Origin of the sequence: Streptomyces sp. B15 (assembly GCF_018070605.1) — a bacterium.
Lineage (GTDB): Bacteria > Actinomycetota > Actinomycetes > Streptomycetales > Streptomycetaceae > Streptomyces > Streptomyces smyrnaeus.
Genome location: NZ_JAGPXJ010000029.1, coordinates 1 through 80,742 on the forward strand (window position 1 = coordinate 1; position 80,742 = coordinate 80,742).

Here is an 80,742-nt window from a genome sequence, read left to right on the forward strand (position 1 = left end):
AGCGTCGCCGGTGCGACTCCTCCCGCGAAGGAGACACCGGCAACGCAATTTCGGCGTCCCTCTCGCCCGGTGTTGCCGGTAACGCCGGTGCGGGCGGAGTGGCACCACAACTCGACCCGCAGGGTCGCCACCGGACGAATTGGGGGCAGCAACAGGCAAGCGGATTGCACGTATGTCAATGGCTTGCCTGGTTGCGGCAGGGGGGTTCTAGGGGGGCGAAGCCCACCTGGCGGGGGGCCGTCGGGGGGCAGAGCCCCCCGACACGACCCCTCGGCGACAGCCGAAGAACCCAGGGGGCGTGCCCCCACAACGCAGGCGGCGCACCCCGCGGAGCGAGGGCGTGCCCCCACAACGCAGGGGCGGCGCACCCCGCGGAGCGAGGGCGTGCCCCCACAACAGAGGGGGAGGCCGCCCTCACGGGGTTACCCCGCAGGGCGGCGTGGCCCGCGGAGCGGTTAGCGGGAGGGGGCGATGGTTACTTCGACGCGCTGGAACTCCTTGAGTTCGGAGTACCCCGTGGTGGCCATGGCCCGCCGCAACGCTCCGAAGAAGTTCATCGAGCCGTCCGGGGTGTGGGAGGGGCCCAGCAGGACCTCCTCCATGGTGCCGACCGCTCCGAGGTCGACGACGCGGCCACGCGGCACGTCGAGGTGCACGGCTTCCATGCCCCAGTGGTGGCCCCTGCCGGGGGCGTCGCTGGCCCGGGCCAGCGGCGAGCCCATCATCACGGCGTCGGCGCCGCAGGCGATGGCCTTGGGCAGGTCGCCGGACCAGCCGACGCCGCCGTCGGCGATGACGTGCACGTATCGGCCGCCGGATTCGTCCATGTAGTCGCGGCGGGCGGCGGCGACGTCGGCGACGGCGGTCGCCATCGGCACCTGGATGCCCAGCACGTTGCGGGTCGTGTGCGCAGCGCCGCCGCCGAAGCCGACCAGCACGCCGGCGGCGCCCGTGCGCATGAGGTGGAGCGCCGCGGTGTAGGTGGCGCAGCCACCGACGATGACCGGGACGTCGAGCTCGTAAATGAACTGCTTGAGGTTGAGCGGTTCGGCGGCACTGGAGACGTGCTCGGCGGAGACCGTGGTCCCGCGGATCACGAACAGGTCGACGCCCGCGTCGACCACGGCCTTGGAGAACTGTGCCGTGCGCTGCGGCGACAGCGCGGCGGCCGTCACCACTCCGGAGTCGCGGACCTCCTTGATGCGCTGGCCGATCAACTCTTCCTTGATCGGCTCGGCGTAGATCTCCTGCATACGGCGGTTGGCGGTGGCCTCGTCGAGCTCGGCGACCTCCTGGAGCAGCGGCTCGGGGTCCTCGTAGCGGGTCCACAGGCCTTCGAGGTTGAGGACACCGAGGCCGCCGAGTTCGCCGATGCGGATGGCGGTGCGCGGCGAGACGACCGAGTCCATGGGGGCGGCGAGGAAGGGCAGCTCGAAGCGGTAGGCGTCGATCTGCCAGGCGATCGAGACCTCCTTCGGGTCGCGGGTGCGCCTGCTGGGCACCACGGCGATGTCGTCGAAGGCGTACGCCTGCCGGCCGCGCTTGCCGCGCCCGATCTCGATCTCAGTCACGTCTACTGCCTCTCACTCTGGTGTGCCGCGCCCCAGTATCGCCGACGGGCCGCGCCCGGCGACGGGCGAGGGCGGCCGCCCTCGTCGCCGTCCCTTTCGGAGGGGTCAGCGGCGCGAGTAGTTCGGCGCCTCGGTCGTCATCTGCACATCGTGCGGGTGGCTCTCCTTGAGCCCGGCCGAGGTGATGCGGACGAACCGGCCGCGGGCCTTCATCTCGGGGACGGTACGGCCGCCGACGTAGAACATCGACTGCTTCAGCCCGCCGACGAGCTGGTGCACGACGGCGGAGAGCGGTCCGCGGTAGGCGACCTGGCCCTCGACGCCCTCGGGGATGAGCTTGTCGTCGCCGCTGACGCCCTCTTGGAAGTAGCGGTCCTTGGAGTAGGACTTGGCGTCGCCGCGGGTCTGCATCGCGCCGAGCGAGCCCATGCCGCGGTAGGACTTGAACTGCTTGCCGTTGATGAACAGCAGCTCGCCCGGCGACTCCTCGCAGCCCGCCAGCAGGCTGCCCAGCATGACCGTGTCGGCGCCGGCGACCAGGGCCTTGGCGATGTCGCCGCTGTACTGCAGGCCGCCGTCGCCGATGACCGGGACGCCCGCTTCCTGCGCGGCCAGCGACGCCTCGTAGATGGCGGTGACCTGCGGGACGCCGATTCCGGCGACGACGCGGGTGGTGCAGATGGAGCCGGGGCCCACTCCGACCTTCACGCCGTCGACCCCGGCGTCGATCAGTGCCTTGGCGCCGTCGCGGGTGGCGATGTTGCCGCCGACGACGTCGACGCCCGGGTGGTTCGACTTGATCTTGGCGACCATGTCGCCGACGAGTCGCGAGTGGCCGTGCGCGGTGTCGACGACGATGAAGTCGACACCCGCCTCGATCAGCGCCTGTGCCCGGTCGTACGCGTCACCCGCGACGCCGACGGCGGCGCCGACGACCAGCCGGCCCTCGGCGTCCTTGGCCGCGTTCGGGTACTGCTCGGCCTTGACGAAGTCCTTGACGGTGATGAGGCCCTTGAGCGTGCCGGCGCCGTCCACCAGCGGCAGCTTCTCGATCTTGTGGCGGCGCAGCAGCTCCATGGCCGCGTCGCGCGAGATGCCGACCTCGCCGGTGACCAGCGGCATCGGGGTCATGACGTCCCGCACCTGGCGGCTGCGGTCCAGCTCGAAGGCCATGTCGCGGTTGGTGACGATGCCCAGCAGCTTGCCGGCCGCGTCGGTGACCGGGACGCCGCTGATGCGGAACCGGCCGCACAGCGCGTCGGCCTCCTGCAAGGTGGCGTCGGGGCGGATGGTGATGGGGTCGGTGACCATGCCGGACTCCGACCGCTTGACCTGGTCGACCTGGTTGGCCTGGTCCTCGATCGACAGGTTGCGGTGCAGCACGCCCACGCCGCCCTGGCGGGCCATCGCGATGGCCATCCGGCCCTCGGTGACCTTGTCCATGGCGGCGGACAGCAGCGGCACGTTGACCCGTACGTTGCGCGAGACGTACGACGCGGTGTCGATGTCCTGCGGGGCCATGTCCGACTCGCCCGGCAGCAGCAGGACGTCGTCGTATGTCAGACCCATGGTGGCGAATTTGGCGGGCACCCCGTCGACGTTCTCAGTCATGACACCTTTCCCAGTCCTTGCCCCTGCCGGATGTCCATGCTATCGGCCCGGGGAGGGTGAGCGGACCGCCTGTGGACAACCCTCCGTGGCCCGCTCGGCCCGGAGAACTACTGCTCGGCCAGCGCCCGCAGCCTGCTGAGCGCCCGGTGCTGGGCAACGCGGACGGCCCCGGGTGACATTCCCAGCATCTGTCCCGTCTCCTCGGCCGTCAGCCCCACGGCGACCCGCAGCAGCACCAGCTCCCGCTGGTGTTCGGGCAGATTGGCCAGCAGCTTCTTCGCCCACTCCGCGTCGCTGGACAGCAGCGCCCGCTCCTCCGGGCCGAGGGAGTCGTCGGGCCGCTCGGGCATCTCGTCCGAGGGCACGGCGGTGGATCCGGGCCCGCGCATCGCGGCCCGCTGCAGATCGGCGACCTTGTGCTGGGCGATGGCGACGACGAACGCCTCGAAGGGCTTTCCGGTGTCCCGGTAGCGCGGCAGTGCGCAGAGCACCGCGATGCAGACCTCTTGGGCGAGGTCGTCGACGAAGTGACGCGCGTCACCGGGCAGTCGCGTCAGCCGGGTACGGCAGTAGCGCAGCGCCAGTGGGTGGACATGGGCGAGCAGATCGTGCGTGGCTTGGCGGTCGCCCTCGACCGCCCGTTGGACGAGCTTGCTGACCTTCGCGACCTCGGCCGCGTCCGCGGCCCCGGGCTGCGGCCCGTTCTCCTCGTCGCGCATCGGTCCATGGTGCACCGATGCCGCGCGGTTCGCCGCACCGCGCTCGTAGATGTGAGCCGAAGCGTTATGAGCAGGCGCACTGGCCCTCATGTCCACGCCCTCCCCTCACGCCTGACCGATCGGTCCCCGAGGAACTCCATACAACAAGCATGCGGCACGCGCGAGATTTCCCGGCTGCCGCGGGGGAATCCGCGGGGACCCGGACCCGGCCGGGGCCGCCGTCCCACCCGTCTGCGGCCGGTGCGGGGCGCGGACGAGCGGGCGGGCGGGAGGGAGTCGTTCGAGGCGGCGGACCGCCCTCCCCCGGCCCTGGACCGGGGGCTGCCCCCAGGCGGGCGCCCGGCACCGGATCAGCGCACGAGGCCCCAGCGGAAGCCGAGCGCCACCGCGTGCGCGCGGTCGGAGGCGCCGAGTTTTTTGAAGAGCCGCCTGGCGTGGGTCTTGACCGTGTCCTCGGAGAGAAACAACTCACGTCCGATCTCCGCGTTGGAGCGGCCGTGGCTCATGCCCTCCAGGACCTGGATCTCGCGCGCGGTGAGCGTCGGCGCCGCGCCCATCTCGGCCGAGCGCAGCCGTCGGGGGGCGAGCCGCCAGGTGGGGTCGGCCAGCGCCTGGGTGACGGTCGCCCGCAGTTCGGCGCGGGACGCGTCCTTGTGCAGGTATCCGCGTGCGCCCGCGGCGACGGCCAGTGCGACACCGTCGAGGTCCTCGGCCACCGTCAGCATGATGATGCGGGCGCCGGGGTCGGCGGAGAGCAGCCGGCGTACGGTCTCCACTCCACCCAGTCCGGGCATCCTCACGTCCATCAGGATCAGGTCGGACCGGTCGGCGCCCCAGCGGCGGAGGACTTCCTCGCCGTTGGCCGCCGTCGTCACACGCTCGACGCCGGGCACGGTCGCGACCGCGCGGCGCAGGGCCTCTCGGGCGAGCGGGGAGTCGTCGCATACGAGGACGGATGTCATGGCCGCCCTCCGCTGCTGATGCGCATCACCTTGAGCCTCCAGGCTGCTTTGAGAATCGTCACCTGCGCGATTGACGGCCTCGGGCGTGAGCACCCCGGCCGGTTCCGAGCCAATCGCTTTCGCACTCTCAACGACGGTCACCCGAAAGAGTTACGGCTTCCAGCCACCGTCATCAGCACTCTACGTGAGCACCCGTACACAGAGCAGCAACATCCCGGCTTTTCCATGGCCGCCACACCATCTATCCCGAAGTGCCCTATTCAGATGCATTCCTTCCGTTTTGTGAGATCGCTCGCTAGATTCGCGAAAGAGTCATATTTACGCACGAGTGTCAGATCACCCCAGCAGCACTCAGGAGAGACGCGATGGCAGACTTCTCCCGCCTTCCTGGCCCCAACGCGGATCTGTGGGACTGGCAGCTTCTGGCCGCCTGCCGGGGGGTGGACAGTTCGCTGTTCTTCCACCCCGAGGGGGAGCGCGGCGCCGCCCGCAGTGCGCGGGAGGCTTCCGCCAAGGAGGTGTGCATGCGCTGCCCCGTGCGCTCCGAGTGCGCGGCGCACGCTCTTCAGGTGCGCGAGCCCTACGGCGTGTGGGGCGGGCTCACCGAGGACGAACGCGAGGAGCTGCTGGGCCGCGCCCGCAGTCGGCTGGTGACCGCCCACCCCACTGCGGACCCGCCTCCTGAGAGCTAGGGCTTGCCGCCCGTCCCGCGTACCCGGCGTGGGGGCAGCCCTCTCATCGGCGGGCGGCCGCCGCCAGGTGGTCCAGCATCTGCGCGACGGCTGGCACCCGGGCGAGGTCGGGCAGTGTGAGCGCGACCACCTCGCGCCGCACGGCCGGGGTGACCCGCACAGCACGCGTCCCCCGCGGGCGTACGGACTCCACGGCCAGCTCCGGCAGGACGGCGACCCCCAGTCCCGCGCCCACCAGCCCCACCACCGCCGGATAGTCGTCGGTCGCGAAGTCGATACGCGGGGTGAATCCCGCGGCCTCGCACACCTGGACGAGATGCCCGCGGCAGCGTGGACAGCCCGCGATCCACGGCTCCTCGGCGAGAGTGCCGATGCCCACCTCCTCGGCGTCCGCGAACGGGTGCCCCTCGGGCACCAGCCCCACCAGCCGGTCGGTCAGCAGGGGCCGGACCACCAGGTCGTCCCTCCCTCCGCCGGCCGGGAGATCCCCCCAGGGGGCGTCGTCGTAGCGGAACGCCAGTGCGATCTCGCAGTCCCCCGCCCTCAGCATCTCCACCGAACGCGGCGGCTCGGCCTCCACCAGCGACACCCGGGTGCCCGGATGGTCGGCCCGCATCGCCGCGACGGCGGTGGGCACCAGGGTCGAACTCCCGCTCGGGAAGGAGACCAGCCGCACCCGCCCCGCCCGCAGCCCGGCCAGCGCGGCGACCTCCTCCTCGGCCGCCGCCAGCCCCGCCAGAATGCCCGTGGCGTGGCGTACCAGCGCCTCCCCCGCCTCCGTCAGCCGCATCTCGCGCCCCGCACGCACCAGCAGCGGTGTCCCCGCCGCGGCCTCCAGCGCCTTCATCTGCTGACTGACGGCGGGCTGGGTGCAGCCCAGCTCCCGCGCCGCCGCGGAGAACGAACCGGTGGTGGCGACCGCGCGCAGGACACGCAGATGACGGGCCTCGATCATGCTTCGAGCATACCCAGTGCATAAGGCAAACTTGGAGGCTCGCGTGAAAACCGGCTCGCGGCTTGGGGAAGAGCGCGGATAGCCTCGTGCCCATGCAGCTGCTTTCCGTGAATCTCGCCAAGCCCCACCGCTCGGAGCACACCGACGCCGAGGGCCGGTGGACCGGCATCGACAAACAGCCCGTCGAGGGCGCCGTCACCGTCGCCGCACCCGGCCCTCGCGGCACCGGCGGCAGCGGACTGGCCGGCGACACCATCGGCGACCTGCGCCACCACGGAGGCGAGGAGCAGGCGGTCTACGCCTTCGCCCGCGAGGAACTCGATTTCTGGGAGGGCGAGCTGGGCCGGAAGCTGCCCAACGGCGTCTTCGGCGAGAACCTCACCACCCGCGGCGTCGACGTCGACGACGCCCGCATCGGCGAGCGCTGGCAGCTCGGCGCCCCCGGCACCGGGCCGCTGCTGGAGGTCTCCTCCATGCGGATCCCCTGCCGCACGTTCGCGGGGTGGCTCGACGAGCAGGGCTGGATCAAGCGGTTCATGAACCGCCGGATGCCCGGCGCCTATCTGCGGGTCGTCGAGCCCGGCGAGGTCCGTGCGGGCGACCCCGTCACCGTCGTCCACCGTCCCGACCACGAGGTCTCGGTCAGCTTCCTGTTCCGCGCACTGACCCAGGAGCCCGGACTGCTGCCGCGCGTCCTGGCGGCCGGCGAGGCGCTGGACCCACTGGCACGGGAGAAGGCGCTGCGCCGTACGGAGGGCTGATCCACCGCCATATGCGCCGTCGGTCCCGGCGGTTGCGCGGCGGCCGGCCGCGTGCGGGGCCGATAGCGTGGCCGTATGACGACTGCACTCATCACGGGAGCCACCGCCGGCATCGGCGCCGCCTTCGCCCGGCGGCTCGCGAGCCGCGGCTACCACCTCGTGCTCGCCGCGCGGAACACCGACCGGCTGTGGCGTGAGGCGACCGAACTGCACGACCGGCACGGTGTGGAGGCCGACGTCGTCACCGCCGACCTGGCGACGGAGGACGGTATCCGCGCCGTCGAGAAGCGGCTGCGCGACCCCGAACACCCCGTCGATCTACTGGTCAACAACGCGGGGTTCGGCAACAAGGGCCGCTATCTGGAAGTGCCCGTCGCCGACGAGCTGAAGATGCTCAAGGTGCACTGCGAGGCGGTGCTGCGGCTGACGTCCGCCGCGACCGGATCCATGTGCGAGCGGGGACGCGGTGGCGTCATCAACGTCGCGTCCGTCGCCGCCTTCTTCCCCCGGGGGACCTACGGGGCCTCCAAGGCCTGGGTCACCCAGTTCACCCAGGGGGCGGCCAAGGATCTGGCCGGTCAGGGCGTACGGCTGCTCGCGCTGTGCCCCGGGTTCGTCCGTACGGAGTTCCACGAGCGCGCCGGGATGGATTCGGGGGACATCCCCAAGTGGATGTGGCTCGACGCCGACCAGGTGGTCGAGACGGCGCTGCGGGACCTGGCGCGCGGGCGCACGTTGTCCGTGCCGGACCCGCGGTACAAGGCGCTGCTGGGGGCCTCACGGCTGATCCCGCGCGGGGTGCTGGCGCGGGCGTCGTCGACAACGGGGCGCAAGTACGGGCCGAAGTAGGTATTGCGGAACGACGCCGTTGGCGGTGTTGGTGCGTTGCCGGGTGCGCGCCGAGGCCCCCAGGAGAGCGCAGTTCCCCGCGCCCCTTCGGGGCGCGGGGAACTGTTCAGGCGTTGCCTCAGTGGGCGTGACCGTGGCCGTGGCCGTGGCCACCGGCGGCCTCTTCCTCCTCCGCCGGCTTCTCGACGACCAGCGTCTCGGTCGTCAGCAGCAGCGAGGCGATCGAGGCGGCGTTCTCCAGCGCGGAGCGCGTCACCTTGACCGGGTCGATGACGCCGGCCTTGATCAGGTCGCCGTACTCACCGGTGGCGGCGTTGAAGCCCTGGCCGGCCTCCAGCTCCGCGACCTTGGCGGTGATGACGTAGCCCTCCAGGCCCGCGTTCTCGGCGATCCAGCGCAGCGGCTCGACCGCGGCGCGGCGGACGGTGGCAACACCGGTCGCCTCGTCGCCCTCCTTGCCGAGGCTGCCTTCCAGCACCTTGACCGCGTGCACGAGTGCGGAGCCACCGCCGGAGACGATGCCCTCCTCGACCGCCGCGCGGGTCGCGGAGATCGCGTCCTCCAGGCGGTGCTTCTTCTCCTTCAGCTCCACCTCGGTGGCCGCGCCGACGCGGATGACGCACACGCCGCCGGCCAGCTTGGCGAGGCGCTCCTGGAGCTTCTCGCGGTCCCAGTCGGAGTCGGTGGACTCGATCTCGGCCTTGATCTGGGCGACGCGGCCCTGCACGTCCTCGGACTTGCCGGCGCCGTCGACGACCGTGGTGTCGTCCTTGGTGACGGTGACGCGGCGGGCGCTGCCCAGCACGTCGAGACCGGCCTGGTCGAGCTTGAGCCCGACCTCCTCGGCGATGACGGTGGCGCCGGTCAGCGTCGCCATGTCACCGAGCATGGCCTTGCGGCGGTCACCGAAGCCGGGCGCCTTGACGGCGACCGCGTTGAAGGTGCCGCGGATCTTGTTGACGACGAGAGTGGAAAGCGCCTCGCCCTCCACGTCCTCGGCGATGATCAGCAGCGGCTTGGAGCCGCCCGCCTGCATGATCTTCTCCAGCAGCGGCAGCAGGTCCTGGATGGAGCTGATCTTGCCCTGGTGGATCAGGATGTACGGGTCGTCGAGGACGGCCTCCATACGCTCCTGGTCGGTGACGAAGTACGGCGAGAGGTAGCCCTTGTCGAAGGCCATGCCCTCGGTGAAGTCCAGCTCCAGGCCGAAGGTCTGGGACTCCTCGACGGTGATGACGCCGTCCTTGCCGACCTTGTCCATCGCCTCGGCGATCAGCTCGCCGACCTGCTTGTCCTGCGCGGACAGGGCGGCGACGGAGGCGATGTCCTCCTTGGAGTCGATCGGGCGGGCCGTCTTGACCAGCTCGTCCGAGACCGCGCCGACAGCGGCGTCGATGCCCTTCTTCAGGGCGGCCGGGGAGGCACCGGCGGCGACGTTGCGCAGGCCCTCGCGAACCAGGGCCTGGGCCAGCACCGTGGCGGTGGTGGTGCCGTCACCCGCGATGTCGTTGGTCTTGGTCGCCACCTCCTTGAGGAGCTGGGCGCCCAGGTTCTCGTACGGGTCCTCGACCTCGACCTCGCGGGCGATCGTGACGCCGTCGTTGGTGATGGTGGGGGCGCCGAACTTCTTGTCGATGACGACGTTGCGACCCTTGGGGCCGATGGTCACCTTCACGGTGTCGGCGAGGTTGTTCACACCGCGCTCAAGGGCGCGACGGGCGTCCTCGTCGAACTTAAGGATCTTCGCCATGGAAGCTGTTGTGTCCTCTCACACGTCTCGCACGTCTCGTACGCGCACGTATCGGCCCGCACGAGCCGCGCCCTGGCCCCTGCTACCTCGCACGAGGAGCGGGCACCAGGGCGCGATTCGACTGCACGCTGCTGCTTCCGGCGGTGCGTTGCGCACCGGGAAGCGACTGCGTCCGTAGTCCGTAGAACTTCTCGCCGTATTACTTCTCGACGATCGCGAGAACGTCGCGGGCCGAGAGGACGAGGTATTCCTCGCCGCTGTACTTCACCTCGGTGCCGCCGTACTTGCTGTACAGCACGATGTCGCCGACGGACACGTCGAGCGGCAGACGGTTGCCGTCCTCGAAGCGGCCCGGGCCCACGGCCAGGACGGTGCCCTCCTGGGGCTTCTCCTTGGCGGTGTCCGGGATGACCAGGCCAGAGGCCGTGGTCTCCTCGGCGTCGAGCGGCTGGACCACGATGCGGTCCTCGAGCGGCTTGATGGCAACCTTGGAGCTGGCGGTCGTCACGATCCGACCTCCCCCTTCGGAGATCTCATTACGTCAAAACTGAGGGCTTATGTCTGGGGTGGCGACCTGGTAGATCCGTCGTCGCGGGTGCCGGATCTTCCCGTCGCGATCTGCTGGCACTCCCACGGGGAGAGTGCCAAGGTCGAGATTATGCCCGGCTTAGCACTCGGTCAAGCGGAGTGCTAGCCGCACCGGCTTGTGCCGTTGTGAGGGGCGCCCCCCTCGCTCGCATTCTGCGGAGATTCACCGTGGGGCTGCGGCTGTCCGCCGGGCGCGGCGACATCGTGGTCACTCGCGCAGTTCCCCGCGCCCCTGCGGGGCGCCCAGGAGCGCCTCGGCCTGCTCCAGGGCCTGGAGCAGGGCTTCGGGGGTGGGGCGGAGGTCGGTGAGCAGGGCGTCCAGCGGGCGCAGGCCCGCCCGGGTGAGGAGACGCTTTTCATTGGTGATCCACTCGCCGCGTGCCGCGAGCACCGCGTGCGCCGACTGTGCAGCGGCGGTGGCCAGCGCGCCCGCGACCTCGGTGGCCTGCCCGCGCGGCGCATGGGCGCCCTTGGCGTACCGCAGGGTCAGCGCGGCGCGCTCCCGCCACACCGGCGGGGCCGCGGCCCGCAGCGCGTCCGGGTACTCCGGGCGGGGCAGCGTGCCGCGCAGCACCCGGTTGAGGGCGAGTTCGGCGACGACGAGGTAGCTGGGGATGCCCGCGAGATGGAACATCAGCGGCTCCCAGTGGAAGCGCCCTTGCCGGGCTTCGGCGAGTTCGTGCTCGACCACGTCCAGGTCTCGGTAGTGGACATCGACGTGCCGACCGTCGATGGTCAGCCAGGCGCCGCCGTTGAAGACGCCGCCGCCCCATCCGCCGAGCTGCGACACCTCACCCGGCCAGCCGAGGCCGCGCAGCGCGGCGGGGTCGAAGGGACCCCGGTAGTAGACGGCGAGGTCCCAGTCGGCTCCTGGGTCGTGGGTGCCCTGGGCGCGGGAGCCGCCGAGGGTGACGGCGTGCACGGTGGGCAGCGAGGCCAGCCGCTCGGCGACATGGTCCAGGAAGTCCGCGTCCGTCATGGCGGGCGCGGGGACGGGCGTCTCGGGCATAAGGCAGGCGTCCTCGTGGTGAGAAGTGACGACGGGCAGCGCCCTCTCAGGGGCGCGGGAACCGCAACGGGTGCGCGGGCACCGCAGGCTTCGGGCAGGTGCGGCCCGCACCGGAACAGGACCGGCCGGCGGACCGCCTCGGCGCGTGGCGTACGTCGTCACTCCATGGGCCCGACCCTACCGCCCCGGCCCGGCCGCCCGCAGGGCCCGGCGGCACGGGACAATGGGCGGGTGGATCGTGAGGTGTTCGCCCAGCTGCTCTCCGACGAGGGACAGGAACTGCTGCGTCAGGTACGGGGGACCGAGCCCGCGCGGGAGCTGGCCGTGGCGACGCGGCTGCGGCAGCGGTACGAGCCCGCGCTGGTCTCGGCGGCCCTGGCGCAGAGCCGGCTGCGCAGCCGCGCCGAGGCGAAGTTCGGCCCGGCCGAGGCGCATGCCCTGTACTTCACCGCCGACGGTCTCGAACAGGCCACCCGCACCCCGGTGGCGGCGCACCGCGCCCGGCGGATGAGCGGGCTCGGTGTGCGCAGCGCCGTGGACCTGTGCTGCGGCATCGGCGCCGACGCGCTCGCCCTGGCCCGGGAGGGCATCCGCGTGCTGGCCGTCGACCGCTCGCCGCTGACGTGCGCGGTGGCCCGCGCCAACGCCGAGGCGCTGGGGCTCGGCGCTCTGGTCGAGGTGCGCTGCGCCGATGTCACCGAGGTGGCCACCGACGGCTTCGACGCGCTGTTCGCCGATCCGGCACGCCGCACCGGGCGGGGCCGCGTCTTCGATCCCGAGGCGTACTCCCCGCCGCTCAGCTGGGCCGTGGAGGCGGCCCGGGCCGCGCCGCTGGCCGCCTTGAAGGTGGCACCCGGCATCCCGCACGAGGCGGTGCCCACCGGGGCGGAGGCCGAGTGGGTCTCCTACGGCGGGGACGTCAAGGAGGCGGTCCTGTGGTTCGGCGCGGGCCGGGCGGCTCCCGGTGGCGTCCGGGCGACGCTGCTGCCGTCCGGTGACGCGCTGGCCGGGCGGGGGCTGCCCGATCCCGAGGTGGGCGAGGTGGGCCGGTACCTCTACGAGCCGGACGGTGCGGTCATCCGCGCCCATCTGGTCGCCGAGCTGGCGGAGCGGCTGGCAGGCCGGCTGATCGACGCGACGATCGCCTATGTGACGGCGGACGCGGCGCACTCGACGCCGTACGCGACCGGGTACGAGATCACGGATGTGCTGCCCTTCAACGTCAAGAAGCTGCGGGCGCTGCTGCGGGAGCGCGGCATCGGTGTCGTCACCGTCAAGAAGCGCGGCTCGGCGGTGGAGCCCGAGGAGCTGCGCCGCAAGTTGAAGCTGGACCCGAAGTCGGCGGGCGGCTCCTGCACCGTCTTCCTCACCCGGGTCGCGGGCGCGCCGAGCATGCTGCTGGGCCGTCCGCTGGGCTGAGCGGGGTCAGCGCCTGCGGGAGGCGCGGGTGAAGTCGCCGCGCAGCACCCGTTCGGTCAGGGTGTCCTCGGTCAGGGAGCCGTAGCCGGTGGCGGCCCACAGACTGTCCTCGGGCGGCACCTCGAAGTACGGGACGCGGCGGTCCTGGAGGGTCTGGGTGAGGACTTCGGGTGCGCGGCGGGCGGCCACCGCGGCGGCGCAGTCACCGCAGGCCGCGACGGACAGCGACTCGCGGCGGCCCAGCGGGCGCCAGCGGATGCGGTCGGCGGCGCGGCCGTGCAGCGGGTGGAAGAAGCACAGCGGCAGCGCAGCGGCACGGGCGGACGCGGACGGCTCGGACCGGCGCAGCGCGTCACGTCCTTCCTGGAGGAGGGCGAGCACACCGGCCAGGTCGGGTATGTCGCGGGCCTCGTCCAGCACCTTGCCGGCGGCGGCGTAGGCGTCGAGGGAGAGCTGGAGCAGATCGCTGTCGGCGCCGTCCTCGCTCGGCTCGTGGGCCAGCAGTTCCTCGTTGTAGGCGAGGAGTTCGCGCTGTGCGCGCTTGCGCAGGTCGCGTACGCCCGCCTTGCGCGCGGTCGCGAACACCGAGCGCGGGGAGGTGAACGGCACCCGGATCGAGCTGCTGGAGCGGCGGGCCCGCACGGTGCGGTGGACGAGTCCGGCAGCGACCAGCACGGCAAGTCCCGCGACGATCAGCGCTCCGAGCACGAGCGGGGACAGACCGCTCCCGCCGCCGGCATCCTCGGCCCCGGCACCGGTCCCGGCGCCGTCACCGTCCTCGGCCCCGGCACCGGCCTCTGCCTCGGCACCGTCGCCGTTCCCCGACGGGCGGTCGCTGCGGAGATCCTCGGTGGCCTTCTCGTACACCTTGTCGCCGTTGCCGGACTTCACGATCTCCAGCGCGCGGGAGAACTTGGCGTAGAGGCTCTTGTCCTTCATGCCCTCCTCGTGGCCGACGGCCGCGACGCCCCAGAACGCCTGGTACTTGCCTCTGCGCGGGAACTCGTAGCCGTTGAGGAAGCCGTCGTTCTCGCTGAGGGTCATATAGACGGCTTTCTTGGACTGCCCCTCCGCCAACCGGTAGCGAACGACATCGACCATCTTCTTCGGGTCGCCGCCCCAGGCGTCCCCGGCGATCAACGGGACGACGACGACCCGGACCGGAAGGCCGGACGCCTTGATCTTCTCGGCCAGCTTGCGCTGTTTGTCCGCCGGGAACGCCTGCTCGTACGACGGGTCGACGTAGACCGGTGACTTGCGGAGCCCTTCGGCGATCCGGTCGCCTGGCCTGTCGTCGGCGGCACCGGCCCGCCCCGCCGTCCCGAGCGTCAGCGCCAGCGCCAGCGCGGTGACGACGCACGCGAGGACGACCGCCGGCAGCCGGGCCGGACGGGCGAAGTGGGCGCCGGGCGCGGCGCGTAGCTCAGTGGACACCTAGCTGCTCCCGTACTCGACGGACGATCTGGTCGGCGGTCGGGTCCGCGTCCCGGCCGGTACCCTGCGGGGCGGCGAGGGGGCCGGGGACCCGGTGGTAGGGCTCGTGCGGGGCGGAGCGGGCGGCGCCGGGGTCCCGCAGGCACAGCAGCCGCGCGCCGACGACACCCGCGATGTGGTCGGCCCGCGAGCCGGACGTGGACGTGCCGCGTTCCTCCAGCGCCGCCCGGCAGCCGGCGCAGACCGGACGCGAGCGCGCGCCGCCGCTCTCGCCGGGCAGTTTCAGCTTCCGTGTGGCGGCTGCGGGCCCGTGCAGCGGGTTGAGCACGCACAGCCGGGTCCCGGCGGAGGTGACGTGGCGCCCGCCCCCGGCGGCCAGTACGGCACGGCCGGTGCGGATCAGGGCGAGCCCGGCCGCGAGGGTGGGTGCGTCGGCGTCGGCGTCCACCCGGTTGTCGCCCTCCTGGTCGAGGAGGAGGGTCGCCGCGTCCAGGAGGTCCCACACCCGGGTGCGCACGGCGTCCGGCAGGTCGCCGGACAGCTGCTCGTACTCCTCGTTCAGCTCGTCCAGTTCGCGCCGTGCCGTTCTGCGCAGCCAGCCGGTCGACGGACGCGCGGGCGCCTGCGGGTCGGTACTGCCCGACGCGCCGCCGGTCACCAGGCCGGTGGCGGACGCGCGGGTGGCGGCCGACCGCACACCGGGGCCGAGGTGCCGGGCGATGCCCAGTCCGGCCGCCGTCACCCCGAGAGCTGCCAGCGCGCCCACCACTCCCAGCAGCGTCCCCGGCACGAAGTCCTCGGCGTACAGGGAGGGCAACTCGTCCTCGGTGACCGGGTCCTCGGCGGCCATCGGCTCCAGGTAGGGGCCCTCGGCCGGGGCCGAGGGCAGCCGGTCGACGATCCGCAGGGTCTCGTCCAGCCGCTGGTACACCCCGGCGTCACGCTCGTCCTCGCCGTCCTCGCCGAAGCGCAGGTCCTCCGTGGCGTCGTGCAGCGCCGCGCTGTCCAGCTCGGCGCCGTGGTTGACGACTTCCAGTTCGCCGTTCTCGGAGTCGTCCGCGATCACGTAGACGCCGTCGCCGTCGTCGCCCAGCCGGTCGCGCAGCCGCTTCGCGAGGACTTCGCCGTCACCGGCCGACTCGTCCGCCGTATCGAGCGGGACGACGACGAGGTGTACGGGCACCTCCAGCCGCTTCGCACGCTCCCGCAGCCGGCCGAGCTGGGCGGGGCTCAACGTCCCTGCCGCGAGCGGGTCGAGGTAGACGGGGTCGGAGCGCAGCCCGCGGGCGACCCGGTCGGTCCTGGCCGCCATGTCGGCGGCCGTCGGCACCGGGTCGCCGGTCGTGCGGGTGTCGTCGAAGACGAGCGGCGCGCCGACGCCGATGACGAGGGCGCCCGCGGCGGCGACGGGCACCAGCAGCCGCAGGCCCGGCCCCTTGCCGCCGCGCCGGCGGCGCAGGTACCAGCCGACGGACACGATCAGCACCGGCACCCCGGTCAGCAGGATGCCCGTGAGGAAGCCCTGGTTCTTCCGGTCGGTGCGGCTGGTGTACAGCTTGTCCGGCTCCTCGCCGGCCCGGCCGGCCGCCGCGCCCTTGTTCGCCCGCTCGGTCGCATCCCCGGAGCGCAGGACGTCCACGAAGTGCCGGAAGGTGTCCAGCGTGCCCGCGTCATAGGGCAGTTCGAAGGTGGTTGCCATGGCCGCGTCCCGTGCCGGGACGTCCACGCCGAAGGTCTCCGTGTCCGGACTACCGCCGTCCCCGCCGAACAGCAGGTACAGCCCGTCCTTCCCGAGCCGGTCGTGCACCGCCGCCAGCAGCCCGTCCCGCCCGGCTCCGTACCCGGGCAGCACCAGCACATAGGTCGGCACTCCGGTCCGCTTCGCCTCCTTGAGGAAGGCGGGGCGGGCGGAGAGGGGATTGGTGCGCGGAAGCTGGTCGGAGAGGTGGACGGGGCTCTTGCGCAGCTGGTCGGCGAGGTAGGCGGCAGTCGTCCTCGGCTTCTCGGCCGCCACGGAGGCCCCGGCGCTCCCGCCCGGTCCGACCACGGCGACCAGCATCACCGCCGCGACCCGCGCTCCCCACCGCGCGGCCCTGGCAACACCGCTGCGCATACCGGCCCCCCGCACCCGACAACGTTCCCGACCCGCACCATCCTGCCGCGTAACTCACCGTGAACACACCCACCTCACATGTGCAGGTGCGCGGGGTCACACCCGCTCGAACCGCCACCTGTGCACCGGGCGGGCCGACAGCTGGGCCGGCGGGTCGGGCAGTTCGGGTACCTCCGCGTCGTAGCCGCCCTCCCACCAGGTGATGACCAGCACCCGGTCGCCCGGCGCCGTGAAGTGCTCGCGGCGTTCGCAGGGGACGGCGGACGGGGCCGGCTCCTGGCCGCGGGCCCAGGCCAGCAGTTCGGGCGCGCGTCCGGGTGCGGCCTTGGCCTCCCACATCAGAGCGACGGTCGGCATCAGGAGTAGAGGTTCTTCCTGCTCAGTTCGTGCACGTGATCATGGTCGTGGGTGTGGGAGTGTCCCGACGCGGCCGCCGCCGACGGGTCCGGCACGTGCGGCTCGGTCACCGGCAGCGAGGAGTCGGCGGGCAGGTCCCAGGCGGAAGCGGCCCGGTTGCGGGCCACCATCTCGGCGCCGAGGGCCGCGACCATGGCACCGTTGTCGGTGCACAGCTTCGGCCGGGGCACCCGCAGAGTGATGCCCGCGGCAGCGCAGCGCTCCTCGGCCATGGCGCGCAACCGCGAGTTGGCCGCGACGCCGCCGCCGATCATCAGATGGTCGACGCCCTCGTCGCGGCAGGCACGGATGGCCTTGCGGGTCAGTACGTCGGTGACGGCCTCCTGGAAGGAGGCGGCGACATGGGCGACGGGCACCTCCTCGCCCGCGTTCCGCTTCGCCTCGATCCAGCGCGCCACGGCCGTCTTCAGCCCCGAGAAGGAGAAGTCGTACGGGGCGTCGCGCGGACCGGTCAGACCGCGGGGGAAGGCGATGGCGTCCGGGTCGCCCTGCTTGGCGTACCTGTCGATGACGGGACCGCCGGGGAAGCCGAGATTCAGCACGCGGGCGACCTTGTCGAACGCCTCGCCCGCCGCGTCGTCGATGGTCGAACCCAGCGGCCGCACATCGGCGGTGATGTCGGGCGCCAGCAGCAGCGAGGAGTGACCGCCGGAGACCAGGAGCGCCATGGTCGGCTCGGGCAGCGCACCGTGTTCGAGCTGGTCGACGCAGATGTGCGAGGCGAGGTGGTTGACGCCGTAGAGCGGCTTGCCCAGCGCGTACGCGTACGCCTTGGCGGCCGAGACACCGACCAGCAGCGCTCCGGCGAGCCCCGGGCCCGCGGTGACGGCGATGCCGTCGAGGTCCGAGGCGGCGACCCCGGCCTCCTTCAGCGCGCGCTCGATCGTGGGGACCATCGCCTCCAGATGGGCCCGGCTGGCGATCTCCGGTACGACCCCGCCGAACCGCGCGTGGGTGTCGACGCTGGAGGCGACGGCGTCGGCCAGCAGCGTGTGACCGCGCACGATTCCGACGCCGGTCTCGTCGCAGGAGGTCTCGATGCCGAGAACGAGCGGTTCGTCAGCCATGGCTCTTCGATCCTTGGTGCGTGTTCGGAAGGGGGTTCGTGGGGGCCTCGTCCCCCGGGGAGTCGGCGCAGCCCGCGTACGACGCCGGGTCGGCCAGCCGCATCACCAGCGCGTCCACGCCGGCGGGCTGGTAGTAGCCGCGCCTGACACCGATGGGCACGAAGCCGAAGCGCTCGTACAGGCGCTGCGCCGGTGCGTTGTCCACCCGCACCTCCAGCAGCACCTCGGCGCACTCGAAGTCGGTGGCGGCCCGCAGCAGCGCGCGCAGCAGCCGGGAGCCGAGCCCGGTGCCCCGGTGGCCGGGCAGCACACCGATGGTCTGGATGTCGCCGGTGCCGCCGACGGCCGCCAGGCCGCCGTAGCCGACGAGGGAGCCGTCCGCCTGCTGGGCGACGAGATAGCGGCGGGTGGCGTCCGGCCCGCGCGCATGCGCCAGCTCCGACCAGAACATCCCCGCCGACCAGGCGTCCTCGGGGAAGAGTTCCTGCTCCAGTCCGAGCACCGGCTCGATGTCCCACCAGCGCATCTCGCGCAGCGTGACGCGGTGGTGCGGGACGCCGTCGCGCGGCAGGCCGCCGTGCGCGAGACCGTCCGTGGCGTTCACTGCGGCGTGACCACCTTGTAGTTGGCGGGCACCTGCGCGTCCGGCCGCCGCAGATACAGCGGTCGGGGCGGCAGCAGTTCCTCGCCGCGCGCCAGCCGCTCGGCGGCGAGCCGGGCGAGGGCCGTGGCCGACTGGTCGGTGGGCAGCTCGGGCCGTACGCCGCGGAAGACCGACTCGTACAGCACCGCGCCCGCGCCGACGGCCGGCAGCGCGCCGATCTCCTCCTCGTGCGCCTCGATCGCGGCGGGCCGCTCAACCGCCGGGTCGGTCACCCGGGTACGGGCGTCGGCGTACCGGGCCCAGTACACCTCTTTGCGGCGCGCGTCCGTCGCCACCACGAACGGCTCCGTCAGTCCGGAGGCGTACGCGATGCCGTCCAGCGTGCACACCCCGTGCACCCGCTGGCCGAGTGCCGCCGCGAACGCCTCGGCCGTCGCCAGTCCGACCCGCAGCCCGGTGTAGGGGCCGGGGCCGACGCCGACCACCACGTCGGTGACCTCGGTGAGTTTCCGCCCCGCCTCGCTCAGCACCGCGTCGATGCAGGGCAGCAGCAGTTCACCGTGGCGGCGGGCGTCGATCTTGTGGGCGGCAGCGAGCGTGCGGTCGCCGTCCGCGTCGTGGAGGGCGACGGTGACGGCAGGCGTAGCGGTATCCAGCGCGAGCATCAACACCCGACCAGCCTACGGCTCCCACGCGGCCCGCCCTCACCCGTGCGGCCCGCGCCGCCCTGCTCGGGGCGCTTCCCCGTCCGGCTACTTCCCCTCCTTCGGGGCTGCCTCGCCGAACGGCACGTTGACGCCGGTCAGCTCGGCGCGGATGCCCTCCTTCGCCACGAAGACCCCGCGCAGCCGCACATCACCGGGCAGCTCGGGCAGCTGGAGGTGGAGGGCGAGCTTGTCCGCGAGCTCGGGTTCCTCGATCTTCTTGAGGGCCTCGACCAGCGCCGGGTCGATCCCCATCTTCTTCAGCAGCCGCGGATGCCGGACGACGACGTCCAGCAGATTGACGCGCATCACCTTCTCGGCGAAGCGCGGCGTCCCGGTCACCCGGCGCAGCTCCCGGTCGCTGCGCCGGACCTGCTGGGCGTGCTCGGGCGTCATGCCGAACCGCTCGGCGATCGAGCGCACCCCGAACAGCGCCCGTGCCTTGTCCTTGTCGTGCTGGATGCGCTCGGCCAGCGGGCGGGACAGCCGCAGTCCCGCGTCCTTGCCGGTCCCGGGGGTGAAGCTGAACATCTTGGGAACGACCAGCCGCATGTCGTCCACGGTGGTGCCCACACCGCGGTCGCCGGTGCGCTGCAGCTGGGCGCGGGCGCGCACCTTGACCTCGCTGCCCGCCACGGGCAGCCGTCCGGCGGCCAGCACGGTGTGGCGGCCGCCCGGGGTGAACTTCACCTGGGAGGTGCCCAGCTCGCGGTCCAGGTCGTCGAAGTCGAGCAGTACGTCGCCCTTCATCCGGCCGAGCACCGCCCCTCGGACGGCGGACGGGGCGTCCCCGACGATCCGTACGTCGTCGACGGTGCCGCTGACCTGTGCGACCGACACCCGGCCCGCGGGCACATCCGGAATGGCAACTTCCACATTGTCCAGGCGGCCCCGCGCCACCTGGGTGAGGAAGGGGAAGCCGTTGATGTGCACCTCGGGACGGGCGTGCAGGCCCAGCGAGTCCTGCACCTTCTCGGCCGCCTCGTCCTCGGCGTAGAGCGCGGCCCACCGATCCCCGACCCCGAGGAAGGCCAGCAGCGCGCAGCAGGCGATGGCGAGCTTGACGGTGCGCGAGAAGCGGGAGCGACGGCGCCTGCGTACGGCACGCAGATACGGCATCCGGTCCTCGTAGGCGGGCTCGTCGTAGTCCGAGCGCAGCCCGAGGCCGCGCAGTCCGCCCTCGTACGGGTCTCCGCCCTCGTACGGGTCACCGGGCGCGGCAACGTCCGGCGGGGCCAGCGCGGCCAGTTCGTCGTACGGGTTGGCCGGGCGGTGGGGGGTGCCCGAGTGGCCTTGCGGTTCTGGGACTTCCGGTATGGGGGTTGTGGAGTTTGTCGATGAACCGTGGGGGGTCATCGCCACATGCGAACACAAGCGCGGCTGTTACTCCAAGTTCCCCTTCCCGTCGCCCACCGGCCACTCTTGCCGCCTTTCCGCGCTGCCCGCCCCACCCTTGGCCGGGCGGTGCCCGAACAGGCGCGCGGACAGACACCTGGGGCGACCGTACGCAGCGAGCCGTCCGCGCCGCGCCTGCTGCTACCGTCAATCAGAGGTCAGGCACAGGCACGAGAGGTGGCAGCGCACGGTGGCACGCAGCAGCGGCAGCAGCGCCGGAGTGATCGTGGCCGGGCTGACGGCGGCGGCCCTCGCCGTGATCGGTTTCTTCGCGTACCAGGCGTCGGCCGCCCAGGACCGCGCCGGCAAACCCTCCACCGGGAAGACGGCCGAGCCCTCCCCCGGCACCTCGGACGGGAAGAACCGCACCCCGGCCGAGAAGGACACCGCGCTGCCCGCCTCCTCCGGCCAGGGCCACCGGGTCGTCTACGCCCTGAAGCGGCAGCGGGTGTGGCTGGTCGGCAAGGACGGCAAGGTCACCAGGACCTATGAGGTCTTCCCCAGCACCGTCGCCCCCGAGCCGGGCACCTACAAGGTCACCTCGCGCGCCTCCCATGTGACGGGCTCGGACGGCGTCCCGATCGAGAACGTCGTACGGTTCGCCAGCGTCGACGGTGTCACGATCGGCTTCAGCGCGGCGCTGGACGGCTCGACGCCGACTCCGGACGCCTCGCGCAAGACGGGCGGCATCCGCGAGAAGCGCGAGGACGGCGAGGCGCTGTGGCTGCACGCCCCCATCGGCACCCGCGTCGTGGTGGTGCGCTAGACCCGCGCCGTGGTGGTGCGTCAGCGGCGGCCGGAAGAGGCGTGCCGACGCCGTCGGCGGGCCGCCGCCGACTCCTCCGACTGTTCGGACTGCTCGGTCTGCGACGGCGGCCTGGAGACGACGGCCGCGGCGGCGCAGGATGCGAGCAGTTCACTCATGGGCGGGGTGCCGTGCGGGGCGCTTCCGTCGGCGGCCGCCGCCTCGTCCCGCGCAGGCACGTGCGGCGCTCGCGCCGCACGCTGCTCCGGCTTCGGTGCGGTCATGGCTCCTCCAGGGGCGTCGGCGCGGCGGCACTTAGGTATACCTAACCGCGCTCTCACCTCCCATGGGACCATGGGCCGCACCGACCACGCAACATCTTGCCGACACCATGTCGGAACAGCGCCCGGCCGCACGCCCCACGGCCCCGGCGCACCGAGCGCACCTAGCCCAGGGCTGCGAGGTCCTCCTGGGCCCAGCGCTCCCCCACGCCGTGGAACGTGACGGTGCGCACGTCGTCGGCGGCGCCCTGCTCGGCGTCCCCGGCGGCCTGGGTGGTCTCGCCCGTCGAGCGTGAGATCACGACGTGCAGCCGCTCCTCCGTCAGCTCCTCGACCCTGCCCTCGCCCCACTCGACGACGACGACCGACTCGGGCAGCGAGACGTCCAGATCGAGGTCCTCCATCTCCTCCAGGCCGCCGCCGAGCCGGTAGGCGTCCACGTGCACCAGCGGCGGGCCGTCCGTCAGCGAGGGGTGGACACGGGCGATGACGAAGGTGGGCGAGGTCACCGCGCCGCGCACGCCCAGGCCCTCGCCCAGCCCGCGCGTCAAGGTCGTCTTCCCGGCGCCGAGTTCACCCGTCAGCAGGACGAGGTCCCCGGCGCGCAACCGCCCGGCGAGCCGTACGCCGAGCTCGCGCATGGCCTCGGCGGTGGGCACGGTGACGGTTCCCTCGTTCCGGATGCCGCCCGGGGAATCACCCGTGGGGCGGTCGGGGAGGCTGCCGGGAGCGCCGTCACCCCCGGGAGGAGCGCCGGACGGAGCCTGTGGAGGCGGGACAGGATGCTGGTGGTGCGGTGCTTCCATGCGTCCGGATGGTACGCGTCAGCAGCCGGGCCAGGTGCTCGTTGACCGGCTCGGGACGCTCCAGCATGACCAGGTGACCGGTCGCCTCCAGGATGACGAACGCGGCGTTCGGCAGTGCCGCCGCGATCCGCTCGCTGTGCTCGCTGGGCGTCAGCAGATCGCGGTCCCCGGCCAGCACCAGCGCAGGCCGTCCGTCGAATCCCGACACCGCCGCGGTCTTCTCGTGCTCGGCGAAGGCCGGGTAGAACTCCGCGACCACATCCACCGGCACCGACTCGATCAGGCGCTCGGCGAAGCGCGCCACCCCCTGATCCACCTCGCGCGGGCTGCCGAAGGAGTAGCGCTTGACCACCCCCGCGAACAGGTCGGCGGTCATCCGGCGCCCGCGCTCGACCAGGTCCGACTGCGCGGCCAGCGCCCGCAGCACCCCGGGCACCACGCGCCGCACGGCCCGCGCTCCGGCAGCCGGCAGCCCGTACGTCACCTCGGCGAGACCACCCGCGCTGGTGCCCAGGAGGGCGACGCCCGCGACCCGCTCGGCGACGTACTCCGGGTACTGCTCGGCCAGCGCCATCAGCGTCATACCGCCCATCGAGTGCCCCACCAGCACCACCGGCCCCTCGGGTGCGGCGGCGTCGAGCACGGCTTTCAGATCGCGGCCCAGCAGATCGATGGAGACCGGCTCCCCGGCGGGGGCCCGACCAGAGCGGCCGTGGCTGCGCTGGTCCCAGTAGACGCACCGCACGGCACCGCGCAGCGCGGCCCGCTGGAAGTGCCACACGTCCTGGTTGAGGCAGTAGCCGTGTGAGAACACCACCGTCAGCGGTGGGGCCGACCTGCCGCTCCGGCCCCGCAACAGCTCGACCAGCCGCGACCAGTACCCGGCCACCGCCCCGCCGGCCGCGGCGTCCGGACCGTCACCGAAGGCGGCGGCCGCCGCCTCGCCGTCGGCGGAGTCGAGCGGGAAGTCGGCCGGTTCGTCGACCTCGTAGTACAGCTCCGTACCGTCCTCCGCCGAGGCCCGGCCCGGAGTGCCGCGCAGCGTGCCGTAGGGCCCCGCGGCATCCAGCGCCACCCGGGCCTTACGGCGTACGGCACGGTGCACGGTGAGGCGTTCGAGGGCGACACCGGCCGCGACGACCCCGAGGGCGGCGCCGGCGACACCCGCACGGCGCGTCCAGCCCGCGCCACCCGCCGGAGCCGGTGGCCGCGCGGACTGCCCGGCCGCCCCCTCGGCGGCGGCCGCTGCCGTCCGCCATGCGCTCTGGGCCGTCTGTACTGCGGTGACGGCCTCCAGCGCCTGCTGTCCGTGCCCGAGGTACGGCGGGGACTGCGCCTGGTGCCGCGGCGGCTGCAGGAGCCGCGCGTCCCGTGCGCCGAGCGCCGCGACCGCGTTCACCGCCGCCTGTGCCCTGCTGATCTGGTCCATGACCGCCCCCGTCCGTCCGTCTGCCCGGCCGGTCCCGTCCGTCACCGGCTCCCGCGACCGAACACCGTGCTCGTGCGCTCGGTTCAGTCGTCGGCCTGCTCATTGGCGTATACCCGGGGGACGCGGCTGCTGATCCGGGTGACGATCTCGTAGGAGATGGTGCCCGCGGCGCGGGCCCAGTCCGCCGCGGTGGGCTCGCCGTGGTCGCCGGGGCCGAAGAGGACGACACGGTCGCCCGCCGCCGCGCGGTCGCCGCCGAGGTCGACGACGAACTGGTCCATGGCCACCCGGCCGGCGACCGTCCGCCACTTGCCCGCCACCAGCACCGGACCGGTACCGGAGGCGTGCCGGGGCAGCCCGTCGCCGTATCCGAGCGGCACCAGCCCGAGGGTCGTCTCACCGGGAGTGGTGTAGGTGTGCCCGTAGCTGACGCCGTGGTCGCCGGGGACCCGCTTGACCAGGGCGAGCGAGGCACTGAGCGTCATCACCGGCCGCAGACCGAGGCTGTCGGCCGTGCCCACCTCGGGGGACGGGGAGAGGCCGTAGACGGAGACACCGGTACGGACGAGGTCGAAGTGGGATCGGGGCAGGGTCAGCGTCGCCGGCGAGTTCGCGTGGTGCCGCACCTCGGGGTCGAGCCCGGCCCGCTCGGCGACGGCGACGGCCTCCCGGAAGGCGTCGAGCTGGGCGGCATTGGCGGGGTGGCCCGGCTCGTCGGCGCAGGCGAAGTGCGACCAGATGCCGGTGACCCGCACCGCGCCCTCCGCCTCGGCGGCCCGCGCGGCCGCCACCAGCTGGGGCCAGTCGGCGGGCTGGCAGCCGTTGCGGCCGAGCCCGGTGTCGGCCTTCAGCTGCACCCGCGCGGTGCGCCCGGTGGCGTGGGCCGCGGCGACGATCTCGTCCAGCGCCCAGGTGCCGCTCGCCGAGACGTCGATGTCCCGCTCGATCGCCTCCCGCCACGGGCCGCCCGGCGTCCACAGCCAGCACAGGATGCGGCCCCGGTCCCCGGCGTCCCGCAGCGCGATGGCCTCCTGCGGAGTGGCGGTGCCCAGCCAGCCGGCTCCCGCCTGCCGCGCGGCCCGGGCGCACGGCACCGCGCCGTGCCCGTACCCGTCCGACTTGACGACGGCCATGAGCTCGGCCCGCGGCGCGTACCCGCGCAGCGCCCGTACGTTGTCCCGTAGCGCGCCGAGGTCGATCTCGGCCCGTGCCCTGCCGAGATCTTCGGCCCGGAAGTCGCCATCGGAGTGCTGGTACTCGTCGTTCACCGGTTCAGTGTCGCAGGTGCCGGTCCGCGGGCGGCCCCTCAGTGGCCGGTCGCCCCGTCGATGCGCTCGCGCAGCAGGTCGGCGTGGCCGCAGTGCTGCGCGTACTCCGCGAGCAGGTGGATGAGCACCCGGCGCAGCGATACGGGGCGGCCCGTGCGGGCGTGGGTCCCGGTGGCGTCCAGCTCCATGGCGGCGGCGATCTCGCGGGAGCGCGCGCACTCGGCGCGCCAGACGGCCAGCGCCTCGGCCGGGTCCCCGTCCAGGGAGTCGAAGTCCTGGTCGGGGTCGTCGTCCGAGTAGTACAGCAACGGCACCGTTTCGCCCGCGAGCTGGATGCGGAACCACCAGCGCTCCACCCCCGCGAGGTGCCGCAACAGCCCGTGCAGGGTCAGCCCGGAGGGCGGGACGGTGCGCTCCGACAGCGACTCGGGCGGCAGACCCGTGCACTTGAGCAGCAGCGTCTCGCGGTAGTGGTCGAGGTAGCGGGTCAGCAGCTCCCGCTCGTCCCCCACCAGGGGCAGGGGCTCTCTGGGGCCGTTGGCCCACTCCTCGGCGAAAACGGTGGGCATGCTGCCGGCGGCGCTCGGTTCGCTCATGTCAGGAGTGTGGCACCGGCCACTGACAGCACGTCCGCCGAGCGCGGTGCCCGCGGAAAACCGGTTGCCCGCCTGCGGACAATGGCCGGCGTGACATGGACCGTTCGCCCCGAACCCGTCGAGAGCCCGGACGCCGTTGCGACCGTCCGGGCCTACATCCGCGAGATAGCCAGCCGCTACTACGGGCGTCCCGCGACCGAGCAGGAGGTCGACGCCGCGCTGGCCGCGGAGCCGGACGACGAACTCGTGCCGCCCAAGGGCCGGTTCCTGCTGGCCCGCGCCCATGCCGACGGCGCCGTCGCGGGCTGCGCCGCGGTGTTGATGGTGAGGGGGACGACGGCCGAGATCCGCCGCGTCTGGGTCGCCCCGCACTCCCGCAAGGGCGGCCTCGGCGGGCTGCTGATCGCCACCGCCGAGTGCTCCGCGCTGGAGATGGGGGCGACGACCGTGCGCCTGGACACCCGCGACGACCTGGTGGAGGCCAGGCGGCTGTACGCGCGGCTCGGGTACGAGGAGATCGCGCCGTTCAACGACTCGCCCTACGCCGACCACTGGTTCGGCAAGACCCTCCGCCCGTTCCTCGGACCGCTCGGGGAGGGGACGCCCGCACAGGGGTGACCCCTCCCCATTGCCGGATCACCCGCCGCGCATCACGTCCTGCCATGCCGTGGCCAGTGCCGCGGAGACATCCGTCGCGGAGGGCGGGTCGGCCGCGATCCGGCCGGCGAGGCCGTGCAGATAGGCGGCGGCCGAAGCGGCGTCGCGAGCGGACAGACCGGCCGCCAGCAGGCCGCCCGCCAGCCCGGTCAGTACATCGCCGCTGCCCGCCGTGGCCAGCCATCCGGTCCCGGTGGCGTTCACCCGTACGGGGGTAGGAGCGGCGCCGGGCCGGGACGGCTCGGCGACCAGTGTCGTGGAGCCCTTGAGCAGCACGGTGGCCCCCGTCCGCTCCGCCAGCCCCCGTACCGCCGCCAGACGTTCGGCCTCGACCTCCTCGCGGGCCACCCCGAGCAGCGCCGCGGCCTCCCCGGCGTGCGGCGTCAGCAGGGTGGGAGCCGTACGGGCGCGAACGCTGTCCATGTCCATCAGCCGCAGCCCGTCCGCGTCGACGAGCACCGGCACGTCGGAGGCCAGCACCTCGTCGATCGCCTGCTGCGCCGCCGGTTCGTCGCCCAGCCCCGGGCCGACGGCCCAGGCCTGCACCCGCCCGGCGTGCCCGGGCGGCCCCTCGCTCACGAGCGTCTCCGGATAGCGGGAGACGACCGCTTCCGTGCCGGGCCCGACGTACCGCACGGCCCCCGCGCCGCTGCGCAGCGCGCCGGAGACGGCCAGCACGGCGGCCCCGGGATAGCGCCCGGAGCCGGCCACGACACCGACGACGCCGCGCCGGTACTTGTCGCTCTCCGCCACGGGCCTCGGCAGCAGGCGGGCCGCGTCGGCGTGCTGGAGAGCCTCCACGTCGCAGGCCCGGGGCAGGTGAGATGCCAGACCGATGTCGATCAGCCGGACGGCGCCCGCGTACTCCCGGGCCGGGTCGATCAGCAGCCCCGGCTTGTACGCGCCGAAGGTGACGGTCGCGTCGGCGGCCAGCGCGGGGCCGGGCACCTCGCCGGTGTCGGCGTCCACCCCGCTGGGCAGGTCGACGGCGACGACCGGCACCCCGGCGTCCCGCACCAGATCGGCCAACTCCACGGCCGCGGGCCGCAGTCCGCCCTTGCCGCCGATGCCGACGATGCCGTCCACCACCAGGTCGGCCCGCGCGATGACATCACCGACGGGCTCGGCGACGCCCTCCACCACGGCGCCCGGCGCCACCCGCACCCTGCCCCCGGCGGCCCGCAGCGCGGCCAGCCCGCCCTCATGGGCCCGTTCGGGCGCCAGCAGCACCGCCGTCACCCCGGCACCGCGCCGGGCCAGTCGCGCGCCCGCGTACAGCGCGTCCCCGCCGTTGTCACCGCTGCCGACGAGCAGCACCACCCGCGCCCCGTACGTCCGCCCCAGCAGCCGGCCACAGGCCGCGGCCAGCCCGGCAGCGGCGCGCCGCATCAGCGCGCCCTCGGGCAGCCGTGCCATCAGCGCCCGCTCGGCGGTACGCAGGGTCTCCACGCCGTAACCAGTCCTCATGCCCCCCAGTGTGGCGCCCCGCCCCGTCAGGGGCGCGGGCAGCTGCGCTCCCCTGGGGGCACCTCCCGGCCGGAAGTGGGGACTCCGGCCGGGAGGTGCCCCCAAAGCCACCGACCACCCGCAGCCTGCGACGGCGCGACCGGGGCACCCTCGACTCAGCCCTCCGCGACGACGACGGCCGAGGCGACCCCCGCGTCGTGCGAGAGGGAGACGTGCCAGCCGCGTACCCCCAGCTCGGCGGCGCGCTCCGCCACCGTGCCGCGCACCCGCAGATAGGGCTGGCCCGAGTCGGACGTGCACACCTCCGCGTCGGTCCACCGCAGCCCGCCCGGCGCGCCCAGCGCCTTGGCCAGTGCCTCCTTCGCGGCGAACCGGGCCGCCAGTGAGGCCACCCCGCGCCGCTCGCCGCTGGGCAGCCACAGCTCGCGGTCGACGAAGAGCCGCTCCGCCATGCTGGGCGTGCGCGCCAGGGAGGTGGCGAAGCGGTCGATCTCCGCGACGTCGATTCCCACCCCGATGATCACCGCTGTCCCACTTCCGCACACCTCGCCCGCCGTCCGGTCGTCGGCACGTCGCCGACGGAGTGAGGGTACGCGCAACGTCAGGGCGTTCTCCGCGTGCTCACTCGCCCCGCGCCATCCGCTCTATGGCGTCCTCCATCAGCTCCAGATACTCCGACTCCTCGCAGCGCGGCTTGCTGCCCATCACATACAGCTCCAGCGAGTCCGTCAGATCCTCGGTCAGGTCCTCGTCCGGGAGCCCGTCGGTCAGATCGCTGTAGACGTGGCCTGCGTGGCCCGCCATCGGGTCGGTACCGAAGGTGCGCCGGGTACGAGGGCGGCGTATGCGACTCAAGGGGGAGGACATGGACGGAACATAGCCCCCACCGGCACATCTCGTACACCTTCTGTTCGCAGATTGTCCGACCGACGGCATGGAAACCGCACCGGGGCCGGTTCCCGGGCCGGCGCTCGCGTTACCGGCGGTCAGCCTCCCCCGGAGGTGAGCGCTGGGCGGTGCCCGCGCAGAATGGCCCCGTGTCCACGAAGCCTTACGTCGACCTCGGCCGCTCGGAGTGGAGCGCCCTGCGCGAGCGCACCCCTCTTCCCCTGACGGCCGCCGAGGTCGACGCCCTGCGTGGGCTCGGCGACGTCATCGACCTGGAGGAAGTGCGGGACATCTATCTGCCGCTGTCCCGGCTGCTGAACCTCTATGTGGGCGCCACGCACGGGCTGCGCAGGGCGCTCAACACCTTCCTCGACGATCCGCACCGCCCCGGCAGGCCCACCCCGCAGCGCGGCACCCCGTTCGTGATCGGCGTCGCGGGCAGCGTCGCCGTCGGCAAGTCCACCGTCTCCCGGCTGCTGGAGGCGCTTCTCGCCCGGTGGCCGGAGCACCCCCGCGTCGAGCGGGTGACGACGGACGGCTTCCTGCTGCCCAAGGCCGAGCTGGAGCGGCGGGGCCTGATGTCCCGCAAGGGCTTCCCCGAGTCGTACGACCGGCGGGCGCTCACCCGCTTCGTCGCCGACGTCAAGGCGGGCAAACCGGAGGTGACCGCACCGGTCTACTCGCATCTGATCTACGACATCGTCCCGGGCGAGCGGCTGACCGTGCACCAGCCCGACATCCTCATCGTGGAGGGCCTCAACGTCCTGCAGCCCGCGCTGCCCGGCAAGGACGGCCGCACCCGGCTGGCCGTCTCCGACTACTTCGACTTCTCGGTGTACGTCGATGCCCGTACGGCCGACATCGAGCGCTGGTACCTGGAGCGGTTCCGGAAACTGCGGGAGACCGCGTTCCAGGACCCGCGCTCGTACTTCCACCGGTTCACGGACGTCTCCGACGAGGAGGCCCTCGCCTACGCGCGCGCCACCTGGCAGACCATCAACGAGCCCAACCTGCGGCAGAACATAGCCCCCACCCGTGGCCGGGCCACCCTGCAACTCCACAAGGGCCCCGACCACAAGGTGCAGCGGCTGTCACTCAGAAAGCTGTAGGCCCGAGCGCGCGGGCGTCAGCCGCCCAGCGCGCGCTTGACCACATCGGCCAGCCGCCCCGCGACAGCCCGCGCGTGCTCGATGTCCGCGGCCTCCACCATCACCCGCACCAGCGGCTCGGTCCCGGAGGGCCGCAGCAGCACGCGCCCGGTCTCCCCCAGCTCCCGCTCCGCCTCCGCGACGGCGGAAACCAGCTCGGGGGCGGTTCCCACCCGCGTCTTGTCCACGTCCGGCACGTTCACCAGCACCTGCGGCAGCCGCTCCATCACCCCGGCCAGCTCCGCCAGCGGCTTGCCGGTGGCGGCGACCCGTGCGGCCAGCATCAGCCCGGTCAAGGTCCCGTCACCCGTCGTGGCGTGGTCGAGCACGATCACATGCCCGGACTGCTCCCCGCCGAGCGAGAACCCGCCGCGCTTCATCTCCTCCAGCACATAGCGGTCCCCGACCGCCGTCTGCACCAGTTCGAGCCCCGCCCCTTCCAGGGCCAGCTTGAAGCCGAGGTTGGACATCACCGTCGCGACGACGGTGTCCTTGCGCAGCTGCCCGGCCTCCTTCATCGCGAACGCGAGGACGGCGAGGATCTGGTCGCCGTCGACCTCGTGCCCGGCCGCGTCGACGGCCAGGCACCGGTCGGCGTCGCCGTCGTGCGCGACGCCGAGGTCCGCGCCGTGCCGTACGACGGCGTCCCGCAGCCCGGCGAGGTGGGTGGAGCCGCAGTCGTCGTTGATGTTGAGGCCGTCGGGGTCGGTCCCGATGGTGATCACGTCGGCACCGGCGCGTGCGAACGCCTCGGGCGAGACGCGGGCCGCGGCGCCGTGCGCCCCGTCGATGACGACCTTCAGCCCGTCGAGCCGGTTGGGCAGCACGCCGACCAGGTGGGCGACGTAGTTGTCGAAGCCCTCGTCGTAGTCCTTGACCCGGCCGACCCCGGCCCCGGTGGGCCGTGCCCACGGCTCACCGGCGGCGTGCTCGCGGTGGAGGGCCTCGATACGGTCCTCCAGCTCGTCGGCGAGCTTGTGGCCGCCGCGTGCGAAGAACTTGATGCCGTTGTCCGGCATGGGGTTGTGGCTGGCCGACAGCATCACACCCAGGTCGGCACCGAGCGAGCCGGTCAGATAGGCGACGGCGGGTGTCGGGAGCACGCCCACCCGCAGCACATCGACCCCTGCGCTGGCCAGCCCGGCCACGACGGCGGCCTCCAGGAACTCGCCGGAGGCCCGCGGATCCCGCCCGACGACCGCGACCGGCCGGGAGCCTTCCCGGGCCGCCTCGGCGCCCGTCCGCGCTTCGGTGAGCACATGTGCCGCCGCGACGGACAGCCCGAGCGCCAGCTCGGCCGTCAGCCCCTCATTGGCGACGCCACGTACGCCGTCGGTACCGAAGAGTCGTGCCACAGTCGTTCCTCCGAGTTCTGGGGGCGTTCTCCGGGGATTCACCGGGCGGGCCCGGGTGGGCCCGGCACACCAGGTATACGCCCCGATGTCAGCGTGACGGCGCGTGCGCCACCGTCACAAGACCGGGTGTCGGGCCGCACGCCGCACGGCGGGCCCGAACGACCGATGCCCCGCCGGCACCGAGGTGAGGTGCCGACGGGGCATCCGGACTGCAGTCTTTCCGCTCCAGCGAGCGCCGGGTCAGCGCTTGCTGTACTGCGTGCCCTTGCGGGCCTTCTTGAGACCGGCCTTCTTGCGCTCGACCGCACGGGCGTCACGCGTGAGGAACCCGGCCTTCTTGAGCGGGCCGCGGTTGTTGTCCACGTCCGCCTCGTTCAGCGCACGGGCCACACCGAGGCGCAGGGCGCCCGCCTGGCCCGAGATGCCGCCGCCGGAGATACGGGCGACCACGTCGTAGCGGTCGTCCAGCTCCAGGACCTTGAACGGCTCGTTGACTTCCTGCTGGTGCACCTTGTTCGGGAAGTAACCCTCAAGGGTGCGACCGTTGATCTTCCACTGACCGGAGCCCGGGATGATCCGGACACGGGCGATGGCGTTCTTGCGGCGACCGGTGCCGGCGGCCGGCTGCGGGTCGCCGAAACGGGAGGCGAGGGACTCGGAGGTGTACTCCTCCGGGGCCTCGGGGGTCTCGGTCGTGTACTCCTCGACGCCCTCGACAGGGGTCTCAGCGGTGGTCTCGGCCACGATTCTCCTCAGCTTCTCTTCAGTCGTAGGGGGTGGCCGGACTTACTGCGCGACCTGGCTGATCTCGAACGGCACGGGCTGCTGCGCACCGTGAGGGTGCTGGTCGCCCGCGTAGACCTTCAGCTTCGAGAGCATCTGACGGCCCAGGGAGTTCTTGGGGAGCATGCCCTTGACGGCCTTCTCGACGGCCTTCTCCGGGTTCTTGTCCAGCAGCTCGTCGTAGCGGACGGAACGCAGACCACCCGGGTAACCGGAGTGGCGGTACGCCATCTTCTGGGTCCGCTTGTTGCCCGAGAGGTGCACCTTGTCGGCGTTGATGATGATGACGAAGTCACCGGTGTCGACGTGAGGCGCGTACACGGGCTTGTGCTTACCCCGCAGAAGGGTGGCGGCCTGGGAGGCCAGACGGCCGAGGACGACGTCCTGGGCGTCGATGACGTGCCACTGGCGCTGAATGTCGCCAGGCTTGGGGCTGTACGTACGCACGGTCGTAGCCTTCGCTTCTTCAGTGATTGGGTCCTGACAGGGCCAACCAGGCAGATCACGACAGGCAAGATCGCATGCGGTGACGCATCCGCATGCTGATCGCTGGTCATCGACCGGTAGGCCGGTGTATAGCCCCCCACGTGAGAACAGGCAAGCCAATACACACAACGAACCAGCACGATACCGGCGCGCACCACCCACGGTCAAAACGGGAGGCGACCCCCGCACCCCCGCTCCCGGTACACACCGGCGGCGGGAGCGGGAGCTCCGACAGCCTCGCCCCCGTTCGTCGGGCCGACTGAAGGAGCTGTCTGCGGGTGGCGTGGTCTCGACTCACGCTGGTCATCGCGCGGTGTCCTGTCGGCCGGGGCCGGGGCCGGGGCCGGGGCTTCTTCCACTGCAAGCGGCGGAGTGGCCCTCACCTGGAGACCCTCACCGCGCCCGCGCCACCCGGCCCTCGTCCCACACCGGCTCTGCCACCTCGCGGACCCGCCCGTCGGCGCCGAACACCACGAAGCGATCGAAGGCACGGGCGAACCAGCGGTCGTGCGTCACCGCCATCACCGTCCCCTCGAACCGCTCCAGCCCCTCCTGCAAGGCCTCGGCCGACTCAAGGTCCAGGTTGTCCGTCGGCTCGTCCAGCAGCAGCGCGGTCGCCCCCGCCAGCTCCAGCAGCAGGATCTGGAAGCGGGCCTGCTGGCCGCCGGAGAGGCGGCCGAAGGGGAGCTGGGCCTGCCGGGTCAGCTCGTAGCGCCGCAGCGCCGACATCGCGGCGCCGCGGTCGTGGGCGTGCTCCTTCCAGAGGATGTCCAGAAGGGTGCGGCCCTCCAGCTCGGGGTGGGAGTGGGTCTGCGCGAAATGGCCGGGCACCACGCGGGCACCCAGCTTCCAGTGCCCCGTGTGGGCGACCTCGCCGCCCGCCAGCAGCCGCAGGAAGTGGGACTTGCCGGAGCCGTTGGAGCCCAGCACCGCGACCCGCTCGCCGTAGAAGACCTCCAGGTCGAACGGGCGCATCAGCCCCGTCAGCTCCAGCCCCTCGCAGGTGACCGCGCGTACCCCCGTACGGCCGCCGCGCAGCCGCATCCGGATGTCCTGCTCGCGCGGCGGCTCCAGCGGCGGGCCGGCCTCCTCGAACTTCTGCAGCCGGGTGCGGGCCGCCTGCAGCCGGGAGGCCATGTCGGAGTTGAACGCGGCCTTCTGCTTGTACATGACGACCAGCCGTTTGAGCTTCGCGTGCTCCTCGTCCCAGCGCCGCCGCAGCTCCTCGAACCGCGCGAACCGCTCCTTGCGCGCCTCGTGGTACGTCGCGAAGCCGCCCCCGTGCACCCATACGTCGCTGCCCGCGGCCCCCGGCTCCACACTGATGATGCGGTCCGCCGCGCGCGCCAGCAGTTCACGGTCGTGGGAGATGAACAGCACCGTCTTGGCCGTCTCGCGCAGCCGCTCCTCCAGCCACCGCTTGCCGGGGACGTCCAGATAGTTGTCGGGTTCGTCCAGCAGCAGCACCTCGTCGCTGCCGCGCAGCAGCGACTCCAGTACGAGCCGCTTCTGCTCACCCCCGGACAGGGTGCGCACCTGCCGCCACTGGGCCTTCTCGTAGGGGACGCCCAGCGCGGCGGTCGTGCACATGTCCCACAGCGTCTCCGCCTCGTACCCGCGCGCCTCGGCCCAGTCGGCGAGCGCCTGCGCGTACCGCAGTTGCGAGGCCTCGTCGTCGACGGTCATCACCGCGTACTCGGCCTCGTCCACGGCCTGCGCGGCAGCCCGGATGCGGGGGTGTGCCACCGAGACCAGCAGGTCACGCACCGTGCTCTCGTCCCGCACGCTCCCTACGAACTGCGGCATCACCCCCAGCCCGCCGCTGACCGTGACCGTCCCGCCGTCCGGTTTCAGCTCCCCCGCGATCAGCCGCAACAGCGTCGTCTTGCCCGCCCCGTTCGCTCCCACCAGCACCACCGAGGCGCCCTCGCCCACCCGCAGCGACGCGTCGTCGAAGAGCGCTCGTCCGTCGGGCAGGTAATAGGCAAGATGCGCCACCTCGACATGTCCCATGGCCGCAATCATCACGTTCTGACCACGCCCGAACCAAGCGAATATCGCGCGCAATAAGATGCGTCCATGAGCTTTGGGCAGGGGGGACCCGGGTGGGGTTCCCAAGGCGGACCCGACTGGAACTCCGGTGGCGACCCCGGCGGCTCGGCACCCGACTGGGCGGCGCTCGCGGAACAGGCCGAACGCGGCCGCGCCCGGCGCCGCCGTTGGCTGATGGCGGGCGGCGGAGCGCTGGCGACCGCCGCCGTCGCGGGCATCGTCGCGGTGGCCGTCGTCAACGAGGACGGCTCGCAGGGCGCCTCCGACAAGCCCTCCGAGTCCCTGCCCGCCGAGGAGGACGTGCCCTCCTCCGACGATCCGAAGCCGACCTTCAAGGACCAGCCGCCGCCCCCGCCGCCGCCCAGGGACTTCATCTCCGACGTCAAGCGGGACAAGGCGCCGCTCAGCGCCAAGACGCTGTATCCGACCCAGCGTGTCACCATCAACGGCCGGTCCTACAAGCTCACCAAGACGGCCACCAGCAAGAACTGCGCCGAGGCCGCCCATGCGGGCCTGGGCCCGGTGCTGACCCGCAACAACTGCACCGCCCTCTACCGCGCCACCTACACCAACAAGGGCCTCGCCGTCACCGTCGGCATCGCCGCCTTCAAGGACGCCAAGACCGCCGAGAAGGTCAAGAAGGAGTACCAGCCCAACCTGGTCGCGCTCCCCGGCGGCGGCGTCCCCGACTTCTGCCGCACGGTCACCTGCCGCACCACGGCCAACTCACTCGGCCGCTACGCCTACTTCACCATCGCCGGCCGCACCAACGGCCAACCCTCCGACGCAAACGACACAAAGGCCCAGCAGGCCGCCCTCGACGGCTCCAACTACGCCTACGCCCGGGTCCTCAAGCGCGGCAAGGACCAGTCGGAGGCGGCCGCGAAGTCCCCGGAGGGCGGTTCCCCGAAGGCCGGCCAGGACGGCTGAGCGGGGACCGTTCGCTCAGCAGCAGCCCGCGTCTGCGCCGCCGCCCGACGGCAGGGTCGGCAGCGTTCGCTTGTTGCGGGAGGCCCGCTTGCGGGCCTCCAGTTCGGAGTCCGCGGGGTAGGCGACCTCTTCCAGGGTGAGACCGTGCGGGCGTACGACATGCACGGCCGAGTCCCGTACGCCCGCCGCGAGCACCTTGGCGGGCCACTCGGCGGGGCGGTGGCCGTCGCCGACGAAGAGCATGGCGCCCACCAGGGAGCGGACCATGTTGTGGCAGAACGCGTCCGCCTGCACCGTCGCCTCCAGCACGCCGTCCGGGCGGCGCACCCACTCCAGCCGCTGCAGCGTACGGATGGTCGTGGCGCCCTCGCGCTTCTTGCAGTACGCGGCGAAGTCGTGCTCCCCCAGCAGCCCCCGGGCCGCCTCGTTCATGGCGTCGAGGTCCAGCGGCCAGTTGTGCCACAGCACATGGCCGCGCAGCAGCGGATCGACGCCGCCCGGGTGGTCGGTCACGCGGTACGCGTAGCGGCGCCAGACCGCCGAGAAGCGCGCGTCGAAGTGCGGGGGCGCCTCGCTCAGCCGCCACACCCGCACGTCCATCGGCAACCGGCCCGCGAGGCGGCGCAGCAGATGCTCACCGTGCACGGCCCACACCCCGGCCGGCAGATCGACGTGCGCCACCTGGCCGCGCGCGTGCACCCCCGCGTCAGTACGCCCGGCGACGGTCAGCTCCGGCGTCACCTCCTGCCGCAGGACGACGCGCAGCGCGTCCTCGATCTCCTCCTGGACCGTCCGCTGCCCGCGCTGCCGCGCCCACCCGGAGAACTGCCGCCCGTCGTAGGCCAGGTCCAACCGAATCCGCACCACGTCACTCACGGTGTCACTCACCGTCCGATCCTCTCATTCCGCTCCGGCCCGTGAACGACGAGTGGGCCCGCCCCCACCAGGGGAACGGGCCCACCCGTACGTCAGCCGTCCGGGGTGTCAGGCGTCCTTGGACTCGCCCTCGGCCTCGGCGTCCGCCGACTCCTTCTTCAGGTCCGCGACGGCCTCGTCACCGGCGGCGTCCTTCGCGGAACGCTTGGTGGCGGCCTCGGCCTCGCCGACCGCCTCCTGCTGCACCGTCAGCGGCTCCACCAGCTCGATGACCGCCATCGGGGCGTTGTCGCCACGACGCGGGCCGATCTTGGTGATGCGGGTGTAGCCACCGGGACGGTTCTCGTAGCGGGGGCCGATCTCGGTGAAGAGCGTGTGGACGACGCTCTTGTCCAGGATCGTGCGCATGACCTGGCGACGGTTGTGAAGGTCGCCCTTCTTCGCCTTGGTGATCAGGCGCTCGGCGACCGGACGCAGGCGGCGGGCCTTCGCCTCGGTCGTCGTGATGCGGCCGTGCTCGAACAGCGCGGTCGCCAGGTTGCCCAGCATCGCCTTCTGGTGCGCGGCGCTGCCGCCCAGACGGGGACCCTTGGTGGGCTTCGGCATGGTGTCTCTCCTTCGTTGTCACTGCACCGGCCGTGTCAGGAACCGGCGGCAGTCCCGGCCGTATCAGGTACCGGGGATACGGACCCGCGCCCCGTCAGGGGCGCGGGGGGGGGTGCCCCGAAGGGGCGCGGGGAACTGCGCGACCAGCCACAGCCGACCCGCAGCTCCCCGACAGCAGTACGGGGCAGACGCTCAGTACTGCTCGGTCTCCACAAAACCCGCGTCCGCGTCGTCGTCGGCGCCGAAGGCGTCCGCGGCGGCGGTCGGGTCGAATCCGGGCGGGCTGTCCTTGAGGGCCAGGCCCATACCGGCCAGCTTCGCCTTGACCTCGTCGATGGACTTCGCACCGAAGTTACGGATGTCCAGCAGGTCAGCCTCGGAGCGGGCCACGAGCTCGCCCACCGAGTGGATGCCCTCGCGCTTGAGGCAGTTGTAGGAGCGGACCGTCAGCTCCAGCTCCTCGATCGGCAGCGCCAGGTCGGCCGCGAGCGCGGCGTCCGTCGGCGACGGGCCCATGTCGATGCCCTCGGCGTCGACGTTGAGCTCGCGCGCCAGGCCGAACAGCTCGACCAGCGTCTTGCCCGCGGAGGCCATGGCGTCACGGGGGCGCATGGCCTGCTTGGTCTCGACGTCGACGATCAGCTTGTCGAAGTCGGTGCGCTGCTCGACACGGGTCGCCTCGACCTTGTAGGTGACCTTGAGGACCGGCGAGTAGATGGAGTCGACCGGAATCCGGCCGATCTCCTGGCCCACCTGCTTGTTCTGCACGGCGGAGACGTAGCCGCGACCGCGCTCGACGGTCAGCTCCATCTCCAGCTTGCCCTTGCCGTTCAGGGTGGCCAGGATCAGGTCCGGGTTGTGCACCTCGACACCGGCCGGCGGAGCGATGTCCGCGGCGGTGACCAGGCCCGGCCCCTGCTTGCGCAGGTACATCACGACCGGCTCGTCGTGCTCGGAGGAGACGACGAGGGACTTGATGTTGAGGATCAGGTCGGTGACGTCCTCCTTGACGCCCGGCACGGTCGAGAACTCGTGCAGGACACCGTCGATCCGGATGCTGGTCACAGCAGCGCCGGGGATCGAGGAGAGGAGCGTACGACGCAGGGAGTTACCGAGGGTGTAGCCGAACCCCGGCTCCAGCGGTTCGATCACGAACCGGGAGCGGAACTCGTCGACGACCTCTTCGGTCAGGGAAGGACGCTGAGCGATCAGCATGAGATGTTTTCCTCCAGATTTCGGCAACCGCTATTTGATGCCGGTACTGCAAGGGTACGGGCGGCCCGGCCGAAACACAGCCGAGACCGCCCCGTACCCCTCTTGAGCACGCACTCGATCACTTCGAGTACAGCCCGACGATCAGCCACCTCGATTACTTCGAGTACAGCTCGACGATCAACTGCTCCTGCACCTGGGTGTCGATGCTGCCCACCCCCGGGGAATCATCCCCGGGCCCCAAGCCGCACACACAGCACGGCCGCAGGCCAGGCACCGGAGCAAGAGCCGGACTACTTCGAGTACAGCTCGACGATCAGCTGCTCCTGCACCTGGGTGTCGATCACCTGGCGCTCGGGCATCGAGTGGACGAGAATCCGCATCTTCGACGGGATGGCCTCCAGCCAGGCCGGGACCGTCTTGTCGCCGGCCTCCGCAGCTGCCACCTGGAAGGGGGTCAGGTTACGGGAGCCCTCGCGGACCTCGACGATGTCGTTGACGGACACCCGCGCCGAGGGGATGTCGGTCTTGCGACCGTTCAGCGCGATGTGGCCGTGCTTGACCAGCTGACGTGCGTGGTCACGGGACTTGGCGAAGCCGGCCCGGTACACGACGTTGTCCAGACGGGTCTCCAGAATGCGCAGCAGGTTTTCACCCGTCTTGCCCTGCTGGCGGTTGGCCTCGTTGAAGTACCCGCGGAACTGCTTCTCCAGCACGCCGTAGATACGGGCGGCCTTCTGCTTCTCGCGCTTCTGCAGCAGGTACTCGGAGTCCTTGGTGCGCCCGCGCCCGTGCTCACCCGGGGGGTAAGGACGGATCTCGATCGGGCACTTCGCGCTCTCGCACTTAGCTCCCTTGAGGAAGAGCTTCTGCTTCTCCCGACGGCAACGCTTGCAGTCGGCCCCGGTGTAACGCGCCATGTGTGGTGATCTCCTACTTCAGTTCTCAGACCCGGCGACGCTTCGGCGGGCGGCAGCCGTTGTGCGGGGTGGGGGTGACGTCCTGGATGGACCCGACCTCGAGGCCGGTGGCCTGGAGGGAGCGGATCGCGGTCTCACGGCCGGAGCCGGGACCCTTGACGAAGACGTCCACCTTCCGCATGCCGTGCTCCTGCGCGCGGCGCGCCGCGTTCTCGGCGGCCATCTGCGCGGCGAACGGCGTCGACTTCCGCGAGCCCTTGAAGCCGACGTGGCCGGCGGAGGCCCAGGAGATCACATTGCCGGTGGGGTCGGTGATCGAAACGATGGTGTTGTTGAACGTGCTCTTGATGTGAGCGTGCCCGTGGGCGACGTTCTTCTTCTCCTTGCGGCGCACCTTCTTGGCGCCGGCCGTACGGCCCTTCGGAGGCATATAGAGATAACTCCCGTGAGGTGGTCGGTCCTACAACGCGGACCGCTTGCAGCGTGTCCGGTGCGGACTACTTCTTGCCCGGCTTCTTCTTGCCGGCGATGGCGCGACGCGGGCCCTTACGGGTGCGGGCGTTGGTCTTGGTGCGCTGGCCGTGGACCGGGAGACCGCGCCGGTGGCGCAGACCCTCGTAGCAGCCGATCTCCACCTTGCGGCGGATGTCGGCCTGGATCTCACGGCGGAGGTCACCCTCGACCCGAAGGTTGTTGTCCACGTACTCGCGGAGCTTGACCATCTCCTCCTCGCCCAGGTCCCGGACGCGGGTGTCCGGGTTGACCCCGGTCTCGCGCAGGGTCTGCTGGGCAAGGGTGCGGCCGATGCCGAAGACGTAGGTGAGGGCGACCTCGACGCGCTTCTCGCGCGGGAGGTCGACGCCAGCGAGGCGTGCCATGGATGTGGCTCCTGATGATTCCGTCGGAGGTCTGCAGCAGTGCCGATCCCTCCATGCCTTTCGACCGGGGGTATCCCCTGTTCGAAGAGCTTGAGGGAGGGTCCCCGGCCTCCGACCGGGGGTGTCGACACCGTCACCGGTGTCGGGCCCTGCTTATGTGACTGTTGCTCGCGTCGCGCGAAGGAACTGCGAAAGGCAGGTCGTTAAGTCAGCCCTGGCGCTGCTTGTGGCGCAGGTTGTCGCAAATGACCATGACCCGACCGTGGCGGCGGATCACTTTGCACTTGTCGCAGATCTTCTTGACGCTCGGCTTGACCTTCATGGTGTGAGGTTCTCCGGGTCTGGCCATCTCCCCACGGGAGCGGGAAGCGGCACGATCTGTCGATCTACTTGTAGCGGTAGACGATCCGTCCGCGCGTCAGGTCGTAGGGAGACAGCTCCACCACGACCCGGTCGTCGGGAAGGATACGGATGTAGTGCATCCGCATCTTGCCGCTGATGTGCGCGAGGACCTGGTGCCCGTTCTGGAGCTCAACCTTGAACATCGCGTTCGGGAGAGACTCGACGACGGTGCCCTCGATCTCGATGGCCCCTTGTTTTTTGGCCATGCTTGAGCGCTTCACCTTCCGGGATCGGCTACCTGGGAGGCCCGAGGCATAGGGGTACACCTGGGCCGACGAGCCAGTCTACGACACCGCTCCCCGAATAGACGAATCGGGGAGTCTCCCCGTTGCGCGACGGGGTTAATCCGCGGGGCTCGGGATCGAAGGACCGATTCAGCCCAGCGGGTCCGGGGCGGCCTCGATGCCGAGCTCGGCGAGCTTGGCGCGACCGCCGTCCCGTGCGGTCAGCACCAGCGGCCCCTGCTCGGTCAGTGCGACGGAGTGCTCCCAGTGGGAGGACCAGGTGCCGTCGTTCGTCTTGACCGTCCACTCGTCCGACAGAACGTGCGTACGAGGCGTCCCCAGGCTCACCATCGGCTCGATGGCCAGGCACATCCCCGGCACCAGCTTCGGGCCCTTGCCCCGCCGCCGCTCGACGTAGTTCAGCAGGTGGGGGTCCATGTGCATCTGGGAGCCGATGCCGTGGCCGCCGTAGTCCTCGATGATCCCGTACTTGCCGCCCGCCGGGCGCGGCTGCCGCCGGATGTAGCTCTCGATCGCCTTGGAGATGTCGACCAGCCGGTTGCCCTTGCGCATGGCGGCGATCCCGGCCCACATGGACTCCTGGGTCACCCGGCTGAGCTCCCGCAGCTCCGCCGAGTGGCCCTCGCCCACGAAGACTGTCAGCGCCGCGTCCCCGTGCCAGCCGTCGATGATGGCGCCGGCGTCGATGGAGAGCAGGTCACCGGCCTTGAGGACGGTGTCCTTGCTGGGGATGCCGTGCACCACGACGTCGTTGACCGACGTGCAGATGTTGCCGGGGAAGCCGCCGTACCCCAGAAAGTTCGGCTTCGCCCCGTGGTCGGCCAGCACCTTCGCCGCGACCTCGTCCAGGTCCTTGGTCGTGGCGCCCGGCACGGCGGCCTCGGCGCACGCCTCGTGCATGGCGGCGACGACAAGCCCCGCCTCGCGCATCTTCGCGATCTGCTCCGGGGTCTTGATCTCGACCCATGCCGACGTCCGCCTCTCCGCTGGCCGCTCGGGCCTCGCCACTGACTGGGTACCCCACCAGTCTGCCAGCCCCCGCGGCGGGCCCCGCCCCTGAGGGCCGCCCCTCTCCGGCCGGGCAGATCCCGATCAGGGGCTGCCCTGACCGCCGTCCGCGGCCTGCGGGCTGTGTGTGCGCCGTCTGCGGGCCGTGTGTGGCTGGTCGCGCTCACGCGGCGGAGCCGCATATCAGACACAGACCCGCGCCCCTGAGGGGCACCGCCCCTGGTATGCGAGGAGGGGCCGGGCTTCAGCCCGGCCCCTCCTGGAACCTTGTACGGCCGCCTGGGGGCGCCTCCCGTGCGGAGCATGGGGGGGAGGGCAGCCACCGCGCCACAGGGTCCGGCCGCATCAACGAGGGCCGCACCACCGCGTTCGGTCAGTCGCGCTCCAGGGCGCGCATCGCGCGCTCGGTGACCTCGCTGACCGCACCCAGCGCGGAGATGGTGGTCACGAGCCCCTGCGCCTTGTAGTGGTCGATGATCGGCTCGGTCTCGCTGTGGTAGACCTCCAGCCGCTTGCGCACGGTCTCCTCGCGGTCGTCCTCGCGCTGGTAGAGCTCGCCGCCGCACACGTCGCAGACGCCCTCGGTCTTGGCCGGGCTGTACTCGACGTGGAAGACGTGGCTGCTGTCGTTGCGGCAGATGCGCCGTCCGGCGATCCGCTTGACGACCTCGTTCTCGGGGACCTCCAGGTCGAGCACCGCGTCCAGCTTCTGGCCGGTCTCGTCCAGATAGCCGTCCAGCGCCTGGGCCTGGGCGATGTTCCGCGGGAAGCCGTCGAGCAGGAAGCCTGCCGCGGCGTCCGGCTCCTCCAGCCGGCTCTTGGCCATCCCGATGGTGACCTCGTCGGGTACCAGCTGGCCGGCCCGCATGTACTCCTGCGCCTTCTGCCCGAGCGGGGTGCCCTGGCTGATGTTGGCGCGGAACAGGTCGCCGGTGGCTACATGGGGGATCGCGAGGTTCTTGGCGAGGAACGCCGCCTGTGTTCCCTTGCCCGCACCAGGGGGCCCGACGAGGACGATACGCATCAGCGGAGGAACCCTTCGTAATGGCGCTGCTGAAGCTGGCTCTCGATCTGCTTCACGGTTTCGAGACCGACGCCCACGATGATCAGGATGCTCGTTCCGCCGAACGGGAAGTTCTGGTTGGCGTTGAACATGATCAGCGCGACGGTCGGCACCAGTGCGATCAGACCCAGGTACAGAGAGCCGGGCCACGTGATGCGGTTCAGCACGTAGCTCAGGTACTCCGCGGTGGGACGACCAGCCCGGATGCCCGGGATGAAGCCACCATACTTCTTCATGTTGTCAGCAACTTCTTCGGGGTTGAAGGAGATGGCGACGTAGAAGAACGCGAAGAAGACGATCAGCAGGAAATAGGTCGCAATGTAGAGAGGGTGATCCCCCTTCACGAAGTGCTCCTGAATCCACTGCGCCCAGCCTGCTTGGGAGCCACTGAACTGGACGATCAGGGCGGGAATGTAGAGCAGCGACGAGGCGAAGATGACGGGAATCACACCCGCCTGATTGACCTTGAGCGGAATGTAGGTCGAGGTTCCGCCGTAACTCCGTCGGCCGATCATCCGCTTCGCGTACTGCACCGGAATACGGCGCTGCGCCTGCTCGACGAAGACCACGAGGGCGACCATCGCCAGTCCGCAGAGGATGACGGCGCCGAACTCGATCCAGCCGTCCGCCAGCTTGCCCTGCTTCTTGATCGCCCACAGCGCGCCGGGGAAGCCGGCGGCGATGGAGACGAACATCAGGATCGACATGCCGTTGCCGATACCGCGGTCGGTGATCAGCTCACCCAGCCACATGATCAGACCGGTGCCCGCCGTCATGGTGATGACCATCACCATGGTGGCGAAGATCGACTGGTCCGGGATGATCTGGCTGGCGACGCTGCAGTTCTGGAAAAGGCTGCCGCTGCGCGCGGTGGCCACCAGGCCGGTCGCCTGGAGGATGGCGAGGGCGATGGTCAGATAGCGCGTGTACTGCGTGATCTTCGCCTGTCCTGCCTGCCCCTCCTTCTTCAGGGCTTCGAGGCGCGGAATGACCACGACCAGCAGCTGCAGGATGATGCTCGCCGTGATGTACGGCATGATCCCGAGCGCGAAGATGGTGATCTGCAGCAGCGCCCCGCCGCTGAACATGTTGACCAGGCCGAACAGGCCCTGCGCGCCCTTGGCCTCGTCCATACAGGCTTGGACGTTCTCGTAGCTGACGCCCGGCACGGGAACGTGCGCTCCGATACGGAAGAGCACCATGATGCCGAGCGTGAAGAGCAGCTTCTTGCGCAGGTCGGGCGTCTGGAACGCCCGGGCGAACGCGGTGAGCACGGTGCCTCCTGCGCCCCCCGCGATCTACTGCGCGAGAGGTGACGGTCTTGAGGATCGACAGTTATCAAGTGGTGGCCACCTTACCGGCGACCGCACCACCGAGAAACGACCAGCTGTGCAAACGACCAACCGGGGATGTCCCGTTGGGACATCCCCGGCCTGTCGTTCACCTGATCAACGAACTCAGAGAAGTTCGGTGACGGTGCCGCCGGCAGCGGTGATCTTCTCCTTGGCGGAGCCGGAGACCTTGTCGACGGTCACCGTCAGCGCCACCGAGATGTCGCCGTCACCGAGCACCTTGACCAGCTCGTTCTTGCGCACAGCGCCCTTGGCGACCAGATCGGCCACCGTGACCTCGCCACCCTGCGGGTAGAGCGCGGCCAGCTTCTCCAGGTTGACGACCTGGAACTGCTTGTGGGCGGGGTTGTTGAAGCCCTTGAGCTTGGGCAGCCGCATGTGCAGCGGCATCTGCCCACCCTCGAAGCGCTCCGGAACCTGGTACCGGGCCTTGGTGCCCTTGGTGCCACGACCCGCGGTCTTGCCCTTGGACGCCTCACCACGACCCACACGGGTCTTGGCGGTCTTGGCGCCCGGGGCAGGACGGAGGTTGTGGACCTTCAGCGGGTTGTCGTCCGCCATCTCAGTCGACCTCCTCGACCGTCACGAGGTGGCGCACGGCGTGCACCTGACCGCGAACGACGTCGCTGGCCTCGCGGACGGCCACATCGTTGACGCGCTTGAGACCGAGGGTCCGCAGCGTGTCACGGTGGTTCTGCTTGGTCCCGATAACGGAACGGGTCTGCGTGATCTTCAGGCGAGCCATTACGCGCTCACCCCTGCACGCGCCCGCAGCAGAGCGGCGGGGGCCACGTCCTCGAGCGGCAGACCACGACGGGCGGCGATCTCCTCGGGACGCTGAAGCCCCTGCAGAGCCGCACGCGTGGCGTGCACGATGTTGATCGGGTTCGACGAGCCGAGCGACTTGCTGAGCACGTCGTGGATGCCCGCGCACTCCAGCACGGCACGCACCGGGCCACCGGCGATCACACCGGTACCGGGCGAGGCCGGCTTGAGCAGCACGACACCCGCTGCCTCCTCACCCTGGATCGGGTGCGGAATGGTGCCCTGGATACGCGGGACCTTGAAGAAGTGCTTCTTGGCCTCCTCAACGCCCTTGGCGATGGCGGCCGGCACCTCCTTGGCCTTGCCGTATCCGACACCCACGGTGCCGTCACCGTCGCCCACCACGACCAGCGCGGTGAAGCTGAAGCGACGACCACCCTTCACAACCTTGGCGACGCGGTTGATGGCGACAACACGCTCGACATACGCGGTCTTCTCGGCGGCAGCGCCGCCGTCCCGGCCCTTACGGTCCCGCCGCTCGCCGCCACCGGCGCCGCCACCGCGGCGCTGGGGTCCAGCCATTGGAATTACCTCTCTCTTTGTCCGCTAGCTCACGGAACCGGGGCTCAGAACTTGAGCCCGGCCTCGCGGGCGGCGTCAGCCAGAGCGGCAATCCGCCCTGCGTACTTGTTGCCACCGCGGTCGAACACGACGGCCTCGACACCCGCGGCCTTGGCGCGCTCGGCGACCAGTGCGCCGACCTGCTTGGCCTGGGCGCTCTTGTCACCCTCAGCGCCGCGGACCGAACCGTCCAGGTGCGACGCCGAGGCCAGCGTGTGGCCCGCGATGTCGTCGATCACCTGTGCGGTGATCCCACGGTTGGTGCGCGTCACCACAAGACGGGGGCGCTCGGGGGTGCCCGAGACCTTCTTGCGGATCCGGATGTGACGGCGCTTGGTAGCGGTGCGCTTGTAGGCGTCGCCCTTGGCGATCTTCACGCCGTATGCCATGGCTTACTTACCAGCCTTTCCGACCTTGCGGCGGATGACCTCGCCCGCGTACTTCACGCCCTTGGCCTTGTAGGGGTCGGGCTTGCGCAGCTTGCGGATCTTCGCGGCGACCTCGCCGACCCGCTGCTTGTCGATGCCCTCGACCGTGAACTTGGTCGGGGAGTCGACCTTGAAGGAGATCCCCTCGGGGGCCTCCACCAGGATCGGGTGGCTGTAGCCCAGCGAGAACTCCAGGTCGGAGCCCTTGGCCTGGACCCGGTAGCCGACACCGCTGATCTCAAGGTTCTTGCTGAACCCGGTGGTCACGCCAGTGATCATGTTCGCCACCAGCGTGCGGGACAGACCGTGCAGGGCCCTGTTCCGGCTCTCGTCGTTCGGACGGGTGACGACGAGCGCGCCGTCCTCGCCCTTGGCGATCTCGATGGGCGCGGCAACGGTGTGCGAGAGCGAGCCCTTGGGGCCCTTCACCGCGACCGTCTGGCCATCGATGGTGACGTCCACACCGGCGGGAACCTGGATGGGGAGCTTGCCGATACGCGACATTGCTTTACCTCCGTTCCCTTCCGTTACCAGACGTAGGCGAGGACTTCCCCGCCCACACCCTTCTTGCTGGCCTGCTTGTCGGTGAGGAGACCGTGCGACGTGGAGATGATCGCCACGCCCAGGCCGCCGAGCACCTTCGGCAGATTGGTGGACTTTGCGTAGACCCGCAGACCCGGCTTCGAGATCCGCTTGATGCCGGCGATCGAGCGCTCGCGGTTCGGGCCGAACTTCAGCTCGAGAACGAGGTTCTTGCCGACCTTGGCGTCCTCGGTCTTCCAGCCGGTGATGTAGCCCTCCTGCTGGAGGATCTCCGCGATGTGCGACTTGATCTTGCTGTGCGGCATCTCCACGGTGTCGTGGTACGCCGAGTTCGCGTTACGCAGACGCGTCAGCATGTCTGCGATGGGATCGGTCATGGTCATGTGATGGCCTTCGGCCTCTCTCGCCGGGGTTTCCCTGTATGCGTCGTCCCTCTCCCCGTCCGCCGGCCTTGCGGCCGACGACAGGACGGGTGCGTCGCGGGGGACCTACGGCGTAGTAAGCGACTTTTCAGCTTACCGAGAGTCCTGGTTGGTCCCAAATTCCCGCCGTCCGACGTATGCCCCTGCGGAGCGTCGGTCGGATGGGGGCACCTCCCGGCGGTCGCCGGGAGGGTGGGATTACCAGGAGCTCTTGGTCACGCCCGGCAGCTCGCCACGGTGCGCCATCTGGCGAAGGCACACGCGGCACAGGCCGAACTTGCGGTAGACGGAGTGCGGACGGCCGCAGCGCTGGCAGCGTGTGTAAGCACGCACCGAGAACTTCGGCTTCCGGCTGGCCTTCGAGATCAGAGCCTTCTTCGCCATGATCAGTTCTCCTTGAACGGGAAGCCGAGGTGACGAAGCAGGGCCCGGCCCTCGTCGTCGTTGGTCGCCGTGGTGACCACGGTGATGTCCATGCCCCGGACCCGGTCGATCTTGTCCTGGTCGATCTCGTGGAACATGACCTGCTCCGTGAGACCGAAGGTGTAGTTGCCCCGACCGTCGAACTGCTTGGGCGACAGACCGCGGAAGTCGCGGATACGCGGCAGTGCGAGGGACAGCAGGCGGTCCAGGAACTCCCACATCCGGTCGCCGCGCAGCGTCACGTGGGCGCCGATCGGCTGACCCTCACGCAGCTTGAACTGCGCGATGGACTTGCGGGCCTTGGTGACAGCGGGCTTCTGACCGGTGATCGTGGCGAGGTCCTTGATGGCACCCTCGATCAGCTTGGAGTCGCGGGCGGCGTCGCCCACACCCATGTTGACCACGATCTTGGTCAGACCGGGGATCCGCATGACGTTGTCGTAGGAGAACTCGTCCTGCAGCTTGCCCTGGATCTCGGCGCGGTAGCGCTGCTTGAGGCGGGGGGCCTCGGTGGTGGTGGCAGTCATCAGATGTCCTCACCGGTCCGCTTGGCAACGCGGATCTTGTTGCCGTCATCGTCGAAGCGGTACCCGACGCGGGTCACGACCTTCTTGCCGTCCTTCTCCACGACCAGCTGAACGTTGCTGACGTGGATCGGGGCCTCGGTGGTCACGATGCCGCCGGTCTTCGAACCGCGGGCCGTCTGACCGGCCTTCGTGTGCTTCTTGACCCGGTTGACACCCTCGACCAGGACCCGGTCCTCGCGGGGGTAGGCCACGATGACCTTGCCCTGCTTGCCCTTGTCCTTACCGGTGATGACCTGAACCAGGTCGCCCTTCTTGATCTTCATGGTCACAGCACCTCCGGCGCGAGCGAGATGATCTTCATGAACTTCTTCTCGCGCAGCTCGCGGCCCACCGGGCCGAAGATGCGGGTGCCGCGAGGGTCGCCGTCGTTCTTGAGAATGACGGCGGCGTTTTCGTCGAACCGGATGTACGAGCCGTCCGGGCGGCGGCGCTCCTTGACGGTGCGCACGATGACGGCCTTGACGATGTCGCCCTTCTTCACGTTCCCGCCGGGGATCGCGTCCTTGACGGTAGCGACGACGACGTCACCGATGCCCGCGTAGCGCCGGCCCGAACCGCCGAGCACACGGATGGTGAGAATCTCCTTCGCACCCGTGTTGTCGGCGACGCGAAGCCGGGACTCCTGCTGGATCACGTCTATCTCCTGTATGTCTGCCGGTTCCCGGCAGGGATCTGACGATCCCTGCCGAGCCTGGCGGAACGAACCTTTGAGCCCAGGACGGGCTCGAAGGAGTTACTTGGCCTTCTCGAGGATCTCGACGATGCGCCAGCGCTTGGTGGCGGACAGCGGCCGGGTCTCCATCAGGAGGACACGGTCGCCGACACCGGCAGCGTTCTGCTCGTCGTGCGCCTTGAGCTTGTTGGTACGGCGGATGACCTTGCCGTACAGCGCGTGCGTGACGCGGTCCTCGACGGCGACGACAACGGTCTTGTCCATCTTGTCGCTGACGACAAGACCCTGCCGGGTCTTGCGGAAGCCGCGCTCAGTGTTCTTCTGGGTCACATTCGTCTCGCTCATCAGGCGCTCTCCACCGTCTCGATGCCCAGCTCGCGCTCACGCATCAGGGTGTAGATCCGGGCGATGTCCTTGCGGACGGCCTTGAGCCGGCCGTGGTTCTCGAGCTGCCCGGTCGCCGCCTGGAAGCGGAGGTTGAACAGCTCTTCCTTGGCTTCGCGGAGCTTGGAGACAAGCTCCTCGTCGCCCAGCTCGCGCAGCTCGGACGCCTTGGTTCCGGCCGCCATCACGCGTCACCTGCCTCGCGCCGCACGATGCGGCACTTCATCGGAAGCTTGTGAGCAGCGCGGGTGAGCGCCTCACGAGCAATCTTCTCGTTCGGGTAGGACAGCTCGAACATCACGCGCCCCGGCTTGACGTTCGCGACCCACCACTCCGGCGAACCCTTACCGGAACCCATGCGGGTCTCGGCGGGCTTCTTGGTCAGCGGACGGTCCGGGTAGATGTTGATCCACACCTTGCCGCCACGCTTGATGTGACGGGTCATGGAGATACGAGCGGCCTCGATCTGCCGGTTCGTCACGTAGGCACCGGTCACAGCCTGGATGCCGTACTCACCGAACGCGACCTCGGTACCGCCCTTGGCCATACCCGTGCGCTTCGGGTGGTGCTGCTTGCGGTGCTTGACCCTGCGCGGGATCAGCATGGGTCAGCTCTCCTTTCCTGAAGCGCTCGGCTCGGCCGCGGCGGCGGCGGGCGTCACGGACTCCGGCTTGGGAGTCTCGGCACCCTGGCCCTGCCCCTGCGGCTTACGGCCGCGGCGCTCGCCGCCCCGACCGCGGGGACGGTCGTTGCCGCCACCGCGCGACGGGCGGTTGCCCGCACGGGCCGCGGCGTTCTCGGCGCGCACCTCGGCGATGTTCTTGACGTCGCCCTTGTAGATCCACACCTTCACACCGATGCGGCCGAAGGTCGTACGGGCCTCGAAGAAGCCGTAGTCGACGTTGGCGCGCAGCGTGTGCAGCGGGACCCGGCCCTCGCGGTAGAACTCCGAGCGCGACATCTCGGCACCGCCGAGACGGCCGCCGCACTGGATCTTGATGCCCTTGGCACCGGCCTTCATCGCCGTCTGCATGCTCTTGCGCATGGCGCGGCGGAAGGAGACCCGGGAGGACAGCTGCTCGGCGACCGCCTGGGCCACGAGCTGCGCGTCCGTCTCGGGGTTCTTCACCTCGAGGATGTTGAACTGGATCTGCTTGCCGGTGAGCTTCTCCAGGTTGCCGCGCAGCCGGTCCGCCTCGGCGCCGCGGCGGCCGATGACGATGCCCGGACGGGCGGTGTGGACGTCGACACGGACGCGGTCACGCGTGCGCTCGATCTCCACCTTGGAGATGCCCGCCCGCTCCATGCCCTGAGTGAGCATGCGGCGGATCGAGACGTCTTCCTTGACGTAGTCCTTGTAGAGCTTGTCGGCGTACCACCGCGACTTGAAGTCGGTGGTGACGCCGAGCCGGAACCCGTGCGGGTTTACCTTCTGGCCCATTACCGGGTTCCTTCCTTGCTGCTCACGACCACGGTGATGTGGCTCGTCCGCTTACGGATCCGGTAGGCACGGCCCTGGGCACGCGGCCGGAACCGCTTCAGGGTCGGACCCTCGTCGACGTAGGCCTCGGAGATGTAGAGGCTGTCGACGTCCGTGTGGTCGTAGTTGTGCGCGGCGTTGGCGATGGCGCTGTCCAGCACCTTGCCCACCGGCACGCTCGCGGCCTGCGGGGCGAAACGCAGGACCGCCTGAGCCTCCGTGGCGTTCATGCCACGAACAAGGTCCACCACCCGGCGGGCCTTCATGGGCGTGACGCGCACATAGCGCGCTGAGGCCCTGGCTTCCATGGTTGTCCCTTCGGTGTCAGTCATGATCTACACACCCCGCCCGTCAGCGACGACGCGACTTGCGGTCGTCCTTGACGTGGCCGCGGAAGGTGCGGGTCGGCGCGAACTCGCCGAGCTTGTGGCCGACCATCGACTCGGTGACGAACACCGGGACGTGCTTGCGGCCGTCGTGCACCGCGATCGTGTGGCCCAGCATGGCCGGGACGATCATCGAGCGGCGAGACCAGGTCTTGATGACGTTCTTGGTGCCCGCGTCGTTCTGGGCGTCCACCTTCTTTGCGAGGTGGTCGTCGACGAAGGGCCCCTTCTTGAGACTGCGCGGCATCTAAACCCGCCTCCTAGCGCTTCTTGTTCGTCTTGCGGCGGCGGACGATGTACTTGTTGCTGGCCTTCTTCGGCGAGCGCGTACGCCCCTCCTTCTGACCCCACGGCGAAACCGGGTGGCGGCCACCGGAGGTACGACCCTCACCACCACCGTGCGGGTGGTCGATCGGGTTCATGACCACACCGCGGACGGTCGGGCGAACGCCCTTCCAGCGCATACGGCCGGCCTTGCCCCAGTTGATGTTCGACTGCTCGGCGTTGCCGACCTCGCCGACAGTGGCGCGGCAGCGGACGTCGACCAGCCGGATCTCACCGGACGGCATACGCAGGTGGGCCATCCGGCCCTCCTTGGCCAGCAGCTGCACCGAGGCACCGGCGGAGCGGGCGAACTTGGCGCCGCCGCCCGGCTTCAGCTCGATCGCGTGGATCGTCGTACCGACCGGGATGTAGCGCAGCGGCAGGTTGTTGCCCGGCTTGATGTCGGCGCCCTGGCCGTTCTCGACGCGGTCGCCCTGCTGAATGCCGCGCGGGGCGAGGATGTAGCGCTTCTCGCCGTCCACGTAGTGCAGCAGCGCGATACGCGCGGTGCGGTTCGGGTCGTACTCGATGTGCGCGACCTTCGCCGGCACGCCGTCCTTGTCGTGCCGACGGAAGTCGATCACGCGGTAGGCGCGCTTGTGGCCACCACCCTGGTGGCGTGCAGTCACACGACCGGCGTTGTTACGGCCGCCCTTGCTGTGCAGCGGGCGGACCAGCGACTTCTCCGGCGTGTCCCGCGTGATCTCGACGAAGTCGGCGACGGATGAGCCGCGACGGCCCGGAGTCGTCGGCTTGTACTTGCGGATACCCATTTCTCAGTCCTCGGAAGATTCAGGACTTCTGAACGACCTGGCCCCCGTCAGGAGGCCGGGCCGCCGAAGATGTCGATACGGTCGCCCTCGACAAGGGTCACGATGGCGCGCTTGGTGTCTGCGCGCTTGCCGTAACCGGTGCGGGTGCGCTTGCGCTTGCCCTGGCGGTTGATCGTGTTGACCCCGGCGACCTTGACCGAGAAGACCTCTTCGACGGCCTGCTTGATCTGGGTCTTGTTCGCACGCGGGTCGACGATGAACGTGTACTTGTTCTCGTCCAGCAGCGCGTAGCTCTTCTCCGAGACGACCGGCCGCAGCAGCAGGTCGCGCGGGTCGGAGAAGGTCTTGCTCGGGTCGGCCGGCGCAACCGGGCCCGGACCGTCGGCCGCACGGCGGGCGGCCTTGGCGACGCGGGCGGCCTTCGCGGCCTTCGCTGCCTTGGAGGCAATGCTCGGGTGTCGCGTAGCCATCAGGCGTCGCTCCCTTCGGTGTGGGCCTGCGGGCCAGCAACGAAGGACTCGAGCGCGGCCCGGGTGAAGACCACGTCGTCCGAGACGAGCACGTCGTAGGTGTTGAGCTGGCCCGGCTCCAGGATGTGCACCTGGGGCAGGTTGCGGGCGGACAGCCAGGCGGCCTCGTCGGTGCGCTCGGCGACCAGCAGCAGGTTCTTCCGCTCGCTGATCTTGCCGAACAGGCCCTTCGCGGCCTTGGTCGAGATCTCGCCCTCGACCACGCCGGAGACGACGTGGACGCGGCCGTGGCGGGCCCGGTCGGAGAGGGCACCGCGCAGCGCGGCGGCCTTCATCTTCTTCGGGGTCCGCTGCGAGTAGTCGCGCGGCACGGGGCCGTGCACGACGCCACCGCCGGCGAACTGCGGCGCACGGGTCGAGCCCTGACGGGCGCGCCCGGTGCCCTTCTGGCGGTACGGCTTCTTGCCGCCGCCGCGGACCTCGCCGCGGGTCTTGGTCTTGTGCGTGCCCTGGCGGGCCGCGGCCAGCTGGGCGACGACGACCTGGTGGATCAGCGGAACGCTGACCTGCGCGTCGAAGATCTCCGCGGGGAGCTCGACGGTCCCGGTCTTGTCGCCGGCCGGCGAAAGGATGTCAATGGTGCTCATCGGTTCCTCAAGCCCCCTTGGCCGCGGTACGGACCAGGACGAGGCCGCCGTTCGGACCGGGGACTGCGCCCTTGATGAGCAGCAGGCCCTTCTCCGCGTCAACGGCGTGGACGGTCAGGTTCTGGGTGGTGACCCGCTCGTTGCCCATCCGGCCGGCCATCCGGGTGCCCTTGAAGACACGGCCCGGGGTGGCGCAGCCACCGATGGCGCCCGGCTTGCGGTGCACACGGTGGGCACCGTGCGAGGCCTTGCCGCCGTGGAAGCCGTGGCGCTTCATGCCACCGGCGAAGCCCTTGCCCTTCGACTTGCCGGTCACATCCACCTTGACGCCGGCCTCGAAGGTGTCCGCGTTCAGCTCCTGGCCGAGCGTGTACTCGGACGCGTCGGAGGTACGCAGTTCCACCAGGTGGCGGCGGGGGGTGACGTCGGCCTTGGCGAAGTGGCCCTTGAGGGGCTTGTTCACCTTGCGCGGGTCGATCTCGCCGAAGGCGATCTGGACGGCCTCGTAGCCGTCCCTGTCTGCGGTGCGGACCTGGGTCACGACGTTCGGCCCGGCCTTGACGACGGTCACGGGGACAACGCGGTTGTTGTCGTCCCAGACCTGGGTCATGCCGAGCTTCTCGCCCAGGACGCCCTTGATCTGCTTAGCCATCTCTACGACACCCCTCAGAGCTTGATCTCGATGTCGACGCCGGCCGGAAGGTCCAGGCGCATCAGCGAGTCAACGGTCTTGGGGGTCGGGTCGAGGATGTCGATCAGACGCTTGTGGGTACGCATCTCGAAGTGCTCGCGCGAGTCCTTGTACTTGTGCGGCGACTTGATGACGCAGTACACGTTCTTCTCTGTGGGCAGCGGCACCGGGCCGGCGACCGACGCGCCAGTACGCGTCACCGTCTCGACGATCTTCTTCGCCGAGTTGTCGATGACCTCGTGGTCGTAGGCCTTGAGCCTGATGCGGATCTTCTGTCCCGCCATGGCTACTTCGTAGTCCTGTCTCTCGTAACGCTCTGGAACCCCGTTGGCTTCACAGCCCCCGACCCTGTACTCGACGCTCGACCCACGCGGTCGGGCGTGTCGGCTTCCTTCTCATACGGATGCGTACGCGCAAAAGTGCGCCCCCTCAGGGCCGTGGCGGACCTCAGGGGTTCCGTGAGAGGAGAAGCCGGGGGAGGAAACCCACCGGGTGCCTGGCTGGAAGCCCCTCCTACGCTTCCCGGAAGATTCCCGTACTTCCGCCCCTGATAAGAGGCGACGAATACCTGGGACTCGCTTCCGGTCCTCCCGGCGGGAGGCGCGCAGCATCGGCACTCAACCGAGCAACCTGGACAGTGTGCCATAGAGGGCAGAGCGGTCGCCAATCGGCCCTCTAGCACACGAGCCGCCCTCACGCACGGACCGATTCACCGATATCTGCTCTCCGCCCCATTATCACAGACACCCTGGCTGACGTGCGCAAATGAGGGAAGGATCACTTACCGGTGCCGCACTGTGGCGTTGCGTGACGACCCCGGGTCCTGCTTGAGTGAAGAGACCGGTCGGTAACGAGGGGGAGCGCACACGACGAGGGGGGACCGGGGATGGAGCTTCGGGAAGAGATCGCCGCGACGCGCGAGGGGACCGGGGACCCCGGCGCGCTGGTGGGCGAGTTCCGGCGCGCGGCGGTACTGGTGCCGCGGGCGGACTCGGACGCGGCTGCGGGGGAAGAGGGCGAGCGGTTGCTGACGCGGTCCTTCGGCGGGGTGCGCTGGATCCTCGCGTTCACCGACGAGGCGGCGCTGGCCCGGTTCACCGCTCAGCCGGGCAGCGGCGGCACACCGGGCCAGGAATGGGAGTACGTCTCCGTACTGGGCGCCCGGCTGCTCGACGCCGTCGTGCCCGCCTTCGACGGACCCACGGGCGTCGCCGTCGACGTCGCGGATCAGGACGGCTCCATGCTCTTCCCGCCCGCGCCGGGCATCGTCCCGGACGAGGTGGCCGTGGGCGGTGCCGGCAAGGGGGAGGGCGCCTGATGGGCGACGGCAAGAGCGCAGACGGCATCAAGTGGAACAAGGAGTCCCTCGATCTGATCGAGAAGGGACTCAAGGGCGCCATCGACGAACTCAAGGAGTCCGGCAGCTCGGCCACCTCGTCCCTCCAGGGCGCGGGCTTCGAGGAGCTGTCCCTGACCGGGATGGAGATGGGCCACCACGGCCTGTCGGCCGACTTCGAGGACTTCTGCGAGAAGTGGGAGTGGGGCGTACGCGCCCTGGTGCAGAACGCCAACGCGCTGGCCCAGAAGCTCGGCCTGTCGGCTGGCATGGCGCACGAGGAGGACCAGTACGCGGCCGGGGCGCTCAAGGTCGGCCTCAACTCACTCACCGGCAACCCGCACGCCACCGAGGAAGAGATCGTCAACAGCGACTGGGGCGACTTGGTGGCGCCGTACAAGCCGGACTACAGCATGGACTCCCTGCGCCAGGCCAAGGAGGACATCGGCCAGGACTGGCAGGACACCGCGCGTGAGCTGACCACCAAGGGTCGCGGCGGCATGTACACGGACATGGCCCAAAACGCCACCGGAATGAGTGACGAAGAGGTCGAGGCCAAGCGCGACGCGTGGTTCGGCCCCTCACCCGAGGAGCGGGCAGCACAGCAGCAGGAAGGCCAGGGCTGATGGGCTGGCGGGATTTCGTACCCGACTCCATCGAGGACAAGGGCGAGGACCTCGTCGAGGGCGCGGGCGACCTGGTCGAGGGCGGCGGGAACTGGACCGCCGACCGGATGGACGACATCGGCTGGGAGAGCGGCGCCGACTGGACGCGGGACAAGACCCGCTCCGCGGCGAACGCGATGGGCGCGGAGACCGCCGAGTTCCAGCTGGACGAGACCGAGGACCCCAAGAAGCTGATCTTCGGCAGTCCCAGCAGGATCCGCTCGACGGCCAAGCATCTGCAGGACTTCAAGACCGCGTTCGACAACGTCGCCAAGGGCCTCAAGAAGCTGCCCCAGGGCACGTTGAAGGGCAAGGCTGCCGACGCCTTCTGGGAAAAGGTCGGCCTGGAGCCCGCCAAGTGGTCCAAGGCCGCCGACGCCTGCGAGAAGGCAGCCGGAGCGCTGGAGGACTTCGCCCACACCGTCGAGCGGGCCCAGTCCCAAGCCCGCGAGGCGATCGCCAAATACAAGGACGACAAGAAGGACGAGGCCCAAGAACAGCTCTCGCGGGCCCGCACCCAGCGCAACACGGCCGCGGGCGTCGCCCAGAAGGCGGTCCAGGCCGCCCGCGACGCGGCCCCGCCCAAGCCGGACTACTGGGAACAGGCCAGTGACGGCCTCACCGGGCTGCGCCTGGACGCCGTCCACCTCTCGGGCGGCATCGTCAAGGGCACCGCGGGGCTGGTCACCTTCGTCCGCAGCGTCAACCCGACCGACCCCTACAACATCACCCACCCCGCCGAGTACGTCACCAACCTCAACTCGACCGTCACCGGCATCATGCGCGCCGCCAACGACCCCGTCGGCACGGGCAAGGCCATGCTGGACGCCTTCAAAAAGGACCCCGCCGAGGGATTGGGCCGCCTCATCCCGGAACTGCTGGGCACCAAGGGCGTGGGCGCGGCGACGAAGGCGGGGCGCGCGGGAAAGGTGGCGAAGGAGGCGGCGGAGAGTCGTAGGGCGCTCACGGAGAAGGGCGAGGGCCCGTCGAGCACACCGCCGAACAGGCGCTGCACCGGGGACACCGACCCCATCGATCTGGCGACCGGACGGATGTTCCTGGCCCAGACCGATCTGGAATTGCCGGGTGCACTCCCTCTCGCCTTCACCCGTCATGTGGAGTCCGGCTACCGGCTGGGCCACTGGTTCGGCCCCTCGTGGTCCTCAACGGTGGACCAGCGGCTGGAAGTCGACGCGGAGGGTGTCGTCTTCGTCGCCGAGGACGGCCGTCTGCTGTCGTACGCACATCCGGCTCCCGGCGTCCCCACCCTCCCCTCGGCGGGCTCGTCCCGCATGCCGCTGGAACGCACACCGGACGGCGGCTACACGCTGACGGAGCCCGATACGGGCTGGGTGCGGCACTTCGCGCCCCCGGAGGGCGGCGCTTCCGAGAATGGCGCGGCCCGGATCGAGCAGATCATCGACCGCAACGGCAACAGCATCACCTTCGAGTACGACCTGGAGACCGGCGCGCCCTCCCGTCTCGTGCACAGCGGCGGCTATGTGGTGAAGCTGACGGTCGAAGGCGACCGCGTGACGGCGCTGGCCCTCGCCGGCGCGGACGGCGACACGACGGTGCTGCGCTACGGCTACACGGACGGCAATCTGACGGAGGTCATCAACTCCTCCGGTCTGCCGCTCAGGTTCGAGTACGACGACGAGGACCGGGTCCTCGCCTGGACCGACACCAACGACCGCCGCTACGACTACGTCTACGACAACCTGCACCGCGTCATCGCCGAAGGCGGCACGGCCGGCCATATGCAGGTCCGCATCGACTACGACGGCATCGACACCGCCACCTCCCACAGGGTGACGACGGTGACGACGGCCGCCGGGCATGCGACACGTCACCTGTTCAACGAACAAGGTCAGACCGTCGGCCGAATCAACCCCCTCGGCCACCGCACCACCACCGAACGGGACGCCTTCAATCGCCCGCTCTCCCACACCGACGCGCTGGGCCGACGGACGACGTTCACCTACGACGAGGAGGGCCGTCTGGCTGCGGTCCGCCGCCCCGACGGCACGACGGTCACGACCACCCGCAACCAACTCGGCCGCCCGATCACGACGACGAAACCCGATGGCGCGGTCTGGCGCCAGGAGTGGGACGACCACGGCAACCGCACCGCCCTCACCGACCCCGCGGGCCACACAACACGCTACTCGTACGACGGCCACGGCCACCTCGCAGTGGTGACGGACCCCCTGGGCGCGACGACGCGGATCCGCTGTGACGCGGTGGGCCTTCCTATGGAGGTAACCGACCCGCTGGGCGGGGTGACCCGGTACGAACGCGACGCCTTCGGCCGCCCGGTACGCCTGGTGGACCCCCTGGGTGCGGTGACCACGATGACCTGGACGGTTGAAGGCCGTCTGACGTCCCGCACCACGCCGGACGGCGCGACCGAACGCTGGGAGTGGGACGGCGAGGGCAACTGCACCCGGCACGTGGACGCGGTCGGCGGCGAGACCCGCTACGAATACACCCACTTCGACATGCTGACCGCCCGCACCGGCCCGGACGGCGTCCGCTACGACTTCACCTACGACGCCGATCTCCACATGACACGTGTGACCAACCCCCAGGGCCTGACGTGGGACTACACCTACGATCCTGCGGGTCGGTTGATTGCGGAGACGGACTTCGACGACCGTACCCAGCGGTACGAGCACGACGCGGCGGGGGAACTCGTCCGCCGCGTCACGCCCCTCGGCGAGGAGATCAGCTACGAGCGCGACGCTCTCGGCCGCACAGCCCGCAAGGACGCGGCCGGCGCGGTGGCGACGTACGCCTACGACCCGGCAGGCCGCCTACTGGAGGCGATAGGCCCAGACGCCGAACTGCGCTACCAGCGCGACAAGCTCGGCCGCGTCAAAACCGAACTGGTCAACGGCCGCGCCCTCACCCACAACTACGACGCGCTGGGCCGCCGCACCCGCCGCGTCACCCCCACGGGAGCCGTCTCCACCGGTACGTACGACGCGGCGGGCAACCGCACCTCGCTGACGGCCTCCGGCCACACACTCGTCTTCGCCCACGACGCCGCAGGCCGCGAAACACAACGCCACATCGGCGACGCAGGCCTCACCCTCTCCCAGGTGTGGGACCCGGCAGGCCGCCTGCAAGCCCTATCCGTGACCACCCCGGAGTCGACGATCCAGCGCAGGGAGTACGCCTACCGCCCGGACGGCTTCCTCACTGGTGTGGAGGACCAGCTCTCCGGCCGGGCCACGTTCGACCTGAACGCGATCGGCCGCGTCACCGCCGTCCACGCCCGCGGCTGGACCGAGCTGTACGCCTACGACGACGCTGGCAACCAGACAGAAGCCAGCTGGCCTACAACCCACGCGGCTCCCGATGCCATCGGCCCCCGGACCTATGAGGGCACGGTCATCACGTCGGCGGGCAAGGTCCGCTACGAACACGACGCAGCAGGCCGTATCACCCTCCGCCAGAGGACCCGCCTTTCGAAGAAGCCGGACACCTGGCAATACACCTGGGACGCCGAAGACCGCCTCACCGAGGTCACAACCCCGGACAGCACTGTCTGGCGCTATGAGTACGACCCCCTGGGCCGTCGCACGGCCAAGCACCGCATGGAAGGCGACGCAAAAGTCGAAACCGTCACCTTTACCTGGGACGGCACCACCCTCATCGAGCAGACGACAACCAACCCGGCCCTCCGCCACCCCGTCACCCTCACCTGGGACCACAAGGGCTTCACCCCCCTCACCCAGGCGGAGCGCCTCACCGACGAGACCACCCAGCAGGAAATCGACTCCCGCTTCTACGCGATAGTCACCGACCTCGTCGGCACCCCCACGGAGTTGATCTCCGAGGACGGCGACATTGCCTGGCGCACCCGCTCCACCCTCTGGGGCACCACCACTTGGCACACCGACAGCACCGCCTACACCCCACTCCGCTTCCCAGGCCAGTACTACGACCCCGAAACGGGGCTGCACTACAACTGCCTACGACATTACGACCCGGAAGCGGGTCGCTATCTCACTCCTGATCCCCGGGGGCTCGCGCCGGATCCGAATCCGGCCGGTTACGTCGACAACCCGTCCCACTGGATCGACCCTCTCGGGCTCTCGCCAAGGTGTCCGGACGAGGAGCCGCTCAAGCTCTATCGTGCGCCGGCGCGGGGCAACCGTGCCCGCGAGGCCGACGGCCTCGACCCTGATCTGCATCCCGACACCCCGGAGGGCGGGGAAGGAACCGCCTATCTGGGAGAGACTGAGGGTGTGGCTCACAAATACGCCAGTCAAGGTACTCACGAGGATGGTTACCACGAGTTCACCATGAAGGAAGGCTTCAACGAAGCTTTCCCGCCTGAGAAATACCGGAGAACTCACGACAACAAACCAGGAGAGTACCAATGGCTCATCCCCCAGGAGAAGATTCCGCTATTCAATTCCTTCATCGAAGGGAAACCTAAATGGTGGAATTTCCACATGGGATACAAGTGGGAGGACTGATGCCAGGAATCGACGATCTGCAACCGGGGGCGGTTTGCAGGGGGACAGTCACATCCGCAGCTGCCACAGTGCTCTTCGTCGACCTCGACGGGGCTTCCGGCGTCGTCACGGCTCCCAATCTTTCGTGGAAGCGGTTTACCCACGCGGAACAGGTCGCTCAGGTCGGCGAAGAGGTCGTCGCGGTTGTCCTCAGTGTCGACACAGAACGCGACCAGGTCTCGTTGTCCCTCAAGGAACTGCAGCACGATCCCTTTCTGGATTTTGCCGCAACACAACTCGGGGCAACACTGACCGGGGTCGTGGAGAAGATCACCCCGATCGGACTGTTCCTGGAGGTCCAGGAGGACATCTCAGGTCTCCTCCCGAAGGCGGAGTGCCCGGCGGCGGAGCTGGACTCCGTACAGGTCGGGGATCACTACTCCGTCGTCGTCACGTCGATCAATCTTCAGGAGCGCCGCGTCGCCCTTTCCCTGGCTGATTGAGGAACAGCCGCTCCGTGCCTCCGTCCCAGAAGACGGGGGCACGGACGGAAAGGTGGTGTCAGTCGGTGTGCGAGGCATCGGGTGTCGTGCTCTCGGGCGCTGTCCAGCCGCGACCAGGACCCGTAGGACCTGGCCGGTCTCGGAGACCGGTTCGACGTTGTAGACGCACAGGGCCTGTTCCGTGTCGCCGGGCGTGTGGAAGGACTCGTGGGAGAAATGCAGGCCGCCGACCAGGGGATGGTCGTAGCGCTTGGCGCCCTGGTGCGGCGCAACACCCGGCGGTCGTTCCATCAGGCAGTAACTCCAGGTACTAGAGCGTGAGTTCGCCGACGAGGTCGGCGAGCCGCCGGTCGTGGGGGGCGGCCCGCCTCGAACCGGAGGATGGCAACCGTCTCCACCTTGATCCGCTCCCAGTCGCCCACCCGGCTCACGGGCCTGGCCGGCTGACCGACAGTCCTTCGACTGTCCCGTCAGGTGCGCGTGCGCCGGTACCCGGCCAAGGTCAGCAGGGTGAGGACGAGCAGAGCGACGCCGACACCGACGGGGACGATCATCTGTTGCCAGCCCTCGTCCCGGTCGTACGCCTGGGTGATGCCGGCGGCGGTCAGTACCAGGCCGAGCTGGGCCAGCGTCGGCCCGGCGTCGAGAGCGACCTGGGCGTTGGTGGAGTCGATTCTCTCGTACGTTGCACGCTTGCCCCCTGCGAAGAAGGCGACCGTGGCCACGAGGTAGATCGTCGGGGCCCAGAGCATGTAGTAAAAGACGAGAAACAGGACGGTCGCGAAAAGTACCCGGTCATCAGTGCTGTATGCCGCCGCTTCCTCCGGTAGCAGCGTTGCCTCGGGAGCGGCCGTGGCACTGCCGATCGCGAGGACGGCGTTGACCCCGAGCACCACGATGCTGGCGCCCAAATGCCAGGACCGCCGCCTGCGCAACACGAAGATCTCGAACGGGATGGACAGCAGCGCCGCCATGAGCACCAGCGGGATGGCGAGACCCATGCTCAGCTCCGTGAACACCGCGAACCCGTCACGGTCGATCCCGCGGAGCAATTCACCCCTGCGCTGCCCCCACATCATCATGATGCTGATGGTCCCGATGGCGACCAGTAACCGGAAAAACACCCAGAATCGCACGCGTTTTCCCTTTCCCCCGCATGAAATGGTGATCAATACGAGAATCACCCTGTTCTCCGAGTGTAGGGAATTACCGGGTTCGGGGAGCGGTTCGGGACCGGAAGGTCCTTGCACAAGCGCTACAGCCCTGCGAGCGCGGGTAGTTGAGCGGCCTGACCCCTAAGGCCGTCCTCCGGGTGCGCTTGGGGATCGTCCCGATACCCCGCAGCCGGACCGGACAGAGACCGTAGGGGCATGACCTCAATGGCACGCACAACCCGGCTGCTTCCGGTCCTCATCCCCATTCTGCTGCTGTGCTACGGCGTGCTTCGCCTGATCGATGGCCTGGACGGCGACCACGGCCCAGGGTTCGCGTGGAACCTCGGCCACACGTTCTTCCTCGCCGCCTTCCTTCTGCTCGGCGCCTTCCTCGTGGAGCTGCGCCGCCTCGCTCCCGCGACCACCGCCCGGAAGAGAACCGCCGCCAGTGCCGCCATGGTTGCCGGATCATTCGGCGCGGGCTGCTTCGTCTGGGTCATACTCGGCGATCTGTTCTCCGGTTTGGCCGACTCGGCCCCGCTGCCCGACCTTCTCAAGCTGGCAGGCCCGCTCGCCTTCCAACTCGGCACGCTCACCCTGCTGATCATGCTGGCAGCCGCACGGCCCAGCCGGCTGCCCGTGTGGAGCCCGGCGCTCGTGTTCGTGGCCTTCGCCCTGATCGCGGTCGATCTCGACCTGATCCCGCTGGCGGCCGTCTGCCTCATGGCAGGTCTCGCACCGCTGGCTCGCAACCGCACGGTGCCCCCGCCTCGGTGAGACGGGGGCACGGAAGGGACGAGTATCAGTCGGTGACGGTGGCGTACGAGATGAAGCGGGCCCAGGTCGTCGGAGCGACGGCAAGCTGCGGGCCGGTCGGGACCTTGGAGTCGCGCACGTGGACCGTGCCGGGCGTGGCCGCCACCTCCACACAGTCCGGGCTGTCGTTGCTGCTGTAGCTGCTCTTGGTCCACTGCAGTTCGGAGCCGGGTTCCAGACTCATCTGTCGTCCAGCCTTTCTCCGGCGCGCCTCAGCGGGTGGCGGCGTACGTGACGAAAGCCGCCCAGGTGGTCGGCGCGACGGCGAGCCGGGGCCCCGGCGTGTTCTTGGAGTCGCGGATGTGCACCGTGCCGGGGGTCGCAGCAACCTCGACGCACAACGGCCCATCGTTGCTGCTGTAGCTGCTCCTGACCCATTGCGCATCGAGCCTCAACGGCATGCCGTTCACTCCTTCTCGGTGAGATGTCACGGACGGACCGACCCCCGGCCCCGCCTTGTCGAGACGGGGGCGCGGGAGGGTGCACGTCAGTTGGTGGCGGCGTACGAGACGAAAACCGCCCAGGTGGTCGGCGTGACAGCCAGCTGCGGGCCCGGCTTGTTCTTGGAGTCGCGCACGCGGACCGTGCCGGACGTGGCGGCCACCTCCACGCAGGCGGGGCCGTCGTCGCTGCTGTAGCTGCTCTTCACCCACTCCAGGCCAGAGCCGTCTGCGGTGGAAAGCTTCAACGTCATGTCTCTCCCAGCACTTTCTCGATGAGGGCCAAAGACTCACGCGGGGTGAGCGCCTGTGAGCGCAGCATGCCATAGCGCATCTCTAGGATCTGCGCCTCTTTCGGGTCAGAGATCAAGCGGCTCGTCATCTGGCCCTCTGAGTGCCCCAACGTCTTGCCGTCTGGGAACTTGTAGATGCGGTGCCCGCCCGCCATGCCTGCGTGCTCCTCAGACGCCGTCGGCATCACCTGGATCGTCACGTGCCGCAACTGAGCAACCTCCAGCAGATGTGCGAGTTGCTGACGCAGCACTGCCTTGCCGCCGATAGGCCTTCGCAGGGTCACCTCCTCCTGCACGAAGGTGAACGCCAGTGATGGACGGTGTTCGAGGACCGCCTGCCGAGCCATACGAGCAGCGACCTGGCGGTCAAGCTCCTCCTCGCCGTAAGCCGGGCGTCGCTGGGCGAAGAGTGCGCGCGCGTATTCCTCCGTCTGCAACAGGCCCTCGATGTTGTGGCCACCGTAAGCACCGATTTCCACGGCCTTCGCTTCCAACTTGGCCAGGTCGCGGACCTTCTTCGGGTACCGGGCCTGCTTGACGTCCTCCTTCATGGCGGAGAGCTTGCCGTCCGCGCCCAGTGCTTGGTCCGTGCCGTCGAGGAACTCCGGCTTGGGGAGCCGCTTGCAGCGCTCCACGGCGGAGACCATCTCCTCGCCGTAGCCGATCGCCGCGCCCAACTCACCCTGGGTCATGCCCGCTGCCTCGCGCCACAGCTTGATCTGGCGGCTGACCGCCCGGAGTACGGCGCTGGAGTCGTCCTCCAGCCCCGCCTCCCATTCGTCATCGTGTTCGGCCATGCGTACTGCCTCCGTCCGCAGTCGGTACGCATACCGTAGGAGCGTCTCGCCATGCTTTGTCACAGAATTCGTAAAACTGCTCCGGTTACGGCGTACAATCCGTACTATTCCGCCTGCGCTGCCGGACAGCCTCCGTCCGTTCGCTCGTCCCATCTGTCCAGAGCGCGCACATCCGGCCACGCTGGGTGAGGTGACCAACGAGACCACCACTCCTCCGCTGTCCCAACTCGCCGCCATCCGGTTGGACTTCACCGTTCTGCTGTCCCCCACCCGGCGTGGGGCGCGCCTCGCGCGCCTCCTCACCGTTGCCGAGCTCGGCTCGCGCGGGCTGCCGACGGAGTCCGTCGCGCAGGTCGTCGGGGAGCTGGCCGCCAACGCGGCGCTCCACGGCCGCGTACCGGGGCGCAGTTTCCGGCTCAGAGTCCGTACCGCCGACGCGCCGGGACTCGTCCGCGTCGAGGTGTCGGATACCCGGAGCGAGCGGGCGCCGGACGCCGCGTCGCCTCCCCAGCCGCCCGCCGCCGAGGCGGAGTCGGGGCGCGGGCTGCTGCTCGTCGCGGCGCTGAGCGAACGGTGGGGCGTGACGTACGGGCCGTCGCCCTGCAAGACGGCGTGGGCCGAGATCGCATTGCCGGCCGGCACCGCGCTCACCGGGTCGCGGTCCGCCGCGACCCGGTGGCCCGCCACATCAAGGGCGTAAAGGAACCGGCGAAGCACCTCACCAAGCCCCACCAGCCTCCCGTCACCCACACGAGTGAATGAGGCCAAGTTGGCTGGCCTTTACGCCCGTTGGCTGGCATAGGCTCCAGCACGACAACCGCACACTTGCGACGGCCCCCGGCCGGGACTGCCATCCCGATCGAGGGCCTGACCATCAAGGAAGAAACGGCTTCCCGATGGCTGTTCAGCAGCTTAGCGCGCCCGCGCGCCGCTCCGGCCTCGTCCACATCAATTTCCGTCACCGCGACCGCTTCACGGTCGTCGGCAACCACCTCGCCCAGCACCGGGAGCTGTCGCTCCTCGCGATCGGGCTCGCCGTCCACATCCAGTCCGTGCCGGACGGCACAAGGGTGGACATCAAATCGCTGACCGCCCGCTTCCCCGAGGGCGAAGCCCGAATCGCCGCAGCACTACGCGAGTTGGAGGCGTACGGGTACCTGGCGCGGACGGTGAGCCGCACTCCCAGCGGACGGGTCGTCACCCGTACGGTGTCGTACGCGCACCCGACGGAGACCCCCGGCGAGCCGCACGCGCGGCAGGCACTCGCCGCACCACCGGAGGCAAGGACCCCGGCGCAGGAACGGCCACAGGAACCGGCACCGGCCCCGCCGTCGGCGCCGCTCGACTCGACGCCGCCCGCCTCGACGCCGGAGCCCACACCTCCCGCGCCCAAACCCCCACTCCCCGCGCCCGAGGGCGCCGACCTCGCGCGGGACGCCACGGCCGTCGCGCTCCTCGCCGCTCTGCGCCGCGACGACGACCGCCTGCTGTTGTCCGAGCGGGAGACGGCCCGCCTCTCCCCCGCCGTAGCGGCGTGGCTGGAGCGCGGGGTGCGGCCCGAGGCCGTACGGCGCTCCCTGACCGCGCACCTCCCGCCGGTCACCGAGCTGCGCCGCCCGGCGGCACTGCTGGCGCACCGGCTCACCGCGCTGCTGCCACCGCCGCTGCCCGCCTCCCGGCCGTCAGACCCCCGCCCGGACCCGCTCCAGGAGTGCCCCGACTGCGGGCGCCCCTTCCGCGCGCCCGCCCCCGGCCGCTGCCGGGAGTGCCGCGACGGGCCATGTGGAAGGGGCTCGCACGCGACTAGCATGAGTGCCACTGGCCTCCGGCGATCGCAGGCAGAAGGGAGCGCGCGCCGTGACGATCACCTCGCACCACTCGGAGCACGACGCCGTCCAGTACCAAGCGATGCGGGACATCGTCGAGCGCATACAGGACAGCGTGCCCGGCAAGCTGGAGATCACGAGAGAAGGAATCGTTCACGACATGATGTCGCCGGGGGGACCGCACGAACTGACGGCGGCGCGTGTCAGCCGTCGTCTGGAGAAGGTGATGCCGGAGGGCTTGCTCGCCCATACCGGTACCCCTGACGTGGAGGACGCACAGCATGGCGTCGTCCGCCATCCCGACATCATCGTCATCGCCGAGGCCGATATGGAGGTCGAGGGGCCCTTCGATCCACGCAGCCTGGTCGCTGCCGTCGAGGTCGTCTCCCGGTCCAACCCGGACAACGACTGGACGGGCAAGATGCGGGACTATCCGCTGCTCGGAATTCCGGTGTACGTGGTCTTCGACCCGCGTACGGGCGAGGGAGCCGTTCTGTCGGACATCCACCCCACCCCAGCGGGCCCCCGCTACGCCACACGCAAGGACTTCGTCTACGGCGAGGACATCACCGTCGGCGAGTGGACCATCTCCACGGACGGGCTCCCCCGCTACGTCCCCTGAGCAACCGCCCGGCACGCCAACCGGGAACCAGCCGGCCCGCCCCGCGCATGGCAGGCTGCGACGTGCTTCCTGGTTGCGCGCGCAGTTCCCCGCGCCCCTTCGGGGCGCGCCCGGATCAGGGGTGCGGCACCGCATACGGTGGCCGTTCCGCGTCGGAGCCGAGCGTCGGCTCGCTCGCGTCGGCGCCCAGGGCCACGATCCGGTTGTCCGCGTCCACATGGACGACACGGGGACGCATCGCGCGGGCCTCCGCGTCGTCCACCTGGGCGTAGCTGATGACGATGACCAGGTCCCCGGGGTGGACGAGATGGGCGGCGGCACCGTTGATGCCGAGGACTCCGCTGCCCCGTTCGCCCTCGATGACGTAGGTCTCCAGCCGGGCGCCGTTGGTGATGTCGACGATGTGGACCAGCTCGCCGGGGAGCAGGTCCGCGGCGTCCAGCAGGTCGGCGTCGATGGTCACCGAGCCGACGTAGTGCAGATCGGCCTGGGTGACAGTGGCCCGGTGGATCTTGGACTTGAACATGGTGCGCAGCACAGTTCACTCCGTATGAGGAAAAGGGTCGCGCCCCCGTCGGTCAGGGGTGCGCGCCGGCCCGTCCATCGTACGAGTGGAAGCCGCGCATACGAAGAGGGCCCGTACGGCTTCACAGCCGTACGGGCCCTCTTCTTGGCCGAGGCCGACGCGCGAGCGTTCGCGCGCTGGTCGCGCTAGGTCACTTGATGATCTTGGTGACCTGGCCGGCGCCCACGGTCCGGCCACCCTCACGGATGGCGAACTTGAGGCCCTCTTCCATGGCGACGGGCTGGATGAGCTGGACGCTCATCTCGGTGTTGTCGCCCGGCATGACCATCTCGGTGCCCTCGGGGAGGGTCACCACGCCGGTCACGTCGGTGGTGCGGAAGTAGAACTGCGGGCGGTAGTTGTTGAAGAACGGGGTGTGACGGCCACCCTCGTCCTTCGACAGGATGTACGCCTGCGCCTCGAACTCCGTGTGCGGGGTGACCGAGCCCGGCTTGATGATGACCTGGCCGCGCTCGACGTCCTCGCGCTTGATGCCGCGGAGCAGGAGGCCGACGTTCTCACCGGCCTGGCCCTCGTCGAGGAGCTTGCGGAACATCTCGATACCGGTGACGGTGGTCGAGGTCTTGGTCTCCTTGATGCCGATGATGTCGACATTCTCGTTGACCTTGAGGGTACCGCGCTCGATACGGCCGGTGACGACCGTACCGCGACCGGTGATCGTGAAGACGTCCTCGATCGGCATGAGGAACGGCTTGTCGGTGTCGCGCTCCGGAGCCGGGATCGCCTCGTCGACAGCGTGCATCAGCTTGACGACGGACTCGCCCCACTCCTGGTCGCCCTCGAGGGCCTTGAGCGCGGAGACCTTGACGACCGGAACCTCGTCGCCCGGGAACTCGTACTCGGAGAGCAGCTCACGGACCTCGAGCTCGACGAGCTCCATGATCTCCTCGTCGTCCACCATGTCGGCCTTGTTCAGGGCGACGACGATGTACGGAACGCCGACCTGGCGGGCCAGGAGCACGTGCTCCTTGGTCTGCGGCATCGGACCGTCGGTGGCGGCGACCACGAGGATGGCGCCGTCCATCTGGGCAGCACCGGTGATCATGTTCTTGATGTAGTCCGCGTGACCCGGGCAGTCGACGTGGGCGTAGTGACGGTTCTCCGTCTGGTACTCGACGTGCGCGATGGAGATGGTGATACCGCGCTGGCGCTCCTCGGGCGCCTTGTCGATGTTCTCGAAGGCCGAAGCCTCGTTCAGGTCCGGGTACGCGTCGTGCAGCACCTTGGTGATCGCCGCGGTAAGAGTGGTCTTGCCGTGGTCGATGTGACCGATGGTGCCGATGTTGACGTGCGGCTTAGTCCGCTCGAACTTCGCCTTCGCCACTGGGGTCCTCCTGTGGACTGGTGCTGTACACCCTCCACATTTTGCGGAGGGGTTCAGGTGGTCGTACCGAACCGGTCAGGACCCCTAGGGGGACGCCCTTGACCTGTTCGCTTGGGGTGGGCCGGCGGCCGGAGCGCCCCGGTACAGTCCGCTCGATGACCGAGCGATCTGTACCGGAGTGCCCCGAATGCCTTTGCTCCAGCCTAAGGGGTGAGTGCGGATGTCCCGCTCGCCCCTGGACGAGTGGCTCACTCGCCCTGAGCGAGTGGTTACTCGCCCTTGGCCTTCGCGATGATCTCCTCGGCGACGCTCCGGGGAACCTCGCCGTAGGAGTCGAACTGCATGGAGTACGTGGCACGGCCGGAGGTCTTGCTGCGCAGGTCTCCGACGTAGCCGAACATCTCCGACAGCGGTACCAGACCGGTGACGAGCTTCGCGTTGCCGCGGTCGTCCATCGACTGGACCTGGCCACGCCGCGAGTTGATGTCGCCGATGACGTCGCCCATGTAGTCCTCGGGCGTGGTCACCTCGACCTTCATCAGCGGCTCGAGCAGGGCCGGGCTCGCCCTCCGGGCGGCCTCCTTGAACGCCATGGAACCGGCGATCTTGAAGGCCATCTCGGAGGAGTCGACGTCGTGGTAGGCACCGTCGAGCAGCGTCACGCGGACGCCGGTCAGCGGGTAGCCCGCCAGCACGCCGAACTCCATGGCCTCCTGGCAGCCCGCGTCCACGGACGGGATGTACTCCCGCGGGATACGGCCACCGGTGACCTGGTTGACGAACTCGTAGCCGTCGCCCTCAAGCGGCTCGACGTCGATCTGCACCTTCGCGAACTGACCGGAACCACCGGTCTGCTTCTTGTGGGTGTAGTCGACCTTCTCGACCTTCTTGCGGAGCGACTCGCGGTAGGCCACCTGCGGCTTACCGACGTTGGCCTCGACCTTGAACTCGCGCTTCATGCGGTCGACCAGCACGTCCAGGTGCAGCTCGCCCATGCCCGCGATGATCGTCTGGCCGGTGTCCTCGTTCGTCTTGACCTGGAAGGACGGGTCCTCCTCGGCCAGCCGCTGGATCGCGACGCCCAGCTTCTCCTGGTCGCCCTTGGACTTGGGCTCGATGGCGACCTCGATGACCGGGGCCGGGAAGTCCATCGACTCCAGGATCACCGGGTTGCTCGCGTCGCAGAGGGTCTCACCGGTGGTGGTCTGCTTGAGACCCATGACGGCGACGATGTCGCCGGCACCCACCGACTCGATCTCCTCACGCTTGTTCGCGTGCATCCGGTAGATCTTGCCGATGCGCTCCTTGCGGCCCTTCACCGAGTTCATCACCTGGGTGCCGGTGTGCAGGCGACCCGAGTAGACACGCAGGAAGGTCAGCTTGCCGAGGTGCGGGTCGCTGGCGATCTTGAACGCCAGCGCCGACATCGGCTCCTCCTCGGAGGGACGACGCTTGATGATCTCCTCGGCGTCCTTCGGGGACTGGCCCTCGATGGCCTCGACGTCCAGCGGGGACGGCAGGTACCGCGCGATCGCGTCGAGCAGCGGCTGCACCCCCTTGTTCTTGAACGCGGTGCCACAGAAGACCGGCGTCACCGTGACGACGTCCTCGCCGCCGGTGGAGGCGAGGGTCACCCGGCGGATCGCCGCCATGAGCTGCTCCTCGGTGGGCTCCTGGCCCTCCAGGTACAGCTCCATCATCTCTTCGTCGTTCTCCGCGACGGCTTCGAGCAGCTTGCCGCGCCACTCCTCGGCCGCCTCGGCGTGGGTGTCCGGGATGTCGACGGTGTCGTACATCTCGCCCATCTTGGCCTCGGGCGACCAGACGAGGGCCTTCATCGACACCAGGTCGACGACGCCCTTGAAGTCCGCCTCGGTGCCGATCGGCAGCTGCATGACCAGCGGAATCGCACCCAGGCGGTCGCTGATCATGTCGACGCAGCGGTGGAACTCCGCGCCGGTACGGTCGAGCTTGTTGACGAAGCAGATACGCGGAACGCCGTAGCGGTCGGCCTGCCGCCACACCGTCTCGGACTGCGGCTCCACACCGGCGACACCGTCGAACACCGTCACGGCACCGTCGAGCACGCGCAGCGCACGCTCCACCTCGACGGTGAAGTCGACGTGGCCCGGGGTGTCGATGATGTTGATGGTGTAGTCGACGCCGTTGAGCGGCCAGTGAGTGGTCGTCGCGGCGGACGTGATGGTGATGCCGCGTTCCTGCTCCTGCTCCATCCAGTCCATCGTGGCAGCGCCGTCGTGGACCTCACCGATCTTGTAGCTACGACCGGTGTAGAAAAGGATCCGCTCGGTGGTCGTCGTCTTGCCCGCGTCGATGTGCGCCATGATCCCGATGTTGCGGACCTTGGCAAGGTCAAGTGAAGTGGTAGCCATAAGGCTTCAGTCTTCTCTCGGTCTCGATGGGGGTAGCGACTACCAGCGGTAGTGCGCGAAGGCCTTGTTGGACTCGGCCATCTTGTGCGTGTCCTCGCGCTTCTTCACGGCGGCGCCGAGCCCGTTGGAGGCATCGAGCAGCTCGTTCATCAGACGCTCGGTCATGGTCTTCTCGCGGCGGGCGCGGGAGTACCCCACGATCCAGCGCAGCGCGAGCGTGGAGGAGCGGCCGGGGCGGACCTCGACCGGAACCTGGTAGGTGGCGCCACCGACACGACGGGAGCGGACCTCGAGGGTCGGCTTGACGTTCTCCAGGGCACGCTTGAGCGTGATGACCGGGTCGTTGCCGGTCTTCTCGCGCAGCCCCTCCATGGCGCCGTAGACGATGCGCTCAGCGGTGGAGCGCTTGCCGTTCAGCAGCACCTTGTTGATGAGGGAGGTCACCAGAGGAGAGCCGTAGACCGGGTCGATGATGACCGGGCGCTTCGGGGCAGGGCCCTTACGAGGCATTCTTACTTCTCCTTCTTGGCGCCGTAGCGGCTGCGAGCCTGCTTGCGGTTCTTGACGCCCTGCGTGTCGAGGGAGCCGCGGATGATCTTGTAGCGAACACCCGGCAGGTCCTTCACACGGCCACCACGCACGAGCACGATGGAGTGCTCCTGCAGGTTGTGACCCTCACCCGGAATGTAGGCGGTCACCTCGATCCCGCTGGTCAGGCGCACACGGGCGACCTTACGCAGGGCCGAGTTCGGCTTCTTCGGGGTGGTCGTGAACACACGCGTGCAGACGCCTCGACGCTGGGGCGAGCCCTCAAGTGCGGGCGTCTTGTTCTTCTCGACCTTGTCCTGCCGGCCCTTGCGGACCAGCTGCTGGATCGTAGGCACCGTTTCTCCGGTTTCTGTGTGCCAGTCTCGGTAAAGCTAACCTGGGCCATACCCGACCCACGAGGTCGGGTGTGTCGAAGGCTGCAGATCTCCGCCGAGGGCGGAGGACTTCTCCATGGTGAGAAGCATGCAGATTCCGGTGTCTCATGCTGCGCGCACCGTCGCCGCAGTTGCGGATACCACATCCGCGGGGGACAACAGCGCAGGGGACACCCCAGGCACAGAGATTGAGGGTACCTACCTCATCGGCTGGGGTCAAAACAAATGGACCGGCCACCATAGCGCCCCCGACCTGCGAGAAGAAGGGCACACAGGACAGCTCGTCACCGCCCGGCGGAACGGGCCGCCGCCCGTCCCGTCAGCTCGACGCCACGATCACCCCGAAGATGATCGCCAGAACGGTCCCGATGGCCAGCCAGCCCAGCACCAGACCGGCCGTGGCCAGCCCGTCCCCCTGCTCACCGGTCCTGCGGATCTCCGCCTTCGCCTTGTGCCCGAGGATCACCGCGGGGATCGCCGTCAGCCCGTACATCGGCGTCAGGACCCCGCAGACCAGCGCACCGATCGCCGAACCGTTGGTGCTCGGCGGCGGCGCCGGCAAGAAGGTGCGCGGCACCACCGGATAGGTGGGCTGCGGCGCCGGTACCGGCACGGGCACCGGGCCCTGCGGCAGATCCGCGATGAGCACGCTCAGGTCCGCGTACGTCTGCGCCTGCGACGCCCGCGCCAGCCGCTGCTCGTACTCCTCCTGACCCAGCCGGCCTTCGCTGAATCCGGCCTTCAGGACGTCGATCGCCCGCTCCCGGTCGGTGTGCGAGGCGCGCATCGCCCCCATCTGCGGCTGACTTTGCACGGGTACACCGCCAGGGGGCTGCCCGGGCTGCCCCTGCTTCGAGACGAGCCCGGGGTTGTACCCCTGGCCCGGGGCACCTCCAGGATTCCACGGTCCGAACGCCACCGGCCCCCACCTCCCAGCTCGAACTTGCCGTCTTCCCCCATCATCCATGACGCAGGCCGTCCGTGGCCGGTTCACAGCCGTACGGATACGACCGCGGGGCGGCCTCCCGTGAAGGGAGACCGCCCCGAGGCGTTGCGTCGGACTCAGGCGTTGTAGGGCCCGTAGTCGTAGTCCTCCAGCGGAACCGCCTGGCCGGAGCCGGTGCCGAAGGGCGAGTAGTCGATGTCGTCGTAACCGACGGCCGAGTACATCGCGGCCTTCGCCTCCTCGGTGGGCTCGACCCGGATGTTGCGGTAGCGGGACAGGCCCGTACCGGCCGGGATGAGCTTACCGATGATGACGTTCTCCTTGAGGCCGATCAGGGAGTCCGACTTGGCGTTGATCGCCGCGTCGGTCAGCACCCTGGTCGTCTCCTGGAAGGACGCCGCCGACAGCCAGGACTCGGTGGCCAGCGAGGCCTTGGTGATGCCCATCAGCTGCGGACGGCCGGAGGCCGGGTGGCCGCCCTCCTGCACCACGCGCCGGTTCTCCGACTCGAACTTGGTGCGCTCCACCAGCTCGCCGGGCAGCAGCTCGGCATCGCCGGACTCGATGATCGTCACGCGGCGCAGCATCTGCCGAATGATGATCTCGATGTGCTTGTCGTGGATCGACACACCCTGCGAGTTGTAGACCTTCTGGACCTCGCCCACCAGGTGCACCTGCACCGCGCGCTGGCCGAGGATGCGGAGCACGTCGTGCGGGTTCTCCGTACCGACGGTCAGCCGCTGGCCGACGGCGACGTGGTCGCCCTCGCCCACCAGCAGGCGCGCACGCTTGGAGACGCTGTAGGACGTCTCGTCCGAGCCGTCGTCGGGGGTGACGACGACCTTCTTGGTCTTCTCCGTCTCCTCGATCCGGACCCGGCCGGCCGACTCGGAGATCGGCGCGACGCCCTTGGGCGTACGGGCCTCGAACAGCTCGACCACACGCGGCAGACCCTGGGTGATGTCGTCACCGGCCACACCACCGGTGTGGAAGGTACGCATCGTCAGCTGGGTGCCGGGCTCACCGATCGACTGGGCGGCGATGATGCCGACGGCCTCGCCGATGTCGACCAGCTTGCCGGTGGCCAGCGAGCGGCCGTAGCACATGGCGCAGGTGCCCACGTGCGACTCGCAGGTGAGGATGGACCGCGTCTTGACGGTCTCCACACCGTGCCGGACCAGCTCGTCGATGAGCACGTCGCCCAGGTCGGTACCGGCCGGGGCCAGCACCATGCCGTCGACGACGATGTCCTCGGCCAGGCAGCGCGCGTACACGCTGGTCTCGACGTCCTCCGCCTTGCGCAGCACGCCGTCCTCGCCCTTGGAGGCGATCGACAGCTTGAGGCCGCGGTCGGTGCCGCAGTCCTCCTCGCGGATGATCACGTCCTGCGAGACGTCGACCAGACGACGGGTGAGGTAACCCGAGTCCGCGGTACGCAGGGCGGTGTCGGCGAGACCCTTACGGGCACCGTGCGTGGAGATGAAGTACTCCAGCACGGAGAGACCCTCGCGGAACGACGCCTTGATGGGCCGCGGGATGGTCTCGTTCTTCGCGTTCGACACCAGACCACGCATACCGGCGATCTGACGCATCTGCATCATGTTCCCTCGGGCGCCCGAGTCCACCATCATGAAGATCGGGTTCGTCTTCGGGAAGTTCTCGTTCATCGCCTCGGAGACCTCGTTGGTCGCCTTGGTCCAAATGGCGATGAGCTCCTGCGTGCGCTCGTCCTTGGTGATCAGACCGCGCTCGTACTGCTTCTGGACCTTCTCGTCCTGCGCCTCGTAACCGGCGATGATCTCCGGCTTGGCGTCCGGGACGACGACATCCGTGATCGCGATGGTCACACCCGAACGGGTCGCCCAGAAGTAACCGGCGGACTTCAGGTTGTCCAGCGCCGCCGCGACGACGACCTTGGGGTAGCGCTCGGCCAGGTCGTTGACGATCTGGGAGAGCTGCTTCTTGCCCACGGTGTAGTCGACGAACGGGTACTCCTCGGGCAGCAGCTCGTTGAAGAGCGCACGGCCCAGGGAGGTACGCAGCCGGAACGGGTCGCCGGGCTGCCACTCGCCCACGAGGGAGTCGCTGTCGGACGCGGCGCCCTCCTCCGGCGCCGGCGGGGTCCAGCCCAGCGGCGGAGTGGTGCCGGCCGGGAACCGGATGTCGATCTTCGCCTGGAGCGACAGCTCCCCGGCGTCGAACGCCATGATCGCTTCCGCGGTGGAGTTGAACGAGCGGCCGTCGCCCTTGGTGACGCGCTGCTCCTCGTCCGTGGTGAGGAAGAACAGACCCAGGACCATGTCCTGCGTCGGCATCGTCACCGGCCGGCCGTCGGCCGGCTTGAGGATGTTGTTCGAGGACAGCATCAGGATGCGGGCCTCGGCCTGCGCCTCGGCCGACAGCGGCAGGTGCACGGCCATCTGGTCACCGTCGAAGTCCGCGTTGAACGCGGTGCACACGAGCGGGTGGATCTGAATGGCCTTGCCCTCGACCAGCTGCGGCTCGAAGGCCTGGATGCCGAGACGGTGCAGCGTCGGTGCGCGGTTGAGCAGCACCGGGTGCTCCGCGATGACCTCTTCCAGCACGTCGTAGACGACCGTACGGCCGCGCTCGACCATGCGCTTGGCGCTCTTGATGTTCTGCGCGTGGTTGAGGTCCACCAGCCGCTTCATCACGAACGGCTTGAACAGCTCCAGCGCCATCGCCTTGGGCAGACCGCACTGGTGCAGCTTGAGCTGCGGGCCGACGACGATGACGGAACGGGCCGAGTAGTCGACGCGCTTACCCAGCAGGTTCTGCCGGAAGCGGCCCTGCTTGCCCTTGAGCATGTCGGACAGCGACTTGAGCGGACGGTTGCCCGGACCGGTGACCGGACGGCCGCGGCGGCCGTTGTCGAACAGCGCGTCGACGGCCTCCTGCAGCATCCGCTTCTCGTTGTTGACGATGATCTCGGGCGCACCGAGGTCGAGAAGCCGCTTCAGGCGGTTGTTGCGGTTGATGACACGGCGGTACAGGTCGTTCAGGTCGGAGGTCGCGAAGCGGCCACCATCCAGCTGCACCATCGGACGCAGGTCCGGCGGGATGACCGGCACGCAGTCCAGCACCATGCCCTTGGGGCTGTTGCTGGTCTGCAGGAACGCGGAGACGACCTTGAGCCGCTTCAGCGCACGGGTCTTCTTCTGGCCCTTGCCGGTGCGGATGATCTCGCGGAGCCGCTCGGCCTCCTCGTCCAGGTCGAAGGTCTCCAGGCGCTTCTGCAGCGCGGCAGCGCCCATGGAGCCGTCGAAGTAGGTCCCGAAGCGGTCGCGCAGCTCGCGGTAGAGCAGCTCGTCGCCCTCCAGGTCCTGCACCTTGAGGTTCTTGAAGCGGTTCCAGACCTCGTCCAGCCGGTCCAGCTCGCGCTGGGCGCGGTCGCGGATCTGCTTCATCTCGCGCTCGGCGCCCTCGCGCACCTTGCGGCGCACGTCCGCCTTGGCGCCCTCGGCCTCCAGCTCGGCCAGGTCGCTCTCCTGCTTCTTGGCGCGGGCCTCGAGGTCGGCGTCACGGCGCTGCTCGATCTGCTGGCGCTCCACACCGACGTGCGCCTCCAGGGAGGGCAGATCGCGGGTGCGGCGCTCCTCGTCGACGTACGTGATCATGTACGCCGCGAAGTAGATGACCTTCTCCAGGTCCTTGGGCGCCAGGTCGAGCAGGTAGCCCAGGCGGGAGGGAACACCCTTGAAGTACCAGATGTGGGTCACGGGAGCGGCAAGCTCGATGTGGCCCATCCGCTCACGGCGCACCTTGGCGCGGGTCACCTCGACGCCGCAGCGCTCACAGATGATGCCCTTGAAGCGGACGCGCTTGTACTTGCCGCAGTAGCACTCCCAGTCCCGGGTGGGGCCGAAGATCTTCTCGCAGAAGAGTCCGTCCTTCTCCGGCTTGAGGGTGCGGTAGTTGATGGTCTCCGGCTTCTTGACCTCGCCGTGCGACCACTGACGGATGTCGTCAGCGGTGGCAAGGCCGATTCGCAGTTCGTCGAAGAAGTTGACGTCGAGCACTCTCGTCAATCCCTCTCAGGGTCGTATGTCAATGGTCTGAACGGGGTCGCGGGGAAGGCCGGGACGCGGGGAGCGCGCCCCGGCCGACTCCGTCAGACCTCTTCGACGCTGCTCGGCTCGCGCCGGGACAGGTCGATTCCGAGCTCCTCCGCCGCGCGGAAGACGTCCTCGTCGGTGTCGCGCATTTCGATCGACATGCCGTCCGAGGACAGCACCTCGACGTTGAGGCAGAGCGACTGCATCTCCTTGATGAGCACCTTGAAGGACTCGGGGATGCCCGGCTCGGGGATGTTCTCGCCCTTGACGATGGCCTCGTAGACCTTCACGCGGCCGGTGACGTCGTCGGACTTGATGGTGAGCAGCTCCTGCAGTGCGTACGCGGCGCCGTACGCCTCCAGGGCCCACACCTCCATCTCACCGAAGCGCTGGCCACCGAACTGGGCCTTACCACCCAGCGGCTGCTGGGTGATCATGGAGTACGGACCGGTCGAGCGGGCGTGCAGCTTGTCGTCGACCAGGTGGTGCAGCTTGAGGATGTACATGTACCCGACCGAGATCGGGTCCGGGAACGGCTCGCCGGAACGGCCGTCGAACAGGTGCGCCTTACCGGAGGACTGGACCATACGGTCGCCGTCCCGGTTCGGCAGCGTGGCCTGGAACAGACCGGCGATCTCGTCCTCACGGGCGCCGTCGAAGACCGGTGTCGCCACGTTGGTCCCCGGCGCCACATCGTCCGCGCCGATCGCCTGCAGGCGCTGCATCCACTCCTCGGAGCCCTCGACCTTCCAGCCCTGGGAGGCCAGCCAGCCCAGGTGGATCTCCAGGACCTGGCCCGGGTTCATCCGGGAGGGGACACCCAGCGGGTTGAGGATCACATCGACCGGGGTGCCGTCCTCCAGGAACGGCATGTCCTCGACCGGCAGGATCTTCGAGATGACGCCCTTGTTGCCGTGCCGGCCCGCGAGCTTGTCACCATCGGTGATCTTGCGCTTCTGCGCGACGTAGACGCGCACCAGCTGGTTGACGCCCGGAGGCAGCTCGTCGCCCTCCTCGCGGTCGAAGACGCGGACGCCGATGACCTTGCCGGTCTCGCCGTGCGGCACCTTCAGCGAGGTGTCACGGACCTCACGCGCCTTCTCACCGAAGATCGCGCGCAGCAGCCGCTCCTCGGGGGTCAGCTCGGTCTCACCCTTCGGGGTGACCTTGCCGACGAGGATGTCGCCCGCCTCGACCTCGGCGCCGATGCGGATGATGCCGCGCTCGTCGAGGTCGGCCAGCACCTCCTCGGAGACGTTCGGGATGTCCCGGGTGATCTCCTCGGGGCCCAGCTTGGTGTCGCGGGCGTCGACCTCGTGCTCCTCGATGTGGATCGAGGAGAGGACGTCGTCCTGCACCAGCCGCTGGCTGAGGATGATCGCGTCCTCGTAGTTGTAGCCCTCCCACGGCATGAAGGCCACGAGCAGGTTCTTGCCGAGCGCCATCTCACCTTCGTCGGTGGATGGGCCGTCGGCCAGCACCTGGCCCTCGATGACACGGGAGCCCTCGTCCACGAGCACCTTCTGGTTGAAGGAGGTGCCCTGGTTGGAGCGGGTGAACTTGGCCACCCGGTAGGTGGTGTACGTACCGTCGTCGTTGGCGACCGTGATGTAGTCGGCGGAGACCTCCTGGACGACGCCGTCCTTGTCGGCCTTGATGACGTCACCGGCGTCGACCGCGCAGCGGTACTCCATGCCGGTGCCGACCAGCGGCGACTCGGCCTTGATGAGCGGCACGGCCTGCCGCATCATGTTCGACCCCATCAGCGCACGGTTGGCGTCGTCGTGCTCCAGGAACGGGATCATGGCGGTCGCGACCGACACCATCTGGCGCGGCGAGACGTCCATGTAGTCCACGTCGTCGCCCGGGATCAGGTCGACCTCGCCGCCACGGCGGCGGACCAGCACCCGGTCCTCGGCGAACCGCATCTCCTCGCTGAGGGGAGCGTTCGCCTGGGCGATCACGAAACGGTCTTCCTCGTCCGCCGTGAGGTAGTGCACGTCGTCGGTGACGGTGCCGCCGACGACCCTGCGGTACGGGGTCTCGATGAAGCCGAACGCGTTGACGCGCCCGTAGGAGGCGAGCGAGCCGATCAGACCGATGTTCGGGCCTTCCGGCGTCTCGATCGGGCACATCCGGCCGTAGTGCGAGGGGTGCACGTCACGGACCTCGAAGCCGGCCCGCTCACGGCTCAGACCACCCGGGCCGAGCGCGTTGAGACGGCGCTTGTGGGTGAGCCCGGAGATCGGGTTCGTCTGGTCCATGAACTGGGACAGCTGGCTGGTGCCGAAGAACTCCTTGATGGAGGCGACGACCGGCCGGATGTTGATCAGCGTCTGCGGCGTGATCGCCTCGACGTCCTGGGTGGTCATCCGCTCGCGGACGACGCGCTCCATACGGGCCAGACCGGTGCGGACCTGGTTCTGGATCAGCTCGCCGACGTTGCGCAGACGGCGGTTGCCGAAGTGGTCGATGTCATCGGTCTCGATGACGATCTCGTCGCCCTCGGCGGAGGTGGACTCCGTCTCGCCCGCGTGCAGCTTCACCAGGTACTTGATCGTGGCGACGATGTCGGCGGTGGTCAGCACGCCGGAGTTCAGCGGCTCGTCGCCGCCGAGCTTCTTGTTGACCTTGTGCCGGCCGACCTTGGCCAGGTCGTAGCGCTTCGGGTTGAAGTAGAGGTTCTCCAGCAGCGTCTGCGCGGCCTCGCGGGTCGGGGGCTCGCCCGGACGCAGCTTGCGGTAGATGTCGAGCAGCGCGTCGTCCTGACCCTGGGTGTGGTCCTTCTCCAGGGTGGCGCGCATGGACTCGTACTGGCCGAACTCCTCCAGGATCTGCTCGGAGGTCCAGCCGAGGGCCTTGAGCAGCACGGTCACGGACTGCTTGCGCTTGCGGTCGATGCGCACGCCGACCATGTCGCGCTTGTCGATCTCCATCTCCAGCCAGGCGCCGCGAGACGGGATGATCTTGGCGGAGTAGATGTCCTTGTCGGAGGTCTTGTCGATGGTCGAGTCGAAGTAGACACCCGGCGAGCGGACGAGCTGAGTGACGACGACACGCTCGGTGCCGTTGACCACGAAGGTGCCCTTGTCGGTCATGAGCGGGAAGTCGCCCATGAAGACCGTCTGGGACTTGATCTCACCGGTTTCGTTGTTGGTGAACTCGGCCGTGACGAAGAGCGGCGCGGCGTACGTGAAGTCGCGCTCCTTGCACTCGTCGATCGAGTTCTTGGGGGGCTCGAAACGGTGGTCGCGGAAGGTCAGCGACATCGACCCGGAGAAGTCCTCGATCGGGGAGATCTCCTCGAAGATCTCTTCCAGACCGGACTTGGTGGGGACGTCCTGTCCGCTGTCCAGCGCGGCCTCGACGCGAGCCTTCCAGGCGTCGTTGCCGAGCAGCCAGTCAAAGCTCTCGGTCTGGAGCGCAAGGAGGTTCGGAACCTCGAGGGGCTCCTTGATCTTCGCAAAAGAGATACGCAGCGGGGCAGTGCTGGCGCCGTTGTTCGAATTGGCAGTCGAGGCAGTGCGCGAGGCGGCCAAGAGGGGGTCCTTCCGAGGGCTCGGACTCTCTACACGCATACCGGTGCCCCTGGTGACGGGCAGGGGGCAGCTAATAGGCAGCGCAAAGGGTCAGTGTAGCCACAAGGCCCACTGATGTCCAGAAAGGATTACGGGAAACCGGCTCACGCCCCGGTCTCCACCTCCTGTGATTGTTCTTCTCGTTTCCGCCCCCGTCCCCGGCGGCCTCGATACGCCAGGGCGGACGTGCTGCTGCGGCTCGTCGTGCCTGCCGCAACACTTCCCGCTTCGCCGCCGATCCATGCCTCGGAGTTCGGATCGATGTGACGACGCGTCCCGAGAATTGCGCGCTGTGTGCCGTTCGT

At 69.7% G+C, this 80,742-nt stretch carries 88 protein-coding genes and 1 pseudogene; 15 read left to right on the plus strand and 74 right to left on the minus strand.

The annotated features are described in order from the left end of the window. Positions 1-455: 455 nt before the first annotated feature. From KBY19_RS15585 to KBY19_RS15600, 4 genes are all read right to left on the minus strand, one after another. Positions 456-1,571, minus strand: coding sequence for a GuaB3 family IMP dehydrogenase-related protein (locus KBY19_RS15585; protein ID WP_099883519.1), 1,116 nt, complete (start codon positions 1,569-1,571; stop codon positions 456-458). Positions 1,572-1,676: 105 nt separating this feature from the next. Continuing rightward, the gene (gene guaB / locus KBY19_RS15590; protein WP_099883518.1) at positions 1,677-3,182 is read right to left on the minus strand and encodes an IMP dehydrogenase; all 1,506 of its coding nucleotides are present in this window, start codon (positions 3,180-3,182) and stop codon (positions 1,677-1,679) included. 107 nt (positions 3,183-3,289) lie between these two features. Continuing rightward, entirely contained in the window at positions 3,290-3,901 is a 612-nt protein-coding gene (locus KBY19_RS15595; protein WP_245226229.1) for a sigma-70 family RNA polymerase sigma factor, read from the minus strand. A gap of 350 nt (positions 3,902-4,251) precedes the next feature. Then, a complete protein-coding gene (locus KBY19_RS15600; RefSeq protein ID WP_003948568.1) occupies positions 4,252-4,863 on the minus strand; it encodes a response regulator transcription factor in 612 nt (203 codons plus the stop codon). A gap of 365 nt (positions 4,864-5,228) precedes the next feature. Between KBY19_RS15600 and KBY19_RS15605 the strand changes: the two genes are divergently transcribed. Further along, positions 5,229-5,555 carry a WhiB family transcriptional regulator gene (locus tag KBY19_RS15605; RefSeq protein WP_099883516.1) on the plus strand — a complete coding sequence of 109 codons (327 nt, stop codon included), beginning with the start codon at positions 5,229-5,231 and terminating at the stop codon, positions 5,553-5,555. A 43-nt stretch (positions 5,556-5,598) separates the two neighbouring features. Here KBY19_RS15605 and KBY19_RS15610 read toward each other — a convergent pair whose 3' ends face one another. Then, on the minus strand, positions 5,599-6,510 hold the full coding sequence (locus KBY19_RS15610; protein WP_099883515.1) for a LysR family transcriptional regulator: 912 nt from the start codon (positions 6,508-6,510) through the stop codon (positions 5,599-5,601). A gap of 92 nt (positions 6,511-6,602) precedes the next feature. Between KBY19_RS15610 and KBY19_RS15615 the strand changes: the two genes are divergently transcribed. Both KBY19_RS15615 and KBY19_RS15620 read left to right on the plus strand, forming a co-directional pair. Next, entirely contained in the window at positions 6,603-7,271 is a 669-nt protein-coding gene (locus KBY19_RS15615) for an MOSC domain-containing protein (protein WP_210965980.1), read from the plus strand. Positions 7,272-7,346: 75 nt separating this feature from the next. Further along, positions 7,347-8,120: an SDR family oxidoreductase gene (locus tag KBY19_RS15620; RefSeq protein ID WP_210965981.1), complete on the plus strand. Its 774-nt coding sequence runs from the start codon at positions 7,347-7,349 to the stop codon at positions 8,118-8,120. 118 nt (positions 8,121-8,238) lie between these two features. Here KBY19_RS15620 and groL read toward each other — a convergent pair whose 3' ends face one another. The 3 genes from groL to KBY19_RS15635 form a co-directional block, all read right to left on the minus strand. Further along, positions 8,239-9,870 (minus strand): chaperonin GroEL, encoded by a 1,632-nt coding sequence (gene groL, locus KBY19_RS15625; RefSeq protein ID WP_210965982.1) that lies wholly within the window; start codon positions 9,868-9,870, stop codon positions 8,239-8,241. Positions 9,871-10,069: 199 nt separating this feature from the next. Beyond that, complete coding sequence (groES, locus tag KBY19_RS15630) at positions 10,070-10,378, minus strand: co-chaperone GroES (RefSeq protein WP_099883511.1); 309 nt, start codon at positions 10,376-10,378, stop codon at positions 10,070-10,072. A gap of 288 nt (positions 10,379-10,666) precedes the next feature. Next, on the minus strand, positions 10,667-11,467 hold the full coding sequence (locus KBY19_RS15635; protein ID WP_210965983.1) for a nucleotidyltransferase domain-containing protein: 801 nt from the start codon (positions 11,465-11,467) through the stop codon (positions 10,667-10,669). A gap of 231 nt (positions 11,468-11,698) precedes the next feature. Here KBY19_RS15635 and KBY19_RS15640 point away from each other — a divergent pair, with 231 nt between their 5' ends. Then, on the plus strand, positions 11,699-12,886 hold the full coding sequence (locus KBY19_RS15640; protein ID WP_307842626.1) for a class I SAM-dependent methyltransferase: 1,188 nt from the start codon (positions 11,699-11,701) through the stop codon (positions 12,884-12,886). Positions 12,887-12,892: 6 nt separating this feature from the next. On the opposite strand, the gene KBY19_RS15645 is transcribed toward KBY19_RS15640, so the two are convergent. The 7 genes from KBY19_RS15645 to KBY19_RS15675 form a co-directional block, all read right to left on the minus strand. Then, on the minus strand, positions 12,893-14,320 hold the full coding sequence (locus tag KBY19_RS15645; RefSeq protein ID WP_307843517.1) for a hypothetical protein: 1,428 nt from the start codon (positions 14,318-14,320) through the stop codon (positions 12,893-12,895). Next, complete coding sequence (locus KBY19_RS15650) at positions 14,310-16,433, minus strand: hypothetical protein (RefSeq protein ID WP_247691017.1); 2,124 nt, start codon at positions 16,431-16,433, stop codon at positions 14,310-14,312. The genes KBY19_RS15645 and KBY19_RS15650 overlap by 11 nt, the downstream gene beginning before the upstream one ends. A gap of 96 nt (positions 16,434-16,529) precedes the next feature. Next, a complete protein-coding gene (locus KBY19_RS15655) occupies positions 16,530-16,790 on the minus strand; it encodes a hypothetical protein (protein WP_099883509.1) in 261 nt (86 codons plus the stop codon). Beyond that, the gene (gene tsaD / locus KBY19_RS15660; RefSeq protein WP_099883508.1) at positions 16,790-17,917 is read right to left on the minus strand and encodes a tRNA (adenosine(37)-N6)-threonylcarbamoyltransferase complex transferase subunit TsaD; all 1,128 of its coding nucleotides are present in this window, start codon (positions 17,915-17,917) and stop codon (positions 16,790-16,792) included. Before tsaD ends, KBY19_RS15655 begins: the two co-directional genes overlap by 1 nt. Further along, positions 17,910-18,443 (minus strand): ribosomal protein S18-alanine N-acetyltransferase, encoded by a 534-nt coding sequence (gene rimI, locus KBY19_RS15665; RefSeq protein WP_247691021.1) that lies wholly within the window; start codon positions 18,441-18,443, stop codon positions 17,910-17,912. Before rimI ends, tsaD begins: the two co-directional genes overlap by 8 nt. Positions 18,444-18,517: 74 nt before the next feature. Next, positions 18,518-19,192 (minus strand): tRNA (adenosine(37)-N6)-threonylcarbamoyltransferase complex dimerization subunit type 1 TsaB, encoded by a 675-nt coding sequence (tsaB, locus tag KBY19_RS15670; RefSeq protein WP_099883507.1) that lies wholly within the window; start codon positions 19,190-19,192, stop codon positions 18,518-18,520. 81 nt (positions 19,193-19,273) lie between these two features. Beyond that, the gene (locus KBY19_RS15675) at positions 19,274-20,581 is read right to left on the minus strand and encodes a DUF2993 domain-containing protein (protein ID WP_210965984.1); all 1,308 of its coding nucleotides are present in this window, start codon (positions 20,579-20,581) and stop codon (positions 19,274-19,276) included. A 229-nt stretch (positions 20,582-20,810) separates the two neighbouring features. Between KBY19_RS15675 and KBY19_RS15680 the strand changes: the two genes are divergently transcribed. Then, entirely contained in the window at positions 20,811-21,386 is a 576-nt protein-coding gene (locus KBY19_RS15680) for a L,D-transpeptidase (protein ID WP_180289733.1), read from the plus strand. A 20-nt stretch (positions 21,387-21,406) separates the two neighbouring features. Here KBY19_RS15680 and KBY19_RS15685 read toward each other — a convergent pair whose 3' ends face one another. The 5 genes from KBY19_RS15685 to KBY19_RS15705 form a co-directional block, all read right to left on the minus strand. After that, complete coding sequence (locus KBY19_RS15685; RefSeq protein WP_099883505.1) at positions 21,407-21,649, minus strand: hypothetical protein; 243 nt, start codon at positions 21,647-21,649, stop codon at positions 21,407-21,409. Positions 21,650-21,810: 161 nt separating this feature from the next. Next, positions 21,811-22,452 (minus strand): tRNA (adenosine(37)-N6)-threonylcarbamoyltransferase complex ATPase subunit type 1 TsaE, encoded by a 642-nt coding sequence (tsaE, locus tag KBY19_RS15690; protein ID WP_282107082.1) that lies wholly within the window; start codon positions 22,450-22,452, stop codon positions 21,811-21,813. Beyond that, entirely contained in the window at positions 22,382-23,881 is a 1,500-nt protein-coding gene (locus KBY19_RS15695; RefSeq protein ID WP_247691018.1) for an alpha/beta fold hydrolase, read from the minus strand. The genes tsaE and KBY19_RS15695 overlap by 71 nt, the downstream gene beginning before the upstream one ends. An 83-nt stretch (positions 23,882-23,964) precedes the next feature. Next, positions 23,965-25,149 carry an alanine racemase gene (gene alr, locus KBY19_RS15700; RefSeq protein ID WP_099883503.1) on the minus strand — a complete coding sequence of 395 codons (1,185 nt, stop codon included), beginning with the start codon at positions 25,147-25,149 and terminating at the stop codon, positions 23,965-23,967. A gap of 38 nt (positions 25,150-25,187) precedes the next feature. Then, entirely contained in the window at positions 25,188-25,745 is a 558-nt protein-coding gene (locus KBY19_RS15705) for a DinB family protein (RefSeq protein WP_099883502.1), read from the minus strand. 81 nt (positions 25,746-25,826) lie between these two features. Here KBY19_RS15705 and KBY19_RS15710 point away from each other — a divergent pair, with 81 nt between their 5' ends. Beyond that, complete coding sequence (locus KBY19_RS15710) at positions 25,827-26,363, plus strand: GNAT family N-acetyltransferase (RefSeq protein ID WP_210965985.1); 537 nt, start codon at positions 25,827-25,829, stop codon at positions 26,361-26,363. Positions 26,364-26,381: 18 nt separating this feature from the next. Here the strand turns inward: KBY19_RS15710 and KBY19_RS15715 are convergent, their stop codons facing one another. The 3 genes from KBY19_RS15715 to KBY19_RS15725 form a co-directional block, all read right to left on the minus strand. Beyond that, the gene (locus tag KBY19_RS15715; RefSeq protein WP_099883500.1) at positions 26,382-27,869 is read right to left on the minus strand and encodes an NAD(P)H-hydrate dehydratase; all 1,488 of its coding nucleotides are present in this window, start codon (positions 27,867-27,869) and stop codon (positions 26,382-26,384) included. A gap of 155 nt (positions 27,870-28,024) precedes the next feature. Next, positions 28,025-28,393 carry a holo-ACP synthase gene (locus KBY19_RS15720; protein WP_099883499.1) on the minus strand — a complete coding sequence of 123 codons (369 nt, stop codon included), beginning with the start codon at positions 28,391-28,393 and terminating at the stop codon, positions 28,025-28,027. A 97-nt stretch (positions 28,394-28,490) separates the two neighbouring features. Next, positions 28,491-28,736 (minus strand): hypothetical protein, encoded by a 246-nt coding sequence (locus tag KBY19_RS15725; RefSeq protein ID WP_099883498.1) that lies wholly within the window; start codon positions 28,734-28,736, stop codon positions 28,491-28,493. 170 nt (positions 28,737-28,906) lie between these two features. Between KBY19_RS15725 and coaA the strand changes: the two genes are divergently transcribed. After that, on the plus strand, positions 28,907-29,866 hold the full coding sequence (gene coaA, locus KBY19_RS15730) for a type I pantothenate kinase (protein WP_210965986.1): 960 nt from the start codon (positions 28,907-28,909) through the stop codon (positions 29,864-29,866). A gap of 17 nt (positions 29,867-29,883) precedes the next feature. On the opposite strand, the gene glmM is transcribed toward coaA, so the two are convergent. From glmM to KBY19_RS15750, 4 genes are all read right to left on the minus strand, one after another. Then, the gene (gene glmM, locus KBY19_RS15735; RefSeq protein ID WP_210965987.1) at positions 29,884-31,260 is read right to left on the minus strand and encodes a phosphoglucosamine mutase; all 1,377 of its coding nucleotides are present in this window, start codon (positions 31,258-31,260) and stop codon (positions 29,884-29,886) included. A gap of 240 nt (positions 31,261-31,500) precedes the next feature. Beyond that, a complete protein-coding gene (gene rpsI, locus KBY19_RS15740) occupies positions 31,501-32,004 on the minus strand; it encodes a 30S ribosomal protein S9 (RefSeq protein ID WP_099883495.1) in 504 nt (167 codons plus the stop codon). Positions 32,005-32,046: 42 nt separating this feature from the next. Further along, positions 32,047-32,490: a 50S ribosomal protein L13 gene (gene rplM, locus KBY19_RS15745; protein WP_099883494.1), complete on the minus strand. Its 444-nt coding sequence runs from the start codon at positions 32,488-32,490 to the stop codon at positions 32,047-32,049. A gap of 432 nt (positions 32,491-32,922) precedes the next feature. Beyond that, positions 32,923-34,542 (minus strand): ABC-F family ATP-binding cassette domain-containing protein, encoded by a 1,620-nt coding sequence (locus KBY19_RS15750; RefSeq protein ID WP_210965988.1) that lies wholly within the window; start codon positions 34,540-34,542, stop codon positions 32,923-32,925. Positions 34,543-34,608: 66 nt separating this feature from the next. Between KBY19_RS15750 and KBY19_RS15755 the strand changes: the two genes are divergently transcribed. Further along, positions 34,609-35,511 (plus strand): hypothetical protein, encoded by a 903-nt coding sequence (locus tag KBY19_RS15755; protein WP_185017901.1) that lies wholly within the window; start codon positions 34,609-34,611, stop codon positions 35,509-35,511. 15 nt (positions 35,512-35,526) lie between these two features. Here the strand turns inward: KBY19_RS15755 and truA are convergent, their stop codons facing one another. From truA to rpsJ, 32 genes are all read right to left on the minus strand, one after another. Then, positions 35,527-36,399 (minus strand): tRNA pseudouridine(38-40) synthase TruA, encoded by an 873-nt coding sequence (truA, locus tag KBY19_RS15760; RefSeq protein WP_210965989.1) that lies wholly within the window; start codon positions 36,397-36,399, stop codon positions 35,527-35,529. A gap of 96 nt (positions 36,400-36,495) precedes the next feature. Further along, on the minus strand, positions 36,496-36,993 hold the full coding sequence (gene rplQ, locus KBY19_RS15765) for a 50S ribosomal protein L17 (RefSeq protein ID WP_099883491.1): 498 nt from the start codon (positions 36,991-36,993) through the stop codon (positions 36,496-36,498). 192 nt (positions 36,994-37,185) lie between these two features. Further along, positions 37,186-38,208: a DNA-directed RNA polymerase subunit alpha gene (locus KBY19_RS15770; RefSeq protein WP_099883490.1), complete on the minus strand. Its 1,023-nt coding sequence runs from the start codon at positions 38,206-38,208 to the stop codon at positions 37,186-37,188. 290 nt (positions 38,209-38,498) lie between these two features. Beyond that, a complete protein-coding gene (gene rpsD, locus KBY19_RS15775; protein ID WP_185017899.1) occupies positions 38,499-39,125 on the minus strand; it encodes a 30S ribosomal protein S4 in 627 nt (208 codons plus the stop codon). A gap of 25 nt (positions 39,126-39,150) precedes the next feature. Then, a complete protein-coding gene (gene rpsK, locus KBY19_RS15780) occupies positions 39,151-39,555 on the minus strand; it encodes a 30S ribosomal protein S11 (RefSeq protein WP_016473404.1) in 405 nt (134 codons plus the stop codon). 67 nt (positions 39,556-39,622) lie between these two features. Beyond that, complete coding sequence (gene rpsM / locus KBY19_RS15785; RefSeq protein WP_099883489.1) at positions 39,623-40,003, minus strand: 30S ribosomal protein S13; 381 nt, start codon at positions 40,001-40,003, stop codon at positions 39,623-39,625. A gap of 208 nt (positions 40,004-40,211) precedes the next feature. Continuing rightward, positions 40,212-40,325, minus strand: coding sequence for a 50S ribosomal protein L36 (gene rpmJ, locus KBY19_RS15790; RefSeq protein ID WP_003956441.1), 114 nt, complete (start codon positions 40,323-40,325; stop codon positions 40,212-40,214). Positions 40,326-40,389: 64 nt separating this feature from the next. Then, a complete protein-coding gene (gene infA, locus KBY19_RS15795) occupies positions 40,390-40,611 on the minus strand; it encodes a translation initiation factor IF-1 (RefSeq protein ID WP_003948620.1) in 222 nt (73 codons plus the stop codon). Positions 40,612-40,779: 168 nt separating this feature from the next. Next, positions 40,780-41,658, minus strand: coding sequence for a type I methionyl aminopeptidase (gene map / locus KBY19_RS15800; RefSeq protein ID WP_307843518.1), 879 nt, complete (start codon positions 41,656-41,658; stop codon positions 40,780-40,782). A 373-nt stretch (positions 41,659-42,031) separates the two neighbouring features. Further along, positions 42,032-42,682, minus strand: coding sequence for an adenylate kinase (locus KBY19_RS15805; protein WP_099883487.1), 651 nt, complete (start codon positions 42,680-42,682; stop codon positions 42,032-42,034). After that, a complete protein-coding gene (secY, locus tag KBY19_RS15810) occupies positions 42,682-43,995 on the minus strand; it encodes a preprotein translocase subunit SecY (protein ID WP_099883486.1) in 1,314 nt (437 codons plus the stop codon). Before secY ends, KBY19_RS15805 begins: the two co-directional genes overlap by 1 nt. 183 nt (positions 43,996-44,178) lie before the next feature. Continuing rightward, positions 44,179-44,634, minus strand: a complete 456-nt coding sequence (gene rplO, locus KBY19_RS15815; protein ID WP_099883485.1) for a 50S ribosomal protein L15 — start codon at positions 44,632-44,634, stop codon at positions 44,179-44,181. A gap of 1 nt (position 44,635) precedes the next feature. Then, positions 44,636-44,818 carry a 50S ribosomal protein L30 gene (rpmD, locus tag KBY19_RS15820; protein WP_099883484.1) on the minus strand — a complete coding sequence of 61 codons (183 nt, stop codon included), beginning with the start codon at positions 44,816-44,818 and terminating at the stop codon, positions 44,636-44,638. Further along, entirely contained in the window at positions 44,818-45,420 is a 603-nt protein-coding gene (rpsE, locus tag KBY19_RS15825; protein ID WP_055485893.1) for a 30S ribosomal protein S5, read from the minus strand. Before rpsE ends, rpmD begins: the two co-directional genes overlap by 1 nt. Positions 45,421-45,464: 44 nt before the next feature. Then, entirely contained in the window at positions 45,465-45,848 is a 384-nt protein-coding gene (rplR, locus tag KBY19_RS15830; protein ID WP_099883483.1) for a 50S ribosomal protein L18, read from the minus strand. Between the two features lie 3 nt (positions 45,849-45,851). Then, a complete protein-coding gene (gene rplF, locus KBY19_RS15835; protein WP_099883482.1) occupies positions 45,852-46,391 on the minus strand; it encodes a 50S ribosomal protein L6 in 540 nt (179 codons plus the stop codon). 23 nt (positions 46,392-46,414) lie between these two features. After that, positions 46,415-46,813 carry a 30S ribosomal protein S8 gene (gene rpsH, locus KBY19_RS15840; protein ID WP_099883481.1) on the minus strand — a complete coding sequence of 133 codons (399 nt, stop codon included), beginning with the start codon at positions 46,811-46,813 and terminating at the stop codon, positions 46,415-46,417. A gap of 237 nt (positions 46,814-47,050) precedes the next feature. After that, positions 47,051-47,236, minus strand: a complete 186-nt coding sequence (locus tag KBY19_RS15845; protein ID WP_027738922.1) for a type Z 30S ribosomal protein S14 — start codon at positions 47,234-47,236, stop codon at positions 47,051-47,053. 2 nt (positions 47,237-47,238) lie between these two features. Then, a complete protein-coding gene (rplE, locus tag KBY19_RS15850) occupies positions 47,239-47,802 on the minus strand; it encodes a 50S ribosomal protein L5 (RefSeq protein ID WP_099883480.1) in 564 nt (187 codons plus the stop codon). Beyond that, positions 47,802-48,125, minus strand: coding sequence for a 50S ribosomal protein L24 (gene rplX, locus KBY19_RS15855; protein ID WP_099883479.1), 324 nt, complete (start codon positions 48,123-48,125; stop codon positions 47,802-47,804). Before rplX ends, rplE begins: the two co-directional genes overlap by 1 nt. A gap of 2 nt (positions 48,126-48,127) precedes the next feature. Continuing rightward, positions 48,128-48,496, minus strand: a complete 369-nt coding sequence (gene rplN, locus KBY19_RS15860; RefSeq protein WP_019354942.1) for a 50S ribosomal protein L14 — start codon at positions 48,494-48,496, stop codon at positions 48,128-48,130. 99 nt (positions 48,497-48,595) lie between these two features. Continuing rightward, positions 48,596-48,880 (minus strand): 30S ribosomal protein S17, encoded by a 285-nt coding sequence (gene rpsQ / locus KBY19_RS15865; RefSeq protein WP_099883478.1) that lies wholly within the window; start codon positions 48,878-48,880, stop codon positions 48,596-48,598. Continuing rightward, entirely contained in the window at positions 48,880-49,104 is a 225-nt protein-coding gene (gene rpmC / locus KBY19_RS15870) for a 50S ribosomal protein L29 (RefSeq protein WP_016473420.1), read from the minus strand. Before rpmC ends, rpsQ begins: the two co-directional genes overlap by 1 nt. Further along, positions 49,104-49,523, minus strand: coding sequence for a 50S ribosomal protein L16 (gene rplP / locus KBY19_RS15875; RefSeq protein WP_099883477.1), 420 nt, complete (start codon positions 49,521-49,523; stop codon positions 49,104-49,106). Before rplP ends, rpmC begins: the two co-directional genes overlap by 1 nt. A 3-nt stretch (positions 49,524-49,526) precedes the next feature. Beyond that, the gene (gene rpsC / locus KBY19_RS15880; protein WP_099883476.1) at positions 49,527-50,360 is read right to left on the minus strand and encodes a 30S ribosomal protein S3; all 834 of its coding nucleotides are present in this window, start codon (positions 50,358-50,360) and stop codon (positions 49,527-49,529) included. Beyond that, entirely contained in the window at positions 50,360-50,707 is a 348-nt protein-coding gene (gene rplV / locus KBY19_RS15885) for a 50S ribosomal protein L22 (RefSeq protein WP_099883475.1), read from the minus strand. The genes rpsC and rplV overlap by 1 nt, the downstream gene beginning before the upstream one ends. Before the next feature lie 43 nt (positions 50,708-50,750). After that, the gene (gene rpsS / locus KBY19_RS15890) at positions 50,751-51,032 is read right to left on the minus strand and encodes a 30S ribosomal protein S19 (RefSeq protein WP_099883474.1); all 282 of its coding nucleotides are present in this window, start codon (positions 51,030-51,032) and stop codon (positions 50,751-50,753) included. Between the two features lie 13 nt (positions 51,033-51,045). Next, the gene (gene rplB, locus KBY19_RS15895; protein WP_099883473.1) at positions 51,046-51,882 is read right to left on the minus strand and encodes a 50S ribosomal protein L2; all 837 of its coding nucleotides are present in this window, start codon (positions 51,880-51,882) and stop codon (positions 51,046-51,048) included. Positions 51,883-51,929: 47 nt separating this feature from the next. Further along, positions 51,930-52,352, minus strand: coding sequence for a 50S ribosomal protein L23 (gene rplW / locus KBY19_RS15900; protein WP_099883472.1), 423 nt, complete (start codon positions 52,350-52,352; stop codon positions 51,930-51,932). Continuing rightward, a complete protein-coding gene (rplD, locus tag KBY19_RS15905) occupies positions 52,352-52,999 on the minus strand; it encodes a 50S ribosomal protein L4 (protein WP_099883471.1) in 648 nt (215 codons plus the stop codon). Before rplD ends, rplW begins: the two co-directional genes overlap by 1 nt. A gap of 7 nt (positions 53,000-53,006) precedes the next feature. Further along, positions 53,007-53,651, minus strand: coding sequence for a 50S ribosomal protein L3 (gene rplC, locus KBY19_RS15910; RefSeq protein ID WP_099883470.1), 645 nt, complete (start codon positions 53,649-53,651; stop codon positions 53,007-53,009). A gap of 14 nt (positions 53,652-53,665) precedes the next feature. Further along, the gene (rpsJ, locus tag KBY19_RS15915; RefSeq protein WP_016473429.1) at positions 53,666-53,974 is read right to left on the minus strand and encodes a 30S ribosomal protein S10; all 309 of its coding nucleotides are present in this window, start codon (positions 53,972-53,974) and stop codon (positions 53,666-53,668) included. Between the two features lie 602 nt (positions 53,975-54,576). Here rpsJ and KBY19_RS15920 point away from each other — a divergent pair. From KBY19_RS15920 to KBY19_RS15935, 4 genes are read left to right on the plus strand one after another with little or no spacing between them, the layout of a single operon-like run. Further along, positions 54,577-55,008, plus strand: a complete 432-nt coding sequence (locus tag KBY19_RS15920) for an SseB family protein (RefSeq protein ID WP_099883469.1) — start codon at positions 54,577-54,579, stop codon at positions 55,006-55,008. Beyond that, positions 55,008-55,652, plus strand: coding sequence for a hypothetical protein (locus KBY19_RS15925; RefSeq protein ID WP_180289731.1), 645 nt, complete (start codon positions 55,008-55,010; stop codon positions 55,650-55,652). The genes KBY19_RS15920 and KBY19_RS15925 overlap by 1 nt, the downstream gene beginning before the upstream one ends. After that, complete coding sequence (locus KBY19_RS15930) at positions 55,652-60,181, plus strand: putative T7SS-secreted protein (RefSeq protein WP_247691019.1); 4,530 nt, start codon at positions 55,652-55,654, stop codon at positions 60,179-60,181. Before KBY19_RS15925 ends, KBY19_RS15930 begins: the two co-directional genes overlap by 1 nt. Next, complete coding sequence (locus KBY19_RS15935) at positions 60,181-60,663, plus strand: S1 RNA-binding domain-containing protein (RefSeq protein WP_210956789.1); 483 nt, start codon at positions 60,181-60,183, stop codon at positions 60,661-60,663. The genes KBY19_RS15930 and KBY19_RS15935 overlap by 1 nt, the downstream gene beginning before the upstream one ends. Before the next feature lie 174 nt (positions 60,664-60,837). Here KBY19_RS15935 and KBY19_RS36510 read toward each other — a convergent pair. Together KBY19_RS36510 and KBY19_RS15945 are read right to left on the minus strand one after the other, a co-directional pair. Next, a pseudogene (locus KBY19_RS36510) lies at positions 60,838-60,954 on the minus strand (hypothetical protein); the annotation flags it as partial. A gap of 179 nt (positions 60,955-61,133) precedes the next feature. Next, complete coding sequence (locus KBY19_RS15945) at positions 61,134-61,847, minus strand: hypothetical protein (RefSeq protein WP_210956788.1); 714 nt, start codon at positions 61,845-61,847, stop codon at positions 61,134-61,136. A gap of 186 nt (positions 61,848-62,033) precedes the next feature. Between KBY19_RS15945 and KBY19_RS15950 the strand changes: the two genes are divergently transcribed. Beyond that, entirely contained in the window at positions 62,034-62,594 is a 561-nt protein-coding gene (locus KBY19_RS15950) for a hypothetical protein (RefSeq protein ID WP_210965990.1), read from the plus strand. 25 nt (positions 62,595-62,619) lie between these two features. Here KBY19_RS15950 and KBY19_RS15955 read toward each other — a convergent pair whose 3' ends face one another. From KBY19_RS15955 to KBY19_RS15970, 4 genes are all read right to left on the minus strand, one after another. Beyond that, on the minus strand, positions 62,620-62,817 hold the full coding sequence (locus tag KBY19_RS15955; protein ID WP_099883464.1) for a DUF397 domain-containing protein: 198 nt from the start codon (positions 62,815-62,817) through the stop codon (positions 62,620-62,622). Positions 62,818-62,845: 28 nt separating this feature from the next. Then, the gene (locus KBY19_RS15960) at positions 62,846-63,034 is read right to left on the minus strand and encodes a DUF397 domain-containing protein (protein WP_099883463.1); all 189 of its coding nucleotides are present in this window, start codon (positions 63,032-63,034) and stop codon (positions 62,846-62,848) included. Between the two features lie 86 nt (positions 63,035-63,120). After that, entirely contained in the window at positions 63,121-63,327 is a 207-nt protein-coding gene (locus KBY19_RS15965) for a DUF397 domain-containing protein (protein ID WP_099883462.1), read from the minus strand. Beyond that, entirely contained in the window at positions 63,324-64,163 is an 840-nt protein-coding gene (locus tag KBY19_RS15970) for a helix-turn-helix transcriptional regulator (RefSeq protein ID WP_099883461.1), read from the minus strand. The genes KBY19_RS15965 and KBY19_RS15970 overlap by 4 nt, the downstream gene beginning before the upstream one ends. A gap of 190 nt (positions 64,164-64,353) precedes the next feature. On the opposite strand from KBY19_RS15970, the gene KBY19_RS15975 reads away from it, so the two are divergent. Continuing rightward, positions 64,354-64,863: an ATP-binding protein gene (locus KBY19_RS15975; protein ID WP_307843519.1), complete on the plus strand. Its 510-nt coding sequence runs from the start codon at positions 64,354-64,356 to the stop codon at positions 64,861-64,863. A 1,157-nt stretch (positions 64,864-66,020) separates the two neighbouring features. After that, positions 66,021-66,611, plus strand: coding sequence for a Uma2 family endonuclease (locus KBY19_RS15980; RefSeq protein WP_307843520.1), 591 nt, complete (start codon positions 66,021-66,023; stop codon positions 66,609-66,611). A 115-nt stretch (positions 66,612-66,726) separates the two neighbouring features. Here KBY19_RS15980 and panD read toward each other — a convergent pair whose 3' ends face one another. The 9 genes from panD to KBY19_RS16025 form a co-directional block, all read right to left on the minus strand. Then, complete coding sequence (gene panD, locus KBY19_RS15985; protein WP_099883459.1) at positions 66,727-67,149, minus strand: aspartate 1-decarboxylase; 423 nt, start codon at positions 67,147-67,149, stop codon at positions 66,727-66,729. 178 nt (positions 67,150-67,327) lie between these two features. Next, complete coding sequence (gene tuf, locus KBY19_RS15990; RefSeq protein ID WP_210965991.1) at positions 67,328-68,521, minus strand: elongation factor Tu; 1,194 nt, start codon at positions 68,519-68,521, stop codon at positions 67,328-67,330. Positions 68,522-68,790: 269 nt separating this feature from the next. Next, positions 68,791-70,914: an elongation factor G gene (gene fusA, locus KBY19_RS15995; RefSeq protein WP_099883458.1), complete on the minus strand. Its 2,124-nt coding sequence runs from the start codon at positions 70,912-70,914 to the stop codon at positions 68,791-68,793. Between the two features lie 39 nt (positions 70,915-70,953). Further along, entirely contained in the window at positions 70,954-71,424 is a 471-nt protein-coding gene (rpsG, locus tag KBY19_RS16000) for a 30S ribosomal protein S7 (RefSeq protein WP_019354980.1), read from the minus strand. 2 nt (positions 71,425-71,426) lie between these two features. Then, complete coding sequence (rpsL, locus tag KBY19_RS16005; protein WP_003948652.1) at positions 71,427-71,798, minus strand: 30S ribosomal protein S12; 372 nt, start codon at positions 71,796-71,798, stop codon at positions 71,427-71,429. A 358-nt stretch (positions 71,799-72,156) separates the two neighbouring features. Next, positions 72,157-72,624, minus strand: a complete 468-nt coding sequence (locus KBY19_RS16010) for a DUF1707 and DUF4190 domain-containing protein (protein ID WP_210956806.1) — start codon at positions 72,622-72,624, stop codon at positions 72,157-72,159. A 275-nt stretch (positions 72,625-72,899) separates the two neighbouring features. Beyond that, positions 72,900-76,823, minus strand: a complete 3,924-nt coding sequence (locus KBY19_RS16015) for a DNA-directed RNA polymerase subunit beta' (RefSeq protein WP_210956805.1) — start codon at positions 76,821-76,823, stop codon at positions 72,900-72,902. A 92-nt stretch (positions 76,824-76,915) separates the two neighbouring features. Then, the gene (gene rpoB, locus KBY19_RS16020) at positions 76,916-80,398 is read right to left on the minus strand and encodes a DNA-directed RNA polymerase subunit beta (protein WP_099883456.1); all 3,483 of its coding nucleotides are present in this window, start codon (positions 80,396-80,398) and stop codon (positions 76,916-76,918) included. Positions 80,399-80,541: 143 nt separating this feature from the next. Next, positions 80,542-80,742 (minus strand): hypothetical protein (locus KBY19_RS16025; protein WP_210965992.1); only part of this gene is annotated, 201 nt, incomplete at its 5' end.

Excerpts from the sequence above, each read along its gene's own strand:
- rplR (WP_099883483.1), bottom strand. The coding sequence starts at position 45,848 with ATGGCATACGGCGTGAAGATCGCCAAGGGCGACGCCTACAAGCGCACC.
- rpsD (WP_185017899.1), bottom strand. The coding sequence starts at position 39,125 with ATGGCGCGTTACACCGGGGCCGACTGCAAGCGTTGCCGTCGGGAGAAG.
- rpmJ (WP_003956441.1), bottom strand. The coding sequence starts at position 40,325 with ATGAAGGTCAAGCCGAGCGTCAAGAAGATCTGCGACAAGTGCAAAGTG.
- rplW (WP_099883472.1), bottom strand. The coding sequence starts at position 52,352 with ATGGCTACGCGACACCCGAGCATTGCCTCCAAGGCAGCGAAGGCCGCG.
- rplC (WP_099883470.1), bottom strand. The coding sequence starts at position 53,651 with ATGGCTAAGCAGATCAAGGGCGTCCTGGGCGAGAAGCTCGGCATGACC.
- KBY19_RS15725 (WP_099883498.1), bottom strand. The coding sequence starts at position 28,736 with ATGTCCTCCCCCTTGAGTCGCATACGCCGCCCTCGTACCCGGCGCACC.
- guaB (WP_099883518.1), bottom strand. The coding sequence starts at position 3,182 with ATGACTGAGAACGTCGACGGGGTGCCCGCCAAATTCGCCACCATGGGT.
- rplE (WP_099883480.1), bottom strand. The coding sequence starts at position 47,802 with ATGACTGCCACCACCACCGAGGCCCCCCGCCTCAAGCAGCGCTACCGC.
- KBY19_RS15655 (WP_099883509.1), bottom strand. The coding sequence starts at position 16,790 with ATGCCGACCGTCGCTCTGATGTGGGAGGCCAAGGCCGCACCCGGACGC.
- KBY19_RS15955 (WP_099883464.1), bottom strand. The coding sequence starts at position 62,817 with ATGAGTCTGGAACCCGGCTCCGAACTGCAGTGGACCAAGAGCAGCTAC.
- KBY19_RS15970 (WP_099883461.1), bottom strand. The coding sequence starts at position 64,163 with ATGGCCGAACACGATGACGAATGGGAGGCGGGGCTGGAGGACGACTCC.
- rpsG (WP_019354980.1), bottom strand. The coding sequence starts at position 71,424 with ATGCCTCGTAAGGGCCCTGCCCCGAAGCGCCCGGTCATCATCGACCCG.
- rpsQ (WP_099883478.1), bottom strand. The coding sequence starts at position 48,880 with ATGAGCGAGACGAATGTGACCCAGAAGAACACTGAGCGCGGCTTCCGC.
- KBY19_RS15605 (WP_099883516.1), top strand. The coding sequence starts at position 5,229 with ATGGCAGACTTCTCCCGCCTTCCTGGCCCCAACGCGGATCTGTGGGAC.
- tsaE (WP_282107082.1), bottom strand. The coding sequence starts at position 22,452 with ATGGAAGCACCGCACCACCAGCATCCTGTCCCGCCTCCACAGGCTCCG.
- KBY19_RS15845 (WP_027738922.1), bottom strand. The coding sequence starts at position 47,236 with ATGGCGAAGAAGGCTCTGATCTCGAAGGCCAGCCGGAAGCCGAAGTTC.
- KBY19_RS15770 (WP_099883490.1), bottom strand. The coding sequence starts at position 38,208 with ATGCTGATCGCTCAGCGTCCTTCCCTGACCGAAGAGGTCGTCGACGAG.
- KBY19_RS15805 (WP_099883487.1), bottom strand. The coding sequence starts at position 42,682 with ATGCGTATCGTCCTCGTCGGGCCCCCTGGTGCGGGCAAGGGAACACAG.
- rpsM (WP_099883489.1), bottom strand. The coding sequence starts at position 40,003 with ATGGCACGCCTCGCTGGCGTCGACCTCCCGCGCGAGAAGCGCGTCGAG.
- KBY19_RS15965 (WP_099883462.1), bottom strand. The coding sequence starts at position 63,327 with ATGACGTTGAAGCTTTCCACCGCAGACGGCTCTGGCCTGGAGTGGGTG.
- rpsJ (WP_016473429.1), bottom strand. The coding sequence starts at position 53,974 with ATGGCGGGACAGAAGATCCGCATCAGGCTCAAGGCCTACGACCACGAG.
- KBY19_RS16010 (WP_210956806.1), bottom strand. The coding sequence starts at position 72,624 with ATGCGCGCCTCGCACACCGACCGGGAGCGGGCGATCGACGTCCTGAAG.
- KBY19_RS15650 (WP_247691017.1), bottom strand. The coding sequence starts at position 16,433 with ATGCGCAGCGGTGTTGCCAGGGCCGCGCGGTGGGGAGCGCGGGTCGCG.
- groL (WP_210965982.1), bottom strand. The coding sequence starts at position 9,870 with ATGGCGAAGATCCTTAAGTTCGACGAGGACGCCCGTCGCGCCCTTGAG.
- KBY19_RS15705 (WP_099883502.1), bottom strand. The coding sequence starts at position 25,745 with ATGAGCGAACCGAGCGCCGCCGGCAGCATGCCCACCGTTTTCGCCGAG.
- KBY19_RS15595 (WP_245226229.1), bottom strand. The coding sequence starts at position 3,901 with ATGCGCGACGAGGAGAACGGGCCGCAGCCCGGGGCCGCGGACGCGGCC.
- rpsS (WP_099883474.1), bottom strand. The coding sequence starts at position 51,032 with ATGCCGCGCAGTCTCAAGAAGGGGCCCTTCGTCGACGACCACCTCGCA.
- infA (WP_003948620.1), bottom strand. The coding sequence starts at position 40,611 with ATGGCCAAAAAACAAGGGGCCATCGAGATCGAGGGCACCGTCGTCGAG.
- KBY19_RS15960 (WP_099883463.1), bottom strand. The coding sequence starts at position 63,034 with ATGCCGTTGAGGCTCGATGCGCAATGGGTCAGGAGCAGCTACAGCAGC.
- KBY19_RS15925 (WP_180289731.1), top strand. The coding sequence starts at position 55,008 with ATGGGCGACGGCAAGAGCGCAGACGGCATCAAGTGGAACAAGGAGTCC.
- rpsK (WP_016473404.1), bottom strand. The coding sequence starts at position 39,555 with ATGCCTCCGAAGGGCCGTACGGCCGGCGCCAAGAAGGTGCGCCGCAAG.
- KBY19_RS15675 (WP_210965984.1), bottom strand. The coding sequence starts at position 20,581 with ATGACCCCCCACGGTTCATCGACAAACTCCACAACCCCCATACCGGAA.
- rimI (WP_247691021.1), bottom strand. The coding sequence starts at position 18,443 with ATGCGCTGGTGGGACATCGAGCCGGTGCTCGGACTGGAGCAGGAACTC.
- rplD (WP_099883471.1), bottom strand. The coding sequence starts at position 52,999 with ATGAGCACCATTGACATCCTTTCGCCGGCCGGCGACAAGACCGGGACC.
- KBY19_RS15685 (WP_099883505.1), bottom strand. The coding sequence starts at position 21,649 with ATGACCGCACCGAAGCCGGAGCAGCGTGCGGCGCGAGCGCCGCACGTG.
- KBY19_RS15710 (WP_210965985.1), top strand. The coding sequence starts at position 25,827 with ATGGCCGGCGTGACATGGACCGTTCGCCCCGAACCCGTCGAGAGCCCG.
- KBY19_RS15920 (WP_099883469.1), top strand. The coding sequence starts at position 54,577 with ATGGAGCTTCGGGAAGAGATCGCCGCGACGCGCGAGGGGACCGGGGAC.
- KBY19_RS15610 (WP_099883515.1), bottom strand. The coding sequence starts at position 6,510 with ATGATCGAGGCCCGTCATCTGCGTGTCCTGCGCGCGGTCGCCACCACC.
- KBY19_RS15750 (WP_210965988.1), bottom strand. The coding sequence starts at position 34,542 with ATGGGACATGTCGAGGTGGCGCATCTTGCCTATTACCTGCCCGACGGA.
- rpmD (WP_099883484.1), bottom strand. The coding sequence starts at position 44,818 with ATGGCTCGCCTGAAGATCACGCAGACCCGTTCCGTTATCGGGACCAAG.
- rplQ (WP_099883491.1), bottom strand. The coding sequence starts at position 36,993 with ATGCCGAAGCCCACCAAGGGTCCCCGTCTGGGCGGCAGCGCCGCGCAC.
- KBY19_RS15930 (WP_247691019.1), top strand. The coding sequence starts at position 55,652 with ATGGGCTGGCGGGATTTCGTACCCGACTCCATCGAGGACAAGGGCGAG.
- rplX (WP_099883479.1), bottom strand. The coding sequence starts at position 48,125 with ATGAAGATCAAGAAGGGCGACCTGGTTCAGGTCATCACCGGTAAGGAC.
- rpmC (WP_016473420.1), bottom strand. The coding sequence starts at position 49,104 with ATGGCGGCCGGAACCAAGGCGTCCGAGCTGCGCGAGCTGGGCGACGAG.
- KBY19_RS15620 (WP_210965981.1), top strand. The coding sequence starts at position 7,347 with ATGACGACTGCACTCATCACGGGAGCCACCGCCGGCATCGGCGCCGCC.
- KBY19_RS15695 (WP_247691018.1), bottom strand. The coding sequence starts at position 23,881 with ATGGACCAGATCAGCAGGGCACAGGCGGCGGTGAACGCGGTCGCGGCG.
- rplB (WP_099883473.1), bottom strand. The coding sequence starts at position 51,882 with ATGGGTATCCGCAAGTACAAGCCGACGACTCCGGGCCGTCGCGGCTCA.
- rplP (WP_099883477.1), bottom strand. The coding sequence starts at position 49,523 with ATGCTGATCCCGCGCAGGGTCAAGCACCGCAAGCAGCACCACCCGAAG.
- KBY19_RS15755 (WP_185017901.1), top strand. The coding sequence starts at position 34,609 with ATGAGCTTTGGGCAGGGGGGACCCGGGTGGGGTTCCCAAGGCGGACCC.
- rplO (WP_099883485.1), bottom strand. The coding sequence starts at position 44,634 with ATGGCGGACGACAACCCGCTGAAGGTCCACAACCTCCGTCCTGCCCCG.
- tsaD (WP_099883508.1), bottom strand. The coding sequence starts at position 17,917 with ATGGCTGACGAACCGCTCGTTCTCGGCATCGAGACCTCCTGCGACGAG.
- rpsH (WP_099883481.1), bottom strand. The coding sequence starts at position 46,813 with ATGACCATGACCGATCCCATCGCAGACATGCTGACGCGTCTGCGTAAC.
- rplV (WP_099883475.1), bottom strand. The coding sequence starts at position 50,707 with ATGGAAGCCAGGGCCTCAGCGCGCTATGTGCGCGTCACGCCCATGAAG.
- rplF (WP_099883482.1), bottom strand. The coding sequence starts at position 46,391 with ATGTCGCGTATCGGCAAGCTCCCCATCCAGGTTCCCGCCGGTGTGGAC.
- rpsC (WP_099883476.1), bottom strand. The coding sequence starts at position 50,360 with ATGGGCCAGAAGGTAAACCCGCACGGGTTCCGGCTCGGCGTCACCACC.
- KBY19_RS15615 (WP_210965980.1), top strand. The coding sequence starts at position 6,603 with ATGCAGCTGCTTTCCGTGAATCTCGCCAAGCCCCACCGCTCGGAGCAC.
- KBY19_RS15935 (WP_210956789.1), top strand. The coding sequence starts at position 60,181 with ATGCCAGGAATCGACGATCTGCAACCGGGGGCGGTTTGCAGGGGGACA.
- rpsE (WP_055485893.1), bottom strand. The coding sequence starts at position 45,420 with ATGGCTGGACCCCAGCGCCGCGGTGGCGGCGCCGGTGGCGGCGAGCGG.
- KBY19_RS15600 (WP_003948568.1), bottom strand. The coding sequence starts at position 4,863 with ATGACATCCGTCCTCGTATGCGACGACTCCCCGCTCGCCCGAGAGGCC.
- KBY19_RS15950 (WP_210965990.1), top strand. The coding sequence starts at position 62,034 with ATGACCTCAATGGCACGCACAACCCGGCTGCTTCCGGTCCTCATCCCC.
- KBY19_RS15635 (WP_210965983.1), bottom strand. The coding sequence starts at position 11,467 with ATGCCCGAGACGCCCGTCCCCGCGCCCGCCATGACGGACGCGGACTTC.
- KBY19_RS15715 (WP_099883500.1), bottom strand. The coding sequence starts at position 27,869 with ATGAGGACTGGTTACGGCGTGGAGACCCTGCGTACCGCCGAGCGGGCG.
- fusA (WP_099883458.1), bottom strand. The coding sequence starts at position 70,914 with ATGGCTACCACTTCACTTGACCTTGCCAAGGTCCGCAACATCGGGATC.